The following is an 84,441-nucleotide window of genomic DNA, read 5'->3' as shown; positions in this document are numbered from 1 at the left end:
GGGCATCGCGGGATCGAACCAGATCGTCAGCGAACCACGCCGCCTGAGCGCGTCGTTATAAGCGGACCAGTTCCTGGTCTTGCAGACGGGCGGCGGGGGGTTACTCATGCAGCACAGCTACCACGCTGGATTCATAAGATGAATCCAGCACGATTCGTGCAATAAAGCCCACAGGCGCGGCCGTGCGGGAACTGGCGTCCGAAGCCCGCACCCGGCTCCGGCTTGGAAAGGGCGGCTATCGGCGGGATCATGTCCGGGCTTTCGCACAGTGCGTCGAGGTCGCGGACGATGCGATCTACATCAACGGCAGCAAAAACACGCTGTTGAGGGCGCTGATAGCCACTAAAGGAGGGAAATCGGCGGGAATCGGCGTTCCCGGTTTTATACCGAAGTGGCGGAGAGGGTGGGATTCGAACCCACGGTGGGCTTGCACCCACTCCGGTTTTCGAGACCGGCGCGATCGACCACTCCGCCACCTCTCCGCGCTTTGGGGGTCGTCTGTGAGGCGGGGGTTTAGCGGGGACTTCGGGCAAGCGCAAGCCCTCTGCGCACGCAGGTTTGAGATTTCCCGGTCTTGGCCCCGGCGGGCGCTGCGCCTAAGCTGACGGCGGGAATTTTCGCGAAAGGGAGAGGGCGGATGCGGGGATCTGTCGGCGTTGCGCGCGCTCTGCGTCTTGCCCTGGCGGCGGGGGCGCTCGGGCTCGCGCCGCTCGTTTTCATGCAGCAGGCGCCGGCGCGGGCCGAGGTGGTTCAGAAAGCCGCCGACACCGGCGCGCTGCTGGACGAGTTGCGGCTCAGCGAACTGTTCCCGGTGCTGGCGGAAGAGGGCGGGGCCTATGGCGCCTCGCTCGGGCAGAGCATGTTTCCGGGCCGCGATGGCGCGCGCTGGCAGCAGACCGTCGCCCGGATCTACGATCCGCAGAGGATGGAGGTGCGGTTCGATGAGGCATTCGCCGCCGCTCTGGCGGAGAAGCCCGGGGCCATCGACGCGGCCCGGGACTTCTTCGGCTCTGCCGCCGGACAGCGCATCGTCACGCTGGAGATCGAAGCGCGGCGCGTGCTGCTGGATGAGGCCGCGCGCGAGGCGGCCGAAGTGGCGGCGGACAAGCTGCGCGATGCCCGCGCGCCGCGGCTGCGGCTGATCCGCGCTCTGATCGAGGCGGGGGATCTGATCGAGAGCAATGTCGCCGCGGGCCTCACCGGCGCGGCGGCCTTCGACGAAGGGCTGACGGAGACGCTGCCCGCCGCGCAGCGCCTGCCGCAAGACGAGCGCATGGCCCAGGTCTGGCGCCAGGAGGGCGAGATCCGTGCCACCACCACCGCCTGGCTTCTGACCTATATGGCACTGGCCTATGCGCCGCTGAGCGACGCCGAGTTGCAGGCCTATATCGACTTCACGGCCACGCCCGGGGGCCGCGAGATCAACGCCGCGCTGTTCGCCGGGTTCGATGCGGCTTTCACGCCGGTGATGCGCGAGCTTGGCCATGAGGTGGGGCGGGCGATGCAGGGCAGCGAGATCTGAGCCGCGGCCCTGCGGGGCCTTGACGCGGACGGCCCTAGGCTTCATAAGCGCGCATCTCCCCGGGGTGCGAATCCCGGGGCGGTTTTATTTGAACATCATCCGGCAACGGATGCGCTGTCCGAAGGCGGGGAAACCCACCAACGCCTGAACCGGGAATGCCCGGCAAACAGGGGCCGCAGGACGCGGGCAACGAAGGAAGGAAGACCCATGTTTGCGGTCCTGAAGACCGGCGGCAAGCAATACAAGGTGCAGGCGGGTGACGTTCTGCGCGTTGAAAAGCTTGACGCGGTGGCTGGCGACAAGATCCAGTTCAACGAAATCCTGATGGTGGACAGCACCGTCGGCGCGCCTCTGGTGGCCGGCGCCGCGGTGCAGGCCGAAGTGATCGAACAGATCAAAGGCCCGAAAACCATTTCCTACGTCAAACGCCGCCGCAAGCACTCCTCGCAGCGCACCCGCGGCCACCGCCAGCAGCTGACGCTGCTGCGCGTGACCGATGTCCTCGCCTCGGGCGCGGAAAAGTCGGGCGTGAAAGCCGCCACCGGCACCGCCGATGCGCGCCGCGCCGCCCATGAGGCCCCCGGAGCCGCGAAGGCCGCCCCGGAAGCCGCCGAGAAACCGAAGCGCGCCCGCAAGGCCGCCGAAGCGAAGGAGTAATCCCCCATGGCACAGAAAAAGGCAGGCGGTTCGTCCCGCAACGGTCGCGACTCGGCCGGCCGTCGTCTGGGTGTGAAGCTCTATGGCGGCCAGGCCGTCATCCCGGGCAATATCATCGTGCGCCAGCGCGGAACCACCTTCTTCCCGGGGCAGGGCGTGGGCATGGGCAAGGACCATACCATCTTCGCCACCGTCGAGGGCGCGGTCAAATTCCGCAAGGGCCTCAAGGGCCGCACCTTCATTTCGGTCCTCCCGGCGGTGGAGGCTGCCGAGTAAGCCGGACCGTTACATTCGGAATGTATCGGGGGATCGGCTGAAAAGCCGGTCCCTTTCCTCATTTCCGCCGCGGAAAAGACCCGGCGGGGGTGGGAAAACCGGGATGACATGCCCAAATGTGCTTCAGGCAGGAGGGAAGCCATGGTTCTCGATACGATCCCGACCCCGGACGATGCGTTCGCCGGGGCAAGGATAGAAGCAGGCCGTTTCGTGCTGCGCGCCGTGCGGACCTCGGACGCCGGGCTCATCGCGCATTACGCGGGCGATCGCAGGGTGGCCGAGGCCACGCAGAACATCCCGCATCCGTTTCCGCCCGGCGCGGCCGAGGCCTATGTGGCCCGGGCGATGACGCATGACCGGCCCGGCTCGGTCTGGGTGATGGACGGATCCGACAGCGGGCTGGCGGAACTTCTCGGCGTCATCAGCCTCAAGCCGATGGAGGTGAAGGCCGGGCGCTCGGGCCAGTCCGAAGTGGCCTATTGGGTCGCGCCGGTGTTCTGGAACACCGGGATCGCCTCCGAGGCGGTGCGGGCGCTGATCGCGGCCAATCCGCTGGCGGACAGCACCTATTTCGCCGAAGTGTTCCAGGACAATCCGGGCTCGGCCCGGGTGCTGACCAATGCGGGGTTCGAATATCTGGGCGATGCCGAGGCGTTCTCGGTCGCGCGCAATGCGATCGTGCCGACCTGGACCTATATCCGAAAGCTGGTGAAGTGAGCGCGATCCTGCGCGATGCCGGGCCCGCCGATGCGGCGGCCATCGCCGCGATCTGCAATCATGCCGTGCGCCATACGACCGCGATCTGGAACGATACCCTGGTCGACGAGGCCAACCGGCGCGACTGGCTCATGGCACGCCAGGCGGCGGGCTTTCCGGTGCTGGTGGCCGATCTCGGGGGCGAGGTCGCGGGCTATGCCTCTTACGGTCCCTGGCGGGCTTTCGACGGCTACCGGCTGACGGTCGAGCATTCCGTCTATGTCGGAGAAGCCTTCCGGGGCAGGGGCCATGCGCGCGCGCTGATGCAGGCGCTGATCGCCCGCGCGCGGGCGGCGGGCCTGCATGTCATGGTGGCAGGGATCGAGGCCGGCAACGCGGCTTCGGTCGCGCTGCACCAGAGCCTCGGTTTCACCGGCGATCAGGTCATGCGCGAGGTCGGGCAGAAATTCGGCCGCTGGCTGGATCTGCGCTTCATGGAACTGCGGCTGGACGAGCGACCGTCTCCGTAAAGAAGGGGCGCCGTAAGAAGGGGGCGCTGCCCCCGCCGCTCCTGCGGAGCGACTCCCCCGGGGTATTTGCATCAGGGTGAAAGCCCGAAAGCGCCGGGAAATCCCATTCAGCCTGATATAAATACCCCCGCCGGAGGCAGCCGACCTTTCCGCCCGCGCAGAGGGCTCGCTTGAGGTGGCGGCCCTTCTCCTGTATCGCGAAAAAATCCTGACGAAAGCGCCTGAGCCATGAAGTTTCTCGATCTTGCCAAAGTCTATATCCGCTCGGGCGGCGGCGGCGCGGGCTGCGTCTCGTTCCGGCGCGAGAAATTCATCGAATTCGGCGGGCCGGACGGCGGCGACGGCGGGCGCGGCGGCTCGGTCTGGGCCGAGGCGGTCGAGGGGCTGAACACGCTGATCGACTACCGCTATCAGCAGCATTTCTTTGCGAAGAACGGCCAGCACGGCATGGGCAGCCAGAAGACCGGCAAGTCGGGCGACGACATCGTGCTGAAAGTGCCTTTGGGCACCGAGATCCTCGACGAGGACGAGGAAACCGTGCTCGCCGATCTGACCGAGCCGGGCCAGCGGGTGCTGCTCGCGCAGGGCGGCAACGGGGGCTGGGGCAACCTGCGGTTCAAATCTTCGACCAACCGCGCGCCGGGCAAGGCCAATCCGGGCATCCCGGGGGTCGAGCGCACGATCTGGCTGCGGCTGAAGCTGATCGCCGATGCGGGGCTGGTGGGGCTGCCGAATGCCGGGAAATCGACCTTCCTTTCGGCGGTGTCGAATGCGCGGCCCAAGATCGCGGATTATCCGTTCACCACGCTGGTGCCCAATCTAGGCGTCGTCGGCATCGACGGGCGCGAATTCGTCATGGCCGATATCCCCGGCCTGATCGAGGGCGCGAGCGAGGGGCGCGGCCTTGGCATCCAGTTCCTTGCCCATGTCGAGCGCTGCAAGGTGCTGCTGCATCTGGTGGACGGCACGTCGTCCACCGTCACGAAGGATTACCGCACCATCGTGCAGGAGCTGGAGGCTTACTCGGATCTTTTGGGCGACAAGCCGCGGATCCTTGCGCTGAACAAGACCGATGCGATGGATGCGAAGCAGATCTCGGACCGCAGGCGCGCGCTGGAAAAGGCGTCCGGCGGGCCGGTGCATGTGATCTCGGGCGCGGCCGGCAAGGGCATCCCCGAGGTTTTGCGCGCGCTGATGGTGGAAATCCGCGGGACCGGCGGCGAGCAAGAGGAGGGCGGGCCCTGGCAACCCTGACCGAAAACCGCGCGCCCGACGTGCGCGAGGCGCGGCGCCTCGTGATCAAGATCGGCTCGGCGCTGCTCGTGGACCGGGCGAAGGGGCTGAAACAGGCCTGGCTTTCGGCGCTTGCGCTTGATGTGGCCGAGGCGCGCGTTCGGGGCACGCAGGTGGTGCTGGTCTCATCGGGCTCGATCGCGCTCGGGCGGATCGTGCTGGGCCTGCCCGCAGGCGCGCTTACGCTGGAGCAGAGCCAGGCGGCGGCGGCGGTCGGGCAGATCCGGCTCGCCCGCGCCTATGAGGAAGTGCTGGCGCCGCACGGGATCACCACCGCCCAGGTGCTGGTCACGCTGGAGGACACCACCGACCGGCGCCGCTACCTCAACAGCCGCGCGACGATGGAGACGCTGCTCGGCCTCGGCGTGGTGCCGATCGTGAACGAGAACGACACCGTGGCGACCGACGAGATCCGCTTCGGCGACAACGACCGGCTGGCGGCGCAGATCGCGGTGACGGCGGGGGCGGATCAGCTGGTGCTGCTGTCGGATGTGGACGGCTTCTATTCCGCCAATCCGAAGGAGGACCCGACCGCCGTGCGTTTCGATCTGGTCGAGCGGATCACGCCCGGGATCGAGGCGATGGCAGGCGATCCGATCTCCGGCCTGTCGAAAGGCGGCATGAAGACCAAGCTGATGGCGGCCCGGACCGCGGTGGCCGGGGGCTGCGCCATGGCGATCATGGAGGGGTCAGGGCCGCGGCCGCTGAAAGCACTGGCCGAGGGCGCGAGCCGGACCTGGTTCCTGCCCGAGGGCGATCCGCAGGCCGCGCGCAAGCGCTGGATCGCGGCGATGAAGCCGAGGGGCGAATTGCGGCTGGACGCGGGCGCGGCGACGGCGTTGCGGGCGGGGAAGAGCCTGCTTCCGGCGGGGGTGACGAAGGTCACCGGCACATTCGGGCGCGGCGAGCCGGTGGCGATCCTGTCGCCCGAGGGCGCGGTGCTTGGCAAGGGGCTGGTGCGTTATACCTCGGCCGAGGCGAAGGCCATCGCGGGCCATCGCTCGGGCGAGATCGAGGCGATCCTCGGCTATCAGGGCCGCGCGGCGCTGGTGCACCGCGACGATATGGTGATGTGAGCGGGCGCGGCAGGCCCGATTTCTTGGAAGAAATCGGACCGGAGCCTTGGAAGGCTCCGGCGCGGAGTTTTTGAAAACTCCGCTTCCCGGGCGAAGGAGAGGGCGATGGACGGGCAATATACGGATCTGATGGCAGAGATCGGCGCGAAGGCGCGGGCGGCGGCGGCGGAGCTGGCTTTCGCCTCCTCCGAGCGCAAGGCCGCCGCGCTGATCTCTGCCGCGCATGAGGTATGGGAGCGGCGGCAGGAGATTTTCGATGCCAATGTTCTCGATCTGGATTTTGCAGCGCAGAAAGGGCTCAGCCCGGCGATGATCGACCGGCTGCGGCTGGATGAGACCCGGCTGCGCGGCATCGTCGACGGGCTGCGCGCGGTGGCGGAGCAGCGCGATCCGGTCGGCCGGGTGCTGGCGGAATGGGACCGGCCCAATGGCCTGCACATCCAGCGGGTGGCTACGCCTCTGGGCGTGGTGGGGGTGATCTATGAGAGCCGCCCCAATGTCACCGCCGATGCCGGGGCGCTTTGTCTGAAAGCCGGCAATGCGGTGATCCTGCGCGGCGGATCCGAGAGCTTCCATTCCTCGGAGGCGATCCACGGCTGCATGATCCGCGGTTTGCAGCAGGCCGGCCTGCCCGAGGCGGCGATCCAGCTTGTCCCCACCCGCGAGCGCGCCATGGTCGAGGCCATGCTGAAGGCGGTCGATTATATCGACGTGATCGTGCCCAGGGGCGGCAAGGGCCTTGTCGGGCTGGTCCAGCGCGAGGCGCGGGTGCCGGTCTTCGCCCATCTCGACGGCATCTGCCATGTCTATGCCGACCGCGACGCCGACCTGGAAAAGGCCCGCCGGGTGGTGCTGAACGCCAAGACCCGCCGCACCGGCATCTGCGGCGCGGCGGAATGCCTGCTGATCGACTGGCAGTTCTACACGAAACATGGGCCGGTGCTGATCGAGGATCTGCTGAAGGCCGGGGTCGAGGTCAGGACGGAAGGAGAGCTTCTGAAGGTGCCCGGCACGGTGCAGGCGGCGCCCGACGACTTCGGCCGCGAGTTTCTCGACATGATCATCGCCGCGAAACTGGTCGATGGGGTGGACGAGGCCATCGCCCATATCCGCCGCTACGGCTCGGGCCATACCGAGAGCATCCTCACTGAGAACGACACCACCGCGGCGCGTTTCTTCGAGCGGCTCGATTCGGCGATCCTGATGCGCAATGCCTCGACCCAGTTCGCTGATGGCGGCGAATTCGGCATGGGGGCCGAGATCGGCATCGCCACCGGCAAGATGCATGCCCGCGGTCCGGTCGGTGCCGAACAATTGTGCAGTTTCAAATATCTGGTGACCGGAGACGGCACGATACGCGGCTGACCGCCGATCCGGCTCTGGCATCCAGGCAACAGATCCCCCGCATGCCCTGGTATGCGGGGAAAGCGCTGGAAACCGCCCGTGCGGGCGGCATAACGGCCCCTGACCTGCAAATCCGACGGCGCCCCTATGACCCCTGACTCCGACCATCCGCAACGCTATGCCACGGTGAACGAGCTGCACGCCCGGCCTTTCCCGGCGCTGGACGTGCCCTGCACCGCGGTGGTCATGGCGTTCAAGGAGCCCGAGGACGCCGCCGGGCGCGACCGCGCGCAGGACCGGGCACATCTGCTCGATCTGATCGACCGCCACGGCGGCGCCCATCCCCAGCCCGAGGCGACCCATTACTCCGGCCCGATGGGGCGGGCCGAGCTCAAATGGGAAAGCCATACCGAATTCGTGACCTATTCGGCGTTTTCGCCGGGCCTTTCGGCGCGGCCTTTCGATCCGGCCGAGGCGGAAATTTTCCCCGCCGACTGGATCGCCGCCGCCCCGGGCCGCCGCCTTGCCGCGCTGTTGATCCGCATCGAACCGATGCCCGCCAGCATGGGCGAGATTTTCGTCCGGGCCGAGGACTGGTTCGTGCCCGAAAGCCTTGCGATTTCCAAAGTCGTCGACGGCGCGGCGGTGATCGCAGGCGATTTCCGCATCGACCCGGCCGGGCACATGCGCTTTGCGGTTTTCGTCCGCCCCGGCACCGGGCGCCGCCGGGTGGGGCGGATCCTGCAAAGACTGTGCGAGATTGAGGTCTACCGCGCCATGTCGATGCTGGGCCTGATGCGGGCGCGCGATCTGACCGGCCATCTCAACCGGCTCGACCCGCGGCTGTCGGACCTGGTGGCCGGGCTCGACACGCCGGCGGGCGGCCCCGCGCCCGAGGCGGTGCTGCATGACCTGCTCTCGATTTCGGCCGAACTCGAACGTCTTGCGGTGCGGGTCTCGTTCCGCTTCGGGGCGACGGCGGCCTATGAGGCGATCCTGAACCAGCGCATCCAGGTCCTGCGCGAAGAGCGGATCGAGGGCCGCCAGACCTTCGGCGAATTCATGATGCGCCGCTATGATCCGGCGATGCGCACGGTGAAATCCGCGGAAAAGCGGCTTCATGCGCTGTCGGAGCGGGCCGAACGGGCGGCGGAGCTGTTGCGCACGCGGGTCGATGTCGACCGCTCGGCACAGAACCAGCGGCTTCTGGAAAGCATGGACCGCCGCGCCGATCTGGCTTTGCGGCTGCAACACACGGTCGAGGGGCTTTCGGTGGTGGCGATCAGCTATTACGCGGTCAGCCTCGCCTCTTATGCGCTTTATCCGCTGGCGAAACTGGCGGGCCTTGGCAAAGAGGCGCTGACGGCGGCGCTGGTGCTGCCGGTGCTGGCGCTGGTGTGGCTTGGGTTGCGGCGGATCAAGCGCAGCTTCCACTGAGCGCGGATTTCCGTTGACCCTGCCGCGTTCCGGCGCGATTTTCGCGGCCGATCCCCCGCGCGCGAAGGTCCGCCATGAGATTCCCGATCACGATTGACACCCCGGTCGGCTTCGCCGCCGAACTGCCCGCGCGCGCCGATGTGGTGGTGATCGGCGGCGGCATCATCGGCGTCATGACCGCATATTACCTGGCGGAACGCGGTGCGAAGGTGGTGCTCTGCGAGAAGGGCCGCATCGCGGGCGAACAATCCAGCCGCAACTGGGGCTGGATCCGCCAGCAGGGCCGCGATCCGGCGGAACTGCCGATCGTGATGGAGAGTCTGCGGATCTGGCAGGATCTGGCCCGGGGCCTCGGCGATCCGCTTGGCTATCGCGAGACCGGGGTGATGTATCTCGCCAATGAAGAGGGCGACATGGCCGGGTTTCAGGCCTGGCTCGATATGGTCGCGGGCTCTGGCGTGGACAGCCGGCTGATTTCAGGGGCGGAGGTCGCGCAGATGATCCCCTCGGCCCGCGCGGACTGGAAAGGCGGGCTCTGGACCGCCTCGGACGCCCGCGCCGAGCCTTTCGTCGCGGTGCCGCTGCTGGCGCGTCTGGCGGCGGAAAAGGGCGTGACGATCCGCGAGAACTGCGCGGTGCGTTGCCTGGACATCGCGGCAGGGCAGGTTGCGGGCGTGGTGACCGAGGCCGGACGGATCGCCTGCGACCAGGTGGTGGTCGCGGCGGGGGCCTGGTCGCGGCTCTTCCTGCGCGCGCATGGCGTTCGGATCCCGCAGCTTTCCGTTCTGGCCAGCGTCGCCGCGACCGAACCCTTGCCCGAGGTCTTTGCGGGTGCTGCCGCCGACAGCTATTTCGCCTTCCGCCGCCGCGTGGATGGCGGCTATACGCTCGCGCCCGGCGATCATCATGATTTCTGGATCGGCCCCGATGCGTTCCGCGAATTCTTCACCTATCTGCCGCTGATCGGCCGGACCTTCTCGAACACCGGCTTTCGCCCGATGGCGCCGCGCGGCTTCCCCGACGCCTGGTCCACCCCGCGCTGGCTGGACGGCGATCTGGAAAGCCCGTTCGAGCGGCTGCGCATCCTGGACCCGAAGCCGAACCGCCGCGCCATCGGGCGGCTGCGCGACCGTTTCGCCGGGGCCTTCCCCGGGATCGGCCGGCCGAAGATCGCCGCCGCCTGGGCGGGCATGATCGAGACCATGCCCGATATCGTGCCGGTGATCGACCGCGCGCCGCTCGGCGGGCTGATCATCGCGACCGGGCTTTCCGGCCACGGCTTCGGCATCGGCCCCGGCATGGGCCGGGTGATCGCCGATCTGACCCTCGGGCGCGATCCGGGCCATGATCTGACCCGCTTCCGCCTGTCGCGCTTCAGCGACGGGACGAAGCTGGTGCCCGGCCCCAGTCTCTGAGAGGGGGTTGCGCGCGGCGGGCGGCGGGTTCACTCTCGGGCCCGAAGGAGTCCCTCTATGCCGATCCGCAACCGTTTCGCCGAACTCGCGCCTGAAATTGCCGCCTGGCGGCGCGATTTCCACCGCCACCCCGAACTGAACTACGACCTGCCGCGCACGTCCGGGCGGGTGGCCGAACTTTGCCGCGCTTTTGGGTGCGACGAGGTGACGGAAGGCGTCGGGCGCTCGGGCGTGGTGGCGGTGATCCGGGGCCGCAGCGACAGCCGGGGCCGCGTGGTGGGCCTGCGCGCCGATATGGATGCGCTGCCGATCCATGAGAAGACCGGGCGCGATTACGCCTCGGGCACGCCCGGGGTGATGCATGCCTGCGGTCATGACGGCCATACTTCGATGCTGCTCGGCGCCGCGAAATATCTGGCCGAGACCCGCAATTTCGACGGCAAGGTGGTCTGCATCTTCCAGCCCGCCGAAGAGGGCGGCGGCGGCGGCCTCGCCATGGTCAAAGACGGGCTGATGGAGCGCTGGAACATCGCCGAGGTCTACGGCATGCACAATATGCCCGGAATCCCGGTCGGCCATTTCGCGATCCGGCCCGGCCCGCTGATGGCAGCCTCGGACCAGTTCACGATCACGGTCACGGGGAAGGGCGGCCATGCCGCGAAGCCGCAGGATGCGGTGGATGCGACGCTGGTCGCCGCCCATATCGTGGTGGCGGTGCAGAGCATCGTCTCGCGCAACACCGACCCGCTGAAATCGGCGGTGGTCTCGGTCTCGACCATCGCGAGCGACAGTGCCGCCTATAACGTGCTGGCGCAGGAGGTGCGGATGAAGGGCACGATCCGCGCTCTGGACGAAGAGGTGCGCGCCATGGCCGAGGCACGGCTGCGCCGGATCGTCGGGGGCACCGCGGCGATGTTCGGGGCCGAGGCCGTGCTGGACTACGACCGCGGCTATCCGGTGACCGAGAACGCGCCCGCGAACACCGTGCTGGCGGCGGATGTGGCCCGGCAGATCTCGGCCCATGTCGATGAGGATACCGCGCCGCTTATGGCGGCCGAGGATTTCAGCTATATGCTGAATGCGCGGCCGGGGGCCTATATCTTCCTCGGCAATGGTGACAGCGCGCCTTTGCACCATGCCGGGTATGACTTCGACGACGAGGCCATCCCCTATGGCGCGGGCTGGCTTGCCGCCATGGCCGAGGCGCGGCTGCCTTTGAACGCGGAGGAGTTCCGATGAGCGAAAGAGCGATCCTGGCGGGCGGTTGTTTCTGGGGGATGCAGCAGCTGATCCGGCGGCTGCCCGGGGTGATCGACACCCGCGTCGGCTATACCGGCGGCGAGGTGCCGAATGCCACCTACCGCAACCATGGCCGCCATGCCGAGGCGATCGAGGTGATCTTCGAACCCTCGCTTCTGAGCTACCGGCATCTGCTGGAGTTCTTCTTTCAGATCCATGATCCGACCACGCGCGACCGGCAGGGGAACGACCTTGGCCCCAGCTACCGCTCGGCGATTTACTGGACGAGCGAGGCGCAGCGGGCGGTGGCGGTGGAGACCATCGCCGATGTGGACGCCTCGGGGCTGTGGCCCGGGCCGGTGGTGACCGAGGTCGAGCGGGCAAGCGAGTTCTGGGAGGCCGAGCCCGAGCATCAGGACTACCTGGAGCGCCAGCCGAACGGGTATACCTGCCATTTCCCGCGACCCGGCTGGGTGCTGCCGAAACGTGCGGCGGAGTGACGGCAGGGGCGCTGGCGGAGGCCGGGCAGGGGGGCGCTCGCGCCCCCCTCGGCCTGCGGCCTTCACCCCCCGAGGATATTTTCAGACAGAAAATAGAGGGGTCAGCGCGCGCGGGGGCGGTGCCAGGTCATCGCGGCGAGGCGGGGGTCGTTCGCGAAAGCCTCGCGCGGGAAGTCGAGGCCCTGGTGCGGGTGTTCGCGCAAAGCCATGGCGCCGGTCGCGCTGATGCGGATGCGCCAGGACTGGCGCTCGATCGGCTGCGGGGCGGCGAAGGCCGCGCAATCGAGCACCGCGAGATTGGCGCCGCGCTTCGGGTCGCGCACCGAGGTATAGCGGATGATCTGCGCGCCGGCCTCGCGCGCGGCATCCGCCAGCGCCTGGCAGGCGGCATAATCGGTGGGATGGGTCCAGGCCGCCGCATCGCGGGCCAGCGCGCCCGCAGTGAGGTCGATGAGCGCGGGCGTGTCGAGCCGCGCCGCGAAGGCGGTGTAATCCGCGGCATCGTCGGGGAAGGGGGTCTCCGGGCTCTCGGCGTAGAACAGGAAGCGGTAGAACACCATTTCCGCGACCGCCGTCTGCACCCGTTCGGCGCCATACCAGACGCCCGGCGTCATGCCCGCGCGGCGGAAGCGCGAGCCATTCGGGTAGGGGCGATAGCGGAACGGCGTGGCGAGCAGGTAGTCGAGCCCGCGGCAGGCATCCGGCAGCGCGGGCTTGGTGTCTTCGAGGATGTCTTCGAGCAGCGCCTGCTCTGACAGGCTGTCGACCAGTTTCAGCGTCGAGACCCGGTGCTGCGCCTCGACCAGCCGCCAGCCGCGGCCCCGGAAGGCGCGCGCCTCAGAGCGGAGCGCGGCGGCTGTCGAGATAGGCGCAGACATCGACCAGCCCCTGCACTTTCGCGATCATCCCGGCGGGGGTGCCGCCGAGCGCCAGGTTCGGAGCCGTCAGCCAGGCGCGCGCCACCGCCTCGTCGCCGCCGGTGATCGCGTCGAGCGAGCGGAACAGCCGCACGAGGAGCGCGGCGAGCTCGAACGCCTTGCTGTCCTCCTCGATTCCCGCGGCGCCGCGTTTGAGGCGCGAGACGGTGGGTTCCGACAGGCCGGTGATGCGGGCGAACTGCCGCGCCGAAAGGCCGAGCCGTTCCGCCGCGCGCAAGGCCGCTTTGGCGAGAACCTGGCCGCGGGCCGGATCGGGGGAGAAAGTGGCATTCAGCGACATGGCATTTCTCCTTTCTGATGAAAACATAAGAAGGATTGCGTTCATGTGAAAGGGGCTAGCCGGGGAAAAGATCGAATCTTTCGCCGGGGAAGAACTTTTCCAGCCGGGCCACCGCGGTGCGGGCATGGCCCTCCATTCCTTCGGCGCGCGAGATCCGGGCGGTGGGGACGGCCAACTGGCGCGAGGCCTCGCGCGTGGCGCGCTGCCAGGTGACGGTCTTCATGAATTTGTGGACCGACAGCCCGCCGGTATAGCGCCCGGCGCCCGAGGTCGGCAGCACATGGTTGGGCCCGGCGCATTTGTCGCCGTAAGCCACCGTGGTTTCCTCGCCCAGAAACAGCGAGCCATAGGCACGGAGCCGGCCGAGCCACCAGTCCGGCGCGCGGGCCTGGACATGCAGATGCTCGGGCGCGTAATCATCGGCCACCTGCGCCATTTCCTCGCGGCTCTCGCAGAGGATCACCTCGGCGCAGCCGGCCCAGGCGGCGGCCGCGCTGGCGCGGTTCGGCTCGGGCAGCGCCGCGATCAGGCCGGGGACCAGATCCATCACCCGCCGCGCCAGCGGCGCGTGACCGGTGACCAGCCAGACCGGGGAATTGCCGCCATGTTCGGCCTGGCCGACCAGATCGCAGGCCACCAGCGCCGGATCGGCGCTGTCGTCGGCGAGGATCATCAGATCGGTCGGCCCGGCGAACATGTCGATCCCGACCTCGCCGTAAAGCACCCGCTTGGCCTCGGCCACGAAGGGATTGCCGGGGCCGGCAAGGATATCGGCGCGCGGCAGGCCGAAGAGGCCGAGCGCCATCGCCGCCACCGCCTGGACGCCGCCGAGGTTCAGGATCCGGTCCGCGCCGCAAAGGTCCATCGCGTAAAGGATGGCGTCGGGGATACCCTCTCCGGGGCGCGGCGGCGAGCAGGCGGCGATCTGCGGCACACCGGCGACCTTCGCGGTGGTCACGGTCATGATCGCGCTTGCGATATGGCTGTAGCGCCCGCCCGGCACGTAGCAGCCCGCGGCCTGGACCGGGATCTGGCGCTGACCCGCAGTCAGGCCCGGCAGGATCTCCAGCTCGCAATCCTGGATCGTGGCGCGCTGCGCCTCGGCAAAGCGGCGGATGTTGTCATGGGCAAAGCGGATGTCGTCGCGCAGCCGCGGCGGGACGCGCGCGGTGGCGGCGGCGATCTCGTCGCGGCTGACGAAGATCTCGCCCTCCCAGCCGTCGAGATCCCGCGCGAAGCGGCGCACCGCGTCTTCGCGGCCCGCGCGGATCTGCGCCAGCATCGCCTCGACCCGGGGGCGCACATCTTCCGTGGTTTCGCGCTGCTGCGCCTGTTTCAGGTAGGTCACCGCCATGGCTCAGATCTTCCCTTTCCAGGGGACGAGGCGGCGCTCGAGCCAGCGCATCAGCAGATCGAACGCATAGGCGATGGCGGCGATCACGATGATCCCGGCGATCACCGTCGAGGTTTGCAGGAACTGGCTGGCCGAGAGCACCATATAGCCGATGCCGCGGGTGGCGGCGACCATCTCGGCGGCGACGAGGGTGGTCCAGCCGAAGCCGATGCCGATCCGCATCGCGGTCATGATTTCGGGCAGCGCCGAGGGGAAGATCACCTGGCGCATCACCTGCCAGCGGGTCGCGCCGAAGGAATAGGCGGCGTGGATCTGCTCGATGGCGGCCGATTTCACCCCGGCCCGCGCCCCGAGCGCAATCGGCGCGAAACAGGCGAGGAAGATCAGCGCGACCTTCGAGGTCTCATGAATGCCGAACCAGATGATCATCAGCGGCAGATAGGCCAGCGGCGGGATCGGGCGATAGAACTCGATCGGCGGGTCGAAAATGCCGCGGATCACCGGCGACATGCCCATGGCGAGGCCGAGCGGCACACCGATCAGGCAGGCCAGCAGGAAGGCGCCGAACACCCGGGCGGTGGAGATGCCGAGATGTTCCAGAAACGGCGTGTTGGTGAAGCCGTTGGCCCAGATGTCGAGGAACTTGAACCAGACCGCCTGGGGCGAGGGCAGGAACAACGGCTTGACCCAGCCCATCCAGGTCACCAGCCACCACAGGAACAGGATCGCCGCCATCGAGGCCAGCGACAGAAGCGTGGTGCTGCCCTGGCCGGGCACGCCGTAGACCTCGCCCGGGCGGGTGGCGCGGTCTTTCAGGAAACGCGAGAGAAAGCCGGCGGGGCGCTGGTCGGGGCGGCGGGTCATGCCTCCTCCTCGTCCTGGAAGATGATTTCGAGAACTTCCTCGCGCAAGGCGATGAAATCGGGCGAGGCTTTGACATGTCGTGCCTTCTCGCCAGAAAGGAAACGGCGCGAGAACGGCAGATCGAAGCGATGCGCGATCCGGCCCGGGCGCGGCGACATGACGATGAGCTGCGTGCCCATGAACAGGGCTTCCTCGACCGAATGGGTGATGAAGAACACCGATTTGCCGGTGCGCTGCCAGATGGTCAGGATCAGCTCCTGCGCCTTTTCCCGCGTCAGCGCGTCGAGCGCGCCCAGGGGCTCGTCCATCAGCAAGAGCCGCGGGTCCGAGGTCAGCGCCCGGGCGATGCCGACGCGCTGCTGCATCCCGCCCGAAAGCTGCCAGACCGGCGAGGACAGAAAATCTCGCAGACCCAGAAGATCGGCGAATTTCCGTGCGATCTCATTGCGTTCCGATGCGTTCCTGCCTTGCAGCTTTAACCCGAAGGCGATGTTGTCCAGCACATTCAGCCAAGGCATCAGCGCATGTTTCTGGAACACCACCGAACGGTCGGCCCCCGGCGCGGTGATCGGCCGGCCATCCAGCAGCACCTCGCCCGAGGTTGGTGAAAGAAATCCCGCTATCAGATTGAGAAGCGTGGATTTTCCGCAACCCGAGGCGCCGAGCGCCACCACGAAATCGCCTTCGCCGATTTCCAGGTCGATGCTGCGCAGGGCCTCGACCCCCATACGCCCGCCGCTGGCCGGATAGACGACCGACGCCTGCCTGATCTGTAGGCCCATGCAAACTCCCCGGCTGAAAGGCGGGGCCCTGCGGCCCCGCGGCAGATCACTGCGTTGCGGCTTCGATCACCGAGAGGTTGACGAAGGGGGCGTAATCGTCGGCCACCGTGTCGATCCGGCCCGCGCCTTTCAGGAATTCAGCGGTGGATTTCAGGATCGCGGGCGCCGAGCCCAGAAGCGCCTCGGAGGTCTGGTCCTTCAGCGGCACGAAGACGAAGCCTTCCATGATGCCGGGCACCTGTTCCGGCGCGGCCCCGGTCATATCGACCAGCGCCTTGACCTCGGCGCTTTCCGCATTCCAGGCGGCCGGATCGGCCAGATAGGCGGCGTTGGCCTCGTCGAACACCTTGGCGAAGGCGACCAGCGCCTTGGCATTGGCGCTGGCGAAATCGGTGCCGACCACCCAGGCGTCGAAAGTCGGATAGCCCCATTCGGCGATCTGATCGGCGCCGATGATCCGGGTGCCGGTCTGGAGGATCTGGTTCTGCACCGGTTCCCAGACGAAGCCCGCGTCGATCGCGCCCTGTTCCCAGGCGGCGGCGATCTGGTCGGGGGTCATGCCCATGATGGTGACCTCGGTTTCCGCGATCCCCTCGTGTTTCAGCGCGCCCATCAGCGAATAATGCGCGGTCGAGCCGAGCGGCACGCCGATCTTTTTGCCCTTCAGATCGGCGAGGCTTTCGATCCCCGAGCCTTCGCGCGCGATCAGGCTTTCGGCGGTGCCGAGCACGGCGGCCAGCATGAAGAGTTGCAGCTCCACCCCCTGGGAACTGGCGATGGCCAGCGGCGAGGAGCCGAGTTCGGCCAGCGCCACATCGCCCGCGGCCATGGCGGCGATCACATCGGTGCCGGCGTCGAATTTGCGCCATTCGATGTCCCAGCCGGTGGCGGCCTCGAATTTGCCCTCGGCGCGGGCGAATTGCATCGGCGTGGGGTTGCCGAAATGGCCGATGATGATGGTTTCGGCCAGCGCCGGTCCGCTGACGAGGGCGGCGGCCAGGCCGAGCGCCATGGCTTTGATGCGGTAGGTCATGTCGTTTTCTCCACTGTTGCAGTTACGGCACAGGTCTGTCGCCCGGCTTTGCGAAGGAGACGATCGCCCGGACCAGAAGGTCGAGACTGTCGATCGGCTCAGCTTGCGGCCCGCCGGGGGCTTCGACAAGCGAAAGTTCGGTGCAGGCAATGATTTGCAGCGTTGCGCCCTGACGGGCGAGCGAATCCGACGCCTCTTGCAGCATCTGCGCGGCGGCCTGGTCGGCGCCGCCTGACTTCACCCGGCGGATCGCCGCCAGAACCGGGCTCTCGTCTTCGGGCCAGAGCGCGGTCAGCCCCGCCTGCGCCAGCGCGCGGTCGTAAAGCCCGACCCGGCGCAGGGCGGGCGAGGCGAGAAGGCCGATCCGGCCGCCCGGCGGTGCGGCATCGCGTGCGGCCGCGACGGCCAGTTCCACCATGTCGAGAAACGGCAGCCTGGTCGCCGCCCGGATCTGCGGCGCGAAATGATGCGCGGTGTTGCAGGGCATCGCCAGCGCCCCGGCTCCCGCCGTCTCCAGCCGCCGCGCCATGGCGGCCAGCACCGGGCCGGGATCCTCGCCCTCGCCATCCAGCAGGAATCGCAGCCGCGAGGGGACCTGGGGGTTCTGATCGACGATCAGCGGCACATGGTCGGCGTCGTCCGTGGCGGGCACCGCGCGGATCAGCCGCTGCATCAGGAGAACCGTCGCCTCCGGCCCCATGCCGCCGATGATGCCGACCCGCCGCATCAGCCCGGATCGAGCGCCGCGCGATAGCCGAACAGCCCCGCCGCACCCCCGGTGTGCAGAAAGACCACCCGCTGGTCGCGGGTGAACCGGCCCTTGCGGCAGTAATCCACCAGCCCGGCCGCCGCCTTGCCGGAATAGACCGGATCGAGCAGGATGCCCTCCAGTTCGGCGAACAGGCGGATCGCCTCCAGCGTATCCTCGCGCGGGATGCCGTAGCCCGGGCCGACGTAAGCGCAATCGGCGACCACATCGCCGCGCGCGACCGCGCCCGGGGCGCCGATCATTTCGGCGGTCTGGCGGGCCAGCGCGAAGACATTCTCCTCCTGCCGCTCTTTCGGCGCGCGCACCCCGAAGCCCAGAAGCGGGATGCCGGCGCTGATCGCCTTCAGCCCGGCGATCAGCCCTCCTTGCGTTCCCGCGCTGCCGGTGGCGGTGACGATATGATCGACGCGCAGCCCGCGGTCGTTCAGCTGGCCCAGCAGTTCAAAGGCGCAGTTGACATAGCCGAGCGCGCCGGTCGGGTTCGAGCCGCCGCCAGGAATGGTATAGACCCGGCAGCCCTGCTGGCGCAGTTCGGCCGCCATCGCCTCGATTTCGGCGTTCATGTCGGGGCCGGGGGCGCGCTTTTCGGTGGTCGCGCCATGCAGATGATCAAGCAGCACATTGCCGCTGCGATTGTATTCCGGGTCGTTCGAGCCGGTGCGGTCCTCAAGCAGGATATGGCATTTCATCCCCAGCTTCGCGGCGAAGGCGGCGGTCTGGCGGGCGTGGTTCGACTGCGTCGCGCCCTGGGTGATCACCATCTCAGCGCCCATGGCCTCGGCCTCGGCCATCAGGAATTCCAGCTTGCGGGTCTTGTTGCCGCCGGTGGAAAGCCCGGTGCAGTCGTCGCGCTTGATCCAGATTTCGGGGCCGCCCAGCTCGCGGCTCAGCCGGTCGAGCCGTTCCAGCGGCGTGGGCAGATGGGCAAGGAAGATTCTCGGAAAACGGGCGAGGTGCATGGTCTGTCCGATCGGCAGGGGTGCTGCCCGATGTTAAGCCAGGCCGCGCATGACGCAAGCGCGATGAGGGGAGAGATCCCGCCAAATACGCGGGCCGGAAGGGAATCCTGTTCCGTTCGGGGGGCGGTCTTTGGAATTCATAATCACGATCAGAATGGTAGCCTTTTGCAGCAGACCGAAAGGACCAGGACAATGATCACAACGCTTATCGTTCCCGGCCTCGACGGATCGCCCGCGCCGCACTGGCAGCATCATTGGGCGGCCGGCGATCCGCATGCGCTGATGGCAGGACTGTCGGACCCGCACCGGCCGGTGGCGGCGGTCTGGGAGATCGAACTGGCCGCGATGATCCTTCAGCATCCCGGTTGCGTGCTGGTGGGCCATTCGCTGGGGGCAGTGCTGATCGCGCGGCTTTTGACGCAATGGCCGCATCTGCGGGTGGCGGGGGCGCTGCTGGTGGCGCCGGCGGAAACGGCGGGCTCCGACCGGATCGGCGATTTCGGCCCGATCCCGGAACTGCCGCTGGATCTGCCCACGACCGTGGTCGCCAGCCGCAACGATCCCTGGATGAGCTTTCCGCGTGCCGCGCAACTGGCGCGGGCCTGGGAGGCGGAACTCGTGGATCTGGGGTTCGCGGGCCATGTCAACGTGGCCTCGGGCTATGGGCCCTGGGCCGGGGGCAGACCGCTGCGCGACGCGCTGCTCTGCGCGCGCCGTGGCCCGGCATTCGCTGTCCGCAGCGGGGCGGGGACCGGCCCTGGCAGGGTTGCGGCATCATGAGGGTGCCCGCTCGCGATCCGCAGCCCGGACGGCTGCCGGTGGTGCTGTTCGCGCTGGCCTTCGGCGGCGTTCTGGCGGTGACGGTGGCGCCGCGGGGGGCGTTCCTCGGTCCCCTCGTCACTCCTTCTGTCACCGCGGAAGCCCGGGGGGTGCCATGATCTTCAACGGCTACGATCCGGCGCTCGCGGCGCTGCTCGCGGGTGAGGAACGCGCGCTGGCTTCGGAAAAGAGCGGGCCGCCGAGAAGGACCTCGTTTGTCATCCTGGCGATCTATGCGCTGGTGGCGGCGCTGCTGAGCCTCATCGTCCTCCTCGCCGTGCCGGGCCCCTGACGGGCCAGCGCCGCCCGTCTTCAGACAGCGCCCGCCGGATCGCCTTTCCGGCGGGCGCTTCCTTTCCCTCGCGATTCCGTGTCCGGGTCCGGGCTTGACCCCGGAGGGCGGATTATGGCGCATGACGGAACCGGCTTCGCCCCGGCGGGTTGCCATTGCAGCCCGGGGGCGCGGGCGATGCGTCATGCCCGGCGGGAAAGGAAAGTCGTATGGATATGGTTCTGGGCCGCCGTCAGGCCCTTCTGTTGTCGCTCTCGGGCCTGCTTGCCGCCTGCGGACCGAAAGTGCCGGATTCCGCCGCGCCGCCCGTGGGGCCGCAGGTCGCGCCCGAGGTGCTCGCCATGTATGCCGCGGTCGAGGACAACGGTTTCCAGATCCCCGCCGTCCCGCCGCGCTATCTGATCGACGAGAACATCCGCCGCGAGGTCACGGTGCGCATCACCGAGGCGCCCGGCAGCATGGTGATCGACCCCTGGCAGCGCTATCTCTATTTCCTGCTGCCGGGCGACCGGGCGATCCGCTACCGGGTGGCGGTGGGCGACCAGGGCCGTTCGTTCTCGGGCGCGGCGGTGGCGCAATTCGCGCGCGACTGGCCGGGCTGGCGCCCGACCGACAATATGATCCGCGAATTTCCCGACATGTACGGCCCCTACCGCAACGGTCTGCCGGGAGGGCTGCAAAACCCGCTAGGCGCGCGGGCGATCTATCTCTATCGCGGCGGACGCGACACGATGTATCGCATCCACGGCACCAACGAGGTCGCCTCGATCGGCCATGCCACCTCGGCGGGCTGCATCCGGCTGTATAATCAGGATGCGATCCATCTCGCCTCGATCTTCACGCCGGGGGCGAAGGTGATCGTGCTGACCCAGGCGCAGAGCGCCCAGGGCTTCGGGGAATACACCCCCACCACCACGCCCTATAGCGGGGCCTCGTTCACCGCGCCCGCGCAGGTCGCCGAGGTGCCGGATTATTCCGATCCGGGCTATGTCCCGGCCTATCCGGGCGGTTTCCCCGAAAGTCCCTATAACTGAGACCGGAGAGATCGCGCCGCGCAGATCGGTTGCGCGCCGCGGTCTCTTCAGGGCCAGGGCCATCGGCTTCGCCACGCTGATCCGGGGGAGGCTGCGGTGCGGGCGCGCGGCCTGGACATCCGGCGCCGCATCGGCAGGATGGCCGGGTCGATTCCCGCGCAACAGCTCTGAGCCCGGGACCGGCAGTCTGGTGTCCCCGAAAACGACGGAACCGATGTCTTGAGAAGATTTCTGCATTACGCTCTGGGCCTGCTTCTTGGAATGGGGGGCGGCTTCCTGTTCTGGGCGCTTGGCCTGCCGCTGCCCTGGATGCTGGGGGCGTTGTTCGCCACCATGGCGGCTTCGATCGGAGGGCTGCCGGTGCTGGGGCCGGGGCGCGCGCGCCCGATGGTGGTGGCGGTGATCGGGGTGCTTCTTGGCTCGCGTTTCGCGCCGGAGGTGCTGGAGCACGCCTGGGCCTGGATCGGAACGCTCGGCATCCTGATCGTCTATCTGCTGGTCGTCGGGCTGATCAGCGTGCCCTGGTATCGTTTCGCCGGCGGCTACGACTGGCGCACCGCCTTTTTCGCCGGGATGCCCGGCGGGCTGGCCGAGATGATCGAACTGGCCGAGGCGAAGGGCGGGCGGCCCGAGCCGGTGATCCTGGCCCACAGCCTGCGCATCGTCGTCACCATCGCGCTGATCGCGGTCTGGTTCCGGCTGGTGCTGGGCCATGAGGTGGGGAGCGCAGCGGCCTTGTCCGGCGGGCCGCTGGCCTGGCAGGAGGCGGTGCTTTTGCTGGCGGCAGCGGTGTTCGGCAGCCTTCTGGGCAAGGCTTTGCGCTGGCCGGCGCCGACCTTCCTCGGGCCGCTGGCGCTGTCGGCGGGGCTGCATCTGACCGGGGTGTCGGAAAGCGCGCCGCCTGCGGTGCTGGTCAATGCGGCACAGGTGATCCTCGGCACCGTGCTGGGCTGCCGGTTCCGCGGCGTGCCGCTGGCGGCCTTGCGGCGGGCGGGGGCGCTCAGCCTCGGCTCGACGGTGCTGGTGCTGGGAACGGCGGTCGTCTTCGGGCAGATCATGTATCTGACCACCGGTACCGATCCGCAGCAGGCGCTACTGGCGATGGCGCCGGGCGGGCTGACCGAGATGGGGCTGATCGCGCTGGCGATCCATGCCGATGTGGCCTTTGTCGCCCTGCACCATGTGGTGCGCATTCTGGTGGTGATCGTGGCCGCGCCGCTCGTCTTCACGCTGATCGAGCGGCGCGGGTCCGGTCAGAGGGGCGGTTGAGCGCCGCCCCCGGGTCTTGCGGTCTTACTGCACGACCATCGTGGTCGGATGCGGCGTGGTGCTGGTTTCGGCCGGCAGCACCGGCAGGGTGACGGAAGGCACGGTGCCGGTCAGGCTGCCGAGGAAAGCCACGATCTGCGCGGTTTCTTCGGGCTTGAGCTCCTCGCCCAGCTGGCTTTCGGCCATGATGTCCACCGCCACCGACAGATCCCAGACCTTGCCCGAGTGGAAATAGGGCGCGGTCAGCGCGATGTTGCGCAAAGGCGCGGCGCGGAAGACATATTCGTCGTCCACCGTCTCAGTCACCGCGAAGCGGCCCTTGTCGTCGGGCGGCAGCACTTCGGCGCCGGGTTTCTCGATCAGGCCGAAGGGATAATAGCCGTGGCCGCCGACGTTCACGCCCGAGTGGCAGGACGAACAGCCCTTGTCCATGAAGAGCTGAAGCCCGGCGAGCTGCTCTTCGTTCAGCGCGCTGTCGTCGCCGTTCAGCCAGGCGTCGAAGGGCGCGGGGGTGATCAGCGTGGCCTCGAACACCTCGATCGCCTTCGCCATGTTGTCGAAGGACAAGGCCTCTTCCTCGCCCGGGAAGGCGGCGGCGAACCATTCCACATATTGCGGCATGGATTTCAGCGTCGCGACGGCGTTTTCCGGCGTGTTGGCCATTTCGACGCTGGCCTGCACCGGCCCTTTGGCCTGGGCCGCGAGGTCATCGGCGCGGCCGTCCCAGAACTGCGCCTCGTTGAGCACCGCGTTCAGCACGGTGGGCGAGTTCCGCGGACCCTTCTGCCAGCCGTGGCCGACCGAGGTTTCCATATTGTCGTCGCCGCCGGTGGTCAGGTTGTGGCAGCTGTAGCAACTGAAGACGCCCGAGGCCGAAAGCCGCGGGTCGAAGAACAGCGCCTTGCCGAGATCGACCTTCTCCGGCGTCGCAGGGTTCCCCGGAACGGCGGGCACCGTCGAGGGCAGCGGTTTGAAGGTCTCCAGCGCGATGTCGCGCAATTCGTTCGCCGATGCGGCCAGCCCCGAAAGGGCCGTCGTGACGAGCGTCAGGAGGAGGATACGTCTCATGCTTGCTCCGTTTAGCTGGCGTTCGCGCTGATCCATTCTCGCGGCTTGCGCAGGTCCGGGCCATGATCTGGATCAATTCTAATTCTGAACAGATCAGGAAACCTCTTAACGATGGGTTAAGAGGTTGCCGCGCGCGTCAGCCTCTTGCAGGGAATGTGTCCGGCGCCGCCGGGCAGCGCCGGGAAAATGCCCGGATAATCCGCGCCATCCCGGGCAGATGGCGGATTCTGCCGCCCGGCGCCGGATTTTTCTTGCCTGATCGGCTTTGGCCCCCGCAATATGATCAAAATCACCGGGACAGCGGGGCCGATCTTGAGCGTGAACGCAGCCATCATGGCAAGGGACGTGACCAAGGCCTTTGGTCAGGGCGAAACCGCGCTGAAGGCGCTGGACAACGTCTCCTGCGAGATCCGCACCGGCGAGTTCTTCACCCTGCTCGGCCCTTCGGGCTGCGGCAAGACCACGCTTCTGCGGTTGATCGCCGGGTTCGAGATGCCCACGGCGGGGCAGATCCTGATCGACGGCCAGGATGTCACCGGCCAGCCGCCGAACCGGCGCGCGGTCAATACCGTGTTCCAGTCCTATGCGCTGTTTCCGCATCTGAGCGTGGCCGAGAATGTCGGCTTCGGGCTGAAGATGCAGGGCCGCCCGCGGGCAGAGATCGCGGCCACCGTGCGCGAGATGCTGGCGCTGGTGAAGCTGGAGGCTCTGGCCGGGCGCAGGACCGGCCAGCTTTCGGGCGGCCAGCAGCAGCGGGTGGCGCTGGCCCGGGCGCTGGCGCCCCGGCCCAAGGTGCTGCTGCTCGACGAACCCCTCTCGGCGCTGGATCTGAAACTACGCAAAGAGATGCAGGTCGAGCTGAAACGCCTGCAAACCGAGACCGGGATCACCTTCGTCTTCGTCACCCACGACCAGGAAGAAGCACTTACCATGTCGGACCGCATCGCGGTGATGAGCGCGGGGAAGATTCAGCAGATCGGCGTCCCGCGCGAGATCTACACCGCCCCGGTCAACCGTTTCGTCGCGGATTTCATCGGCGAGACCAATTTCATCCCGGCGACTGCGGTGCCGGGCGGGGCTAAGCTGGCCGATGGCACGGTATTGCCCGCAGAGGGCGAAGGCAGCCTGCTGATCATCCGCCCCGAGCAACTGCGGCTGCTGCCCGCCGCCGCAGATGGCGCCTTGCCCGCCACGGTGGAAAGCGTGGTCTATTTCGGCACCGACACCCATGTGCATCTGGCGCTGGAGGACGGCACGAAACTGACCGCCCGGGTGCCGAGCCCCGCCGACGGCCATTCCGGCCACGCGCCCGGCCAGCGGATCGGCCTCGGCTTCGCGCCGGGGGCGGCGCGGCTGATCCGGGAGTGAGCGCCATGAGCCCGCCCCCCCGCCTGAGCGAAGCCGAGGATCGCCAGCGCCGGGCCGCCACCCGCAACGGCTGGCTGCTCTCGGCCCCGGCGCTGGTGCTTCTGTTCATCGCCGCCTCGGGGCCCTTGCTGATCGTTCTGGTCTATTCCTTCCTCACGCCCGGCAAATACGGCGACGTGAGCTGGGAGTTCTCGACCTCGGGCTGGGTCGGCATCCTGTTCAGCCGTGACATTTTCGATGACACGCTGAAGCTGGCCGATGCGCATCTGACGATCTTCTGGCGCTCGGTCAAACTGTCGCTGCTGACCACGGCGATCACCTTCGCGCTGGGCTTTCCGACCGCCTGGTTCATCGCCACCCGCCCGCCGAAGGCGCGCGCCTTGTGGCTGTTCCTGATCACCATCCCGTTCTGGACCAATCTGCTGATCCGCACCTTCGCGATCACCGAGATCATCCGTAACGAGGGCATCCTGAACAAGGTTCTGCTGGCAATCGGGGTGATCGCGGCGCCGCTGCGTATCATGAACACCGATACCGCGGTGCTGATCGGCATGGCCTATGTCTATCTGCCGCTTATGGTGCTGCCGCTGTTTGCCGCCATCGACCGTTTCGACATGCGGCTTCTGGAAGCGGGCTATGATCTTTACGCCAGCCGGATGCAGGTGCTGCGCCATGTGATCCTGCCCATCGTCAGGCCCGGGATCGTGGCGGGCTCGATCCTCGTCTTCGTCCCCTCGCTCGGCGCCTATGTCACGCCGCGGGTGCTGGGCGGCGGCAAGAACATGATGATCGGCAATTTCATCGAGCTTCAGTTCGGCCAGGGCCGCAACTGGCCCCTGGGCGCCGCCTTGTCGATCGCGCTGCTGATCGTCGTCATGCTGGCGATGCTGATCTATGTGCGCGCGGCCACGAAAGAGGACACCCCGCATGGCTGACCGCAGTTTCGAAGTCTCGCGCCTGCCCGGCTTCGCCTTCACGGCGGTCACGGTATTCCTTGCGCTTTATCTGCCGATCTTCACGCTGGTCTTCTTCTCGTTCAACGCCGGCTCGGTGCTCTCGGTCTGGCAGGGCTGGTCGCTGCGCTGGTATGTCGAGGCCTGGCAGAACGACGTGGTGAAAGGCGCCGCCATGCGATCCCTGCTGATCGCGGCCTCGGCCAGCGCCATCGCCACCACGCTTGCCACCATGGCGGCGATCGGCACCACGCGGCGCAGGCGCTTTCGCGGCCAGACCGCGATCTACGCCTTCATCAACCAGCCGCTGATGGTGCCCGAGATCGTGACGGCGGTGGCGCTGCTGATCTTCTTCGGGGTGATCAAATCCTGGACCGGCTATCAGGGGCTCGGCTATCTGATCCTGGCCCATTCCGCCTTCTGCGTGCCCTTCGCCTATCTGCCGATCCGCGCCCGGCTGGAGGGGATGGATCTCAGCCTGGAAACCGCGGCGGCCGATCTTTACGCCAGCCCCTGGCAGGCGTTCCGCCATGTGACCCTGCCTTTGCTGGCGCCGGGGATCGCGGCCGGGGCGATGCTGGCCTTCGTCATCAGCCTTGACGATGTGGTGATCACCGAATTCGTCAAATCGGCCGGCCAGGATACTTTGCCGACCTATATGCTCGGCCAGCTTCGCCGCACGCTGACGCCCGAGGTCAATGCGATCTCGACCGCGCTTCTGGTCCTGACCGTGCTGCTGCTGACGGCCTTTTTCCTCGTCAACCGCAAGAAGGACTGATCCGATCCGATCCGGCCGGGCCGGGTCGCCGCAGCCGCAACATCCACAGGGAGAGAAACATGAAAACACTTCTGGGAACGGTCGCAATCCTTTGCGCCACCACATCTTTCGCCGCCGCCGAGGGGGTGTTGCAGCTCTATAACTGGGGCGATTACACCAGTGCCGAACTGCTGAAGAAATTCGAGGCCGAGACCGGGATCAGGGTCACCGTCACCGATTACGATTCGAACGACACCGCGCTGGCCAAGATCCGCGCCGGCGGCCATGGCTTCGATCTGGTGGTGCCCTCGGCCAATTATCTGCCGATCTTCGTCGAAGAGGGGCTGATCCAGGAACTCGATCATTCGCGCCTTGCGAATATCGGCAATATCGCCCCCGAATGGCAGGATGTCGAATGGGATCCGGGCCGGGCGCATTCGGTGCCCTGGCAATGGGGCTCGACCGGGATCATGGTCAACACCAGCGTCTACAAGGGCGACATCAACACCTCGGCGCTCTGGCTCGACGTGCCGGACGAGCTGAAGGGCAAGATCAACGTCACGCCCGAGATGAACGATATCGTCAATATGGCGGTCTGGTATTTCGGCGGCGAGACCTGTTCCGAGGATCCCGAGGTGCTGAAGAAAGCGCGCGACGCGCTGATCGCCGCCAAGCCCGACTGGATCTCGATGGATTACGGCGCCACCGAGAAGATGTCGAACAACGACTGGGCGGCCACCGTCTACTGGAACGGCGCGGCTTTGCGCTCGCGCATCAACAATCCCGACGTCGCCTTCGGCTATCCGCGCGAGGGCTATCCGCTGTTCATGGATTCGGTCGCGATCCTGAGCGACGCCCGCAATGTCGACGGCGCCTACAAGTTCCTCGATTTCATCATGCTGCCGGAGAATGCCGCCCTGATCTCGGCCCATGCCCGTTACGCGAACGGCATCACCGGGTCGGAGCCCTTCCTGCCCGAAGAGATGCGCGGCGCGCCCGAGGTAGAGATCGCCGAAGAGCACAAGGCCGCCGGTCATTTCCTGCTGACCTGCTCGCCGAAGGCCCAGGAATATATGACCGCGATCTGGACCGAACTGATGAAGTGACGCGCGCCTTGCGCGGCTGAGCGACCGGACGGCCCCTTCGCGGGGCCGTCCTTCTGAGTGATGGAGAATGCGATGCAGGCCGATCTGATCCTGACCAATGCGAAGGTTCTGACCATGGACCCGGAACGCCCCCGGGCCGCGGCCGTCGCGGTGGCGGAGGGCCGGATCCTCGCCGTGGGAGCGGCGGCGGAGATCGCGGCCCTGGCCGGGCCGGAGACGAAAGTGATCGACGCGGGCGGGCGCACTTTGCTGCCGGGTTTCGTGGAAAGCCACCTGCATCTGGGCCTCGGCGGCGCGGAACTCGCCGATCTTTACGTGGGCGGGTTGCACGGGCCCGAAAAACTGCGCGCGGCCTTCCTGAAATTCGCCACGGAGAACCCCGACCGGGCGCTTCTGATGGCGCAGGGCGCCGATTACGCGATGCTGGATCATCCGGTCTCGCGCCACGATCTGGATGCGATCATTTCCGACCGCCCGATCGCCATGACCTCGCACGACCATCACACGGTCTGGGCCAATACCGCGGCGCTGCGCGCGGCGGGGATCCTTGACGGCCATGCCACGCCGCCGGGCCATGAGGTGGTGATGGGCGAGGACGGTCTCGCGACCGGAGAATTGCGCGAGTTCGAGGCTTTCGGCCCGGTGATCGCCCTTGGCGGGCTGGAGCGGATCAACCTCGGCATCGCTACCGGGGCGGAACCCGCGACCTGGCCCGGCGAGGCCGAACGCGACGAGGACAAGCTGTATTTCGAGGCCGGGCAAAAGCATTGCGCGCGCTACGGCATCACCTCGATGGTGATGATGGACGGCAACCGCTACACGCTGGAACTCTTGCGCGAATTGCAGCGCGAGGGCCGCTTGCTCGCGCGGGTCAGGGTGCCGTTCCACTACAAGCCGCATATGCAACATTCGGAACTCGACCGCGCCGAAGCGATGGCGCGCGATTTCAACGACGACTGGCTGTCATCGGGCTTCGTCAAGATGTTCATGGACGGCGTGGTCGACAGCCGCACCGCCTATATGCTGAACGATTATCCCGACCAGCCCGGCCACCGCTCGGTGCCGCTGTTCCCGCCCGAGGTGTTCAACCCGCTGGCGGCCGAGATCGACCGGCGCGGGCTTCAGATCGCGGTCCATGCCATCGGCGACGGCGCGGTGCGGGTGGTGATCGACGGCTACGAGGCGGCGCGGCAGCAGAACGGCCCCCGCGATTCCCGCCACCGGATCGAGCATATCGAACTGATCGACCGCGCGGATGTGCCCCGCCTCGGCGCGCTCGGGATCACCGCCAGCCTGCAACCGCCGCATCCCCCCGGCGCGATGGATTTCCCGCTGGAGCCGACTTTGGAACGGATCGGCGCCGCGCGCTGGAAGGATGCCTATCTCTGGAAGACGCTCAGGGATCACGGCGCGCCGGTGGCCTATGCCTCGGACTGGCCGGTGACGGATGTGTCCGTCATGCGGGGCCTCCAGGCGGCGCTGACGCGGCAGCCCTATTCGGCGGATTGCGCCGATGAGCGGCTCTCGCTCATGGACAGCCTTCACGCCTATACCGCGGGCGGGGCCTGGGCCGCGCATATGGATCATGTCACCGGGCGGCTGACCCCGGGGCTGGCGGCGGATCTGGTGCTGCTGGAGGCCGACCTGGAGAGCCTCGCGCCGCAAGAGATCGGCGGCACGGAAGTTGCGCTGACGATCTGCGGCGGGCGGATCACCTGGGCGGGCGAGGGCTGGGGCTGAGACGGATGACGCTACGTCACCCCGGGATGCGCGCCCGGGATGCGCGATTGCGCCTGCCGGGCAGGCGGGTAGACTGGCTTTCCGTCCGCGCGAGGCCGGGCAAAGAAAAGGTATGCGGATGTTTCCCTTCGTTCCGGCCTCTCCGGCGCAGATGATCCGGCTCGGGCTGCGCAGTTCGGTCATGCTGGCCGAGGCCCAGGCGGTGATGGCGATGCGGCTTTTCGGCATGTTCGGCCTCTGGCCGGTCACGCCGCAGGAAAACAGCCGGATGGTGACGGAAAAGATCCAGGCCATGCACGAATCCCAGGCCGCCGCCTTCCGTGCGGTGATGAAGGGCGCCTCTGCCGCCGGGGTGGCCGAGGCGGCTTTGCGCCCGGTGAGCCGCCGCACCCACGCCAATGCCGGGCGGCTGGCGAAGCGCAGCGGCTGATGCGCAGGGCGCTGATCACCGGGGCAGGGGCCGGGATCGGCCGTGCGACGGCCCGCGCGCTGATCGCCGCAGGATGGCAGGTGGCGCTGTTGGGCCGGAACGAGGCCCGCCTGCGCGAGACCGCCGAAGGCTCCGACGCGCTGATCTTGCCCGGCGATGTGGGCGTGCCCGCCGATGTGGACGCCGCCTTCGCCAGGATCGAAGCCGAATGGGGGCGGCTCGATCTTCTGTTCAACAATGCCGGGATCTTCCTCGCCCCCGCGCCCATCGACGAGATTGCGACCGACGACTGGCTGCACCTCGCGCAGACCAATATCACCGGCATGTTCCTCTGCGCCCGCGCGGCCTTCGGCCTGATGCGGCGGCAAAACCCGCAGGGCGGGCGGATCATCAACAACGGCTCGGTCAGCGCCCATGCGCCGCGCCCGGGCTCGGTGCCCTATACGATGTCGAAACATGCCGTCACCGGGCTGACGAAGACGCTGGCGCTGGACGGGCGGCGTTTCGGCATCTCTTGCGGCCAGATCGACATCGGCAATGCCGCGACCGATATGGCGGCGGGTTTCGCGAAGGGGATGGAGCAGGCCGATGGCTCGATCCGCCCCGAGCCGGTGATGGATGTGGAGCATGTCGCCCGCACGGTGGTGCATATGGCCGGGATGCCCGCCGATGTGAACATGCCCTTCGTCGCGATCATGGCGCGCGACATGCCCTGGCTCGGGCGCGGCTGATCACTCTGCCAGACGCCGCTCCATCGTCCCGGCCATCGCGTCCTGCCCGCTGGCGCGCAGCCCCTCGATGGCGCCGAGATAATCGCGCGCTTCCCGGTTCTGGCTCAGCTTGGATTTCGCCAGCACCCGGCTCACGTCGATGCGGAAGGCGACGATCCCCGCCAGCATCGTCGCCATGTAATCCGCCGGGGCATCCGCCATCCGCCAGGCCAGGGCCCCGTTCAGCCGCCGCTCGTGAGCGCGCGTGAGCAGCCCCACCGCCGCGCGTTTCGCGTGATCGTCATGCTGAAACCGGATCCGGCCATGGACATGCACCGCCTGATAATTCCAGGTCGGCACATGGCGGTGATGCTCCGGCTTCGACGGGTAGAAATTCGGCGAGACATAGGCGTCCTCGCCGCGAAACACCGCGAGCACCTCCTGTTCCTCGCCGATCAGCCGGTGCATGTCGTTCGCCAGCGCCAGATGGCCGATCAGCCCGCCATCGGGCGCCGAAAGCAAAGGGATATGATTGGCGATCAGCCCCTCGGCGGTCTGCGCGACGATACAGGCGAGGGGGGCGTGATCGACCACCCGCGCGATCTCATCGCGGCTGATTTCCTGAAAATGCGCGGGAATATACATGGCGGGCCTCCGGGCGCCATTCTGCCCCCGGGCCGCAGGGATGCAAGCTCAGATCGAGAAAGAGGTGCCGCAGCCGCAGGAACTCGCGGCATTGGGGTTCTCGATCACGAAGCGCGCGCCGATCAGCTCATCGGTGAAGTCGATCACCGCGTTTTGCAAAAACGGCAGCGAGACCGGATCGACCAGCACCTTGTGCCCGTCCTTCTCCAGCACCAGATCTTCGGCCGTGGGCTCATCCAGCGCGATCTCATACTGGAACCCCGAACAGCCGCCGCCCGAGACGCCGACGCGAAGCGCCTTCGCTTCGCCGGTCGTCTCGCAGATCTCGGCCAGCCGCGCGAAAGCGCGGTCGGTCACGCGGGGAGGGGCCTCGGCAAACGGGGCGGCGTCAGGGGGAAGCGTCAGTTCCATGGCTGTTCCGGTATCTTTCGGCGCATCACCCGAATATAGGAGGGGCGAGAGAGACGAACAAGCCGGGAACCCCGAACTTCATGCTTGCCCCCTATGCCTGCCAGCCCGATGCCTCGCGCGGACGGCTTTTCGACGAAGGCATGAGCACCTTCCGCTCGCCCTTCCAGCGCGACCGCGACCGGATCATCCATTCCTCGGCCTTCCGGCGGCTGAAACACAAGACCCAGGTCTTCGTCGAACACGAGGGCGATTATTACCGCACCCGCCTGACCCATTCGATCGAGGTGGCCCAGGTCGCCCGCACCATCGCGGGGGTTCTTGGGCTGAACACCGATCTGGCCGAGGCGATCGCGCTGGCGCATGACCTTGGCCATACGCCCTTCGGCCATACCGGCGAGGATGCGCTGGCCCGGCTGATGGAGCCTTACGGCGGTTTCGATCACAACGCCCAGGCCCTGCGCATCGTCACAAGGCTGGAACGCCATTACGCGGGTTTCGACGGGCTGAACCTGACCTGGGAGACGCTGGAAGGCATCGCCAAGCACAACGGCCCGGTGATCGGCCCGAACGCCGATCCGAAACACGCGCATGACCCGGAGGATCTGCCCTATGCGCTGGCCGAGGTGAACGCGGCCTGGGATCTGGAGCTTTCCACCCACGCCAGCGCCGAGGCTCAGGTCGCGGCCATCGCCGACGACGTGGCCTATTCGCATCACGATCTGCACGACGGGCTGCGCTCGGGTCTGTTCGACGAGACGGATCTGATGGATCTGCCGGTTGCAGGCCCCGCCTTCGAGGAGGTGGACCGGCTGTATCCGGGGCTGGAGAAGATGCGCCGCCGGCATGAGGCCCTGCGCCGGGTTTTCGGCCGCATGGTCGAGGATGTGATCCATGTCGCGCAGAACCGGCTGGCCGCCGCGCAGCCGCAGTCGGTGGACGAGATCCGCCATATGGGTACGACGATCATCCGCTTCTCGAAACCGCTCTACCAGGAGCTGAAGGCGGTGCGCAGCTTCCTGTTCCACCGGATGTATCGCGCACCCTCGGTGATGGAAGTGCGGGCGAAAGTGACCGGGGTGATGGATGCGCTCTTCCCGCTGTTCATGGAGCAGCCCGCCCTGCTGCCGCCGGAATGGCACGAGGATGTCGCCCGCGCCGAAGACGAGACCGCGCTCGCCCGTGTGGTGGCGGATTACGTCGCCGGGATGACCGACCGTTTCGCGATCCAGGAACACGCGCGCCTGTTCGATTGCGCCCCGGTTACCGAAGGCGCCTGACCGCCGGCTTGCCTCTGAGGCGCGGCCGGCCGCCTCAGCGGCGCGCCTTCTGCACCGCGCCGGACAGCCACAGCGCCGCCAGCCCCAGCGAGGCGATCGCGTTCCAGGCCGCCATCGACAGGCCCATGAACGACCATGGGATCGCGTCGCAGCGCACCGGCGGCGCGACCGCTTTCGACGGATCCATCAGATCGGCGGCCGAGATCCCGGCGACCGAGCCGCTGGTGCAGGTCGAGACGAATTCCCACCAGCCCTGTTCCACCCCGGCATGGAACAGCCCCAGCCCGGCGGTGGCCAGCGCCGCCAGCGCGCCGATCCAGGGCCAGATCCGCCAGCGCGTGACCAGCCACAACACCAGCACCAGCACCGCCGCCGCATGCGGCCAGCGCTGCCACAGGCACAGCTGGCAGGGCGCAAGCCCGCCGAGATACTGAAAGGCAAAGGCCGCCGCCAGCATCGCCGCCGATCCCAGACCGGCCAGGGTGAGTGCGAGGGTTTTCATGCGGATCTCCGGGCAGGGCGCGTCGCGGACCGTCTTAAGCTCTCCGGCGGGCAAGGAAAAGTCACGGCTTCGCGCGGCCCGCCGCCGCCGGATGCGACGGGGCTTTCGCGCCGCCCGGCCGGGCGCTAGATTCGCCCCCGGTGCAAGTCAGGGGGCAGTCATGCAGTGGAAAGGCCGTCGCGGCAGCCGCAACATCGAGGACCGCCGCCGCGCCGGGGGCGGCATGCGCGCGGGCGGCGCGGCGGGCGTGGGCGGGATCGGCCTCGTGGCGGTCTTCGTCATCGCTTTGCTTCTGGGCGTCGATCCGGCGCAGCTTCTGAACCAGATCGAGCCCGGCGCGGGGTCCTCGGGTGCCCCGGTCGGGATCACCGCCGAGGACGAGGCGGCGGGCGAGTTCGTCTCGGTGGTGCTGGCCGATACCGAAGAGATCTGGACCCGGCTCTTCGCCGATCAGCTGAACCGGCGCTACACGCCCGCGACGCTGGTCCTGTTCAAAGACGGCACGCAGTCGCCCTGCGGCGGCGCCTCGGGGGCGACGGGGCCGTTCTATTGCCCGGCCGACAGGAAGGTCTATCTCGACACCGGCTTTTTCGTCACCATGGAGCATCAGCTCGGTGCGAAAGGCGATTTCGCCGCCGCCTATGTCGTCGCTCATGAGATCGGCCACCATGTGCAGAACGAACTCGGGATCCTGTCGAAGGCCAATTCGGTCCGCCAGCAGGTGAGCGAGGTGGAATCGAACCGGATCTCGGTGATGATCGAATTGCAGGCCGACTGTCTCTCGGGGATCTGGGCGCGCGAGGCGGCCCAAAGCCTCGGCGTGGTCGAGCGCGGCGATTTCGAAGAGGCGCTGAACGCCGCGCGCCGGATCGGCGACGATACGCTGCAAAGGAACGCCGGCCGCCGGCCGATGCCGCATACATTCACCCACGGCACCTCGGAACAGCGCGAGCGCTGGTTCGAGACCGGCTTGCGCAGCGGAAAGATCGCCGCTTGCGACACCTTCTCGGCCGATGCGCTCTGATGTTGACGCGGGCCGGGCCGCCCGCTAGAGGCTGAGCAGGGCCCGAGTGGCGGAATGGTAGACGCAGCGGATTCAAAATCCGCCACCGCAAGGTATGTCGGTTCGAGTCCGACCTCGGGTACCACGCTGATATGATTGGGGGAATTGACGAATTTCGTTGGTTCCCCCGATGTCATCAGGGCAATCATCCCCATGCTCTGTTCCCACGGATACGTTCTGTCTTTTGTTACAGCATGATTTGATCAGCTTTTGACAGGGCTTTCGATTCGCCTTGCGACGAAGGCCGCCATCTCAGGGCTCCGGTTTGTGATGGCCTGAAACTGAGCATGGGTGCAGCCGGCCTGCCGACCCCCCGGGCCCGCGTTCGGGCGCTAAGTCGAACGGGAACGAGCTGACAGCCCGCTTCTTTCAGTCTGCCGGAGTATTTCAGCTCGATCGCCCGGATGTGGGCGGGGAACCTCGGATGTCCGGCCCGTCGCAGGGGTTCCGCGGCGTCGCCCAGGGCTCCCCGGCATCTGTTCCGGCGCCCCGCCGTGCAGGCAGGCGTCGGCGCGGATGCAGAGGGGGCTTCACCTGGGCATTCGGCCGTTTGTCCAGATGCCGGAACGCGGGGTGGCTCAAGGGTCCGGGGGATCCTCGAAAGCGCATATCCGCTCCGGTCCGCGCACAGCCCTGTCTCCTGCCAGGCGCGGAGTAGCGAGGCGCGGGCAGGTTCCGCGGCATCAGGTTTGCAGCCATGGCCCTGGCGTTGTCGCGGTTCCGACCGGCCGTCCGGCCTCGGGAACCAGATGAGAAAGGCGGGGCAGGGGGGCTGCTTTTGGTTTTCGGGCGCCGGGGGGCAGGATCCTCCAGGATCTGGCGGGCGCGGGCAGAGGTTGCCCGCTCGGGCGGCGGCGAAATCTCCGCCGAAAAAGAGGGCTTTCATTCTTACGATTTCTTTGATATCTAAAGTATGTATCGCATAGCCTGCCGCATATCCCGCCCGGTCTTCCTGCCGGGATCCCCCCGGGAAGCGCAGGTGGCGAAAAGACGGTGATCGCGGCCTCTCTCCGGCGAGACCCTATGCCATGCGAATGTGGAATGATTCGCTTTTTGCCGGGTCAGGCGTTGGCCAGGCGGAATAATTATGTGTAAAATCGTCTCACTGGTGACGGAACGGCAACCCGTCTGCCCCGGCTTCGACACATTCATGCCATTTTTCTGAAGCCCCGCTTCTTCCCAGGGTTGATCGCTCCTGTTTCCATTCCGGCGACAGTATCGGAGCGAAACCTGCGCGTAACCGGCGTAAACATGTCTGTTTTACCGGAAAGCCCGGGCGGAACTGGCAATGTTCTGGAAACGAATGCCATCTGTTCTGCGGTCACAGCCGTTTGCGGCGGCGGCCGGATGGCCCGGCTTGCAACCCAGGATTACCTTAATCCTGCCCTTTTCTGCTTCACTCCGGGGTAAACGAGGGCTAAATGAATCATGTCAACTGCAAGCGTATGGGCCGTGGGGGCGGTCGTATGTTGGTGGTGTGCCGCAAGGCACCTTTGGGTGACGAGAGTGCTGCCGTTTCCGGTTTTCCGGTTTGTCCGTAGTTTTTACGGGTTGGTCTTTTATTGGGACCGGCATCCCCCTCATCCCATCACCTCCATCCGGCGGGTTCGCTAGGGTCTTACCCCTGCGATTCGGACCCGTTGCCAAGGTTGTTGCCGGAGCAGAGCTCCGGTCACTGATTGGGAGACAGGCCCGCGTTTTATCGCGGCCCGGATGACGAGGAAAAGAAATGCCGGTTTTCGCCCTTTTCAACTTTGACGAATCGTCGTCCAGCTGGCTGCGTGATGAGGCTTTGGGCAACGGCCCTCAGGACGGCTATCTCTATGACGGCGCCCATACCGGCGGGGGGGTGCTCAGCCTCGACGGTGACTCGGCCTATGCCAAGATCTTCCCCTCGCAGGAATTCCAGCTCGACAGCGGCACCCTGGGGATCAGCTTCACCCCCACGGACACCAACCCGCGCTGTCCGCAGACCGTGGCCTCGCGCGACAGCGTCGGCGAGAACCAGGGCAGCTTCCGCATCGAGGTGACACCCGACGGCGCGGTCGTGGTGACCCATGAGACCGCGGGCGATTCCACCGTATTCACCACCGGACCGGGCTTTTTCAGCCCCGGCGATCAGATCGACCTGACCTATTCCTGGGATCAGGGCGGCACCGGCGGCCAGCTCAATATCTCGAACGTGACCACCGGCGGCAGCCACAGCGCCGATGTGCCGTCCGATCTGACCATGGAAATGGCCGGCAACGGCCAGCCCTGGGTTCTGGGCGGCAGCCAGGAGACCGCGACCGGCTCGCAGCATCCGGAGATCACCGAACATTTCGAGGGCACGGTCGGTCATTTCTGGATCTCGGACACGGTGGACAACACCGTCACCCCCGAGCCGCCGGTCGCCAATCCCGACACCGCCGAAGTGGTCGAGGATGGCAGCGTCGTCATCGACGTGCTGGCCAATGATACCGACCCCGAGGGCCAGCCGCTGACCGTCACCGGCGCCACGGCCGGGAACGGCACCGTCACCATCGGCACGGACGGCCGTCTGACCTATGTGCCCAACCCCGATTACAACGGCACCGATACGATCACTTACGAGATCACCGATGCCGACGGGCTGACCGCGACCTCGACGGTCACGGTCACCGTGACCCCGGTCAATGACGACCCGGTGGCGAACGACGACCACGGCTCGACCACGGCGGGCACGCCGGTGGTGCTGTTCCCGCTGGCGAACGACACCGATGTCGACGGCGACACGCTGAGCATCACCGGCACCCCGGTCAGCGGCCAGGGCACGGTCGATGTGCTGACCGACGGCTCGATCCGCTTCACGCCGGCTCCGGGCTTCACCGGCACCGCCGAGATTCAATATGAGATCAGCGACGGCAACGGCGGCTCCGACACCGCGACGATCTTCGTCGAGGTCACTCCGGGCGCCCGCGACGGCATCGTCACCGGCACCGATGGCGACGATCTGATCGACACCGGCTATGTCGATCCCGACGGCGACCGGGTGGACGGCGGCGATGCGCTCATTCCGGGCGACGGGCCGGACGACGACCGGATCTATGCCGGCGCCGGCAATGACACCGTGCGCGCGGGCGAGGGCGACGATACCGTCTATGGCGGAGATGGCGACGATCTGATCTATGGCGGACCGGGCGACGATGTGCTGCACGGCGATGCCGGCAATGACACGATCATCGGCGGCGACGGCAGCGACACCGTCTACGGCGGCGACGGCGATGATTACATCGATACCTCGGGCAGCAACAATCCGCTGCCGGATATCGACTATCCCGGCTATTACGGGGCCGATCCCGACCCGGAGAACGACCGCGATCTGGTCTATGGCGGCGCGGGCAACGATACGATCCTTACCGGCGACGATGCCGATACGATCTATGCCGGTGACGGCAATGATTTCGTCGATGCGGGCTGGGATGCCGATCTGGTCTATGGCGGCGATGGCGACGACACGCTGATCGGCAACGAGGGTGCCGATACGATCTACGGCGGTGCCGGCGACGATCTGATCTTCGGCGGGCTCGACGAGCGTTTCGGCGAAATACTCGACATCCCCGACGATCGCGACCTGCGCCCCAACAACAACACCGATCTGCTCTACGGGGGCGACGGCAACGACACGATCTACGGCCGCGACGACAACGACACGCTCTATGGCGATGCGGGCGACGATCTGCTGTTCGGCGGGATCGACAACGATCAGTTGTTCGGCGGCGACGGGAACGACACGCTGAACGGGGATGAGGGCAATGACATCCTGCACGGCGATGCGGGCGACGATCTGCTGAACGGCGGCACCGGCAATGATACGCTCTACGGCGGCACCGGCAACGACACGCTGTACGGCGGCGAGGGCGACGACGTGCTGTTCGGCGACGAGGGCGACGATGTCCTCTACGGTGGTGCGGGCAACGACACGCTGTTCGGCGGCGAGGGCGCGGATCTGCTCGACGGTGGTGAGGGCGAGAACGTCCTCTTCGGCGGCGCCGGCAACGACACGATCCATGCCAGCGGCGGCGATACCGTCTTCGGCGGCGCCGACCGCGATCTGATCATCCTCGACGGCCGGCCGACCGGCTCCAATACCTATATCGACGGCAGCGAGGAGGGCGACGATTACGACACGCTCGACCTTTCCGGCGCGGGCCCGCTGCGGATCGACTACGATCCTGACAATCCCGAGAACGGCCGCGTCACCTTCTTCGACGACGACCGCAATCCGGTCGGCACGCTCGATTTCCGCAATATCGAGCATGTCATCCCCTGCTTCACCCCCGGCACGCTGATCGCGACGCCGAAGGGCGAGGTGCCGGTCGAGGAACTGCGCGCGGGCGACCGGGTGATCACCCGCGACAACGGCATCCAGGAAATCCGCTGGATCGGCGAGAAGGCGCTCTCGGGCCAGGAGCTGCGGCTCAACCGCCATCTCCAGCCGGTGCTGGTCCGGGCGCACAGCCTGGGGAACGGCCTGCCGGAACGCGATATGCTGGTCTCGCCCAACCACCGGCTGCTGGTGGCGAACGACCGCACCCAGCTTTACTTCGACGAGCATGAGGTGCTGGTCGCGGCCAAGCATCTGGTGGGGGCGAAAGGCATCCATGCGGTGGAATCGATCGGCGTCAGCTACATCCATTTCATGTGCGACCGTCACGAGGTGGTGCTGTCGAACGGCGCCTGGACCGAGAGCTTCCAGCCCGGCGACTATACGCTGAAGGGCATGGGCAATGCGCAAAGGAACGAGATCTTCGAACTCTTCCCCGAGCTGAAGACCGATGCAGGGCTGGAGGGCTATCAGGCCGCCCGCCGCACGCTGAAGCGCCACGAGGCCAGACTTCTGGCGCGCTGATCCCCATTATTGCGGTTATGCAGCGAATCCGGTGCCATACGGCACCGGATGAGAGGGAAAGAGGCCCCGGTCGGGGCCTCTTTTCTTTTGTTTCGCAGGCGGAGCCCGTCTGTTGCAGCCGTCTCTGCCCGGCAGGATCGGATGCTCTGCCGCAGGCCACGGCGACCAAAATCCTTCCAAGGATTTTGGCAATTTTCTTCGAAGAAAATTGTCGGAGCGGACCTGCCGGACCCGGGCCCGGATCTAAGGCTCTGGCATGATCGCAGAATGTCGCGGGGAGTGATGATCCCGGCAGATCGCAATCCCTCGAAGAGGATTGCCGGCGCTGTTGCGCCAGCCTCCTGACGCCGGCATCCCGAAGCCGGTCAGGGCGTCATTTCTCGGGGATCAGCCCGCGCGGGGCGAAACGCAGCACCACCAGCATGATCGCGCCGAGCGTCAGCAGCCGCATATGTGCCGCCGATTCCGCCAGCCGGGTCTTCAGCTCGCCCGAGGGCAGGCCCGCGGTGATGTAACCCATCATCTGCGGCCCGAGGAACTCCACCGCCAGATAGAGCCAGCCGATCAGCACGCCGCCGAGGATCGCGCCCCAGTTGTTGCCCGAGCCGCCGACGATCACCATCACCCAGATCAGGAAGGTGAAGCGCAAGGGGGTATAGCTGGTCGGCGTCAGCTGGCCGTCGAGCGAGGTCATCATCGCTCCCGCCAGACCCACCACCGCCGAGCCGATGATGAAGATCTGCAAATGGCGGAACTTGACGTGTTTTCCCATCGCCCCGGCGGCGATCTCGTTGTCGCGGATGGCGCGGACCATGCGGCCCCAGGGGCTGTTCAGCGCCCGCTCGCACAGCCAGACCAGCGTCAGCAGCACCAGGGTGAACAGCGCGGCATAGATCAGCTTCACCGTGATCGCCGATGTCGCCACCGGATCCAGCCCCGCCGCCGTCACCCGGCCGACGAAATCCGGGTCGGCCTGGAGGCTGATCTCATAGGGCACCGGCCAGGGGCGCGGCAGGTCGATCAGGTTCTTGACGCCGCGCGCCAGCCAGTCCTCGTTCCTGAGAACCGCGATGATGATCTCGCCGATGCCGAGCGTGGCGATGGCGAGGTAATCCTCGCGCAGGCCAAGGGCGACCTTGCCGATCACCCAGGCCGCCGCCGCGGCCAGCGCGGCCCCGACCGGCCAGGCCCAGAGCGAGTTCAGCCCCAGCCCGCCGATATGCCCGGCCTGGGCGGAATTGTTGGCCTCGACCGCCAGCACCGCCGGATCGAGCAGGCCCCGGTAGATGAAGAAGGCGACGACCAGGAACAGGATGGTGGCAAGGCTGCGGCTGGTGCCTTTCGGCAGTTTGCGCTGCATCCAGACCGCCAGCGCGATGGCAACCGCGGCAAAGGCCAGCGCCGCGGCGATGCGCGGGGTGCCCGCAGCCCATGCCCCGGCGGCGGGCTTGCCCGAGATCAGCGCCACCCCCAGCCCGCCAAGCGCCACCGAGCCGACGATCCCAGCCGAGAACAGCCCGGCATAGCCCCACTGGATGTTCACCCCGATCGCCATGATCGCCGACAGCAGCGCGAGGTTCAGGATGTTGAGGCTGAGGTTCCAGCTCTGGAACACGCCGGTCAGCACGAAAAGCATCGCGACGCCCGCGAAAAGCGAAAGATTGCGCATGGTGCCGCTCATCTCACTTGCCCCCCATGATGCCGTTCGGCTTCACCAGAAGCACGATGATCAGAATGACGAAGCTGACCGCCACCTTGTAATCGGTGGACAGGGCCTGCCACAGCCCTTCGCCCAGCCAGCTTTCCGGCACCAGATAGGACAGGATCTTGCGCCAGGCATTGGTGACGAGGATTTCGGAAAACGCGATCACGAAACCGCCCAGGATCGCGCCGATCGGCGAGCCGAGGCCGCCGACGATGGCCGAGGCGAAGATCGGCAGCAGCATGCCGAAATAGACGAAGACGCGGTAATTCTTGTCCAGCCCGTAAAGCGTGCCCGCGATGGTCGCCAGCGCCCCGGCGATGATCCAGGTCACCATGACCACGCGGTCGGGATTGATCCCCGACAGAAGCGCCAGATCCTCGTTGTCGGAAAACGCCCGCATCGATTTCCCCGTGCGGGTGCGGTTGAGGAACCAGAACAGCGCCGCCACACAAAGCACCGCCACCACGACGGAAACCGCCTGGGTGGTGCGGATCGCCAGCGGCTCGGCCAGCCCGGTCGTGGCGCGGAAATCGGCGGGCGCCAGCAGGAAGCGCGCGCCGTCGTCGAATTTCACCTCGCGGGTGCCGAGGATCATCCGCACCACGCCGTTCATCACGAACATCACGCCGACCGAGGCGATCATCAGAATGATCGGCCGCGCCTTCTGGCGGCGGTAAAAGCGGTAGACCACCCGGTCGGTGCCCAGCACCATCAGCGCGGTCGTTGCGATGGCGAGGGGCAGGGCGAGAAGCGCCGTCGGCAGCGGCCCTGCACTGATCCCCCAGGACTGCAACAGCCATGTGAACAGGATCGCCATCACCGTGCCGAAGGCCATGGTGTCGCCATGGGCGAAGTTCGAGAACCGCAGCACCGCGAAGATCAGCGTCACCCCGAGCGCGCCGAGCGCAAGCTGGCTGCCATAGGTCAGCCCGGGAACGAGGACGAAATTGGCGAAAGCGACAAGCGCGTTGAGAAGGTCCATTGTCAGCTCACCGGATCGCTGTGGCGCAGAAGGCAGGAGCCGGACGAGGAGAATGTCGTGCCATCCGCAACCTTCTGTTCGATGGAGAAATAGGTGTAATGCGTTCTCATCCACATGACGGTCAGTTCGGCGCCGTCCGGGCTGCGCCCGTCCCTATGGCGCAGGTCGGGAACCCGCTGCTTTCGGGGCCGCAGCCGGGTTTCTTCGCCGCCGGACAGGACAGAGGGGGCGTCGGTGTCGAAGCCCCGGATCTCCACCAGCCTCGCGGGATCGCCCGCGGGAAGGCTGCGGCAGGTCCCGGGGCCCGAGCAGATCTGTTCGCGCTCGCACAGCAGATCGCCGGCCAGCGCGGGCGGTGCGGCCGAGGAAAGGGCGGCGATGCTGGCTGTAATCAGCCGGTCCATGGCTCAGCCCCCCAGGAAGGATTTGCGGACCTCGGGGTCGGCGAGAAGCGCCTTGCCGGTGTCGCTGTAGCGGTTGGCGCCTTGCACGAGGACGTAACCTTTGTCCGCGATTTCAAGGGCCTGGCGGGCGTTCTGCTCGACCATCAGGATCGAGATTCCGCTGCGCGCGATCTCGATGATGCGGTCGAACAGCTCGTCCATCACGATGGGCGAGACGCCCGCGGTCGGCTCGTCCAGCATCAGGACCTGCGGCCGGGTCATCAGCGCGCGGCCCACGGCCACCTGCTGGCGCTGGCCGCCCGAAAGCTCGCCCGCGGCCTGGTGGCGCTTTTCCTTGAGGATCGGGAACAGGTCGTAGATCTGGGCCATGGTGTCCTGGATACCTTCGTCCTCGCGGATGAAGGCGCCCATCTCCAGGTTCTCCTCGACCGTCATCGAGGTGAAGATGTTCTGGGTCTGCGGCACGAACCCCATGCCCTTGCGCACGCGGGCCTGCGGCGACAGCCGGGAGATGTCCTCGCCGTTCAGCCGCACCGAGCCCTGGCGCAGTTTCAGCATCCCGAACACCGCCTTCATCGCGGTGGATTTCCCGGCGCCGTTCGGGCCGACGATCACCGCGATCTCGCCCTTTTCCACCGCGAGGGTGCAGGAATGCAGGATATCGACCGCGCCGTAGCCGCCGGTCATGTTCTCGCCGATGAGGAAGGGATGAGCCATGGGTCAGTTGCCTTCCTGCGGGGCGGCGGGGCGGATCAGCCCGGCATAGCTGCGCGACAGCGTATCGAGTTCGGCGGGCGTGGTATCAGCGGGGGCGGTGACGCGCAGCATCAGCCGCAGGCCGGGCCGCTCTTTGGCCCCGGCGATCATCGTCGCCTCGATGAACCCGGGCTCATCGGGCCAGGCACGGCTGGCGATCAGCCGCACCAGATGCAGATCCGGCGTGTCGAAACTGTCCAGAGCATGGATGGCGACAAGGGTGTCCTGCCATTCAGAGATCAGCGTTTCTCGTTCTGTTTCAATGCTTTGTTCCGGGTTGTGGCCGAGGTAATCCTCGAACCCCTCATAAGCGAAATCTCCCAGCCGGAGCGTGTCGCTGTCGCCGGCGGATTCCCAGATCCCGTTTTCCCAGGGCGTGTCTTCGGCGCAGATCCCGAAATGGCGGGTCAGCGGCTGACAAGCCAGGGCGGGCGCGGCGATCAGCGCGAGCGCGCCCGCCAGAACGGGGCGAAAGCTCATGCGCCGACCACCTTGTTCTTCAGCCCGCGGCCCAGATAGGCCTCGATCACGCGCTCGTCGTTCTTCACCTCGTCGATGGTGCCTTCGGCCAGCACCTTGCCCTCGGCCATGCAGATCACCGGGTCGCAGAAGCGGCCGATGAAATCCATGTCGTGCTCGATCACGCAGAACGTATAGCCGCGTTCGCGGTTCAGCCGGACGATGGCGTCGCCGATGGTGTTCAGCAGCGTCCGGTTCACCCCGGCGCCCACCTCGTCGAGAAAGACGATCTTCGCATCGACCATCATGGTGCGGCCCAGTTCCACCAGCTTCTTCTGGCCGCCGGAAATGTCCGAGGCGCGGTTGTCGGCGATATGGCTGATGGTCAGAAAGTCCAGCACTTCGTCGGCCTTCTCGCGCAGGCGCTTTTCCTCGTCGCGGATCTTCCCGCGCGAGAACAGCGCGTTCCACAGATGCTCGCCCGACTGGTTCGCGGGCACCATCATCAGATTCTCGCGCACTGTCATCGAGCCGAATTCATGCGCGATCTGGAAGGTTCTGAGCAGGCCCTTGTGGAACAATTCGTGCGGGGGCAGGCCGGTGATCTCTTCCTCGCCCATGAACACCCGGCCCGAGGTCGGCGGCAGCCGCCCGGCGATCACGTTGAAAAGGGTGGATTTTCCGGCACCGTTCGGGCCGATCAGCCCGGTGATCGTGCCCTTGCGGATCGACAGGGTGGCACCGTCAACGGCATGAAAACCGCCAAAATGCCGGTGAAGGTTCTCAACCCGGATCATTAGGTTTCCCCCGAAACGCCGCCCTTGTTTTTATGCCGTCGATGCGGCGGGGCGGGCATCAATTGTTGCGACAGGCCCGATGAACGGACCTGCCGCTTTTGTCAAGCGTGACGAAAGGTCAGCGGAACTGCACGGTTTCCCACTTGCCGTCCCTGATTTCGTATTCGCGGTAGCGCCCGGTGACATCGCCGCCTTCCAGCAGCGTCACGCCGGTCGCGCCCTCGTAATCGATCGGGGTGCCCGCGGCGATCAGTTCCAGCGCCTTGCCCAGCTCGCCCGGATTGATCTTCTCGCCCGAGCCGTCGGCGGGGCCGTTGGCGACTTCCATGATCTTGTCTTTGTAGACCTTGGGATCGGTGGAATTCGCCGCCTGCATCGCAAGGATGATCAGCGCGGCCGCGTCGTAGGAGTTCGGCGCGAAATTGGTCGAGCCGTCGAACGAGGGATCGTTGGCGGTCGCCATGTCCAGATAGGTCTGGTAGCCCTCGGCGTCCGAGGACGGGTGCTGGCCGTAGGACCCTTCCAGCGGCTCGCCGATGGCTTCGGTCAGCGATTCCCCGAACATGCCGCCCGGCAGGCCGAAGGTGGTGAAGGCGCCGGTGTCGACGGAGGCCTGGATGATGCCGCGGCCGCCCTGGTCGACATAGCCCGCGACGACCAGAACCTCGCCGCCCGCTGCGGCCAGCGCCGCGACCTCGGCCGAATAGTCGGGCTTGCCGTCGTCATGGCTGGCGTTGATGGTGATGGTGCCGCCCTTGGCCTGGAAGGCCGCCGCGATCGCATCGGCCTGGCCCTTGCCATAGTCGGAGTTGGAATAGGAGATGGCGATCGACTTCACGCCGCGGTCGGCCAGCACATCGGCCATGATCACGCCTTCGCGGGCGTCCGAGGGCACGGTGCGGAAGAACAGCCCGTCGTCGGGGTCGTCGGTCAGCGCGGGCGAGGTGGCCGAGGGCGAGATCATCACCACGCCGTTCGGGATGGCGACATTGGCCAGCACCGCACGGGTCACGCCCGAGCAGTCGGCGCCGACGATGCCCTTCACCCCATCCGAGGTGACCAGCCGCTCGGCCGCGGAGCTGGCGGCGGCGGCGTCGATGCAGGTCGAATCCGCGCGCGCGGCCGAGAAGGTCCAGCCGTTGGCGGCCTTGCCCGAGTCGTTGACCTCTTTGATCGCCATTTCCACGGCGGTGGCCATATTTGGCGCGATGGTCTCAATGGGGCCGGTGAAGCCGAGCAGAACGCCGATCTTCACGTCCTCGGCCGAAGCCGCGCCGGCAGAAAGCGCGCAGGCCGCGGTGGCCATAAGGAATTTTTTCATAGACATCTCCCTGGTTGGATCGAGATCCTGAGGATCAAACTAGCGACGACGTGATCAAAAGAAAAGCACGGATAAAACCTGCCGTTACGGCGATTTCCTGCCGGATTGCCGCAGCCTTGCCTGGCGGGGGGCGCGGGCGTCTCCTATGTCGGAAGGGTAACCGTATCAGACCGGAGCCCCGCATGTCCCGCCTTGTCCCCGCCGTTTTCGCCGCCGTGATGCTCAGCCTGCCGGGGGTGGCGCGGGCCGATACGGTGGTGGCGACCTCGGCGGGGGAGATGGAGATCCGCCGCATCGCCGACGGGCTGGACACCCCCTGGGCGCTGGCCTTCCTGCCCGACGGCAGCCTGCTGATCACCGAACGCGGCGGGCGGCTTCTGCGCCTGAACGAGGGCGCGGCGCAGGAGATCGCGGGCCTGCCCGAGGTGGCGGCTCTGGGCCAGGGCGGGCTTCTGGACGTGATGGTGGCCGCGGATTTCGCGCAAAGCCGCGAGATCTGGCTGACCTGGGCGGGCCGCAGCGGAGAGGGGCTGGCCAGCATGGCCGGGCGGGGGCGGCTTTCCGAGGATTTCCTGGCCCTTGAGGGGTTCGAGACCCTGTTCACCGGCGAGAGCCTGCCCGCGAGCCGCCATTTCGGCGCGCGCCTGGTCGGGGCCGCGGATGGCAGCGTGTTTGTCACGCTCGGCGACCGCGGCACCGGCCCGGGCGGGCAGGAGGCGCAGGATCCCGCGCTGTCGGTCGGCTCGGTCGTGCATCTGAACCCCGACGGCAGCCCCGCGACGGTGCGCGAGGGCTGGCGCGCAGGCGTCTGGTCCATCGGCCACCGCAACATCCAGGGCGCGGCGCTGATGATGCCCGATGGCGGGCTTCTGATCGTCGAACATGGCGCGAAGGGCGGCGATGAGATCAATCTGGCGGCCGAGGGCCTGAACTACGGCTGGCCGGTGATCTCTTACGGGGTGAATTACAACGGCCGCCGGATCGGCACCGGCACCCATGCGGAAGGTATGGAGCAGCCGCTGCATTACTGGGATCCCTCGATCGCGCCTTCGGGGCTGATGGTCTATTCCGGCGCCCTGGTGCCCGGGTGGCGGGGCGATGTCTTCACCGGCTCGCTGAAATCGGATTTCATCTCGCGGCTGGACCCGGATGCGGCGGCAGCGACCGGCTGGGCCGAGGAGCGCATCGCCTCGGACGAGACGCTGCGGGTGCGCGACATCCGCGAGGGGCCGGACGGCGCGATCTGGTTCCTGTCGGAGGAGCGCGGCGCGCTCTACCGGATGGCCCCGGTCGAGTGACGGCTGGCGGGAAACAGATGAGCCCCGCGGGCGGGGCTTGCGCGCCGCGCGGGGATATTTAGAGACAGAAAATGAGCCTGAGGGGGTGACCCTCAGATCGACAGGCGCACCGGGGGGGCGCCGGGCGGGCCGCTTTGGGTGCCGCGCTCGCGGTAGGGGGTGGTCGAGTAATGCGCCCGGTAGCATTTCGAGAAATGCGAGGGCGAGGCGAAGCCGCAGGCCAGCGCCACGTTGATCACCGACATATCGGTCTGCATCAGCAGGTTGCGCGCCTTTTGCAGCCGCAATTCCATATAATAGCGTTTGGGCGAGCGGTTGAGGTAGCGGCGGAACAGCCGCTCCAGCTGGCGGGTGGACATGCCGACCTTGTCGGCCAGATCGGCGGGCGAGAGCGGATCCTCGATATTGCCTTCCATCATCTGGATGACCTGGCTCAGCTTGGGGTGGCGCACGCCGATCCGGGTGGGGATCGACAGGCGCTGCGTGTCCTGGTCGGTGCGGATCGCGTTGTAGATCAGCTGATCGGCCACGGTATTCGCGAGCGTCTCGCCGTGATCGGCGGCGATCACCTTCAGCATCAGATCGAGGGAAGAGGTGCCGCCCGCCGTGCTCCAGCGGCTGCCGTCCATCACGAAGACCGATTTCGTCAGCCGCACCTCCTCGAACTCTTCGAGGAAGCCGTCCTGGTTCTCCCAGTGGATGGTGGCGCGCTTGCCGTCGAGCAGCCCCGCCCGCGCCATGGCATAGGCGCCGGTGCAGAGCCCGCCCATCGTCACCCCGCGCCGCGCCTCGCGCCGCAGCCAGCTGACCACCGCCTTGGTGGTGGCGCGCTGCACGTCGATGCCGCCGCAGATCAGCAGCACGTCGTCGCGGCTGATCTCTTCAAGCCCGATGTCCAGCCGGAAGGCGGTGCCGTTCGAGCAGGTCGCGGTCTCGCCGCCTTCGCCCGCCAGCACCCAGGAATAGATCTCGCGCCCGGCGACGCGGTTGGCGATGCGCAAAGGCTCGATCGCCGAGGCGAAGGCGAGCAGCGTGAAACGGTCCAGCAGCAGGAACACGAAGCGGCGCGGCCCGGTCTCGCCAATGGTTTGAGACGCCTTGCGCATGGGGCTGGGCATAGGGTGCGGACCTTTTGTGGAAGCGACCATTTCATGTCGTTTAATCGCAATGGAAGCGGAAATTCCAGCCCTGCGCAAGGGGGCGCGCGGCCCCCGGCGCGGCTGCTGTCGTGTCTGCTGTTGCGGCGGGGTTCCATCGGGGCTTTGCATCGGCGGGCGGTCGGGCGTATAGGCTGAAGCGCGAGAAAGCGGTGAGACCAACCATTCGGAGACGCGCGCCATGACAAAGGGCTGGAAGAAATCGGACTGGCGGGCCCTGCCGCGGGTTCAGATGCCCGATTATCCCGATGCGGCCGCGCTGAATGCGGTCGAGGCGCAGCTTGGCCAATATCCGCCGCTGGTCTTCGCGGGCGAGGCGCGGCGGCTGAAGAAACAGCTGGCGCTGGCGGGCGAGGGCAAGGCGTTCCTCCTTCAGGGCGGCGACTGCGCCGAGAGCTTCGCGGAATTCTCCGCCGACAATATTCGCGACACCTTCCGGGTGATGTTGCAGATGGCGGTGGTGCTGACCTATGGCGCCAAGGTGCCGGTGATCAAGGTCGGCCGGATGGCGGGGCAGTTCGCCAAGCCGCGCTCGGCCCCGACCGAGATGATCGGGGGGGTGGAATATCCCAGCTACCGCGGCGACATCATCAACGGGTTCGAGGCCACCCATGCGGCGCGGATCCCCGATCCGAACCGGATGCTGCAAGCCTATACCCAGGCCGCGGCCTCGCTGAACCTGCTGCGCGCCTTCTCGACCGGCGGCTTCGCCGATATCCACCGGGTGCATTCCTGGACTTTGGGCTTTGCCGAACATGACAAGGCCGAGCGCTACCGCGAGATGGCGAACCGGATCTCGGACGCGCTGGATTTCATGAATGCGGCCGGGGTGACCTCGCTCACCGCGCCGGAACTGGCGGTGGTGGAGTTCTACACCAGCCACGAGGCGCTGCTGCTGGAATATGAAGAGGCGCTCTGCCGGGTCGATTCCATCACCGGCCAGCCGGTGGCGGGGTCGGGCCATATGATCTGGATCGGCGACCGCACCCGCCAGCCCGACGGCGCCCATGTCGAATTCTGCCGCGGTGTGCTGAATCCGATCGGGCTGAAATGCGGCCCCTCGACCACGGCGCAGGATCTGAAGGTGCTGATGGCGAAGCTGAACCCGGAGAACGAGCCGGGCCGCCTGACGCTGATCGCGCGTTTCGGCGCCGGCAAGGTGGGCGAGAACCTGCCGCGGCTGATCAAAGCGGTGCAGGAAGAGGGCGCCAATGTGGTCTGGTCCTGCGATCCGATGCACGGCAACACGATCAAGGCGGCCTCGGGCTACAAGACCCGGCCCTTCGATTCGGTGCTGCGCGAGGTGCGCGAGTTCTTCCAGATCCACAAGGCCGAGGGCACCATCCCCGGCGGCGTGCATTTCGAGATGACCGGCCAGGATGTGACCGAATGCACCGGCGGTCTGCGCGCGGTTTCCGACGAGAATCTGGCCGACCGCTACCATACCGCCTGCGACCCGCGGCTCAATGCCTCGCAGTCGCTGGAGCTTGCCTTCCTCGTGGCCGAGGAGCTGACCCGCCAGCGCGACGAGGCGCGGCGCGTGGCGCTGTAAGGCCCGGGCGATCCCACAAGCGAAAGGCCCGCCGATCCGGCGGGCCTTTTCGTTTGCTCAGCCGGTGGAATGCACCAGCCGCAGCCCGTGCCGCGCGGGCAGCCCCGCCCCGGTCGGGGCTTCGGGCGCGGTTTCGGGCGGCGGGGCCTGGCGTTCCTCGCTCACCCGGATCACGGTGAAGCGGCGCGGTGCCCGGCCCGGAGCGCCATGGCTGGACAGACAGCCCAGGACGGCGGCGGGGCCGTAAGCGGGGGCCGCGAGCGGCAGCAGCAGCAGACGCGCTTCCAGCGGCGGGCGGCCGATGCCGGTCTCGGCCTGAAGCTGCATCTCGACCGCCGCCGTATGGGTGAAGACGCGCTCGATTGTATCGGCCAGCGCCGGCCGCGCGGCGGGCAGAAACAGCGAGGACAGCGGCAGGCCCTGCATGTCCAGCCCCGCGAGCGCCGAAACGCTCTGTCCCGCGATGCGCAGCCGCACGAGCCCCCGGCCTATCCTTTCGCCAAGGAACACCTCGGACAAAGCCGGGGCGAGGCCGCGCGGATCCAGCCTCGATGCCTCGGGCGGGCCGCCGCATTCATCTGTCAGCGCCTCCCAATAGGCGCGGAGGCGTTGCAGGCTCTGGAACCGGGGCGGGGCGGCGGGATTGGCCTCTTCCGCTCTGAACGGCATGTTTCCTCCGGGGGCTTACTGTTCCTTTGACTATAGGGGAAATTCGGGGGCGATGGGCGGAAATCTTAAGAAATGGTAAAGATCCGTGGGATCTGCCCTTGCGCGGGGGCGGAAAGTATAGGGAACTCGGGTGCCGGAAGGGCGCGGGTTTCGGGGCAGGAGTATTCGGTGTGACGATTTCGATGACGGGATTCGCCGCGGGGCGCGGCGCGGCTCTGGGTTACGCCTGGACCTGGGATATCCGCTCGGTCAACGGCAAGGGGCTGGATCTGCGGCTGCGGGTGCCCGACTGGATCGACGGGCTGGAGATCGCCTTGCGCGCCGAGCTGCAAAAGGCGCTCGGGCGCGGGAATGTCAGCCTGACGCTCCGGGTCTCACGCGAGGAGGGCGCGGCTTCGCAGCCCCGTATCAGCCTGCCCGCGCTCGATGCCGCGCTGGCGGCGCTGGCGCGCGTGGAACAGGCGGCGATGGCGGCGGGGGTGACGCTGGCGCAGCCGACGGGGGCCGATGTGCTCTCGATGCGCGGGGTGATGGAAAGCAATGTGGGGGACGAGGACACCTCCGGCCTGCGCGGCGCGCTGCTGGCCGATCTGCCGGCGCTGATCGCCGGGTTCCACGCTATGCGCGCGGCCGAGGGGCAGGCGCTGCAAGGGGTGATCGGCGCCCAGGTCGAAAGCATCACCCGGCTGGTCGCGGCCGCGGGGGCGGCGGCAGAGGCCCGACGCCCGCGCGCGATCGAGGCGATGCGCGAGGCGCTGGCGCGGCTGTCGGTCAATGCGGAGGCCATCGACGAGGCCCGCGTCGCCCAGGAACTGGCGCTGCTGGCCGTGAAGGCCGATGTGACCGAGGAACTCGACCGGCTTGGCGCCCATATCGCGGCGGCGCGCGGGCTTTTGGCCGATCCTGCGCCGGTGGGGCGCAAATTCGACTTCCTGATGCAGGAATTCCTGCGCGAGGCCAATACCTTGCTGTCGAAATCCCAGGATCGCGAGTTGACCCGCATCGGGCTTGACCTCAAAACCGTGATCGACCAGATGCGCGAGCAGGTGCAGAACGTCGAGTGACGGCGGCGCGATTCCCGGGGGGCGATATGGCACGGCGCGGACTTCTTCTCATCCTTTCCTCGCCCTCGGGCGCGGGGAAATCCACCATGGCGAAACGCCTGATGGAGTGGGATCCGACGCTGAAATTCTCGGTGTCCGCCACCACCCGCAAGCCGCGCGAGGGCGAGGAACACGGGGTGCATTACTGGTTCCACGACCATGCGGGCTTTCGCGCGCTGGTCGATCAGGGCGGGATGCTGGAACATGCCGAGGTGTTCGGCAATCACTACGGCAGCCCGCGCGCCCCGGTGGAAGAGGCGATGGCCGGGGGCCGCGACACGCTTTTCGATGTCGACTGGCAGGGCGGCCAGCAGATCCGCAATTCCGCTCTGGGCCGCGATGCGGTCTCGGTCTTCATCCTGCCGCCCTCGATCCTGGAACTCGACCGCCGACTGCGCGCCCGCGGCCAGGACAGCGAGGATGTGATCGCGGGCCGGATGGCGAAAAGCCGGGATGAGATCAGCCATTGGGCGGAATATGATTACGTGCTGATCAACGACGACCAGGACGCATGTTTCGCAAGACTGCAAGCCATCGTCGTGGCGGAAAGACTGAAACGCGAGCGCCAGCCCGATCTGAGCGATTTCGTGCGCGCGCTGAACCGGGAGTTCGAGGAAAGATGATCTGGCAGCTTGACGGTATCGCCCCCGAGATCGACCCTGAGGCCTGGGTGGCCGAAAGCGCGCAACTGATCGGCAAGGTCCGGCTGGGCGCGGGGGCGGGGGTCTGGTTCGGCGCGGTCTTGCGCGGTGACAACGAGCTGATCGACATCGGCGCGGGCACCAACATCCAGGAAAATTCGGTGCTGCACACCGATATGGGCTTTCCGCTGACCATCGGCGCCAACTGCACCATCGGCCACAAGGCGATGCTGCACGGCTGCACCATCGGCGAGGGCAGCCTGATCGGCATGGGCGCCACGGTGCTGAACGGGGCGAAGATCGGCAAGGGCTGTCTGATCGGCGCCTGCGCGCTGATCACCGAGGGGAAAGAGATCCCCGACGGCAGTCTGGTGATGGGCAGCCCGGGCAAGGTGGTGCGCCAGCTGGACGAGGCGGCGCAGGCGCGGCTTCTGAAATCGGCCGAGGGTTATATGGCCAATGCGCGCCGCTTCCGGGCCGGGCTGAAGCCGGTCTGATGGCACCGCCCGGGGATATCGGCGGGCTTGCGGATCAGATCCTCGCGGGGATTCCGCTGCCGGCCTTTCTGCTCGACGAAAGCGAATCCATCGCCGCGGTCAATGCGCCGGCCCTGCATCTGCTGGGGCCGGGGGCGCAGGGGCGCAAGCTGGCGCTGGCGCTGCGGGCGCCCGACCTGCTCGATGCGGTGGCGGCGCTGCGCGAGGACCATGAGCCGCGCGAATTCCTTTTGCGCATGTCGGACGAGGCGCAGTATCGTGTGAGCCTCTCGCCCTTGCCCGCGCTCGGCCCCGGGGCGGCGGTCTGCGTGATGCGCGACATCAGCGCCGAAGCGCAGAACGAGGCGATCCGCCGCGAATTCGTCGCCAATGTCAGCCACGAGCTGCGCACCCCGCTGACCGCGCTGATGGGCTTCATCGAGACGCTGCAAACCGCGGCGAAGGACGACGCCGCCGCGCGGCAGCGGTTCCTTGCGATCATGGAGCGCGAGGCGGGGCGGATGAACCGGCTGGTGCTCGATCTGTTGCAACTGAGCCGGGTCGAGGCCGAGGAGCGCATGCGCCCGCGCGGCAGGGTGGATCTGGCCCAGGTCATCGCAAGTGCTGCGGCGACGGTGCGCGGCCTTGCCGAAGAGCATGGCAGCCGGATCGAGATCCGGGGGATGACGCCGGGCATGGCGGTGCCCGGGGATGCCGATCAGTTGACCCAGGTGTTCCTCAACCTGATGGAAAACGCGGTGAAATACGGCGCGCGCGGCAAGGATGTAACCGTTTCCCTGCGCCGGGAGAGCACCTCGCGCGGGCCCGCGCTGCGCATCGACGTGGCGGACCGGGGCGAGGGGATCGACCCGGTTCATCTGCCGCGGCTGACCGAACGCTTCTACCGGGTCGACAGCCACCGCTCGCGCGCCGAAGGCGGCACCGGGCTGGGGCTGGCCATCGTCAAACATATCGTCAACCGCCATCGCGGCTGGCTGAAGATCGACAGCCGCAAGGGCGAGGGCTCGGTCTTTTCGGTGATCCTGCCGGAGCGGTGAACCAAAAATTTTCGAAAATTTTTGGCAAATTTCTTCGAAGAAATTTGCGGCTGGCTAGCGCTTCGCCGCCTTTTCCCCCGTCTTTTCCTCGGCCTTGGCGCGATCCCAGAGCGCGTCCATTTCCGCGAGGTCCGACTGCGCCGGGCTGCGCCCGTCCTCGGCCAGCCAGTCCTCGATCCGGTTGAAGCGGCGGGTGAATTTGGCGTTGGCCGCGCGCAGGGCCGCCTCGGGATCCACTTTCAGATGCCGCGCCAGATTGGCCATGACGAACAACAGATCACCCATTTCCTCGGCCACTTCGGCATCAGTCAGGCTGTCGCGCGCCTCGACCAGCTCCGCCGCCTCTTCGGCGATCTTCGCCACCACTTCGCCCGCATGCGGCCAGTCGAACCCGACCCGCGCCGCGCGGTTTTGCAGCTTCACCGCGCGGGTGAGCCCCGGCAGCGCCATGGCCACGCCGTCGAGCACCCGCGCCGGTCCGCGCTCCTGCGCCTTGATCGCCTCCCAGTCGCGGGTCTGCTGCTCGGCCGTCTTGTCCCGGCTCTCGGCCCCGAACACATGCGGATGGCGGGCCACCATCTTGTCGCTGATCGCCCGTGTCACATCGGAAAGGCTGAACAGCCCGGCCTCTTCGGCGATGCGGGAATGGAACACCACCTGAAACAGCAGATCGCCCAGCTCGCCGCGCAGCTCGTCCCAGGCCTCGCGCTCGATGGCATCGGCGACCTCATGCGCCTCCTCCAGCGTATAGCGCGCGATCGAGGCGAAGCTCTGTTCCACATCCCAGGGGCAGCCGGTCTCCGGGTCGCGCAGCCGCGCCATTATCTCCTGCAACCGCCCGAGCGTGCCGGAATCGGCGCCCTGCGCATGGACCAGCGCGTCGCTTTCGGATCGGTCAGGGCGGGGAAGGGACATTGCGGTCCTCCGGGATATTTGATCATATCGTCTGACAGTAAGCGGTGCGCCGCGTCAATGCGAGGAAGACCTATGCCCGTCCTGAACCGTATCGCCTCTTATGCCGGGGAAATGAAGGGCTGGCGTCATCATCTGCATATGAACCCCGAACTGGAGTTCGACTGCCATGAGACGGCGGCTTTCATCGTGGCGCGGCTGCGCGAGATCGGGGTGGACGAGATTCACGAGGGAATCGCGACATCCGGCATCGTCGCGCTGATCGACGGCCAGCGGCCGGGGCCGGTGATCGGATTGCGCGCCGATATGGATGCGCTGCCGGTCGAGGAACAGACCGGGGCGGAGCATGCCTCGCAGCGGCCCGGGAAGATGCATGCCTGTGGCCATGACGGCCATGTGACGATGTTGCTGGGCGCCGCGAAATACCTTGCCGAGACGCGGAATTTCGCGGGGCGCGTGGCGCTGATCTTCCAGCCGGCCGAGGAAGAGGGCGGCGGCGGCGAGGTCATGGTTAAGGAAGGCGTGATGGACCGGTTCGGGATTTCCCGCGTCTTCGGTATCCATAATGCGCCGAACCTGCCGCTCGGGCATTTCCAGACCACGCTCGGGCCGCTGATGGCCTCGGTGGATACGGCTTATGTGAAGGTCACCGGCAAGGGCGGCCATGGCGCCACGCCGCATGACTGCACCGATCCGGTGGTGGCCATCGTCGCCATGGTCCAGGCGATCCAGACCATTGTGCCGAGAAACGTCTATGCGCTGGACGAGGCGGTGATTTCGGTGACGATGATCCATACCGGCTCGGCCTCGAACATCATCCCCGAGGACGGCACCTTTGCCGCGACGATCCGCGCCTTCCGCCCCGATGTGCGCGATCTGCTGAAGAAACGCTTCTTCGAGATCGTCGAGGGCACCGCGGCGGCCTTCGGGGTGCGGGCGGAAATCGACTACGACTGGGGCTATCCGGCGACGATCAATGTCGCGCAAGAGGCGCAGTTCGCCGCCGATGTGGCGCGCGAGGTCTCAGGGGCGGAGGCGGTCAACGAATATGCCAACCGCGAGATGGGATCGGAGGATTTCTCCTATATGCTGGAGGCGAGGCCCGGGGCCTATCTTTTTCTCGGCATCGGCCCCGGCGCCGGGCTGCATCATCCGGCCTATGATTTCAACGACGAAGCCGCACCATATGGCGCGAGCTTCTTCGCGAGGCTGGTGGAACGCGCGCAGCCACTCTGACCCCCGGCCCGGCCGGGCGCTCTTCCGCCCTTACGGGCGTCATCGCAGGCGAAGAGGTCTGTTAAGACCGATGAGCGCGCCTTCGGGGGTTTCCCGGCATTGACGCGGTCCGCCCCGTTGTGGGAACCTCAGCCCGCGGCGCGGCGTTTCCCGCGCCCGAGCGGAGGATTTCCGATGCGTCTTTTCCTTGCTTTCCCCGGGCTTCTGGCGCTTGCGACCCCGGCCCATGCGCAGGATTACATCGCCTTTCAGTCCCCCACCGGCAATATCCATTGCATGATCTGGGCCGACGACCATCCCGGCGCGCGCTGCGACATGAAGGAACTCACCCCCAGCTACCGCCGCCCGCCCGCGAATTGCGATCTGGACTGGGGTTCGTCCTTCAGCGTCGAGGCGCGCGGGCCGGGTATTCTGACCTGCCACGGCGATACGGTGATCGACCCGCGCGCGCCGGTGCTCGGCTACGGCCAGAGCGTGACGCTCGGGCCGGTCAGTTGCAGCTCGGAAAAGACCGGCATGACCTGCACCAATCCGCAGGGCCATGGGTTCACGGTCTCGAAGGCGCGTCAGAAACTGTTCTGAACCATTGAGCCGGGGGGTGACCTCTGGTTGCCCGCCCGAGACCGGGATAATCTCGCGCGAGGTGCATGACGGAGACATCCGGCGGCCGGGTGGTGGGCGATGCAAAACTGGCAACTGGTACTTATGCTCTGGGGCACGAAATATGGCGTTTCGGATGTGAACGGCCTCGTTGCGGCGGTCTGCGCGCGCTCGTTCGCACCGGCGCGGGTGGTGCTGATCACCGACCGCCCGCGCGAGGGGCTGGCCGCGCAGGTGCGCTGCGTGGATTTCCCGCCCGAGTTCCTGCAACCGGCCTGGATGGGCGGCGGCTGCCAGGCCAAACTTGCCATGTTCCGGGGTGGCGTGGTGCCGGACGACATGCCGGCGGTGTTTCTCGACCTCGACACGGTGGTGCTGGGCGACATCGCGCGCCTCGTCGCCCTGCGCCGCAGCGAGACGGAAATTTCGATCCTGCAAAGCGCCGTGCTGCCGTTCGGCGCATTTGCGCGCTGGCTGTGGCGGCTCAGCGGAGGGCGGCGCTATGCTCGCGGCAACAGTTCGGTCGTGGTCTGGCATCCCGCGCATTGTGGCTTCGTTGCCGCGCGCTTCCTGGAGATGGCCGCGGCGCAGCCGGAGTTCCGTGGCACGCCGATGCGGGCCGACGAGCGGTTTCTGTCCTGGGTGGCGCAGCCGGTGATGCGCGCGGTGCCGCGTTCGGCGGTGGTGAAATTCCCGACAGAATTCATGTTCCCCCGGCTCTGGTTCGGGCGGCTCTGCGGCGCGCTGCCCTGGGTGCGCGCGCGCCGGGCCAGGCTGGTGGCGATCACGCTTCCCGGCGATGAGGTGAAGCCGCAGGCGCTGCTCGACCTGCCCGAGGCCCGGATCGTCACCGACCACAAGGGGCGGCGGATGGAATGGTCCGACCGTTACCTCGGGCCCGTGCGGCAGCGGCTGTTGGCCGCGATCCGGGCCGCGAGGGATTCGGGGGACGCGCGCTCTTGACCCGGGGCGCAGGCCGCGCCAGGAAAAAGCCATGGTGCCCATGGACAAACTTGCCCGCATCACCGAGCGTTTCGAATATGTCGAGGCTCGGCTGAACGCGGGCGGCGGCGACGAGATCGCCGCGCTCAGCCGCGAATATTCCGAACTCGGCCCGGTGGTGGCCGGGATCGCAGCCTGGCGCGCGGCGCTGGATGAGATCGCCGCCGCCGAGGCGATGCTGGCCGATCCCGAGATGCGGATGCTGGCCGAAGAGGAGCTCGCCCGTCTGCGCGCGGACCTGCCCGCGATGGAGCAGCGCCTGCGGCTTGCGCTGTTGCCGAAGGACGCCGCCGATGCCCGCCCGGCGATCCTTGAAATCCGGCCCGGCACCGGGGGCGAGGAAGCCAGCCTTTTCGCCGCCGACCTCGCGCGGATGTATCAGCGGTATGCCGAGCGGATGGGCTGGCAGTTCAGCGTGCTGGAAAGCCAGCTCTCCGATCTGGGCGGGGTGAAGGAATTCACCGCCCATGTCCGGGGCGAGGGCGTCTATGCCAGGCTGAAATACGAATCCGGCGTCCACCGCGTGCAGCGCGTGCCCGAGACCGAGGCGGGCGGGCGCATCCATACCTCGGCCGCGACCGTCGCCGTGCTGCCCGAGGCCGAGGAGGTCGATATCGACATCCCCGCCGCAGACATCCGCATCGACACGATGCGCAGCAGCGGGGCGGGCGGCCAGCACGTCAACACCACCGATTCGGCGGTGCGCATCACCCATCTGCCGTCCGGCATCGTCGTGACCAGTTCGGAAAAGAGCCAGCACCAGAACCGTGCCATCGCCATGCAGGTCCTGCGCGCCCGGCTTTACGAGCTGGAGCGCGAGCGCCTCGCCAATGCCCGCGCGGCCGAGCGCAAGGCCCAGGTCGGCTCGGGCGACCGTTCCGAGCGCATCCGCACTTACAACTTTCCGCAAGGAAGGATGACCGATCACCGCATCAACCTGACGCTCTACGCTTTGCCGCAGATCATGCAGGGCGATCTGACCGAGGTGATCGACGCGCTGATCGCCCATGACCAGGCCGAACGCTTGGCGGAAATCGAATGAGCACCGCCCAGGCCGCGCTGATCGGTGCCGTGGCGCGGCTGCGGGCTGCGGGTGTCGAAGACCCGGCCCGCGACGCGCGGCTGCTGCTGGCCCATGCGCTCGGGCTGGATCCGGCGCGGCTGTCCCTCGTGATCCGCGATCCCCTCGGGCCGGATGCGGCGCAGCGGTTCGAGGCCGCCATCGCCGCGCGCGCCTTGCGCAAGCCGGTCTCGAAAATCACCGGAACCCGGTTGTTTCACGGGCTCTCCTTCCGCGTCACGCCCGAGGTGCTCGATCCGCGCCCCGAGACCGAGACCCTCGTGGAAGAGGCGCTGCGCGAGCCCTTCGCCCGGATCCTCGATCTCGGCACCGGCTCGGGCTGCATCCTGCTTTCCTGCCTGCACGGGATGCCGGGGGCGATGGGCCTCGGCGCGGATTATTCGGGCGCGGCGCTCGGCCTCGCGGATGAGAACGCCGTCGCGCTCGGCCTTTCGGAGCGGGTGGATTTCTGCCGGTGCGACTGGACCGACGGGGACTGGTGGGACGGGGGGCGCGGATACTTCGATCTGGTCGTGTCGAACCCGCCCTATATCGCGGCCGATGAAATGGCCGGTCTGGCGCCCGAAGTGCTGGACTGGGATCCGCAGATCGCGCTGACCCCGGGCGGAGACGGGCTTGATGCCTATCGCGCGATCTGCCGCGAACTGCCCCGGATGCTGGCCCCCGGCGGCCGGATCCTGTTCGAGATCGGCCCGACGCAGGGCGCGGCGGTCTCGGCCCTCCTCGCCGAGCAGGGCATCAGGGACATCCGCATCCTGCCCGATCTCGACACCCGCGACCGGGTGGTCGCGGGCCGTCGGCCGGCCTGAGCGGCGGATCCCCGCCGCAAGGGGCGGGGTAAATCCGCCACATCGCGCGATTTTGCCCGGTTTCGTACGGAAACACGGCGCTTTGACCGAGAATTGCCTTGCCACGCCCCCCGGCGCATGTTTATGCAGTCCCATGCGGCGGCTCGGACAGCCTTGGCTGGCACGCCCCGCGCAAAACCCGATCAGGCCTCTCGTATTGTTCAGCCGGAAGATTCGGCTTCGACGGGGCTAAGTGATCCTTTGCTCATTTAGGAAAAGATGCGCTCTTCCAAGAAACGCTCGCGTTCCAGCCAGAACCGCCCGCGCTCTCTGGGCAATATCGTCAATCGCGTGTTCGATTCGTCGGGGCCAGAGGGTAAGGTGCGCGGCACGCCGCAGCAGATTATCGAGAAATACCAGATGCTGGCGCGTGATGCCCAGCTCTCGAACGACCGCGTGGCGGCTGAGAATTTCCTTCAGCACGCCGAGCATTACACACGGATGCTGGCCGAGGCGCAGCGTGAACTCGCCGCCGAACAGGAAGCGCGTCAGCAGCAGTATCAGCAGCAGAACGGCAACCGCGAGTTCCGCGACCGCAATGATCGCGGCGACCGGAGCGACCGGGGAGAGCGCGACCGGGATCGCGATCAGCATCGCCCGCAGGGCGAGCGTGGCGGCCAGCCCGCGGCGGCCGCTCAGGATGTGATCGACTTCGGTACGGGCGAGGGCGGTCTGGTCGAACTGCCGGAAACCTCTCCGGCCGGTGCGGCTCCGGCGGCCCCCGTGGTTTCCGAACCCGCAGCAGCCGAGGCTCCGGTCCAGGCCCCGGTCCAGGCTCCGGCCCCCGAGACCGCGCCTGCACCGAAGGAAGAGCGCGCCGCGCGCAGCCCGCGCAGCCAGCGCCCGCCCCGGGCGCGCGAAGAGGCGGGCGGCGATACGCCCCGCGAAACCCCGAAGGCACCGCGCGCGCCCAAAGCGCAGGGCGAAGAGGCCAAACCGCGCCGCGCCAGCCGGCCCCGCAAATCGGGCGAGGGCAAGACAGATGAGGGCGGATCGGGCGGCGGCGCCCCCGACACGCCCGCAGCGGCGGAATGAACCCAAGGCGGAAAGACCCCCGGTCTTTCCGCCTTTTTCGTCTTTAGCCGGCGATGTTGCGCGCAAGCGCGCAGAAGGCTTCCAGCCCGATCTCCTCGGCCCGGGCGGTCGGCGGAATACCCACCGCCAGCAGCCGGTCTTCGACATCCGGCGCCAGCCCCTTCAGCGAGGACCGCAGCATCTTGCGCCGCTGGTTGAAGGCCATGGCGGTGATCCGCGCCAGCACCCTGCCGTCGGCGGGATAGCGCGGCTCCTCCAGCCGGGTCAGATGCACCACCGCCGAATGCACCTTCGGCGCAGGCGTGAAGGCCTCGGGCGGCAGGCTCATCACGATCCGCGCCTCCGCCCGCCATTGCGCCAGCAGCGCCAGCCGCCCGTAATGATCGGTCCGCGGCTTCGCCACGATCCGCTCGGCCACTTCCTTCTGGAACATCAGCGTCAGGCTCTGCCAGAACGGCGGCCAGGCCGGGGGCGACAGCCAGCGGATCAGAAGCTCGGTGCCCACGTTATAGGGCAGGTTCGCCACCACCTTCACCGGCGGTTTCAGATGCGCGGTCAGATCCAGTTCCAGCGCATCGCCGTGCAGAACCGTCAGCCGCCCCGGATAAGCCGCCGCAATCTCCGCGAGGGCGGGCAGCGCGCGCGCGTCCTTCTCGACCGCGACCACATGGCGCGCGCCTTCGGCCAGAAGGCCCCGCGTCAGCCCCCCCGGGCCCGGCCCCACCTCCAGAACGTCGTATCCGGTCAGATCCCCGGCGCAGCGCGCGATCTTGGCAGTCAGGTTCAGATCCAGCAGGAAGTTCTGCCCGAGCTGCTTCTTCGCCACCAGATCATGCGCCTCTATCACCTCGCGCAGGGGCGGCAGGCCGTCGATGGTTCCCAAACGGGCCTCCTGTCTTTCATCCTGACCCAAATACCCCGGGGGAAGCCGGCGCCGCAAGGCGGCGGCGCGGGGGCTGGCCCCCGCCTTATCCCCGCGCCAAAGCCATGTCCCGCGCCAGCCGCAGGGCTGCGATCAGGCTGGCGGGCGAGGCGATCCCCTTCCCGGCGATGTCGAAAGCGGTGCCATGATCAGGAGAGGTGCGCACGAACGGCAGGCCCAGCGTCACATTCACCCCGCCGTCGAAGTCGAGGGTCTTGATCGGGATCAGTGCCTGGTCGTGATAGGCGCAGACCGCGGCGTCATAGCCCACCCGCGCGCCCGCGTGAAACATCGTGTCCGCGGGCAGGGGGCCGCGGATAAGCATTCCTTCGGCCGCCAGCCGGGCGACCAGCGGGCGGATCATCCGCTCCTCCTCGTCGCCCATGGCGCCGCCCTCGCCGGCATGGGGGTTCAGCCCCGCCACCGCGATCCGCGGCGCAGCGAGGCCGAAGTCGCGGATCAGCCCGGCATGGGTGATGCGGATGGTCTCTTCCAGGAGGCTTTCGGTCAGCGCGGCGGGAACCTCGCGCAGCGCGATATGGATGGTCGCGGGCACCACCCGCAACTGGGGGCAGGCCAGCATCATCACCACCCGCCCGGCCCCGGCGAGATGGGCCAGAAACTCGGTATGGCCGGGAAAGCCGAAACCGGCGCCGTCGATCAGCACCTTCTTGGCGATCGGCGCGGTGCAAAGCGCCGAGGCCGCGCCCTCCCTCACCAGAGCGACCGCGCGCTCGATGGCGCGGATCACCCCTTCGGCATTGGCCCCCGAGGGCTGCCCCGGCACCGCCTCCTGCGCGAAAGCCAGGGGCAGGACCGGCAGCCTGTCGGCGGGCACTGCCGCAGCCCCGGCCGGCGTGGCGATCTCTGTCCAGTTTGTGCCGGGCGGCAGGTGGCGCGGATCGCCGATCCAGAAGAACGGCAGCTCCCCGGCCAGCGCGGCGCGCGCCTTCACCGCGATCTCGGGGCCGATTCCCGCCGGATCGCCGCAGGACAGGGCGACGGGGCGCATGTTACGGCTCGCGGATCAGCGCGGCGTGGCGCAGTTCCTCAAGGTAGTTCTCGGCCATCCCGTCGAGCTTCTGGTTCAGGATCTGCTCCTTGATCCGCTCGCGGTTGGGCTCGGCCTCGGTCACCGGCTGGCGTTTGCACAGCATGATCAGCCGGATCGCATCGCCGCGCGGCAGGACGGCGAATTCGTTGATGTCCAGCTTCGCCAGTTCCAGCCCGACCTCGGGCGACAGTTCGGCCACGTTCTGGCTGCGGATCGTCAGCTGTTCGGGCGGCAGCCCGCGCGCCAGCGCGTAAAGGTCGTTGCAGGTGTCAGCCCCGGCCCGGATCCGCGCCAGTTCGGCCGGATCGTTCGCGATCACCAGATCGGCCCATTCGACGCTGACGCTGACCGGCGCCGCTCTTTCATCCTTCGCGATGCCGCGCAACTGGAACAGAACCACCGCGCCCGGCACCACCACCGGCGCCGAGACATCGCCGTCGCCAAGCGCCAGCAGCTGCGAAGAGATCGCCGGCGGCAGGTTCGACAGCGGCAACCAGTCGGGGATACGCCCGCCCGAGGGCGCGGTCGGCGCCGCCGAATGCTGGCGCGCCGCGGCGGCGAAACCGCCCTCGGTGGTGATTTCCTGCGACAGCCGTTTCGCCAGCGCGAGCGCGGCCTCTTCCTTGCCCGGCTCGGCCGGGATCACCAGTTCCGAGACCAGCACCTTCAGCGCCCGCGGCCGGGTGGCGGAATCGAGGAATTTGTCGACATCGGCCTCGGAAACCGGCACCCGGCCGGTATAGCGGTCGCGGACGATCTTGCGCCAGATCGCGCCGGCATGGACGAAATCGCGATAGGTCTCGGGCGCGATGCCGACCTTCTGCAATTCGGCGACAAGCTGCTCGGCGGTCAGGCTGGCGCGCGAGGCGAATTCCTCCATCCCATTGGCCAGTTCCTCGGGCGTCAGCTTCACGCCAAGGCGCTTCGCCTCGGTCATGCGCAGCCGGTCGTCGATCAGCGACTTGACCGCCTCGGTCTCGGGATCTCCGGGCGCGTTCAGCAGTTGCAGGAACAAAGCGCGCTGGACCACCTCGTATTCGGTGATCACCTGGTCGTTCACGTAAAGCCGCGGCGCGAAAAGGTTCTGCGCCATCGCCGGGGCGGGGAAGGTCACAGCGCCGCCCGAGGCCCCGAGAAGCAGCGCGGCCAGAAGCGCGGCCCCCAGCGTCTTCGACCCTTGCCCCATGCGCTGCACGTCTTGCGGTTTCGTCATCTTCCCGACCGTCTGCCCGTTTTTCCGCGCCTCGGGCGCTGTTGTCGCCCCGGCTGTTTTCATCAGCGTTTTCAGTAGCAGCGCCGCGACGGGCCGGCCGTTCTGCCGCTGCCAAATCCGATCAGATCGACCGAAAGGCCGAAATCCGTGGTCGGCGTCACACTATCCGACGATGTGAAGCGGCGCGAGAGGGAAAGATCCACCGCCACGCATTCGTTGCGGAATTCCACCCCCAGCCCGGCGATGGTGCCGCGATGCGATTCGAAGTCGTAGCGCCCCTCGGCCTTGGCAACGAGCGCGGGGTTCACCTGCCAGGCCGCATCGAAGGTCAGCTCGCGCGAGGGGGCCGGGCGGTTCTCGGTGGTATCGGCCACCGCCCAGAGCGCCGAGGATGCCAGCGACAGCCGCCCCGAGCTGAGCGCAAGGCGCAATTCGCCTTTCGACAGCTCCAGATCGTCGTCGAACACCGCCCGGCCGGTGGCGGAAAAGCCGTTCGCCAGGCTGAAACTTGCCGCCGTCAGCCAGTCCGAGCTCAGTCCGCCCAGGCCCGAGGCGGGGCCGAAGCTGTCTTTGTCGCTCACCCGCAGCACTTTGCCGAGGGTGAAGCCCACATTCCAGCCCGCCGGATCGTAGCGCGTCCAGGTCACGCCCAGATTGGCGCGGCTGGATTGCTCGATCGCGTCGGCACCCGGAAAGCGGTCGAGCGACCAGAGCCCGCCCTCGTCGAATTCGACCAGCACCGAATCCTCGTTGGGAATGCCCGAGCCGTCGCGCCCGGCGGCGACAAGCTGGATCACCGGCTCGATCACATGGACGGCGCCGCCCTCTGCCGCTTTCAGCCAGGGCCAGCGCAGCTCCACCCCGGCCGCGGCGCTTGCGCGGGTGTAGCGGCCTTCGTAAAGCGCATCCTGGCGCAGGCGGTAGGCGTCGAGCTGTGCCTCGCCCAGCACGGTCGTTTCGATCCCGGGGTCCGAGACGAAACTGCGCCGCCAGTCGATGCGGACCGAGACCCGCCCCATATCGCGCCCGTCCGAAATGCCGTCGCCGTCCGGGTCGAGCGGGCTTGACGAGGTGCGGTAATGCGAATGGGTCTGCACCCTGAGCCCGCCCATGCCTCCGAGCGGCCCCAGCGAGAAGCGGCGGTGGAAGGTCATGTCGGTGACCAGCGAGGGCAGGGTGTCGTTGTCGTCCTGGTCCCTCAGCGACTGGAAGCTGACCAGCCGGGCCGAGAAGAAACCGTTCCTGCGCACCCGGCTCAGCTCCAGCCGGCTGTCGAGCCGGTCACGGTCGGAATAGCCGTAATCCAGCAGATAGGCGTTGTCCGAGGTGGTTTGCAGATCGAAGGTCAGCCGGAAGTCGTTGACCAGATCGAAACTGCCGCGCGCCAGCAGATAGCCGCGCTGCGGATCGGTGGTCAGATCGTCGCCGGTCACCGCGCCCTGGATCTCGATCGCGCCGCTGCGGAAGGCCTGGCGGTAGCGCAGTTCCAGCGTCTTGCTGTTCTTCGTGGTCAGATAGGGGGTGACGGTCAGGTCACGGTCCGGCCCGAGCGTGATGAAATAAGGGATCTTCAGCCCGGTCCCGAGGCTGGATGTGGTGCGCAGCCTGGGCGCAAGGAAGCCGCTCGCGCGGTCGAGCGAAGGGTCGGGCAGGCGCAGGCGCGGGATGTAGAACACCGGCACTCCGGCGACGCGGAACTGGGCGCGGTCGAACCAGATCATCCGCGCCTCTTCGTCGTGGATCACCCGGCGGGCGCGGATCTCCCACAAGGGCGTCGGATGGCTGGCGCAGACCTTGCAGGACGAGGCCACCACATTGTCGAGCGTGGAATACCGCCCGCCGATCCGCGCCATGCTGTCGGCGGCAAGCTGCAACTGGCGGTCGAGGACAAGCCGCGCGCTGGTCAGCAGCCCCTCGGTCATATCGGCCGAGAGCGCCGCCTGCGAGGCGAGGACCAGAACGCGGCCCTCGGGGTCGGTGAGCGTCAGAGGCCCGTCGATGGTCAGCGAATCCGCCGCTTTGTCATAGGTCACGCGGGCCGCGGTCAGCCGGTAGCCCTGGTGCAGCACCTCGACATTGCCGGCGGCGCTCAGCCGGTTGTCGCCCGAGATTTCCATCCGGTCGGCGATCAGCGTCGCACGCTCCTGCGCGCCTGCGGGCAGCGCCAGCGCGGCGATCAGTGTGCCCATCAGCGCGCCCGTCAGCGCGAGAGCCGCGAAAAGACGGCGGGGGTGCATGTCAGCCGTCCTCCAGATGCAAGAGAAGCCCAAGCGCCAGCAGCACCGCCGCCAAGGGCGGGCTCCATGCCGCCAGAGATACCGGAATCTGCCCGCTGTCGCCAAGGGCCTGGGCGAAGTTGCGCAGGAAGAACAGCGCGAAACCGGCGAGGATGGCGTAAAGCACCCGGATCCCGGTCTTGCCGAACCGCGCATGGCGCATGGTGAAACCGGCGGCGACCAGCACCATCGCGGTCAGAAGCAGCGGCTGCGCCAGTTCCATCTGGAACCACAGCCGGTAGCTGCGGGCCGAGAATCCGGCCTGTTCCAGCCCGGCGATGTAAGACGGCAACTGCCAGACCGGCACCGCCGAGGGAGTGCCGAAACTGTCGCGGATCCGCTCGGGCGTCAGATCCGAGGGCAGGCGGGTGCCGTCGGGCCAGCGGGTGGCCGAGAGTTCCGGGTTGGCCGCCTTCAGGTTCCAGACCTTGGCGCCGGTCATGATCCAGGCGCCGCGGGTGAGTTCCGCGCTTTCCGCCTCGATCCGGGTCACCGGCACGCCCTGCTCGCCGAAGGTCAGGAACGAGACATTGTGCAGCACGGTGCCGTCGAGGCCCGCGCGCTGCGCCTGGATCACGGTCTGGCCGTAGCTGCCGCCCTGGCGCAGCCAGAGCCCGGCGTCCGAGACCGAGAGCACCGCGCCCTGCGCGGCATATTCCGCCGAAAGATCCTCATAGGCGCGCGAGGTGGCGGCGACCAGCGGGTTCAGCACCGCCACCGCCAGCGCGCCGATCAGCGTGGCGACCAGCACCGGCACCATCAGAAACCGCAGCCCCGAGCGCCCGGCCGCGCGCACCACCACCAGTTCCGACGACCGCGCCAGCCCGAGAAACAGCGCGATCGAGCCCATGACGAAGATCAGCGGCAGGATGCGGTAGAGCGTTTCGGGCACGTTCAGCAGCGAAAGCCGGAACGCATCGCCGAGGCCCGCGCCCTTGCCCGAGAACTTGCGCAGCTGCTCGATCATGTCGATCAGCATCAGGATGCCGAAGAAGATCAGGAAGACCTGGCCCACGGTGGTGGCGAAACGCCGCGCGATATAAAGGGAAAGCGTCATGCCGCGGCCCCTTTCGGCCGCCGCCGCGGCCGCCCGGCGACCCACAGCAGCACCGTTGCAAGGATCACCCCGACCAGCGGCGCGGCATAGACCAGCGGCCAGCGGTTGTCGGCCTTCAGTGCCGCGCCCGAGCCGGCGGTGTTGATCAGTTGCAGCCCGATGATCAGCAAAACCGCGATGCCGATCTGCCGCCACAACCCGAAGCGCGAATAGCCCCCCAGCATCAGCGCGGCAAAGCCCAGAAGCGGCGCCGCCAGCCCCAGAAGCGCGGTGGCGATCCGGCCGTGGCCTTCCTCCAGCAGCGCCGCTCGGCTGGCGCCGGTTTCCTCCTGCAAGGCGGGGGGCGCCGCCAGCAGCGCGAGGGTGGAAACCTCGCGCAGGCTTTTCAGCCGCCCGTCCTTGCCGCCGATGATCCCGGCCATATCCAGGGTGAAATCGGCGAACCGGGTCAGCGACAGGCGGCGGTGGCCGTCCCGGCTCATCCTTTGCGCCATGCCGTCGAGCATGACGAGTTTCGGCGCCGTCTCGCCGCGCACGATCAGCGCCTGGCGGGCGGTGTAGATCACCCGCTCGGATTCCGCCCGGTCGTCGGCGAGGAAGATGTCGTTCAGCTCGCCCAACTGGCTGATCTCGCGGATATAAAGCGTGATGCCGTCGGCGGGATGCATGAAGCGCCCCTCGTTCAGAAAGCGCGAGGTGATGTTTCCGGCGATCTCGGCGCTGCGCTCCGAGAGCCGGGCCTGGCTCATCGGCACCAGAAGGTTCGTCAGAACCATCTGCATCGAGAACACGCAGATCCCGAAGAACAAGACCGGGCGGGCAAGGCGGAAGGCCGAGAATCCGGTGGCCTGCATCACCACCAGCTCCGATTCCTGCATCAGCCGGTTCACCGCGTAAAGGCAGGCGGCGAAGGCCGAGACCGGCAGCACCAGCCGGATCACGTTCGGCAGCGTCAAAAGCGAGAATTCCACGAACACGATTGCCGACTGCCCGTCGCCGATCAGCTGATCGAACAGGCCCACGGCCCGGTTGACCCAATAGACCGCCACCAGCACCAGGCTGAAAAAGCCGAACAGGGCCAGAAACTGGGACAGAAGATAGCGGTCGAATCTCGACAAGGGACTCTCGGGGGGATCTCGGGTTGCGGGCCTTGCGGCTCGGGCCGGACCCTAGCCGAAATCGGTTCCGGGTAAAACTCATATCTGGCCAAGCGGGCCGGGCAGGACTAGCTTTGCGGCAAGGCTTTGCCGGTCGGGCGGACCGGGCAGAGGGACCAGAGACTTTTGCAAGGGAATTCAACCGAATGTCGCAGCCAGTTCAGATCCGGTATCAGGAAGCCGATGCGGGGGCGCTGACGGCTCTTGCGGGCCGCATCGCGGTTTTCGCCGATGCGGGGGCCGCGCTGTCGCCGCTTTCGCGCCGGCTCGACCGGGCCGCGAAAGGCGCGCTTGCGCGGGCGGTCAGTTCGGAGGCTTTCGCGAAGCTGAAACCCGGCGAGGGGCTGGAACTGGCTTTCCCCGCGGGTCTGGCCTGCGACGTGTTGCATCTCGTGCGGCTGGCGCGGCGCACCGATGCGGCTTCGGCGCGGAAGGCGGGTGCCACGCTCGGCGCGGCGCATGACCACCGGGCGCTGACGGTTCTGGCGGAAAGCCATCCGCGCGCGGCGGCGATCGCCGAGGGGTTCACCCTGCGCGCCTATGGGTTCGAGACCTACCGCTCGGCCGAGAGCAGGGAGCCGGGCGAGGTCGCCTTTCTCGTGGGTCAGCCCGGGGCCTTGGCCGACGAGGCCGCCCCGCTGAGCGCCCGCGCGGATGGTGTGCTCTTCGCCCGCGATCTGGTCAACGAGCCCGCCAATGTCCTGACCACCACCGAATTCGCCACCCGCCTCGCCGAGATGCGCGGGATCGGGCTTGAGGTCGAGGTGCTGGAGGAGGCGGAGCTCTCGAAACTCGGGATGCGCGCGCTGCTGGCGGTGGGCCAGGGCTCGGAAAGCCCGTCGAAGGTCGTGGTGATGCAGTGGAAGGGTGGCGCGAAAGGCGAGGCGCCGCTGGCGCTGGTCGGCAAGGGCGTCTGTTTCGACACCGGGGGCGTCTCGCTCAAGCCCGCCGCCGGGATGGAAGACATGGTGATGGATATGGGCGGCGCGGCCACGGTCGCGGGGGTGATGCGCACGCTCGCGCTCAGGAAGGCGCGGGCGAATGTCGTGGGCCTTGTGGGGCTGGTCGAGAACATGCCCGACGGCAAGGCACAGCGCCCGGGCGATGTGGTGCGCTCGATGAAGGGCGACACGATCGAGGTGATCAACACCGATGCCGAAGGCCGCCTCGTGCTGGCCGATGTGCTCTGGTATGCTCAGGACCGCTTTTCCCCGCGCGGCGTGATCGACCTTGCCACGCTGACCGGCGCGATCATCGTCGCGCTCGGGGCCGAGAACACCGGGGTGTTCTCGAACGACGACACGTTCTGCAACGCCTTCCTGCGCGCGGCCCAAGCCGAGGGCGAGGGCGCCTGGCGGATGCCTCTGGGCGAGGCCTATGATGCGCTGCTGAAAAGCCGCCTTGCCGATATGCGAAATTCCTGCGGCCGCGAGGCGGGATCGGTGACGGCGGCGCAGTTCCTGCACCGTTTCATCCGGCCCGGCATGCCCTGGATCCATCTCGACATCGCCGGCACCGCCTGGAGCAAGGCCGGGACGCCGCTCAGCCCGAAGGGCGCCACCGGCTGGGGGGTGCGCGCGCTCGACCGGCTGATCGCGGATCGTTACGAGGGGTAAGCGCATTGGGGGCGGTGAAGTTCTACCACCTGACGCGCCATGCGCTGGACGAGGCGGCGCAGATGCTGCTTGGCCAGGCGCTGGCGCAGGGCTGGCGGGTGATGCTGCGCGGCCCCTCGCGCGAGGGGCTGGAGCGGCTGGACAGCCAGCTCTGGCTGCGCCCGGAAGAGGGGTTCCTGCCGCATGGCCTGGAAGGCGGCCCGCATGACGCCGATCAGCCGGTGCTGCTGGGAGAGGGCGCGGCGGTGAACGGGGCCAGGGCGGTGATGCTGCTTGCAGGTGTGCGGGTCGAGCCGGAGGAGGCGCGCGGCATGGAGCGGGTCTGGCTGCTGTTCGAGGATGCCGACGAGGCTCAGGTGAAGGCCGCGCGGGCGGAATGGAAGGCGGTCACCGCCGCGGGACTGGCCGCGGAATACTGGGCCGATGCTTCGGGGCGGTGGGAGAAAAAGGCCGAAAGCGGCGCGGGCGGCTGAGGGCGGATGCCTCCGGCGGGGGTATTTGGGTCAGGATGAAAGGGGCAGGCGCGCGCGTGACGGCGGGCGCCGGGGATATTTTCGGCAAGAGGAAGGGGCAGGCGGCGCGGGTGTTTCAGCGGCTGAGGATCATCCGGTCGCCCTCGATGCGGATGTCGAAGCGGCGCAGATATTCCATGCCGAGAAGCGAGCCGTCCATCGCGCCTTCGTTGACGTAAGCCGGCAGGCTGTGGTCGGTGAAGGGGCCGAAGGTCACTTCGTCGAGCGTGACGCGGGCGGTGCGCACCACGCCGTTCGCGGTCATGGCCTCGCCGAGGAAGCGCAGATCCCCGGGGGCGAAGCCCAGCCGTTCGGCGTCGCGCCGCGACAGCACCATATTGGTGGCGCCGGTATCGGCCATGAAGAAGACCTCGGTGCCGCCGATGTCGAGCGCGGCGTAGAAATGGCCGTCGGCGGCGCGGCGCAAAGCCATCTCGCCCCCTTCGGTTGCCATCTGGCGCGGGCGGGTGTCGGTGCGGATGTCGTCCCACAGCCCGTAGCCCGCCATCAGCCCGGTGAAGATCAGCCCCCAGGCGGCGGCCGTGCGCAGGGCCTGGCCCATGCGGCCGCGGTATTCCACCATCACCCATCCGCCCACCGCCATCAGCAAAAGCGCGAGATAGGCGAGGCGAGGCCAGAGTTCTGCGTCCATCCGGGGGTCTCCTTTGCGCCAGATATGGGGGAAAGCGGCGCCCTGGGGAAGGGGTTCAGCCCGCGATCAGACCGGTCTGACGCACACCGTCGATCACGAACTGCACCGAGAGCGCGGCCAGAAGCATCCCCAGAAGCCGGGTGATCACCACCGTGCCGGTGCGGCCCATCAGCCGCTCGATCGGCGGGGCCGCCAGCAGGAACAGGAATGTGACCAGCATGATCGCCGCCAGCAGCCCGATCACGGCGAGCTTCGCGGGCCAGTGCGCGCTCCAGTCGGGGCCGGCCTGGCCCATCAGCAGGATCATGGTGGCGATGGCGCCGGGCCCCGCGATCAGCGGCGTCGCCAGCGGGAAGACCGAGGGGTCGTGGTCGGGGTCGGGCTGCTGGCCCTCGCGGCGCTGCGTGCGGCGCTCGAACAGCATGTCGAGGGCGGTCAGGAACAGCAGAATCCCGCCGGCGATGCGGAAGGCGGGCATCGAGATGCCGATGAAGCCGAGGATCGCCTCGCCGAACAGGCCGAAGACCAGAAGCAACGCCGCGGCGATCAGGCAGGCGCGGCGCGCCATGGCGCGGCGGTGCCCGGCATCCATCCCGCGGGTGAGCGCGATGAACAGCGGGATCAGCCCCGGCGGGTCGATCACCACGAAAAGCGTGGCGAAGGCGGTGATGAGAAAGGCGCTGTCCATGGCCGAGGATAGGCCGGATCGCGGTCGGGGCCAAGCCCGGGCCCTTGCGTCAGGGGCTGTATCCGCGGCGGCGCTCTTCCGCCCTTACGGGCGTCATCGCCAGCGAAGAGGCCCGTAAGGGCCGATGAGCGGCGGGGAAGCGGGCGGATGTTGCAAAGATGAAAACGGGGAAGGCGGCGCCTTCCCCGGTCACTCGTGACGCCGGCGGTGAAATCACTTGCCGCGGGTGATGAAACGCTCTTCGTCGGCCATGAAGGTCTTGTCCTGAAAGCCCGCCTCGTTCGAGCCGAAGGGCATCTGGGCCTGGAGCTTCCAGCTTGCGGGAATGTCGAAGGCATCCGCCAGCGCCGCATCGGCGATCGGGCTGTAATGCTGGAGGCTGGCGCCGATGCCCTTCTCGGCCAGGGCGGTCCAGACCGCGAGCTGCGCCATGCCGGCCGAATGCATCGAGAAGCCCGGGAAGGCGTCGGCATAGAGCGGGAAGTTCTCTTGCAGGCCCTTGATCGTGGCCTGGTCCTCGTAGAACAGCACCGTGCCGATCCCGGCGGCGAAGCTCTTCATCTTGGCCTCGGTCGGCGCGAACTGATCGGCCGGAACGATCTTGCGCAGTTCCGCCCCGATCAGCGACCAGACCTTCTCGCTTTCGGCGCCGAACAGGATCACCGCGCGCGAGCTTTGCGAGTTGAACGACGAGGGCGCGAGCCGGATCGCCTCTTTGATCAGCGCCTCGATCTCGTCTTTCGGCAGCGCGACATTGCGGCCGAGCGCATATTGGGTGCGGCGGGTGCGGAGATGTTCGATCACATTCGACATAGGATTTGCCTTCGGTTCTGCCGCAGCGCGGCGATTTCGCTGCACTCTATGTCTTACCGCACCGGAAGAATTTCAATCCGGTTTATCTGTGCAATATCGAACAGAGACCGTTGGTCTCTGCGCCGGATTCAGGAATTCGCTTTCTCAAGGTTCTCCTGCGCGGCCATCCACAGCGATTCGGCGCGGGTGATCGCCTCGGCCACTTCGGCATATTTGCGGTTCCAGACCTCCAGATCGCCCGCGCGCCCGTCCTCGTACAGCGCGGGATCGGCGAGCTTGTCGGCGAGCTTTCCGCGCATCTCCTCCAGCTTTGCCAGCCGCTCCTCGCATTTGCGCAGTTCGGCCTTCAGCGCCAGCATTTCCTCGCGCCCTGCGGCCTTCGGCTTTTCCGCCTTCGGCCGCAGCGGTTTCGCGGGCTCGTCCGGGGTCATGAGCAGGCGGCGGTAGTCCTCCAGATCGCCGGTGAAGGGCGCGACCTGGCCGCCTCTGACCAGCCAGAGCCGGTCGGCGACGAGGCTGAGGAGGTGCATGTCGTGGGAAACGAGGATCACCGCGCCGGAATATTCGGTCAGCGCCTCGACCAGCGCCTCGCGCGACTGGATGTCGAGATGGTTCGTCGGCTCGTCGAGGATCAGGAGATGCGGCGCGTCGATGGTGGCGAGCAACAAGGACAGCCGCGCTTTCTGTCCGCCCGAAAGCCGCCCGACCGCGGTCTCGGCCTGATCGGCGCCGAGGCCGAAACCCGCCAGCCGCGCGCGCAGTTTCGACTGATGTTCTTCCGGGCGCAGCCGCTGGACATGCTGCAAAGGCGTGTCCGAGACCACCAACTCGTCCACCTGATGCTGGGCGAAATAGCCGATCCGCAGCTTCGACGAGCGCGTCACGCGCCCCTCGCTTTCGCGCAGCTTGCCGGCGAGCAGTTTCGAGAGCGTCGATTTCCCCTCGCCGTTGCGGCCCAGAAGCGCGATCCGGTCGTCCTGGTCGATGCGCAAGGCCAGCCGCCGCAGGACCGGCGGTCCGCCATAGCCGACCGAGGCGCCGTCGAGCGTCAGAATGGGGGGCGAGAGTTCCTCGGGTTCGGGGAAGGTGAAGACGGTCTTCGCGGCTTCCTCGGGGGCGGTGATCGGGGTCAGCTTTTCCAGCATCTTGACCCGGCTCTGGGCCTGGGCGGCCTTGGTCGCCTTGGCCTTGAAACGGTCGACGAAACTTTGCAGATGGGCGCGGCGGGCCTCGACCTTCTTCGCCTCGGCGGCCTGGACGGCGCGGCGCTCGGCCATCTGGCGGGCGAACTGGTCGTAGCCGCCCTGCCAGTAGGTCAGCTTGCGGTTGTCGAGATGCAGGATGCCCTGGACGGCGCGGTTCAGGAGGCCCCGGTCATGGCTGATGATGATGACGCTGTGGGGGTATTTCTGGAGATAGCCTTCCAGCCAGAGCGCGCCTTCCAGGTCGAGATAGTTGGTCGGCTCGTCGAGCAGCAAGAGGTCGGGCTGCGCGAACAGCACCCCCGCCAGCGCGACCCGCATCCGCCAGCCGCCCGAGAAGGCCGAACAGGGCATGAGCTGCTGGTCGGGCTCGAACCCGAGGCCGCGCAGGATGGCGCTGGCGCGGGCCTCGGCCGACCAGGCGTCGATGTCCGCGAGTCGGGCCTGGATCGCGGCGATCCGGCCGGGGTCCTCGGCGGTCCCGGCCTCGGCCATCAGAGCGGCGCGTTCGGTATCGGCGGCAAGCACCGTGTCGAGCAGGGTATCCTCAGAGGCCGGCACCTCCTGCGCCACGCCGCCGATCTTCGCACGGGCGGGCAAAACGATCTCGCCGCCTTCCAGCGCGAGTTCGCCCCGGATCAGCCGGAACAAGGTCGTCTTGCCGGCGCCGTTCCTGCCGACGAGGCCCACCTTGTGGCCGGTGGGAATCGTGGCCGAGGCGCCGTCGAACAATGGACGGCCCTCGACGGAATAGCTGATGTCCGAGATCCTGAGCATGGCGCCCGGCTTGCCCTGGCCCCGGGGCAAGGTCAACCGGGCGTAAGAAGTTGTCCGCGCCTTGCAGGCGCGAATGCCTCCGGCGGGGATATTTAAGGACAGAAAATGACCTGCGCGCTTTGCTTATTTTCTGTCTCTGACTATCCCGGGTCGGCCGTCGGTTTCGCCATCGGTTCGGGAAACCGATGGACGGGGCCCCCACTTTTCTTCGCCTCCGCCCCGTGCTAGCAGCCCGCTCACGAATTCGGGCCGCGATCCGGCCCCAACCCATGGAGAGGCTCATGGCCGTCGAACGCACCCTTTCGATCATCAAACCCGATGCCACCAAACGCAACCTGACCGGCAAGATCGTCGCCAAATTCGAGGACGCCGGTCTGCGCGTCGTCGCCTCGAAACGCATCCACCTGTCGGACAAGCAGGCCGGCGCATTCTACGCCGAGCACAGCGAACGCCCGTTCTACGGCGAGCTTTGCGCGTTCATGGCGTCCGAGCCGGTCGTGGTGCAGGTGCTGGAGGGCGAGGGCGCCATCGCGAAGAACCGCGAAGTGATGGGCGCGACCGATCCGGCCCAGGCCGATGCCGGCACCATCCGCAAGGAATTCGCGCTGTCGAAGGGCGAGAACTCGGTCCATGGCTCGGACAGCGAGGCTTCGGCCGCGCGCGAGATCGCCTTCTTCTTCTCGGGTCTCGAACTGGTCGGCTGAGCGCAAAAATCTTCGAAGATTTTTGCAAATTCCTTTGAAGGAATTTGGCGCGCCCCGTCAGGGGCGCGCTTTTTCGTCTGTGCAGCAGGTTTTGCCCGAGGCTAGTCCGGTCAGGATCGGGCAATCGGGCCGGTGGTCCCCGGCGCAGGAGCGCACCAGATCGGCGAGCGTGGCCTGCATCGCCTTCAGCTCTTCGATCTTTTCGGCGATCTGGCCCAGGTGGCGCTCGGCCAAAGCCTTCACATCGGCGCTGGCGCGGGACTGGTCCTCGTAAAGCGCGAGCAGCGCGCGGCATTCCTCAATGGAGAAGCCCAGCGACCGCGCGCGCCCGAGGAAGGTCAGTTTGTGCAGGTCGCTGTCGCGGAAGGCGCGGTAGCCATTGGCGGCGCGCAAGGGGCGGATCAGGCCGATTTCTTCGTAATAGCGGATGGTTTTCGCGGGCAGGCCCGCGCGCTCCGCAACTTCCCTGATGTTCATGCGACCTCCCGGATGAGACGCAGCCTGAGCGCGTTGGACAGGACGAAGACCGACGAAAGCGCCATCGCCCCCGCCGCCAGCATCGGCGAGAGCTGCGGGCCGCCGAACGGGACCAGCAGCCCCGCCGCCACCGGGATCAGCGCGACGTTGTAGCCGAAGGCCCAGGCGAGATTCTGCCGGATGTTCCTGAGCACCGCGCGGCTGATCTTCAGCGCCGAGGCCACCGCCAGCGGGTCGCCGCGCATCAGCACCACGTCTCCGGCCTCGATCGCCACATCGGTGCCCGAGCCCATGGCGATGCCGACATCCGCCGCGGCGAGGGCGGGGGCGTCGTTGATCCCGTCGCCGACGAAACCGCCGCCGATCCGGGCGATCAGCGCCTGTTTGCCCTCGGGCAGGACGCCGGCGTGGATCTCGGAGATGCCGATCCGGCGGGCCACCTCGCGCGCAGCGCCCTCGGTGTCGCCCGAGATCATCGCCGGGGTGATCCCGGCCTCGCCGAGCGCGGCGATGGCGCGGGCCGAGGTGGGTTTCACCTGATCGGCGACCCGGATCAGCCCGGCGACTTCGCCGTCTTTCGCGACATAAACGAGGCTCTCGCCGCGCAGGGCGGCGGCGTCCGCCTCCCGGGCGAGCGGCCCGGGGATGGCGGCGAACATCCGCGCGGCGCCGACGCCGATGCGGGCGCCTTCCACCGTCGCCTCGGCCCCATAGCCGGGGCGGGCGGTGAAATCCGAGGCTGTGGGGGCCTCTCCGGCCGCGGCCAGAATCGCGCTGGCGAGCGGGTGTTCGCTGCCGCGCTCGACCGCCGCCGCCATCGGCAGCAGCCAGTCGGGGCCGGTGACGCCGACGACCCTGGGTCTGCCCTCGGTCAGCGTGCCGGTCTTGTCAAACGAGATATGGGTGACATCGGCCAGCCGTTGCAGCGCCTCGCCGCGGCGAAACAGCACCCCCATCTGCGCCGCGCGTCCGGTGCCGACGAGGATCGAGACCGGGGTCGCCAGCCCCATGGCGCAGGGGCAGGCGATGATCAGCACCGAGACCCCCGCGACCAGCGCCGCCGCGATATCGCCGGTCACCATCAGCCAGGCGGCGACCGCCACCGCCGCCACCGCCATGACGGCGGGCACGAACCACAGCGTGATCCGGTCCACCAGCGCCTGGACCGGCAGTTTCGAGCCCTGGGCCTCCTCGACCATGGCGGTGATGCGGGCGAGCACCGTATCGGCGCCGACCGCGCGCACCTCGATCATCAGCGATCCGGTGCCGTTCACCGTGCCGCCGGTGACGTGATCGCCCGCGACTTTCGCGACCGGCAGCGGCTCGCCGGTCAGCATGCTTTCATCCACCGCCGAGGTGCCGGAAAGCACGGTGCCATCGACCGGCACCCGCTCGCCCGCCCGCAGACTGACGCGCATTCCGGGGATGAGGGCCGAGACGGCGATCTCCGATCCGTCCTCCAGCCGGGCGGTTTTCGGCTGCAATCCGATCAGCCCGGCGATGGCGGCGCCGGCGCGGCCGCGGGCGCGGGCCTCCATCGCGCGGCCCGCGAGGATCAGCACGACGATCACCGCGGCGGCCTCGAAATAGACCGCGCGGGCGGTCTCGGGGATCAGCGCGGGCGCGAACAGCACCAGCGTGGAATAGGCGAAGGCCGCGAAAGTGCCGAGGGCGACTAGACTGTTCATATCCGGCGCGGCCCGCAGCAGCGCGGGCACGCCCTTGAGGAAGAAGCGCCGCCCCGGGAAGATCAGCACGAGCGCCGAAAGCACGAACTGCATCAGCCAGAGTGCCTGGTTGCCGAAGGTCATATGCAGCCAGTGGTGAAAGGCCGGGATCAGATGGCCGCCCATTTCGGTCACGAACACCGGCAAGGTCAGCGCCCCCGCGATCAGCGCCTCGCGCCAGAGCGCGGCTTCGTCCGGGACGGGGGGCGCCGCCTCGTCCAGGGGGCGCGCGCTGAACCCCGCTTTGCTGATCGCGGCGGCGAGGGTCGCGGGATCGCGCGGCTCCCACATCTCTGCCGTGGCGCGGCGGGTGGCCAGATTGGCGCGGGCCGAGATCACCCCGGGCTGCGCCATCAGCACCCGCTCCACCCGGCCGGTGCAGGAGGCGCAGGTCATCCCCTCGACCGCCAGCGTCACCGAGGGACGCACCACCGGATAGCCGATGGCGGCAAGCGCCGCGCCCATCTGTTCGCGGGTGGCGGGGGCGCGGAAGCCGACCCGCGCCTCGCCGCTGGCGAAATTGGCGCTGGCGCTTTCCACGCCGGGAATGGCGGTCAGCGCGCGCTCGACGCGCCCCACGCAGGAGGCGCAGCTCATCCCTTCCAGCTGAAGGCGGGCGGTCTCAGAATCGGGCATCGGATTTCCTTTCGGAATCCCATATGGGGATTCCAGTCACGGGAAGGTCAATCCCGCCCGCGACATATCCGCAATGCGCCGGACGGGGGCTTGACCTTCCGGTGGGGGCAAGCCCCATATCGGCCGGGAAAGGAGACCGCCATGACCGTTCTTTCCGTTCCCGATATGAGCTGCGGCCATTGCAAGGCCAGCGTCGAGGCCGCGCTGAAGCCGATCGCCACCCTGGTCGAGGTCGATCTGGCCGCGCGCGAGGTCCGGGCCGAGGGCGCGGGACCCGAGGCGCTGATCGCGGCGCTGGCGGCGGTGGGGTTTCCCGCCCGGGTCGCGGGCTGAAATCGACCTGTCCGTGACGCTTTCGGACGGCCTGCGCGGCAGGGTGTGGCCTGTGCCGCACATGTGAACATTCCCGTCGCATTTATGACGAATCAGCCGCTTGTTCTTGCCCGAAGGAAGGAGCAGATGAGGAAAACGGCAGGTTCATCCGTGGAGCAGCAGATGGCAACGAAACAACAGCAGGGTGGCAGCAACACCCCTTCGCAACAGCCCTCGCAGCAGCAGGGCAGCGCGCCCCAGCAACAGCAGCAGCAGGGCGGCAAACCGATCTTCAACGACTGGGCCTCGATCTGAGCCCATCCGGACAAGCAGCGTCCTGACGCCAACGGGGTCAGCCGGGAGGCTGGCCCCGTTTCCTTTCCGACGAACCTTGCGCGATGACAGACCCGGTTTCCTCGATCCCCAATCTCGGCCCGGCCTCGGAAGCGGCCTTTGCCCGCGCGGGAATCCGCAGCGCGGATCAGTTGCGCGCGCTCGGGGCGGATGAGGGCTACCGGCAGTTGGTGGAGAGCGGCGCACGGCCGCATTTCATCAGCTATTACGTGCTGGTGATGGGCTTGCAGGGCCGGCCCTGGAACGATTGCAAGGGCGAAGAGAAGAAGGCGCTCCGCTGCAGGTTCGACGAGATCTGCGCCGCCGCGCGGCAATCCGACGCAGGGCGGCTGAGCGAACTCGACGCCGCGCTGCGGCAGATCGGCGTGGTGGCGCGGGCGGGCTGAACCGGCGGTTCAGGCGACCTTGAGCTGCTGGCCGAGAGAAGTATTGCCGTCCACCAGATCGGCGAGCGTCGTGCGGTCGAGCCTGGCATAGAATGCCGCCAGTGCCTCGGCCAGGACGCAGGACAGCCGGCACGATCCCATCAGCGCGCATTTGCCGTCGGTCTGGCCGATACATTCGCTGAACGGCAGAACCTTCTCGAAACGGCGGAATACTTCGCCCACGTTGATCTGCGTGGCGTCGCGGGCCAGCATCAGCCCGCCCGCCCGGCCGCGGATCGTGTGCAGGAACTTTTGCTGCGCCAGGAGGTAGATCACCTGGGCGAGATGGTTTTCAGAGGCGTTGCAGGCCTCGGCGATCTCGTGACGGCGCACGATCCGGCCCTGATTCACCGCACAGAACATCAGGGTCTTCATCGCAAGCGACGTGCGCATGGTAAGATGCATCGGCTGGTCTCCTCCGGCCACTGATACGACAGAACTTCGGGGAATCTGACCCGCGCGAAACGGTCTGCGCCATGACATAGATCAGATATGTCTTTTTTCCGGGCAGGAGAGGACCAGGCCGGCGACCGCGCGCCCGGGGCGCCGCAATCGGCCTGACCCTGCCCGATACCGCGCCCGGCCCGGAACTGGTGCTTGACACCGCGCGGCCCTTGCTGACAGCACAGAGCGCCCGCGACCACAGGAGAGACCGGATGATCACCACCGTCGTCACCGCGCCGATTTCCGGCCAGAAGCCGGGCACCAGCGGGCTGCGCAAGAAGACCCGGGTGTTCATGGGACGTCATTATCTGGAGAATTTCGTCCAGTCGGTGTTCGATGTGGTGGACGCGGCGGGCAAGACTTTCGTCCTCGGCGGTGACGGGCGGTATTTCAACGACCGCGCGGCCCAGGTGATCCTGCGCATGGCGGCGGCGAACGGGGCTTCGCGGGTGATCGTGGGGCAGGGGGCGCTGCTCTCCACCCCGGCGGCGAGCCATCTGATCCGGCTGAACAAGACCGACGGCGGGCTGATCCTCTCGGCCAGCCACAATCCGGGCGGCCCGGACGAGGATTTCGGCATCAAATTCAACATGCCGAACGGCGGCCCGGCCCCCGAGGCGGTGACCGAAGCGATCTTCCGCCGCACCATGGAAATCGCCGAATACCGCATCCTGGAGGCCGAAGACGTGGATCTCTCGCGCCCCGGGCGCAGCCGCCTTGGGGGTATGCAGGTTGATGTGGTCGATCCGGTCGCCGACTACGCCGCGCTGATGGAGAGCCTGTTCGATTTCGCCGCGATCCGCGCGCTTTTCGCCTCGGGCTTCCGGATGCGGATGGATTCGATGTGCGCCGTCACCGGACCTTACGCGAAAGAGATCCTGGAAAACCGCCTTGGCGCCGCGCCGGGCACGGTGGCGAATGCGGTTCCGCTGCCGGATTTCGGCGGCATGCACCCCGATCCGAACCCGACCTGGGCGCATGCGCTGATGGCCGAGATGTCCGGCCCCGACGCGCCCGACTTCGGCGCCGCCTCGGACGGCGACGGCGACCGCAACATGGTGGTGGGGCGCGGGATCTATGTCTCGCCCTCGGACAGTCTCGCGGTGCTCGCGGCCAATGCCCATCTGGCGCCGGGCTACCGGGCGGGGCTGAAAGGGGTGGCGCGCTCGATGCCGACCTCGGCTGCGGCGGACCGGGTGGCCGAGAGCCTCGGGATCGCGCAGTACGAGACGCCGACGGGGTGGAAATTCTTCGGCAACCTGCTGGACGCCGGCCGCGCCACGCTTTGCGGCGAAGAGAGCTTCGGCACCGGATCCGATCACGTGCGCGAGAAGGACGGGCTCTGGGCGGTGCTTCTGTGGCTGAACATCCTCGCGGTGCGCAGGGAAAGCGTGGCGCAGATCCTCGCCGCCCATTTCGCCCGTTTCGGGCGCAACTACTACAGCCGCCACGATTTCGAGGCGATCGACTCCGCCCGCGCCGAGGCGCTGTTCGCCGCGCTCCGCGCCGCGCTGCCGGGGCTGAAGGGCCGCAGCTTCGCCGGGCTGACCGTCGAGGCGGCCGACGATTTCGCTTATAGCGACCCGGTGGACGGTTCGGTCTCGGAAGGCCAGGGCATCCGTATCCTGTTCGGTAAGGGCGCCCGCGCGGTGTTCCGCCTCTCGGGCACGGGAACCGAAGGCGCGACGCTGCGGCTCTATCTCGAACGCTACGCCGCCGGACCGGAAGGGCTGGACGAGGATCCGCAACAGGCGCTGGCTCCGGTCATCCGGGCCGCGCATGAGATCGCGGATATCGCAGGCCATACCGGCCGAAGCGCACCGGATGTGGTGACCTGATCGCCTCAGACCGGCCGGGCAGGGGGGGCCTTGCCCCCGTCCGCCTGCGGCGGACTCCCCCAGAGTATTTGGGTCAGGGTGAAAGGGCCTTTCATCCTGAGATAAATACCCCCGCCGGAGGCATCCGGCGCGGGCCGGGCGCGCGGCGCTCAGGCCTTGAGGCCGGTCTCGCGCAACAACCCGCGGCGCCTCGCCTCGTAATAATAGCCTTTGGAATACCACATGATCGCCTTGTCCTGGCTGCCGTCGGCCACCAGCCAGGCGCCGCGCAGATATTTGCCGCCGTATTGCAGATTGGTCTCTGCATCGAGCAGCCCCTCGGGCGCGCCGGTATAGCCCATGGTGCGCGCGGTCTGCGGATGGATCTGCATCAGCCCGTAATAGGGGCCGTTGCGGGCGCCGGGATTGTATTTGCTCTCGCGCTGCACCACGCGATGGAGCAGGCTCTCGGGGATCTGGTGCTGCGCGGCATAGCGCCGGATCAGCGCCCGTATCTGTGGCGTCTCGCCCGGGTTCAGATCGCCCCGATGCGTCTCGACCGGGGCGGCGCGTCTGCCGCAGGCCGCAAGCGCCAGCGGGGCGAGGATCAGAACGGCACGGCGCGAGAGGGGCATGGGTCCGGTCCTTTGAGCGGTTCGGGGCAAATCCATAGGCGGATGCGGCGCGGCGAGCAAGTCCCGGCCCAGAGGCGGGCGGAGCGCCGCTCTGTCATGACCCTGTTGCAGGGGCGGGGCAGGAAGGGATCGGGCCCCACCGTTCCCAGGGGCTTGCGCAGGCGTCGCGCCCAGATATAGTCGGCCTGAGCGCAGGCGGGTCTTCCGCCTGCACCCGACCGGACCAGAGGGGTGCGGCCAGACCAGTCACAGGCAGGGGCCAGACGGGATGGAAGGCAGAGACCCGGGATTGAAGAGCGGCACCGCCGCGGCGGAGCGCCACCCGTTCCAGCGCCTCTGGCATTGCCAGAGTCAGCGCCCTCTCCGGGCCGTTTGGCCTGTCATTGCGGAATTCATGTCGGGGCGCGCCATCGGGACGCGCCTTTTTCATGTCCGGCGCCGGAGGGCGGCAGCATGAGCCCTTCGCTTTCCGGCTTGCGCACCCTGGTGCTGAACGCCGATATGCAGCCGCTCAGCTGGGCGCCTTTGTCGGTCTGGTCCTGGGAGGACGCTTTCGTCGCGGTCCATCAGGAGCGGGTGGTTCAGGTCAAGAGCTATGAGGACGTGGTGATCCGCTCGGCCTCGCGCGAGTTCGAGGTGCCGGCGGTGGTGGCGCTGAAAAGCTACCGCAAACGCAAGAAGGTGGCCTTCACCCGCTATCACGTCTTCCTGCGCGACCAGTTCACCTGCCAGTATTGCGGCAGGAAGTTCGAGGCCCGCGATCTGACCTTCGACCATGTGGTGCCGCGCAGCCGGGGCGGCCAGTCGAACTGGACCAACATCGTCGCCGCCTGCGGGCGCGACAACCTGCGCAAGGGCAGCATGACGGTTGCCCAGGCCGGGATGAAACTCCTGCGGCCGCCCTTCGAGCCGACGGTCCACCAGCTCGACCGTGCCGCGCGCAGCCTGCCGGTGCCGCGTGGCGATCTGCATCAGACCTGGATGGACTTCCTCTACTGGGATGCGGAGCTGGAGGGCTGAGCCCAGGCAGGCGGATGCTTGTAAAACACACCATAAATCTCACCAAAACGGGGTTTATGGTGCAGGAAATGATGCATCGGATTCACAATTTGCCGGTTCTCGGCAAATTCTCTGCTGACATGCCTCGAAAATTTGGTTGGCCCTGATCTCAGGTCAAACTGATCGGGGCGGTGGTTGAGCGAGTTCTGTAGCCCTAAGCACACGAGGCTCTGGCGCGTTTCAATGATCGATTCGGTCATCGAAGATCGGCAAGGCAGATCGGAAAACCGATTTGCAGGTTCGGCATATTATCTTTCTATCTCCTGTGGTTACGCCTTTCCGAACTTCGGAAAGATTCTGTCCGGGAGCGCGGCAAGATGGTGGACCCCCGTTGGGCCGAGATGATGTTGACGGGCGACAGGCGCTTAAGGTTGAGTTACACGCCAACGGATATCGGGTCAGTATCTGACCTGATGATCTGAAAGGGCGGCCCGATGACCATATCATTCCTTGTCACCCATTCCGGCGGCTTTCATGCTGATGAGCTGCTTTCGACCGCAGTGCTGGCGCGGCTGTTTTCTGAAGCGAAGATCATTCGCAGCCGCGATGACGCTTGGATCAGCCCGGCCCCCGACCGGATCGTCTATGATGTCGGCCGGGCCTGTGACGCCGAAGCGATGATCTTTGATCATCACCAGCGCGACGCGCCATTGCGCGATGACGGGCAGCCTTACAGCTCCTTTGGCTTGATCTGGCGGCATTACGGGCGCGACTACCTTTGTGATTCCGGAGTTCCACAGGCGCATGTCGAGCAGATCCACCGCGAATTTGATGCAGACTTCGTGCTGCCGGTCGACCTCATGGACAATGGCGCGCTCAACCCGTCTGTTGCCGGCCCTTTGCTCGCGGATCTGACGCTGCCTGTCTTGCTGGACACACTGAAGCCGGTATTTGACGATCCCGATCCCGAGGCGGAAACCCGCGCCTTCCATACAGCCCTTGACATTGCGCGGGCCTTCGTCGAGGCGGCGATCCATCGCAAGGCCGCCAAATACCGCGCCGAGGCCGTGGTCCTGCAGGCCATTGCCGATGCTGGTGCCTCAAGGGTTCTGGAGTTGCCGCGGGGAATGCCCTTCCGCGCCGCGATCGAAAAGGCCGGCGCGGATCATCTGCTGTTTGTCATTCATCCCCGAGACAAGGATTGGGCGTTGACCGGCATCCGCAAATCCGGGGACGGGTTCGAACAGCGTGCCGATCTGCCGGCGGCATGGGCCGGCCTGACCGATGCCGAGCTTGAACGGGTGTCTGGTGTTCAGGGCGCGCGCTTCTGCCACAACGGGCGGTTCATCGCCGTTGCAGCTTCGCGTGAGGCCGTCGTCCGGATGTCGACGATCGCTGTGCGCGAGGCGAGCTTATCCACATAGTCGACAAGATTAAACTGGATGGTCGGGATGACATATGGAGAAAGCAATATATAGGCTTTTTTGAGCTATTCGGATTGATGCCGGACTTGTCCCTTTCCCAGATATTTTCAGCGCATGCGGACGGTCTCTGGCGTCCCGAGTGATGTGAAGCGGTTCATGCGGAGCAGGTGAATGCCAT

83 protein-coding genes, 2 tRNA genes and 2 pseudogenes are annotated in these 84,441 nt (G+C 67.4%); 49 read left to right on the top strand and 38 right to left on the bottom strand.

Features of this window, described 5'->3' with window-relative positions; all coding sequences use genetic code 11:
• Both XINFAN_RS12785 and XINFAN_RS12775 read right to left on the bottom strand, forming a co-directional pair.
• Positions 1 to 108: pseudogene (locus XINFAN_RS12785) on the bottom strand (IS5/IS1182 family transposase); the annotation flags it as partial.
• 284 nt (positions 109 to 392) lie between these two features.
• Positions 393 to 482 (bottom strand) — tRNA-Ser (locus XINFAN_RS12775).
• 155 nt (positions 483 to 637) lie between these two features.
• Here XINFAN_RS12775 and XINFAN_RS12770 point away from each other — a divergent pair.
• The 12 genes and pseudogenes from XINFAN_RS12770 (at position 638) to msrA (ending at position 11,985) form a co-directional block, all read left to right on the top strand.
• Positions 638 to 1,522, top strand: coding sequence for a DUF2059 domain-containing protein (locus XINFAN_RS12770; protein WP_124087257.1), 885 nt, complete (start codon positions 638 to 640; stop codon positions 1,520 to 1,522).
• Positions 1,523 to 1,729: 207 nt separating this feature from the next.
• Positions 1,730 to 2,101 (top strand): annotated as a pseudogene (gene rplU / locus XINFAN_RS12765) (50S ribosomal protein L21); the annotation flags it as partial.
• A gap of 84 nt (positions 2,102 to 2,185) precedes the next feature.
• On the top strand, positions 2,186 to 2,455 hold the full coding sequence (rpmA, locus tag XINFAN_RS12760) for a 50S ribosomal protein L27 (RefSeq protein ID WP_124087255.1): 270 nt from the start codon (positions 2,186 to 2,188) through the stop codon (positions 2,453 to 2,455).
• Between the two features lie 141 nt (positions 2,456 to 2,596).
• Positions 2,597 to 3,172: a GNAT family N-acetyltransferase gene (locus XINFAN_RS12755; RefSeq protein ID WP_124087254.1), complete on the top strand. Its 576-nt coding sequence runs from the start codon at positions 2,597 to 2,599 to the stop codon at positions 3,170 to 3,172.
• The gene (locus XINFAN_RS12750) at positions 3,169 to 3,681 is read left to right on the top strand and encodes a GNAT family N-acetyltransferase (protein WP_124087253.1); all 513 of its coding nucleotides are present in this window, start codon (positions 3,169 to 3,171) and stop codon (positions 3,679 to 3,681) included. The genes XINFAN_RS12755 and XINFAN_RS12750 overlap by 4 nt, the downstream gene beginning before the upstream one ends.
• A 228-nt stretch (positions 3,682 to 3,909) precedes the next feature.
• Positions 3,910 to 4,935, top strand: coding sequence for a GTPase ObgE (gene obgE / locus XINFAN_RS12745; protein ID WP_124087252.1), 1,026 nt, complete (start codon positions 3,910 to 3,912; stop codon positions 4,933 to 4,935).
• On the top strand, positions 4,923 to 6,050 hold the full coding sequence (gene proB / locus XINFAN_RS12740) for a glutamate 5-kinase (protein ID WP_124087251.1): 1,128 nt from the start codon (positions 4,923 to 4,925) through the stop codon (positions 6,048 to 6,050). Before obgE ends, proB begins: the two co-directional genes overlap by 13 nt.
• Positions 6,051 to 6,155: 105 nt before the next feature.
• Positions 6,156 to 7,415 (top strand): glutamate-5-semialdehyde dehydrogenase, encoded by a 1,260-nt coding sequence (locus tag XINFAN_RS12735; protein WP_124087250.1) that lies wholly within the window; start codon positions 6,156 to 6,158, stop codon positions 7,413 to 7,415.
• 126 nt (positions 7,416 to 7,541) lie between these two features.
• Positions 7,542 to 8,831 carry a DUF3422 family protein gene (locus tag XINFAN_RS12730; protein WP_124087249.1) on the top strand — a complete coding sequence of 430 codons (1,290 nt, stop codon included), beginning with the start codon at positions 7,542 to 7,544 and terminating at the stop codon, positions 8,829 to 8,831.
• A gap of 74 nt (positions 8,832 to 8,905) precedes the next feature.
• On the top strand, positions 8,906 to 10,246 hold the full coding sequence (locus XINFAN_RS12725; RefSeq protein WP_124087248.1) for an NAD(P)/FAD-dependent oxidoreductase: 1,341 nt from the start codon (positions 8,906 to 8,908) through the stop codon (positions 10,244 to 10,246).
• Between the two features lie 57 nt (positions 10,247 to 10,303).
• Positions 10,304 to 11,485 (top strand): M20 aminoacylase family protein, encoded by a 1,182-nt coding sequence (locus XINFAN_RS12720; protein ID WP_124087247.1) that lies wholly within the window; start codon positions 10,304 to 10,306, stop codon positions 11,483 to 11,485.
• The gene (gene msrA / locus XINFAN_RS12715; RefSeq protein ID WP_124087246.1) at positions 11,482 to 11,985 is read left to right on the top strand and encodes a peptide-methionine (S)-S-oxide reductase MsrA; all 504 of its coding nucleotides are present in this window, start codon (positions 11,482 to 11,484) and stop codon (positions 11,983 to 11,985) included. The genes XINFAN_RS12720 and msrA overlap by 4 nt, the downstream gene beginning before the upstream one ends.
• 101 nt (positions 11,986 to 12,086) lie before the next feature.
• On the opposite strand, the gene XINFAN_RS12710 is transcribed toward msrA, so the two are convergent.
• From XINFAN_RS12710 to cuyA, 8 genes are read right to left on the bottom strand one after another with little or no spacing between them, the layout of a single operon-like run.
• Positions 12,087 to 12,863 carry an RES family NAD+ phosphorylase gene (locus XINFAN_RS12710; RefSeq protein ID WP_124087245.1) on the bottom strand — a complete coding sequence of 259 codons (777 nt, stop codon included), beginning with the start codon at positions 12,861 to 12,863 and terminating at the stop codon, positions 12,087 to 12,089.
• The gene (locus XINFAN_RS12705) at positions 12,823 to 13,203 is read right to left on the bottom strand and encodes an XRE family transcriptional regulator (RefSeq protein WP_124087244.1); all 381 of its coding nucleotides are present in this window, start codon (positions 13,201 to 13,203) and stop codon (positions 12,823 to 12,825) included. Before XINFAN_RS12705 ends, XINFAN_RS12710 begins: the two co-directional genes overlap by 41 nt.
• 55 nt (positions 13,204 to 13,258) lie before the next feature.
• The gene (hisD, locus tag XINFAN_RS12700; RefSeq protein WP_124087243.1) at positions 13,259 to 14,557 is read right to left on the bottom strand and encodes a histidinol dehydrogenase; all 1,299 of its coding nucleotides are present in this window, start codon (positions 14,555 to 14,557) and stop codon (positions 13,259 to 13,261) included.
• 3 nt (positions 14,558 to 14,560) lie between these two features.
• Complete coding sequence (locus tag XINFAN_RS12695; RefSeq protein ID WP_124087242.1) at positions 14,561 to 15,421, bottom strand: ABC transporter permease subunit; 861 nt, start codon at positions 15,419 to 15,421, stop codon at positions 14,561 to 14,563.
• On the bottom strand, positions 15,418 to 16,203 hold the full coding sequence (locus tag XINFAN_RS12690; protein WP_124087241.1) for a taurine ABC transporter ATP-binding protein: 786 nt from the start codon (positions 16,201 to 16,203) through the stop codon (positions 15,418 to 15,420). The genes XINFAN_RS12695 and XINFAN_RS12690 overlap by 4 nt, the downstream gene beginning before the upstream one ends.
• A gap of 46 nt (positions 16,204 to 16,249) precedes the next feature.
• On the bottom strand, positions 16,250 to 17,236 hold the full coding sequence (gene tauA, locus XINFAN_RS12685) for a taurine ABC transporter substrate-binding protein (RefSeq protein WP_124087240.1): 987 nt from the start codon (positions 17,234 to 17,236) through the stop codon (positions 16,250 to 16,252).
• Between the two features lie 22 nt (positions 17,237 to 17,258).
• Positions 17,259 to 17,963, bottom strand: coding sequence for a cysteate racemase (gene cuyB / locus XINFAN_RS12680; RefSeq protein WP_199286416.1), 705 nt, complete (start codon positions 17,961 to 17,963; stop codon positions 17,259 to 17,261).
• Entirely contained in the window at positions 17,963 to 18,964 is a 1,002-nt protein-coding gene (gene cuyA, locus XINFAN_RS12675; protein WP_124087239.1) for a D-cysteate sulfo-lyase, read from the bottom strand. Before cuyA ends, cuyB begins: the two co-directional genes overlap by 1 nt.
• A 192-nt stretch (positions 18,965 to 19,156) precedes the next feature.
• Between cuyA and XINFAN_RS12670 the strand changes: the two genes are divergently transcribed.
• The 5 genes from XINFAN_RS12670 to XINFAN_RS12660 all read left to right on the top strand — a co-directional run bounded on the left by XINFAN_RS12670 (position 19,157) and on the right by XINFAN_RS12660 (position 22,378).
• Positions 19,157 to 19,744: an RBBP9/YdeN family alpha/beta hydrolase gene (locus tag XINFAN_RS12670; protein ID WP_124087238.1), complete on the top strand. Its 588-nt coding sequence runs from the start codon at positions 19,157 to 19,159 to the stop codon at positions 19,742 to 19,744.
• Positions 19,741 to 19,902 (top strand): hypothetical protein, encoded by a 162-nt coding sequence (locus XINFAN_RS21750; protein WP_160144609.1) that lies wholly within the window; start codon positions 19,741 to 19,743, stop codon positions 19,900 to 19,902. The genes XINFAN_RS12670 and XINFAN_RS21750 overlap by 4 nt, the downstream gene beginning before the upstream one ends.
• A complete protein-coding gene (locus XINFAN_RS21745) occupies positions 19,899 to 20,075 on the top strand; it encodes a hypothetical protein (protein ID WP_160144608.1) in 177 nt (58 codons plus the stop codon). The genes XINFAN_RS21750 and XINFAN_RS21745 overlap by 4 nt, the downstream gene beginning before the upstream one ends.
• A 209-nt stretch (positions 20,076 to 20,284) precedes the next feature.
• On the top strand, positions 20,285 to 21,109 hold the full coding sequence (locus XINFAN_RS12665; RefSeq protein WP_124087237.1) for a L,D-transpeptidase: 825 nt from the start codon (positions 20,285 to 20,287) through the stop codon (positions 21,107 to 21,109).
• A 219-nt stretch (positions 21,110 to 21,328) separates the two neighbouring features.
• Positions 21,329 to 22,378 carry an AbrB family transcriptional regulator gene (locus tag XINFAN_RS12660; protein WP_124087236.1) on the top strand — a complete coding sequence of 350 codons (1,050 nt, stop codon included), beginning with the start codon at positions 21,329 to 21,331 and terminating at the stop codon, positions 22,376 to 22,378.
• Between the two features lie 24 nt (positions 22,379 to 22,402).
• On the opposite strand, the gene XINFAN_RS12655 is transcribed toward XINFAN_RS12660, so the two are convergent.
• Complete coding sequence (locus XINFAN_RS12655; protein WP_124087235.1) at positions 22,403 to 23,446, bottom strand: cytochrome-c peroxidase; 1,044 nt, start codon at positions 23,444 to 23,446, stop codon at positions 22,403 to 22,405.
• 333 nt (positions 23,447 to 23,779) lie between these two features.
• Here XINFAN_RS12655 and XINFAN_RS12650 point away from each other — a divergent pair, with 333 nt between their 5' ends.
• The 7 genes from XINFAN_RS12650 to XINFAN_RS12620 all read left to right on the top strand — a co-directional run bounded on the left by XINFAN_RS12650 (position 23,780) and on the right by XINFAN_RS12620 (position 30,531).
• Entirely contained in the window at positions 23,780 to 24,814 is a 1,035-nt protein-coding gene (locus XINFAN_RS12650) for an ABC transporter ATP-binding protein (protein WP_435530870.1), read from the top strand.
• A gap of 5 nt (positions 24,815 to 24,819) precedes the next feature.
• Complete coding sequence (locus tag XINFAN_RS12645; RefSeq protein WP_124087233.1) at positions 24,820 to 25,749, top strand: ABC transporter permease; 930 nt, start codon at positions 24,820 to 24,822, stop codon at positions 25,747 to 25,749.
• Positions 25,742 to 26,545 (top strand): ABC transporter permease, encoded by an 804-nt coding sequence (locus tag XINFAN_RS12640; protein ID WP_124087232.1) that lies wholly within the window; start codon positions 25,742 to 25,744, stop codon positions 26,543 to 26,545. The genes XINFAN_RS12645 and XINFAN_RS12640 overlap by 8 nt, the downstream gene beginning before the upstream one ends.
• A gap of 59 nt (positions 26,546 to 26,604) precedes the next feature.
• Positions 26,605 to 27,630 (top strand): extracellular solute-binding protein, encoded by a 1,026-nt coding sequence (locus XINFAN_RS12635; protein WP_124087231.1) that lies wholly within the window; start codon positions 26,605 to 26,607, stop codon positions 27,628 to 27,630.
• A gap of 72 nt (positions 27,631 to 27,702) precedes the next feature.
• Positions 27,703 to 29,370, top strand: coding sequence for an amidohydrolase (locus tag XINFAN_RS12630; RefSeq protein ID WP_124087230.1), 1,668 nt, complete (start codon positions 27,703 to 27,705; stop codon positions 29,368 to 29,370).
• Positions 29,371 to 29,482: 112 nt separating this feature from the next.
• Positions 29,483 to 29,800, top strand: a complete 318-nt coding sequence (locus tag XINFAN_RS12625; RefSeq protein ID WP_124087229.1) for an antifreeze protein — start codon at positions 29,483 to 29,485, stop codon at positions 29,798 to 29,800.
• A complete protein-coding gene (locus XINFAN_RS12620) occupies positions 29,800 to 30,531 on the top strand; it encodes an SDR family oxidoreductase (RefSeq protein ID WP_124087228.1) in 732 nt (243 codons plus the stop codon). Before XINFAN_RS12625 ends, XINFAN_RS12620 begins: the two co-directional genes overlap by 1 nt.
• On the opposite strand, the gene XINFAN_RS12615 is transcribed toward XINFAN_RS12620, so the two are convergent.
• Together XINFAN_RS12615 and XINFAN_RS12610 are read right to left on the bottom strand one after the other, a co-directional pair.
• Positions 30,532 to 31,155 (bottom strand): FMN-binding negative transcriptional regulator, encoded by a 624-nt coding sequence (locus tag XINFAN_RS12615; protein WP_124087227.1) that lies wholly within the window; start codon positions 31,153 to 31,155, stop codon positions 30,532 to 30,534.
• 48 nt (positions 31,156 to 31,203) lie between these two features.
• Entirely contained in the window at positions 31,204 to 31,566 is a 363-nt protein-coding gene (locus XINFAN_RS12610) for a HesB/IscA family protein (protein ID WP_124087226.1), read from the bottom strand.
• An 80-nt stretch (positions 31,567 to 31,646) separates the two neighbouring features.
• Here XINFAN_RS12610 and XINFAN_RS12605 point away from each other — a divergent pair, with 80 nt between their 5' ends.
• Positions 31,647 to 32,843 (top strand): deoxyguanosinetriphosphate triphosphohydrolase, encoded by a 1,197-nt coding sequence (locus XINFAN_RS12605; protein WP_124087225.1) that lies wholly within the window; start codon positions 31,647 to 31,649, stop codon positions 32,841 to 32,843.
• A 34-nt stretch (positions 32,844 to 32,877) separates the two neighbouring features.
• On the opposite strand, the gene XINFAN_RS12600 is transcribed toward XINFAN_RS12605, so the two are convergent.
• A complete protein-coding gene (locus XINFAN_RS12600) occupies positions 32,878 to 33,345 on the bottom strand; it encodes a disulfide bond formation protein B (RefSeq protein WP_124087224.1) in 468 nt (155 codons plus the stop codon).
• A 160-nt stretch (positions 33,346 to 33,505) separates the two neighbouring features.
• Between XINFAN_RS12600 and ypfJ the strand changes: the two genes are divergently transcribed.
• From ypfJ to XINFAN_RS12585, 3 genes are all read left to right on the top strand, one after another.
• Positions 33,506 to 34,369 (top strand): KPN_02809 family neutral zinc metallopeptidase, encoded by an 864-nt coding sequence (gene ypfJ / locus XINFAN_RS12595; RefSeq protein ID WP_124087223.1) that lies wholly within the window; start codon positions 33,506 to 33,508, stop codon positions 34,367 to 34,369.
• Between the two features lie 40 nt (positions 34,370 to 34,409).
• Positions 34,410 to 34,493, top strand: a tRNA-Leu gene (locus XINFAN_RS12590).
• Positions 34,494 to 36,137: 1,644 nt separating this feature from the next.
• Positions 36,138 to 39,278 (top strand): Hint domain-containing protein, encoded by a 3,141-nt coding sequence (locus tag XINFAN_RS12585; RefSeq protein ID WP_124087222.1) that lies wholly within the window; start codon positions 36,138 to 36,140, stop codon positions 39,276 to 39,278.
• Positions 39,279 to 39,651: 373 nt separating this feature from the next.
• On the opposite strand, the gene XINFAN_RS12580 is transcribed toward XINFAN_RS12585, so the two are convergent.
• The 7 genes from XINFAN_RS12580 to XINFAN_RS12550 form a co-directional block, all read right to left on the bottom strand.
• Positions 39,652 to 40,959, bottom strand: a complete 1,308-nt coding sequence (locus XINFAN_RS12580) for a branched-chain amino acid ABC transporter permease (protein WP_124087221.1) — start codon at positions 40,957 to 40,959, stop codon at positions 39,652 to 39,654.
• A 1-nt stretch (position 40,960) separates the two neighbouring features.
• Positions 40,961 to 41,965 (bottom strand): branched-chain amino acid ABC transporter permease, encoded by a 1,005-nt coding sequence (locus XINFAN_RS12575; protein WP_124087220.1) that lies wholly within the window; start codon positions 41,963 to 41,965, stop codon positions 40,961 to 40,963.
• Between the two features lie 2 nt (positions 41,966 to 41,967).
• The gene (locus tag XINFAN_RS12570; protein WP_124087219.1) at positions 41,968 to 42,369 is read right to left on the bottom strand and encodes a hypothetical protein; all 402 of its coding nucleotides are present in this window, start codon (positions 42,367 to 42,369) and stop codon (positions 41,968 to 41,970) included.
• A gap of 3 nt (positions 42,370 to 42,372) precedes the next feature.
• Positions 42,373 to 43,086, bottom strand: coding sequence for an ABC transporter ATP-binding protein (locus XINFAN_RS12565; RefSeq protein WP_124087218.1), 714 nt, complete (start codon positions 43,084 to 43,086; stop codon positions 42,373 to 42,375).
• Between the two features lie 3 nt (positions 43,087 to 43,089).
• The gene (locus XINFAN_RS12560; protein ID WP_124087217.1) at positions 43,090 to 43,605 is read right to left on the bottom strand and encodes a hypothetical protein; all 516 of its coding nucleotides are present in this window, start codon (positions 43,603 to 43,605) and stop codon (positions 43,090 to 43,092) included.
• Positions 43,602 to 44,381 (bottom strand): ABC transporter ATP-binding protein, encoded by a 780-nt coding sequence (locus tag XINFAN_RS12555; RefSeq protein WP_124087216.1) that lies wholly within the window; start codon positions 44,379 to 44,381, stop codon positions 43,602 to 43,604. Before XINFAN_RS12555 ends, XINFAN_RS12560 begins: the two co-directional genes overlap by 4 nt.
• 118 nt (positions 44,382 to 44,499) lie before the next feature.
• Positions 44,500 to 45,702 (bottom strand): ABC transporter substrate-binding protein, encoded by a 1,203-nt coding sequence (locus XINFAN_RS12550; RefSeq protein ID WP_124087215.1) that lies wholly within the window; start codon positions 45,700 to 45,702, stop codon positions 44,500 to 44,502.
• 182 nt (positions 45,703 to 45,884) lie between these two features.
• Here XINFAN_RS12550 and XINFAN_RS12545 point away from each other — a divergent pair, with 182 nt between their 5' ends.
• Positions 45,885 to 47,000: a PQQ-dependent sugar dehydrogenase gene (locus tag XINFAN_RS12545; protein ID WP_124087214.1), complete on the top strand. Its 1,116-nt coding sequence runs from the start codon at positions 45,885 to 45,887 to the stop codon at positions 46,998 to 47,000.
• Between the two features lie 92 nt (positions 47,001 to 47,092).
• On the opposite strand, the gene XINFAN_RS12540 is transcribed toward XINFAN_RS12545, so the two are convergent.
• Positions 47,093 to 48,118, bottom strand: a complete 1,026-nt coding sequence (locus XINFAN_RS12540) for a GlxA family transcriptional regulator (protein ID WP_124087213.1) — start codon at positions 48,116 to 48,118, stop codon at positions 47,093 to 47,095.
• A 220-nt stretch (positions 48,119 to 48,338) separates the two neighbouring features.
• Here XINFAN_RS12540 and XINFAN_RS12535 point away from each other — a divergent pair, with 220 nt between their 5' ends.
• The gene (locus tag XINFAN_RS12535; protein WP_124087212.1) at positions 48,339 to 49,709 is read left to right on the top strand and encodes a class II 3-deoxy-7-phosphoheptulonate synthase; all 1,371 of its coding nucleotides are present in this window, start codon (positions 48,339 to 48,341) and stop codon (positions 49,707 to 49,709) included.
• Between the two features lie 57 nt (positions 49,710 to 49,766).
• On the opposite strand, the gene XINFAN_RS12530 is transcribed toward XINFAN_RS12535, so the two are convergent.
• Positions 49,767 to 50,378: a PAS domain-containing protein gene (locus XINFAN_RS12530; RefSeq protein WP_124087211.1), complete on the bottom strand. Its 612-nt coding sequence runs from the start codon at positions 50,376 to 50,378 to the stop codon at positions 49,767 to 49,769.
• A gap of 170 nt (positions 50,379 to 50,548) precedes the next feature.
• On the opposite strand from XINFAN_RS12530, the gene XINFAN_RS12525 reads away from it, so the two are divergent.
• Genes XINFAN_RS12525 through XINFAN_RS12510 form a run of 4 tightly spaced genes read left to right on the top strand, consistent with a single transcriptional unit; the run spans position 50,549 to position 53,656 of the window.
• The gene (locus XINFAN_RS12525; protein ID WP_124087210.1) at positions 50,549 to 51,442 is read left to right on the top strand and encodes a YicC/YloC family endoribonuclease; all 894 of its coding nucleotides are present in this window, start codon (positions 50,549 to 50,551) and stop codon (positions 51,440 to 51,442) included.
• Between the two features lie 26 nt (positions 51,443 to 51,468).
• Positions 51,469 to 52,104, top strand: a complete 636-nt coding sequence (gene gmk / locus XINFAN_RS12520; protein WP_124087209.1) for a guanylate kinase — start codon at positions 51,469 to 51,471, stop codon at positions 52,102 to 52,104.
• Complete coding sequence (locus tag XINFAN_RS12515) at positions 52,101 to 52,619, top strand: gamma carbonic anhydrase family protein (RefSeq protein ID WP_124087208.1); 519 nt, start codon at positions 52,101 to 52,103, stop codon at positions 52,617 to 52,619. The genes gmk and XINFAN_RS12515 overlap by 4 nt, the downstream gene beginning before the upstream one ends.
• Complete coding sequence (locus XINFAN_RS12510; protein ID WP_124087207.1) at positions 52,619 to 53,656, top strand: sensor histidine kinase; 1,038 nt, start codon at positions 52,619 to 52,621, stop codon at positions 53,654 to 53,656. The genes XINFAN_RS12515 and XINFAN_RS12510 overlap by 1 nt, the downstream gene beginning before the upstream one ends.
• A 54-nt stretch (positions 53,657 to 53,710) precedes the next feature.
• On the opposite strand, the gene mazG is transcribed toward XINFAN_RS12510, so the two are convergent.
• Positions 53,711 to 54,571 (bottom strand): nucleoside triphosphate pyrophosphohydrolase, encoded by an 861-nt coding sequence (gene mazG, locus XINFAN_RS12505; RefSeq protein WP_124087206.1) that lies wholly within the window; start codon positions 54,569 to 54,571, stop codon positions 53,711 to 53,713.
• A 72-nt stretch (positions 54,572 to 54,643) separates the two neighbouring features.
• On the opposite strand from mazG, the gene XINFAN_RS12500 reads away from it, so the two are divergent.
• The 6 genes from XINFAN_RS12500 (at position 54,644) to XINFAN_RS12475 (ending at position 60,370) form a co-directional block, all read left to right on the top strand.
• Positions 54,644 to 55,804 carry a M20 aminoacylase family protein gene (locus XINFAN_RS12500; protein WP_124087205.1) on the top strand — a complete coding sequence of 387 codons (1,161 nt, stop codon included), beginning with the start codon at positions 54,644 to 54,646 and terminating at the stop codon, positions 55,802 to 55,804.
• 174 nt (positions 55,805 to 55,978) lie between these two features.
• Entirely contained in the window at positions 55,979 to 56,386 is a 408-nt protein-coding gene (locus tag XINFAN_RS12495; RefSeq protein ID WP_124087204.1) for a DUF6636 domain-containing protein, read from the top strand.
• A 99-nt stretch (positions 56,387 to 56,485) separates the two neighbouring features.
• Complete coding sequence (locus tag XINFAN_RS12490; RefSeq protein ID WP_124087203.1) at positions 56,486 to 57,367, top strand: hypothetical protein; 882 nt, start codon at positions 56,486 to 56,488, stop codon at positions 57,365 to 57,367.
• 31 nt (positions 57,368 to 57,398) lie between these two features.
• On the top strand, positions 57,399 to 58,448 hold the full coding sequence (gene prfA, locus XINFAN_RS12485) for a peptide chain release factor 1 (protein ID WP_124087202.1): 1,050 nt from the start codon (positions 57,399 to 57,401) through the stop codon (positions 58,446 to 58,448).
• Positions 58,445 to 59,296, top strand: coding sequence for a peptide chain release factor N(5)-glutamine methyltransferase (gene prmC / locus XINFAN_RS12480; RefSeq protein WP_124087201.1), 852 nt, complete (start codon positions 58,445 to 58,447; stop codon positions 59,294 to 59,296). Before prfA ends, prmC begins: the two co-directional genes overlap by 4 nt.
• A gap of 258 nt (positions 59,297 to 59,554) precedes the next feature.
• Positions 59,555 to 60,370, top strand: coding sequence for a DUF4167 domain-containing protein (locus XINFAN_RS12475; protein WP_124087200.1), 816 nt, complete (start codon positions 59,555 to 59,557; stop codon positions 60,368 to 60,370).
• A 43-nt stretch (positions 60,371 to 60,413) separates the two neighbouring features.
• Here the strand turns inward: XINFAN_RS12475 and rsmA are convergent, their stop codons facing one another.
• From rsmA to lptF, 6 genes are all read right to left on the bottom strand, one after another.
• On the bottom strand, positions 60,414 to 61,253 hold the full coding sequence (rsmA, locus tag XINFAN_RS12470) for a 16S rRNA (adenine(1518)-N(6)/adenine(1519)-N(6))-dimethyltransferase RsmA (RefSeq protein WP_124087199.1): 840 nt from the start codon (positions 61,251 to 61,253) through the stop codon (positions 60,414 to 60,416).
• Positions 61,254 to 61,338: 85 nt separating this feature from the next.
• Positions 61,339 to 62,304 carry a 4-hydroxythreonine-4-phosphate dehydrogenase PdxA gene (pdxA, locus tag XINFAN_RS12465; protein ID WP_124087198.1) on the bottom strand — a complete coding sequence of 322 codons (966 nt, stop codon included), beginning with the start codon at positions 62,302 to 62,304 and terminating at the stop codon, positions 61,339 to 61,341.
• A gap of 1 nt (position 62,305) precedes the next feature.
• Positions 62,306 to 63,559 (bottom strand): peptidylprolyl isomerase, encoded by a 1,254-nt coding sequence (locus tag XINFAN_RS12460; protein ID WP_160144607.1) that lies wholly within the window; start codon positions 63,557 to 63,559, stop codon positions 62,306 to 62,308.
• A 71-nt stretch (positions 63,560 to 63,630) separates the two neighbouring features.
• A complete protein-coding gene (locus tag XINFAN_RS12455) occupies positions 63,631 to 65,796 on the bottom strand; it encodes an LPS-assembly protein LptD (protein ID WP_233352201.1) in 2,166 nt (721 codons plus the stop codon).
• Position 65,797: 1 nt separating this feature from the next.
• Positions 65,798 to 66,892 (bottom strand): LPS export ABC transporter permease LptG, encoded by a 1,095-nt coding sequence (gene lptG / locus XINFAN_RS12450; protein ID WP_124087196.1) that lies wholly within the window; start codon positions 66,890 to 66,892, stop codon positions 65,798 to 65,800.
• Positions 66,889 to 68,010, bottom strand: coding sequence for an LPS export ABC transporter permease LptF (gene lptF / locus XINFAN_RS12445; RefSeq protein WP_124087195.1), 1,122 nt, complete (start codon positions 68,008 to 68,010; stop codon positions 66,889 to 66,891). The genes lptG and lptF overlap by 4 nt, the downstream gene beginning before the upstream one ends.
• Positions 68,011 to 68,195: 185 nt before the next feature.
• On the opposite strand from lptF, the gene XINFAN_RS12440 reads away from it, so the two are divergent.
• Entirely contained in the window at positions 68,196 to 69,665 is a 1,470-nt protein-coding gene (locus tag XINFAN_RS12440) for a leucyl aminopeptidase (RefSeq protein ID WP_124087194.1), read from the top strand.
• 5 nt (positions 69,666 to 69,670) lie between these two features.
• A complete protein-coding gene (locus tag XINFAN_RS12435; RefSeq protein ID WP_124087193.1) occupies positions 69,671 to 70,138 on the top strand; it encodes a DNA polymerase III subunit chi in 468 nt (155 codons plus the stop codon).
• Positions 70,139 to 70,253: 115 nt separating this feature from the next.
• Here the strand turns inward: XINFAN_RS12435 and XINFAN_RS12430 are convergent, their stop codons facing one another.
• From XINFAN_RS12430 to XINFAN_RS12415, 4 genes are all read right to left on the bottom strand, one after another.
• Positions 70,254 to 70,829: a retropepsin-like aspartic protease family protein gene (locus XINFAN_RS12430; protein WP_124087192.1), complete on the bottom strand. Its 576-nt coding sequence runs from the start codon at positions 70,827 to 70,829 to the stop codon at positions 70,254 to 70,256.
• A 55-nt stretch (positions 70,830 to 70,884) separates the two neighbouring features.
• Complete coding sequence (locus XINFAN_RS12425) at positions 70,885 to 71,517, bottom strand: MarC family protein (protein ID WP_124087191.1); 633 nt, start codon at positions 71,515 to 71,517, stop codon at positions 70,885 to 70,887.
• A 213-nt stretch (positions 71,518 to 71,730) separates the two neighbouring features.
• On the bottom strand, positions 71,731 to 72,330 hold the full coding sequence (locus tag XINFAN_RS12420) for a nitroreductase family protein (RefSeq protein WP_124087190.1): 600 nt from the start codon (positions 72,328 to 72,330) through the stop codon (positions 71,731 to 71,733).
• Between the two features lie 128 nt (positions 72,331 to 72,458).
• On the bottom strand, positions 72,459 to 74,309 hold the full coding sequence (locus XINFAN_RS12415) for an ABC-F family ATP-binding cassette domain-containing protein (RefSeq protein ID WP_124087189.1): 1,851 nt from the start codon (positions 74,307 to 74,309) through the stop codon (positions 72,459 to 72,461).
• Between the two features lie 281 nt (positions 74,310 to 74,590).
• On the opposite strand from XINFAN_RS12415, the gene ndk reads away from it, so the two are divergent.
• Positions 74,591 to 75,013: a nucleoside-diphosphate kinase gene (gene ndk, locus XINFAN_RS12410; RefSeq protein WP_124087188.1), complete on the top strand. Its 423-nt coding sequence runs from the start codon at positions 74,591 to 74,593 to the stop codon at positions 75,011 to 75,013.
• Positions 75,014 to 75,070: 57 nt separating this feature from the next.
• Here the strand turns inward: ndk and cueR are convergent, their stop codons facing one another.
• Both cueR and XINFAN_RS12400 read right to left on the bottom strand, forming a co-directional pair.
• Complete coding sequence (cueR, locus tag XINFAN_RS12405; RefSeq protein ID WP_124087187.1) at positions 75,071 to 75,490, bottom strand: Cu(I)-responsive transcriptional regulator; 420 nt, start codon at positions 75,488 to 75,490, stop codon at positions 75,071 to 75,073.
• A complete protein-coding gene (locus XINFAN_RS12400; protein WP_124087186.1) occupies positions 75,487 to 77,853 on the bottom strand; it encodes a heavy metal translocating P-type ATPase in 2,367 nt (788 codons plus the stop codon). Before XINFAN_RS12400 ends, cueR begins: the two co-directional genes overlap by 4 nt.
• Positions 77,854 to 77,994: 141 nt before the next feature.
• On the opposite strand from XINFAN_RS12400, the gene XINFAN_RS12395 reads away from it, so the two are divergent.
• From XINFAN_RS12395 to XINFAN_RS12390, 3 genes are all read left to right on the top strand, one after another.
• Positions 77,995 to 78,186 carry a heavy-metal-associated domain-containing protein gene (locus XINFAN_RS12395; RefSeq protein ID WP_124087185.1) on the top strand — a complete coding sequence of 64 codons (192 nt, stop codon included), beginning with the start codon at positions 77,995 to 77,997 and terminating at the stop codon, positions 78,184 to 78,186.
• A 126-nt stretch (positions 78,187 to 78,312) separates the two neighbouring features.
• Positions 78,313 to 78,480, top strand: coding sequence for a hypothetical protein (locus XINFAN_RS21740; RefSeq protein ID WP_160144606.1), 168 nt, complete (start codon positions 78,313 to 78,315; stop codon positions 78,478 to 78,480).
• A gap of 83 nt (positions 78,481 to 78,563) precedes the next feature.
• Entirely contained in the window at positions 78,564 to 78,905 is a 342-nt protein-coding gene (locus XINFAN_RS12390; protein WP_124087184.1) for a TfoX/Sxy family protein, read from the top strand.
• 9 nt (positions 78,906 to 78,914) lie between these two features.
• Here the strand turns inward: XINFAN_RS12390 and XINFAN_RS12385 are convergent, their stop codons facing one another.
• Positions 78,915 to 79,349 (bottom strand): RrF2 family transcriptional regulator, encoded by a 435-nt coding sequence (locus XINFAN_RS12385; RefSeq protein WP_124087183.1) that lies wholly within the window; start codon positions 79,347 to 79,349, stop codon positions 78,915 to 78,917.
• Positions 79,350 to 79,600: 251 nt separating this feature from the next.
• Between XINFAN_RS12385 and XINFAN_RS12380 the strand changes: the two genes are divergently transcribed.
• Entirely contained in the window at positions 79,601 to 81,226 is a 1,626-nt protein-coding gene (locus tag XINFAN_RS12380) for an alpha-D-glucose phosphate-specific phosphoglucomutase (protein ID WP_124087182.1), read from the top strand.
• A gap of 149 nt (positions 81,227 to 81,375) precedes the next feature.
• On the opposite strand, the gene XINFAN_RS12375 is transcribed toward XINFAN_RS12380, so the two are convergent.
• Positions 81,376 to 81,840: a lytic transglycosylase domain-containing protein gene (locus XINFAN_RS12375; RefSeq protein WP_124087181.1), complete on the bottom strand. Its 465-nt coding sequence runs from the start codon at positions 81,838 to 81,840 to the stop codon at positions 81,376 to 81,378.
• 453 nt (positions 81,841 to 82,293) lie between these two features.
• Here XINFAN_RS12375 and XINFAN_RS12370 point away from each other — a divergent pair, with 453 nt between their 5' ends.
• Both XINFAN_RS12370 and XINFAN_RS12365 read left to right on the top strand, forming a co-directional pair.
• Positions 82,294 to 82,860, top strand: coding sequence for an HNH endonuclease (locus XINFAN_RS12370; protein WP_124087180.1), 567 nt, complete (start codon positions 82,294 to 82,296; stop codon positions 82,858 to 82,860).
• A 473-nt stretch (positions 82,861 to 83,333) separates the two neighbouring features.
• Positions 83,334 to 84,263 carry an MYG1 family protein gene (locus XINFAN_RS12365; RefSeq protein ID WP_124087179.1) on the top strand — a complete coding sequence of 310 codons (930 nt, stop codon included), beginning with the start codon at positions 83,334 to 83,336 and terminating at the stop codon, positions 84,261 to 84,263.
• The last annotated feature ends 178 nt before the right edge of the window (positions 84,264 to 84,441 follow it).

This window comes from Pseudogemmobacter humi (assembly GCF_900609055.1).
In the GTDB taxonomy this organism is placed as follows: Bacteria; Pseudomonadota; Alphaproteobacteria; order Rhodobacterales; family Rhodobacteraceae; genus Pseudogemmobacter; species Pseudogemmobacter humi.
This window is presented reverse-complemented; position numbering and strand designations above follow the sequence as displayed.

Bases quoted from the DNA above. Each gene is read 5' to 3' on its own strand.
- XINFAN_RS12390 (WP_124087184.1), top strand. From the start codon at position 78,564: ATGACAGACCCGGTTTCCTCGATCCCCAATCTCGGCCCGGCCTCGGAA.
- XINFAN_RS12385 (WP_124087183.1), bottom strand. From the start codon at position 79,349: ATGCATCTTACCATGCGCACGTCGCTTGCGATGAAGACCCTGATGTTC.
- XINFAN_RS12415 (WP_124087189.1), bottom strand. From the start codon at position 74,309: ATGCTCAGGATCTCGGACATCAGCTATTCCGTCGAGGGCCGTCCATTG.
- XINFAN_RS12710 (WP_124087245.1), bottom strand. From the start codon at position 12,863: ATGTCTGCGCCTATCTCGACAGCCGCCGCGCTCCGCTCTGAGGCGCGC.
- XINFAN_RS12565 (WP_124087218.1), bottom strand. From the start codon at position 43,086: ATGGCTCATCCCTTCCTCATCGGCGAGAACATGACCGGCGGCTACGGC.
- XINFAN_RS12720 (WP_124087247.1), top strand. From the start codon at position 10,304: ATGCCGATCCGCAACCGTTTCGCCGAACTCGCGCCTGAAATTGCCGCC.
- XINFAN_RS12555 (WP_124087216.1), bottom strand. From the start codon at position 44,381: ATGATCCGGGTTGAGAACCTTCACCGGCATTTTGGCGGTTTTCATGCC.
- XINFAN_RS12440 (WP_124087194.1), top strand. From the start codon at position 68,196: ATGTCGCAGCCAGTTCAGATCCGGTATCAGGAAGCCGATGCGGGGGCG.
- hisD (WP_124087243.1), bottom strand. From the start codon at position 14,557: ATGGCGGTGACCTACCTGAAACAGGCGCAGCAGCGCGAAACCACGGAA.
- XINFAN_RS12585 (WP_124087222.1), top strand. From the start codon at position 36,138: ATGCCGGTTTTCGCCCTTTTCAACTTTGACGAATCGTCGTCCAGCTGG.
- XINFAN_RS12365 (WP_124087179.1), top strand. From the start codon at position 83,334: ATGACCATATCATTCCTTGTCACCCATTCCGGCGGCTTTCATGCTGAT.
- XINFAN_RS12430 (WP_124087192.1), bottom strand. From the start codon at position 70,829: ATGGACGCAGAACTCTGGCCTCGCCTCGCCTATCTCGCGCTTTTGCTG.
- XINFAN_RS12395 (WP_124087185.1), top strand. From the start codon at position 77,995: ATGACCGTTCTTTCCGTTCCCGATATGAGCTGCGGCCATTGCAAGGCC.
- XINFAN_RS12490 (WP_124087203.1), top strand. From the start codon at position 56,486: ATGCAAAACTGGCAACTGGTACTTATGCTCTGGGGCACGAAATATGGC.
- XINFAN_RS12770 (WP_124087257.1), top strand. From the start codon at position 638: ATGCGGGGATCTGTCGGCGTTGCGCGCGCTCTGCGTCTTGCCCTGGCG.
- XINFAN_RS21750 (WP_160144609.1), top strand. From the start codon at position 19,741: ATGAGGGTGCCCGCTCGCGATCCGCAGCCCGGACGGCTGCCGGTGGTG.
- XINFAN_RS12515 (WP_124087208.1), top strand. From the start codon at position 52,101: ATGATCTGGCAGCTTGACGGTATCGCCCCCGAGATCGACCCTGAGGCC.
- XINFAN_RS12530 (WP_124087211.1), bottom strand. From the start codon at position 50,378: ATGCCGTTCAGAGCGGAAGAGGCCAATCCCGCCGCCCCGCCCCGGTTC.
- XINFAN_RS12460 (WP_160144607.1), bottom strand. From the start codon at position 63,559: ATGACGAAACCGCAAGACGTGCAGCGCATGGGGCAAGGGTCGAAGACG.
- prmC (WP_124087201.1), top strand. From the start codon at position 58,445: ATGAGCACCGCCCAGGCCGCGCTGATCGGTGCCGTGGCGCGGCTGCGG.
- XINFAN_RS12545 (WP_124087214.1), top strand. From the start codon at position 45,885: ATGTCCCGCCTTGTCCCCGCCGTTTTCGCCGCCGTGATGCTCAGCCTG.
- XINFAN_RS12540 (WP_124087213.1), bottom strand. From the start codon at position 48,118: ATGCCCAGCCCCATGCGCAAGGCGTCTCAAACCATTGGCGAGACCGGG.
- mazG (WP_124087206.1), bottom strand. From the start codon at position 54,571: ATGTCCCTTCCCCGCCCTGACCGATCCGAAAGCGACGCGCTGGTCCAT.
- XINFAN_RS12735 (WP_124087250.1), top strand. From the start codon at position 6,156: ATGGACGGGCAATATACGGATCTGATGGCAGAGATCGGCGCGAAGGCG.
- XINFAN_RS12495 (WP_124087204.1), top strand. From the start codon at position 55,979: ATGCGTCTTTTCCTTGCTTTCCCCGGGCTTCTGGCGCTTGCGACCCCG.
- XINFAN_RS12510 (WP_124087207.1), top strand. From the start codon at position 52,619: ATGGCACCGCCCGGGGATATCGGCGGGCTTGCGGATCAGATCCTCGCG.
- gmk (WP_124087209.1), top strand. From the start codon at position 51,469: ATGGCACGGCGCGGACTTCTTCTCATCCTTTCCTCGCCCTCGGGCGCG.
- XINFAN_RS12610 (WP_124087226.1), bottom strand. From the start codon at position 31,566: ATGGAACTGACGCTTCCCCCTGACGCCGCCCCGTTTGCCGAGGCCCCT.
- XINFAN_RS12420 (WP_124087190.1), bottom strand. From the start codon at position 72,330: ATGTCGAATGTGATCGAACATCTCCGCACCCGCCGCACCCAATATGCG.
- XINFAN_RS12550 (WP_124087215.1), bottom strand. From the start codon at position 45,702: ATGAAAAAATTCCTTATGGCCACCGCGGCCTGCGCGCTTTCTGCCGGC.
- prfA (WP_124087202.1), top strand. From the start codon at position 57,399: ATGGTGCCCATGGACAAACTTGCCCGCATCACCGAGCGTTTCGAATAT.
- XINFAN_RS21745 (WP_160144608.1), top strand. From the start codon at position 19,899: ATGATCTTCAACGGCTACGATCCGGCGCTCGCGGCGCTGCTCGCGGGT.
- lptG (WP_124087196.1), bottom strand. From the start codon at position 66,892: ATGACGCTTTCCCTTTATATCGCGCGGCGTTTCGCCACCACCGTGGGC.
- cuyB (WP_199286416.1), bottom strand. From the start codon at position 17,963: ATGCGGCGGGTCGGCATCATCGGCGGCATGGGGCCGGAGGCGACGGTT.
- XINFAN_RS12625 (WP_124087229.1), top strand. From the start codon at position 29,483: ATGCGGATGTTTCCCTTCGTTCCGGCCTCTCCGGCGCAGATGATCCGG.
- ndk (WP_124087188.1), top strand. From the start codon at position 74,591: ATGGCCGTCGAACGCACCCTTTCGATCATCAAACCCGATGCCACCAAA.
- XINFAN_RS12570 (WP_124087219.1), bottom strand. From the start codon at position 42,369: ATGGACCGGCTGATTACAGCCAGCATCGCCGCCCTTTCCTCGGCCGCA.
- XINFAN_RS12635 (WP_124087231.1), top strand. From the start codon at position 26,605: ATGAAAACACTTCTGGGAACGGTCGCAATCCTTTGCGCCACCACATCT.
- XINFAN_RS12455 (WP_233352201.1), bottom strand. From the start codon at position 65,796: ATGCACCCCCGCCGTCTTTTCGCGGCTCTCGCGCTGACGGGCGCGCTG.
- XINFAN_RS12665 (WP_124087237.1), top strand. From the start codon at position 20,285: ATGGATATGGTTCTGGGCCGCCGTCAGGCCCTTCTGTTGTCGCTCTCG.
- msrA (WP_124087246.1), top strand. From the start codon at position 11,482: ATGAGCGAAAGAGCGATCCTGGCGGGCGGTTGTTTCTGGGGGATGCAG.
- XINFAN_RS12600 (WP_124087224.1), bottom strand. From the start codon at position 33,345: ATGAAAACCCTCGCACTCACCCTGGCCGGTCTGGGATCGGCGGCGATG.
- ypfJ (WP_124087223.1), top strand. From the start codon at position 33,506: ATGCAGTGGAAAGGCCGTCGCGGCAGCCGCAACATCGAGGACCGCCGC.
- XINFAN_RS12535 (WP_124087212.1), top strand. From the start codon at position 48,339: ATGACAAAGGGCTGGAAGAAATCGGACTGGCGGGCCCTGCCGCGGGTT.
- pdxA (WP_124087198.1), bottom strand. From the start codon at position 62,304: ATGCGCCCCGTCGCCCTGTCCTGCGGCGATCCGGCGGGAATCGGCCCC.
- rpmA (WP_124087255.1), top strand. From the start codon at position 2,186: ATGGCACAGAAAAAGGCAGGCGGTTCGTCCCGCAACGGTCGCGACTCG.
- XINFAN_RS21740 (WP_160144606.1), top strand. From the start codon at position 78,313: ATGAGGAAAACGGCAGGTTCATCCGTGGAGCAGCAGATGGCAACGAAA.
- XINFAN_RS12725 (WP_124087248.1), top strand. From the start codon at position 8,906: ATGAGATTCCCGATCACGATTGACACCCCGGTCGGCTTCGCCGCCGAA.
- XINFAN_RS12400 (WP_124087186.1), bottom strand. From the start codon at position 77,853: ATGCCCGATTCTGAGACCGCCCGCCTTCAGCTGGAAGGGATGAGCTGC.
- XINFAN_RS12695 (WP_124087242.1), bottom strand. From the start codon at position 15,421: ATGACCCGCCGCCCCGACCAGCGCCCCGCCGGCTTTCTCTCGCGTTTC.
- cueR (WP_124087187.1), bottom strand. From the start codon at position 75,490: ATGAACATCAGGGAAGTTGCGGAGCGCGCGGGCCTGCCCGCGAAAACC.
- XINFAN_RS12755 (WP_124087254.1), top strand. From the start codon at position 2,597: ATGGTTCTCGATACGATCCCGACCCCGGACGATGCGTTCGCCGGGGCA.
- XINFAN_RS12690 (WP_124087241.1), bottom strand. From the start codon at position 16,203: ATGGGCCTACAGATCAGGCAGGCGTCGGTCGTCTATCCGGCCAGCGGC.
- XINFAN_RS12705 (WP_124087244.1), bottom strand. From the start codon at position 13,203: ATGTCGCTGAATGCCACTTTCTCCCCCGATCCGGCCCGCGGCCAGGTT.
- XINFAN_RS12575 (WP_124087220.1), bottom strand. From the start codon at position 41,965: ATGGACCTTCTCAACGCGCTTGTCGCTTTCGCCAATTTCGTCCTCGTT.
- XINFAN_RS12560 (WP_124087217.1), bottom strand. From the start codon at position 43,605: ATGAGCTTTCGCCCCGTTCTGGCGGGCGCGCTCGCGCTGATCGCCGCG.
- obgE (WP_124087252.1), top strand. From the start codon at position 3,910: ATGAAGTTTCTCGATCTTGCCAAAGTCTATATCCGCTCGGGCGGCGGC.
- XINFAN_RS12425 (WP_124087191.1), bottom strand. From the start codon at position 71,517: ATGGACAGCGCCTTTCTCATCACCGCCTTCGCCACGCTTTTCGTGGTG.
- XINFAN_RS12630 (WP_124087230.1), top strand. From the start codon at position 27,703: ATGCAGGCCGATCTGATCCTGACCAATGCGAAGGTTCTGACCATGGAC.
- XINFAN_RS12640 (WP_124087232.1), top strand. From the start codon at position 25,742: ATGGCTGACCGCAGTTTCGAAGTCTCGCGCCTGCCCGGCTTCGCCTTC.
- XINFAN_RS12645 (WP_124087233.1), top strand. From the start codon at position 24,820: ATGAGCCCGCCCCCCCGCCTGAGCGAAGCCGAGGATCGCCAGCGCCGG.
- XINFAN_RS12370 (WP_124087180.1), top strand. From the start codon at position 82,294: ATGAGCCCTTCGCTTTCCGGCTTGCGCACCCTGGTGCTGAACGCCGAT.
- cuyA (WP_124087239.1), bottom strand. From the start codon at position 18,964: ATGCACCTCGCCCGTTTTCCGAGAATCTTCCTTGCCCATCTGCCCACG.
- XINFAN_RS12375 (WP_124087181.1), bottom strand. From the start codon at position 81,840: ATGCCCCTCTCGCGCCGTGCCGTTCTGATCCTCGCCCCGCTGGCGCTT.
- XINFAN_RS12650 (WP_435530870.1), top strand. From the start codon at position 23,780: ATGGCAAGGGACGTGACCAAGGCCTTTGGTCAGGGCGAAACCGCGCTG.
- XINFAN_RS12605 (WP_124087225.1), top strand. From the start codon at position 31,647: ATGCTTGCCCCCTATGCCTGCCAGCCCGATGCCTCGCGCGGACGGCTT.
- XINFAN_RS12475 (WP_124087200.1), top strand. From the start codon at position 59,555: ATGCGCTCTTCCAAGAAACGCTCGCGTTCCAGCCAGAACCGCCCGCGC.
- XINFAN_RS12380 (WP_124087182.1), top strand. From the start codon at position 79,601: ATGATCACCACCGTCGTCACCGCGCCGATTTCCGGCCAGAAGCCGGGC.
- XINFAN_RS12615 (WP_124087227.1), bottom strand. From the start codon at position 31,155: ATGTATATTCCCGCGCATTTTCAGGAAATCAGCCGCGATGAGATCGCG.
- tauA (WP_124087240.1), bottom strand. From the start codon at position 17,236: ATGACCTACCGCATCAAAGCCATGGCGCTCGGCCTGGCCGCCGCCCTC.
- XINFAN_RS12580 (WP_124087221.1), bottom strand. From the start codon at position 40,959: ATGAGCGGCACCATGCGCAATCTTTCGCTTTTCGCGGGCGTCGCGATG.
- XINFAN_RS12655 (WP_124087235.1), bottom strand. From the start codon at position 23,446: ATGAGACGTATCCTCCTCCTGACGCTCGTCACGACGGCCCTTTCGGGG.
- XINFAN_RS12620 (WP_124087228.1), top strand. From the start codon at position 29,800: ATGCGCAGGGCGCTGATCACCGGGGCAGGGGCCGGGATCGGCCGTGCG.
- XINFAN_RS12730 (WP_124087249.1), top strand. From the start codon at position 7,542: ATGACCCCTGACTCCGACCATCCGCAACGCTATGCCACGGTGAACGAG.
- XINFAN_RS12500 (WP_124087205.1), top strand. From the start codon at position 54,644: ATGCCCGTCCTGAACCGTATCGCCTCTTATGCCGGGGAAATGAAGGGC.
- XINFAN_RS12670 (WP_124087238.1), top strand. From the start codon at position 19,157: ATGATCACAACGCTTATCGTTCCCGGCCTCGACGGATCGCCCGCGCCG.